The organism is Nocardia nova (assembly GCF_002933465.1).
GTDB lineage: Bacteria > Actinomycetota > Actinomycetes > Mycobacteriales > Mycobacteriaceae > Nocardia > Nocardia nova_B.
The window spans coordinates 1-115,343 of sequence record NZ_PSZE01000011.1; the positions used below are offsets into that span (position 1 = coordinate 1).

111 protein-coding genes and 2 pseudogenes (1 of these 113 running past the window's edge) are annotated in these 115,343 nt (G+C 68.7%); 76 read left to right on the forward strand and 37 right to left on the reverse strand.

Annotation, left to right across the window (positions count from 1 at the left end; all coding sequences use genetic code 11):
- Positions 1-606: 606 nt before the first annotated feature.
- Entirely contained in the window at positions 607-762 is a 156-nt protein-coding gene (locus C5E41_RS33875) for a hypothetical protein (protein ID WP_169812423.1), read from the forward strand.
- Between the two features lies 1 nt (position 763).
- Here C5E41_RS33875 and C5E41_RS15225 read toward each other — a convergent pair whose 3' ends face one another.
- From C5E41_RS15225 to C5E41_RS15235, 3 genes are all read right to left on the reverse strand, one after another.
- Positions 764-1,186, reverse strand: coding sequence for an organic hydroperoxide resistance protein (locus C5E41_RS15225; protein ID WP_104376651.1), 423 nt, complete (start codon positions 1,184-1,186; stop codon positions 764-766).
- Between the two features lie 5 nt (positions 1,187-1,191).
- Positions 1,192-1,665, reverse strand: coding sequence for a MarR family winged helix-turn-helix transcriptional regulator (locus tag C5E41_RS15230; RefSeq protein WP_104376504.1), 474 nt, complete (start codon positions 1,663-1,665; stop codon positions 1,192-1,194).
- A 174-nt stretch (positions 1,666-1,839) separates the two neighbouring features.
- Positions 1,840-2,025 (reverse strand): hypothetical protein, encoded by a 186-nt coding sequence (locus C5E41_RS15235; protein WP_104376505.1) that lies wholly within the window; start codon positions 2,023-2,025, stop codon positions 1,840-1,842.
- Positions 2,026-2,168: 143 nt separating this feature from the next.
- Here C5E41_RS15235 and C5E41_RS15240 point away from each other — a divergent pair, with 143 nt between their 5' ends.
- On the forward strand, positions 2,169-2,372 hold the full coding sequence (locus C5E41_RS15240) for a hypothetical protein (RefSeq protein ID WP_146097567.1): 204 nt from the start codon (positions 2,169-2,171) through the stop codon (positions 2,370-2,372).
- A 7-nt stretch (positions 2,373-2,379) separates the two neighbouring features.
- On the opposite strand, the gene C5E41_RS33880 is transcribed toward C5E41_RS15240, so the two are convergent.
- The 3 genes from C5E41_RS33880 to C5E41_RS15250 are packed head-to-tail and all read right to left on the reverse strand — an operon-like array spanning position 2,380 to position 4,834.
- The gene (locus tag C5E41_RS33880) at positions 2,380-2,517 is read right to left on the reverse strand and encodes a hypothetical protein (protein WP_181063259.1); all 138 of its coding nucleotides are present in this window, start codon (positions 2,515-2,517) and stop codon (positions 2,380-2,382) included.
- Positions 2,518-2,534: 17 nt separating this feature from the next.
- Positions 2,535-3,953: an amidase gene (locus C5E41_RS15245; protein WP_104376507.1), complete on the reverse strand. Its 1,419-nt coding sequence runs from the start codon at positions 3,951-3,953 to the stop codon at positions 2,535-2,537.
- Between the two features lie 59 nt (positions 3,954-4,012).
- A complete protein-coding gene (locus C5E41_RS15250) occupies positions 4,013-4,834 on the reverse strand; it encodes a GntR family transcriptional regulator (RefSeq protein ID WP_104376508.1) in 822 nt (273 codons plus the stop codon).
- A gap of 291 nt (positions 4,835-5,125) precedes the next feature.
- Here C5E41_RS15250 and C5E41_RS15255 point away from each other — a divergent pair, with 291 nt between their 5' ends.
- Positions 5,126-5,566 (forward strand): VOC family protein, encoded by a 441-nt coding sequence (locus tag C5E41_RS15255; RefSeq protein ID WP_104376509.1) that lies wholly within the window; start codon positions 5,126-5,128, stop codon positions 5,564-5,566.
- Between the two features lie 62 nt (positions 5,567-5,628).
- On the opposite strand, the gene C5E41_RS15260 is transcribed toward C5E41_RS15255, so the two are convergent.
- Complete coding sequence (locus tag C5E41_RS15260; RefSeq protein ID WP_146097568.1) at positions 5,629-6,492, reverse strand: NAD(P)-dependent oxidoreductase; 864 nt, start codon at positions 6,490-6,492, stop codon at positions 5,629-5,631.
- 469 nt (positions 6,493-6,961) lie between these two features.
- On the opposite strand from C5E41_RS15260, the gene C5E41_RS15265 reads away from it, so the two are divergent.
- From C5E41_RS15265 to C5E41_RS15305, 9 genes are all read left to right on the forward strand, one after another.
- Positions 6,962-9,172 (forward strand): SulP family inorganic anion transporter, encoded by a 2,211-nt coding sequence (locus C5E41_RS15265; RefSeq protein ID WP_104376511.1) that lies wholly within the window; start codon positions 6,962-6,964, stop codon positions 9,170-9,172.
- 288 nt (positions 9,173-9,460) lie between these two features.
- Positions 9,461-11,701 (forward strand): SulP family inorganic anion transporter, encoded by a 2,241-nt coding sequence (locus C5E41_RS15270; RefSeq protein ID WP_104376512.1) that lies wholly within the window; start codon positions 9,461-9,463, stop codon positions 11,699-11,701.
- A 250-nt stretch (positions 11,702-11,951) separates the two neighbouring features.
- Positions 11,952-12,593 carry a (2Fe-2S)-binding protein gene (locus C5E41_RS15275; RefSeq protein WP_104376513.1) on the forward strand — a complete coding sequence of 214 codons (642 nt, stop codon included), beginning with the start codon at positions 11,952-11,954 and terminating at the stop codon, positions 12,591-12,593.
- A 148-nt stretch (positions 12,594-12,741) separates the two neighbouring features.
- Positions 12,742-14,799, forward strand: coding sequence for a threonine--tRNA ligase (gene thrS, locus C5E41_RS15280; protein ID WP_104376514.1), 2,058 nt, complete (start codon positions 12,742-12,744; stop codon positions 14,797-14,799).
- Positions 14,800-14,807: 8 nt separating this feature from the next.
- The gene (locus tag C5E41_RS15285; RefSeq protein ID WP_104376515.1) at positions 14,808-15,446 is read left to right on the forward strand and encodes an HIT family protein; all 639 of its coding nucleotides are present in this window, start codon (positions 14,808-14,810) and stop codon (positions 15,444-15,446) included.
- A 1-nt stretch (position 15,447) separates the two neighbouring features.
- A complete protein-coding gene (gene pgsA / locus C5E41_RS15290) occupies positions 15,448-16,119 on the forward strand; it encodes a phosphatidylinositol phosphate synthase (RefSeq protein WP_104376516.1) in 672 nt (223 codons plus the stop codon).
- A 22-nt stretch (positions 16,120-16,141) separates the two neighbouring features.
- Positions 16,142-17,125, forward strand: a complete 984-nt coding sequence (locus C5E41_RS15295; protein ID WP_104376652.1) for a phosphatidylinositol mannoside acyltransferase — start codon at positions 16,142-16,144, stop codon at positions 17,123-17,125.
- Positions 17,122-18,246 (forward strand): glycosyltransferase family 4 protein, encoded by a 1,125-nt coding sequence (locus C5E41_RS15300; protein ID WP_104376517.1) that lies wholly within the window; start codon positions 17,122-17,124, stop codon positions 18,244-18,246. Before C5E41_RS15295 ends, C5E41_RS15300 begins: the two co-directional genes overlap by 4 nt.
- Positions 18,246-19,289, forward strand: a complete 1,044-nt coding sequence (locus tag C5E41_RS15305; RefSeq protein WP_104376653.1) for an NUDIX hydrolase — start codon at positions 18,246-18,248, stop codon at positions 19,287-19,289. Before C5E41_RS15300 ends, C5E41_RS15305 begins: the two co-directional genes overlap by 1 nt.
- Positions 19,290-19,665: 376 nt before the next feature.
- Here C5E41_RS15305 and C5E41_RS15310 read toward each other — a convergent pair whose 3' ends face one another.
- Genes C5E41_RS15310 through C5E41_RS15325 form a run of 4 tightly spaced genes read right to left on the reverse strand, consistent with a single transcriptional unit; the run spans position 19,666 to position 22,499 of the window.
- Positions 19,666-20,898, reverse strand: a complete 1,233-nt coding sequence (locus tag C5E41_RS15310) for an NAD(P)/FAD-dependent oxidoreductase (protein ID WP_104376518.1) — start codon at positions 20,896-20,898, stop codon at positions 19,666-19,668.
- Positions 20,895-21,077 carry a rubredoxin gene (locus tag C5E41_RS15315; RefSeq protein WP_036502897.1) on the reverse strand — a complete coding sequence of 61 codons (183 nt, stop codon included), beginning with the start codon at positions 21,075-21,077 and terminating at the stop codon, positions 20,895-20,897. Before C5E41_RS15315 ends, C5E41_RS15310 begins: the two co-directional genes overlap by 4 nt.
- A gap of 1 nt (position 21,078) precedes the next feature.
- A complete protein-coding gene (locus tag C5E41_RS15320) occupies positions 21,079-21,276 on the reverse strand; it encodes a rubredoxin (protein ID WP_104376519.1) in 198 nt (65 codons plus the stop codon).
- A complete protein-coding gene (locus tag C5E41_RS15325) occupies positions 21,276-22,499 on the reverse strand; it encodes an alkane 1-monooxygenase (RefSeq protein ID WP_104376520.1) in 1,224 nt (407 codons plus the stop codon). Before C5E41_RS15325 ends, C5E41_RS15320 begins: the two co-directional genes overlap by 1 nt.
- 205 nt (positions 22,500-22,704) lie before the next feature.
- Here C5E41_RS15325 and C5E41_RS15330 point away from each other — a divergent pair, with 205 nt between their 5' ends.
- Complete coding sequence (locus C5E41_RS15330) at positions 22,705-23,319, forward strand: TetR/AcrR family transcriptional regulator (protein WP_258080999.1); 615 nt, start codon at positions 22,705-22,707, stop codon at positions 23,317-23,319.
- A 524-nt stretch (positions 23,320-23,843) separates the two neighbouring features.
- Positions 23,844-24,746, forward strand: a complete 903-nt coding sequence (gene pdxS, locus C5E41_RS15335; protein WP_030513899.1) for a pyridoxal 5'-phosphate synthase lyase subunit PdxS — start codon at positions 23,844-23,846, stop codon at positions 24,744-24,746.
- A gap of 201 nt (positions 24,747-24,947) precedes the next feature.
- Here pdxS and C5E41_RS15340 read toward each other — a convergent pair.
- Positions 24,948-25,053 (reverse strand): annotated as a pseudogene (locus C5E41_RS15340) (VOC family protein); the annotation flags it as partial.
- Positions 25,054-25,098: 45 nt separating this feature from the next.
- Between C5E41_RS15340 and C5E41_RS15345 the strand changes: the two are divergent.
- On the forward strand, positions 25,099-26,088 hold the full coding sequence (locus C5E41_RS15345; RefSeq protein WP_104376522.1) for a LysR family transcriptional regulator: 990 nt from the start codon (positions 25,099-25,101) through the stop codon (positions 26,086-26,088).
- A 52-nt stretch (positions 26,089-26,140) separates the two neighbouring features.
- Here C5E41_RS15345 and C5E41_RS15350 read toward each other — a convergent pair whose 3' ends face one another.
- Positions 26,141-26,752, reverse strand: coding sequence for a hypothetical protein (locus C5E41_RS15350; protein WP_104376523.1), 612 nt, complete (start codon positions 26,750-26,752; stop codon positions 26,141-26,143).
- Between the two features lie 186 nt (positions 26,753-26,938).
- Between C5E41_RS15350 and C5E41_RS15355 the strand changes: the two genes are divergently transcribed.
- The 4 genes from C5E41_RS15355 to C5E41_RS15370 all read left to right on the forward strand — a co-directional run bounded on the left by C5E41_RS15355 (position 26,939) and on the right by C5E41_RS15370 (position 30,874).
- Positions 26,939-28,372 (forward strand): MFS transporter, encoded by a 1,434-nt coding sequence (locus tag C5E41_RS15355; RefSeq protein WP_104376524.1) that lies wholly within the window; start codon positions 26,939-26,941, stop codon positions 28,370-28,372.
- Between the two features lie 81 nt (positions 28,373-28,453).
- Entirely contained in the window at positions 28,454-29,269 is an 816-nt protein-coding gene (locus C5E41_RS15360; RefSeq protein WP_104376654.1) for an acyl-CoA thioesterase, read from the forward strand.
- A gap of 67 nt (positions 29,270-29,336) precedes the next feature.
- Positions 29,337-29,999, forward strand: coding sequence for a pyridoxal 5'-phosphate synthase glutaminase subunit PdxT (gene pdxT, locus C5E41_RS15365; protein ID WP_104376525.1), 663 nt, complete (start codon positions 29,337-29,339; stop codon positions 29,997-29,999).
- A 122-nt stretch (positions 30,000-30,121) separates the two neighbouring features.
- On the forward strand, positions 30,122-30,874 hold the full coding sequence (locus tag C5E41_RS15370) for a YebC/PmpR family DNA-binding transcriptional regulator (RefSeq protein ID WP_104376526.1): 753 nt from the start codon (positions 30,122-30,124) through the stop codon (positions 30,872-30,874).
- 57 nt (positions 30,875-30,931) lie between these two features.
- On the opposite strand, the gene C5E41_RS15375 is transcribed toward C5E41_RS15370, so the two are convergent.
- Positions 30,932-32,407, reverse strand: a complete 1,476-nt coding sequence (locus C5E41_RS15375; RefSeq protein WP_104376527.1) for an alpha/beta hydrolase — start codon at positions 32,405-32,407, stop codon at positions 30,932-30,934.
- 145 nt (positions 32,408-32,552) lie between these two features.
- On the opposite strand from C5E41_RS15375, the gene C5E41_RS15380 reads away from it, so the two are divergent.
- The 4 genes from C5E41_RS15380 (at position 32,553) to ruvB (ending at position 35,490) form a co-directional block, all read left to right on the forward strand.
- Positions 32,553-33,071 (forward strand): O-acetyl-ADP-ribose deacetylase, encoded by a 519-nt coding sequence (locus C5E41_RS15380; RefSeq protein ID WP_104376528.1) that lies wholly within the window; start codon positions 32,553-32,555, stop codon positions 33,069-33,071.
- Positions 33,072-33,194: 123 nt separating this feature from the next.
- Positions 33,195-33,764, forward strand: coding sequence for a crossover junction endodeoxyribonuclease RuvC (gene ruvC, locus C5E41_RS15385; protein ID WP_104376655.1), 570 nt, complete (start codon positions 33,195-33,197; stop codon positions 33,762-33,764).
- Complete coding sequence (ruvA, locus tag C5E41_RS15390) at positions 33,761-34,366, forward strand: Holliday junction branch migration protein RuvA (RefSeq protein WP_104376529.1); 606 nt, start codon at positions 33,761-33,763, stop codon at positions 34,364-34,366. Before ruvC ends, ruvA begins: the two co-directional genes overlap by 4 nt.
- A 5-nt stretch (positions 34,367-34,371) precedes the next feature.
- Positions 34,372-35,490, forward strand: coding sequence for a Holliday junction branch migration DNA helicase RuvB (ruvB, locus tag C5E41_RS15395; RefSeq protein WP_104376530.1), 1,119 nt, complete (start codon positions 34,372-34,374; stop codon positions 35,488-35,490).
- Between the two features lie 28 nt (positions 35,491-35,518).
- Here ruvB and C5E41_RS15400 read toward each other — a convergent pair whose 3' ends face one another.
- Together C5E41_RS15400 and C5E41_RS15405 are read right to left on the reverse strand one after the other, a co-directional pair.
- Entirely contained in the window at positions 35,519-36,043 is a 525-nt protein-coding gene (locus tag C5E41_RS15400) for a DivIVA domain-containing protein (protein ID WP_219823171.1), read from the reverse strand.
- Positions 36,044-36,065: 22 nt separating this feature from the next.
- Positions 36,066-36,698, reverse strand: a complete 633-nt coding sequence (locus tag C5E41_RS15405; RefSeq protein WP_439956401.1) for a TetR/AcrR family transcriptional regulator — start codon at positions 36,696-36,698, stop codon at positions 36,066-36,068.
- Between the two features lie 70 nt (positions 36,699-36,768).
- On the opposite strand from C5E41_RS15405, the gene C5E41_RS15410 reads away from it, so the two are divergent.
- The 7 genes from C5E41_RS15410 (at position 36,769) to C5E41_RS15440 (ending at position 44,935) form a co-directional block, all read left to right on the forward strand.
- The gene (locus C5E41_RS15410; RefSeq protein ID WP_104376533.1) at positions 36,769-38,262 is read left to right on the forward strand and encodes a flavin-containing monooxygenase; all 1,494 of its coding nucleotides are present in this window, start codon (positions 36,769-36,771) and stop codon (positions 38,260-38,262) included.
- A gap of 124 nt (positions 38,263-38,386) precedes the next feature.
- Positions 38,387-38,857 carry a preprotein translocase subunit YajC gene (gene yajC / locus C5E41_RS36190; RefSeq protein ID WP_104376534.1) on the forward strand — a complete coding sequence of 157 codons (471 nt, stop codon included), beginning with the start codon at positions 38,387-38,389 and terminating at the stop codon, positions 38,855-38,857.
- 138 nt (positions 38,858-38,995) lie between these two features.
- Entirely contained in the window at positions 38,996-40,828 is a 1,833-nt protein-coding gene (secD, locus tag C5E41_RS15420; RefSeq protein ID WP_104376535.1) for a protein translocase subunit SecD, read from the forward strand.
- Positions 40,825-42,027: a protein translocase subunit SecF gene (gene secF / locus C5E41_RS15425; RefSeq protein WP_104376536.1), complete on the forward strand. Its 1,203-nt coding sequence runs from the start codon at positions 40,825-40,827 to the stop codon at positions 42,025-42,027. Before secD ends, secF begins: the two co-directional genes overlap by 4 nt.
- Positions 42,027-43,763 (forward strand): ABC transporter substrate-binding protein, encoded by a 1,737-nt coding sequence (locus tag C5E41_RS15430; RefSeq protein WP_104376537.1) that lies wholly within the window; start codon positions 42,027-42,029, stop codon positions 43,761-43,763. The genes secF and C5E41_RS15430 overlap by 1 nt, the downstream gene beginning before the upstream one ends.
- A gap of 50 nt (positions 43,764-43,813) precedes the next feature.
- A complete protein-coding gene (locus tag C5E41_RS15435; protein WP_439956402.1) occupies positions 43,814-44,371 on the forward strand; it encodes an adenine phosphoribosyltransferase in 558 nt (185 codons plus the stop codon).
- 150 nt (positions 44,372-44,521) lie between these two features.
- Positions 44,522-44,935 (forward strand): hypothetical protein, encoded by a 414-nt coding sequence (locus C5E41_RS15440; protein WP_146097569.1) that lies wholly within the window; start codon positions 44,522-44,524, stop codon positions 44,933-44,935.
- 83 nt (positions 44,936-45,018) lie between these two features.
- Here the strand turns inward: C5E41_RS15440 and C5E41_RS15445 are convergent, their stop codons facing one another.
- Positions 45,019-45,249, reverse strand: coding sequence for a hypothetical protein (locus C5E41_RS15445; RefSeq protein WP_219823172.1), 231 nt, complete (start codon positions 45,247-45,249; stop codon positions 45,019-45,021).
- 228 nt (positions 45,250-45,477) lie between these two features.
- Between C5E41_RS15445 and C5E41_RS15450 the strand changes: the two genes are divergently transcribed.
- The 3 genes from C5E41_RS15450 to C5E41_RS15460 all read left to right on the forward strand — a co-directional run bounded on the left by C5E41_RS15450 (position 45,478) and on the right by C5E41_RS15460 (position 50,282).
- Positions 45,478-45,921 (forward strand): nitroreductase/quinone reductase family protein, encoded by a 444-nt coding sequence (locus C5E41_RS15450; RefSeq protein ID WP_104376541.1) that lies wholly within the window; start codon positions 45,478-45,480, stop codon positions 45,919-45,921.
- Positions 45,922-46,108: 187 nt separating this feature from the next.
- Positions 46,109-47,713, forward strand: coding sequence for an ABC-F family ATP-binding cassette domain-containing protein (locus C5E41_RS15455; RefSeq protein WP_104376542.1), 1,605 nt, complete (start codon positions 46,109-46,111; stop codon positions 47,711-47,713).
- A gap of 121 nt (positions 47,714-47,834) precedes the next feature.
- Complete coding sequence (locus C5E41_RS15460) at positions 47,835-50,282, forward strand: RelA/SpoT family protein (RefSeq protein ID WP_104376543.1); 2,448 nt, start codon at positions 47,835-47,837, stop codon at positions 50,280-50,282.
- On the opposite strand, the gene C5E41_RS15465 is transcribed toward C5E41_RS15460, so the two are convergent.
- Positions 50,258-51,136, reverse strand: a complete 879-nt coding sequence (locus C5E41_RS15465) for a DMT family transporter (protein WP_104376544.1) — start codon at positions 51,134-51,136, stop codon at positions 50,258-50,260. The genes C5E41_RS15460 and C5E41_RS15465 overlap by 25 nt on opposite strands.
- A gap of 659 nt (positions 51,137-51,795) precedes the next feature.
- Here C5E41_RS15465 and C5E41_RS33885 point away from each other — a divergent pair.
- From C5E41_RS33885 to C5E41_RS15535, 16 genes are all read left to right on the forward strand, one after another.
- Positions 51,796-51,966, forward strand: a complete 171-nt coding sequence (locus C5E41_RS33885; RefSeq protein ID WP_181063260.1) for a hypothetical protein — start codon at positions 51,796-51,798, stop codon at positions 51,964-51,966.
- A gap of 57 nt (positions 51,967-52,023) precedes the next feature.
- Complete coding sequence (locus C5E41_RS15470) at positions 52,024-53,151, forward strand: hypothetical protein (RefSeq protein WP_104376545.1); 1,128 nt, start codon at positions 52,024-52,026, stop codon at positions 53,149-53,151.
- A 13-nt stretch (positions 53,152-53,164) separates the two neighbouring features.
- Positions 53,165-54,037, forward strand: coding sequence for a hypothetical protein (locus C5E41_RS15475; protein ID WP_104376546.1), 873 nt, complete (start codon positions 53,165-53,167; stop codon positions 54,035-54,037).
- Positions 54,034-54,678: a hypothetical protein gene (locus tag C5E41_RS15480; RefSeq protein ID WP_181063261.1), complete on the forward strand. Its 645-nt coding sequence runs from the start codon at positions 54,034-54,036 to the stop codon at positions 54,676-54,678. Before C5E41_RS15475 ends, C5E41_RS15480 begins: the two co-directional genes overlap by 4 nt.
- A 106-nt stretch (positions 54,679-54,784) precedes the next feature.
- Entirely contained in the window at positions 54,785-55,081 is a 297-nt protein-coding gene (locus tag C5E41_RS15485) for a hypothetical protein (protein WP_104376547.1), read from the forward strand.
- A complete protein-coding gene (locus tag C5E41_RS15490) occupies positions 55,078-55,341 on the forward strand; it encodes a hypothetical protein (protein WP_306304678.1) in 264 nt (87 codons plus the stop codon). The genes C5E41_RS15485 and C5E41_RS15490 overlap by 4 nt, the downstream gene beginning before the upstream one ends.
- Positions 55,342-55,345: 4 nt before the next feature.
- Positions 55,346-55,474: a hypothetical protein gene (locus C5E41_RS35105; RefSeq protein WP_258081001.1), complete on the forward strand. Its 129-nt coding sequence runs from the start codon at positions 55,346-55,348 to the stop codon at positions 55,472-55,474.
- Positions 55,471-56,304, forward strand: coding sequence for a hypothetical protein (locus tag C5E41_RS15495; RefSeq protein ID WP_104376548.1), 834 nt, complete (start codon positions 55,471-55,473; stop codon positions 56,302-56,304). The genes C5E41_RS35105 and C5E41_RS15495 overlap by 4 nt, the downstream gene beginning before the upstream one ends.
- 80 nt (positions 56,305-56,384) lie before the next feature.
- Entirely contained in the window at positions 56,385-57,863 is a 1,479-nt protein-coding gene (locus tag C5E41_RS15500; RefSeq protein WP_104376657.1) for a hypothetical protein, read from the forward strand.
- On the forward strand, positions 57,860-59,350 hold the full coding sequence (locus tag C5E41_RS15505) for an SCO6880 family protein (protein WP_104376549.1): 1,491 nt from the start codon (positions 57,860-57,862) through the stop codon (positions 59,348-59,350). Before C5E41_RS15500 ends, C5E41_RS15505 begins: the two co-directional genes overlap by 4 nt.
- A 1,509-nt stretch (positions 59,351-60,859) precedes the next feature.
- Positions 60,860-62,785, forward strand: a complete 1,926-nt coding sequence (locus C5E41_RS15510) for a hypothetical protein (protein WP_439956403.1) — start codon at positions 60,860-60,862, stop codon at positions 62,783-62,785.
- A gap of 50 nt (positions 62,786-62,835) precedes the next feature.
- Entirely contained in the window at positions 62,836-63,090 is a 255-nt protein-coding gene (locus C5E41_RS15515; RefSeq protein WP_223273575.1) for a transposase, read from the forward strand.
- A 10-nt stretch (positions 63,091-63,100) separates the two neighbouring features.
- Positions 63,101-64,804: a M23 family metallopeptidase gene (locus C5E41_RS15520; RefSeq protein ID WP_104376550.1), complete on the forward strand. Its 1,704-nt coding sequence runs from the start codon at positions 63,101-63,103 to the stop codon at positions 64,802-64,804.
- A complete protein-coding gene (locus tag C5E41_RS15525) occupies positions 64,801-65,463 on the forward strand; it encodes a hypothetical protein (RefSeq protein ID WP_258081003.1) in 663 nt (220 codons plus the stop codon). The genes C5E41_RS15520 and C5E41_RS15525 overlap by 4 nt, the downstream gene beginning before the upstream one ends.
- A 36-nt stretch (positions 65,464-65,499) precedes the next feature.
- A complete protein-coding gene (locus tag C5E41_RS15530; protein ID WP_104376551.1) occupies positions 65,500-67,329 on the forward strand; it encodes a type IV secretory system conjugative DNA transfer family protein in 1,830 nt (609 codons plus the stop codon).
- The gene (locus C5E41_RS15535) at positions 67,326-67,712 is read left to right on the forward strand and encodes a DUF4913 domain-containing protein (RefSeq protein WP_258081004.1); all 387 of its coding nucleotides are present in this window, start codon (positions 67,326-67,328) and stop codon (positions 67,710-67,712) included. Before C5E41_RS15530 ends, C5E41_RS15535 begins: the two co-directional genes overlap by 4 nt.
- A 92-nt stretch (positions 67,713-67,804) precedes the next feature.
- On the opposite strand, the gene C5E41_RS15540 is transcribed toward C5E41_RS15535, so the two are convergent.
- Both C5E41_RS15540 and C5E41_RS15545 read right to left on the reverse strand, forming a co-directional pair.
- Entirely contained in the window at positions 67,805-68,377 is a 573-nt protein-coding gene (locus C5E41_RS15540; RefSeq protein WP_104376552.1) for a hypothetical protein, read from the reverse strand.
- Positions 68,378-68,575: 198 nt separating this feature from the next.
- Positions 68,576-69,442 (reverse strand): peptidylprolyl isomerase, encoded by an 867-nt coding sequence (locus tag C5E41_RS15545; RefSeq protein WP_104376553.1) that lies wholly within the window; start codon positions 69,440-69,442, stop codon positions 68,576-68,578.
- A 165-nt stretch (positions 69,443-69,607) separates the two neighbouring features.
- Between C5E41_RS15545 and hisS the strand changes: the two genes are divergently transcribed.
- The 3 genes from hisS (at position 69,608) to C5E41_RS15565 (ending at position 73,367) form a co-directional block, all read left to right on the forward strand.
- Positions 69,608-70,885 (forward strand): histidine--tRNA ligase, encoded by a 1,278-nt coding sequence (hisS, locus tag C5E41_RS15550; RefSeq protein WP_104376554.1) that lies wholly within the window; start codon positions 69,608-69,610, stop codon positions 70,883-70,885.
- 92 nt (positions 70,886-70,977) lie between these two features.
- Entirely contained in the window at positions 70,978-71,634 is a 657-nt protein-coding gene (locus C5E41_RS15555) for a hypothetical protein (RefSeq protein WP_104376660.1), read from the forward strand.
- A 725-nt stretch (positions 71,635-72,359) separates the two neighbouring features.
- Entirely contained in the window at positions 72,360-73,367 is a 1,008-nt protein-coding gene (locus C5E41_RS15565) for a malate dehydrogenase (RefSeq protein WP_104376556.1), read from the forward strand.
- A gap of 25 nt (positions 73,368-73,392) precedes the next feature.
- On the opposite strand, the gene C5E41_RS15570 is transcribed toward C5E41_RS15565, so the two are convergent.
- The 3 genes from C5E41_RS15570 to C5E41_RS15580 form a co-directional block, all read right to left on the reverse strand.
- A complete protein-coding gene (locus tag C5E41_RS15570) occupies positions 73,393-74,262 on the reverse strand; it encodes a TIGR03619 family F420-dependent LLM class oxidoreductase (protein ID WP_104376557.1) in 870 nt (289 codons plus the stop codon).
- Positions 74,263-74,469: 207 nt separating this feature from the next.
- Positions 74,470-76,158: a hypothetical protein gene (locus tag C5E41_RS35740; protein WP_104376558.1), complete on the reverse strand. Its 1,689-nt coding sequence runs from the start codon at positions 76,156-76,158 to the stop codon at positions 74,470-74,472.
- Between the two features lie 3 nt (positions 76,159-76,161).
- Positions 76,162-76,485, reverse strand: coding sequence for a type VII secretion target (locus C5E41_RS15580; RefSeq protein WP_104376559.1), 324 nt, complete (start codon positions 76,483-76,485; stop codon positions 76,162-76,164).
- Between the two features lie 174 nt (positions 76,486-76,659).
- Here C5E41_RS15580 and C5E41_RS15585 point away from each other — a divergent pair, with 174 nt between their 5' ends.
- The 4 genes from C5E41_RS15585 (at position 76,660) to C5E41_RS15600 (ending at position 81,974) form a co-directional block, all read left to right on the forward strand.
- The gene (locus C5E41_RS15585; RefSeq protein WP_104376560.1) at positions 76,660-77,652 is read left to right on the forward strand and encodes an NAD-dependent epimerase/dehydratase family protein; all 993 of its coding nucleotides are present in this window, start codon (positions 76,660-76,662) and stop codon (positions 77,650-77,652) included.
- A gap of 77 nt (positions 77,653-77,729) precedes the next feature.
- Positions 77,730-78,773: an Rv2578c family radical SAM protein gene (locus C5E41_RS15590; protein ID WP_104376561.1), complete on the forward strand. Its 1,044-nt coding sequence runs from the start codon at positions 77,730-77,732 to the stop codon at positions 78,771-78,773.
- 172 nt (positions 78,774-78,945) lie between these two features.
- A complete protein-coding gene (locus C5E41_RS15595; RefSeq protein WP_104376562.1) occupies positions 78,946-80,898 on the forward strand; it encodes a 2-oxoacid:acceptor oxidoreductase subunit alpha in 1,953 nt (650 codons plus the stop codon).
- Positions 80,895-81,974, forward strand: coding sequence for a 2-oxoacid:ferredoxin oxidoreductase subunit beta (locus C5E41_RS15600; RefSeq protein WP_104376563.1), 1,080 nt, complete (start codon positions 80,895-80,897; stop codon positions 81,972-81,974). The genes C5E41_RS15595 and C5E41_RS15600 overlap by 4 nt, the downstream gene beginning before the upstream one ends.
- A gap of 15 nt (positions 81,975-81,989) precedes the next feature.
- Here the strand turns inward: C5E41_RS15600 and C5E41_RS15605 are convergent, their stop codons facing one another.
- Together C5E41_RS15605 and ypfJ are read right to left on the reverse strand one after the other, a co-directional pair.
- Positions 81,990-82,538, reverse strand: a complete 549-nt coding sequence (locus C5E41_RS15605; protein WP_146097570.1) for a hypothetical protein — start codon at positions 82,536-82,538, stop codon at positions 81,990-81,992.
- Positions 82,539-82,636: 98 nt separating this feature from the next.
- Positions 82,637-83,536, reverse strand: coding sequence for a KPN_02809 family neutral zinc metallopeptidase (gene ypfJ, locus C5E41_RS15610; RefSeq protein ID WP_030513956.1), 900 nt, complete (start codon positions 83,534-83,536; stop codon positions 82,637-82,639).
- A 307-nt stretch (positions 83,537-83,843) separates the two neighbouring features.
- Here ypfJ and aspS point away from each other — a divergent pair, with 307 nt between their 5' ends.
- Both aspS and C5E41_RS15620 read left to right on the forward strand, forming a co-directional pair.
- Complete coding sequence (gene aspS / locus C5E41_RS15615) at positions 83,844-85,628, forward strand: aspartate--tRNA ligase (protein ID WP_104376661.1); 1,785 nt, start codon at positions 83,844-83,846, stop codon at positions 85,626-85,628.
- 138 nt (positions 85,629-85,766) lie between these two features.
- Positions 85,767-86,741, forward strand: coding sequence for a DUF389 domain-containing protein (locus C5E41_RS15620; protein ID WP_104376565.1), 975 nt, complete (start codon positions 85,767-85,769; stop codon positions 86,739-86,741).
- A gap of 14 nt (positions 86,742-86,755) precedes the next feature.
- Here the strand turns inward: C5E41_RS15620 and C5E41_RS15625 are convergent, their stop codons facing one another.
- Positions 86,756-87,829 (reverse strand): hypothetical protein, encoded by a 1,074-nt coding sequence (locus C5E41_RS15625; protein ID WP_104376566.1) that lies wholly within the window; start codon positions 87,827-87,829, stop codon positions 86,756-86,758.
- 250 nt (positions 87,830-88,079) lie between these two features.
- Here C5E41_RS15625 and C5E41_RS15630 point away from each other — a divergent pair, with 250 nt between their 5' ends.
- Entirely contained in the window at positions 88,080-89,249 is a 1,170-nt protein-coding gene (locus tag C5E41_RS15630) for a phosphotransferase family protein (protein ID WP_104376567.1), read from the forward strand.
- Between the two features lies 1 nt (position 89,250).
- Here the strand turns inward: C5E41_RS15630 and C5E41_RS15635 are convergent, their stop codons facing one another.
- On the reverse strand, positions 89,251-89,589 hold the full coding sequence (locus C5E41_RS15635) for a TauD/TfdA family dioxygenase (RefSeq protein WP_104376568.1): 339 nt from the start codon (positions 89,587-89,589) through the stop codon (positions 89,251-89,253).
- On the opposite strand from C5E41_RS15635, the gene C5E41_RS33890 reads away from it, so the two are divergent.
- The 7 genes from C5E41_RS33890 to C5E41_RS15670 all read left to right on the forward strand — a co-directional run bounded on the left by C5E41_RS33890 (position 89,518) and on the right by C5E41_RS15670 (position 97,527).
- Positions 89,518-89,736 carry a hypothetical protein gene (locus tag C5E41_RS33890; protein WP_181063270.1) on the forward strand — a complete coding sequence of 73 codons (219 nt, stop codon included), beginning with the start codon at positions 89,518-89,520 and terminating at the stop codon, positions 89,734-89,736. The two genes, C5E41_RS15635 and C5E41_RS33890, sit on opposite strands and share 72 nt — an antisense overlap.
- A gap of 29 nt (positions 89,737-89,765) precedes the next feature.
- Positions 89,766-91,109 (forward strand): replication-associated recombination protein A, encoded by a 1,344-nt coding sequence (locus C5E41_RS15645; protein ID WP_181063262.1) that lies wholly within the window; start codon positions 89,766-89,768, stop codon positions 91,107-91,109.
- 63 nt (positions 91,110-91,172) lie between these two features.
- The gene (gene alaS / locus C5E41_RS15650) at positions 91,173-93,839 is read left to right on the forward strand and encodes an alanine--tRNA ligase (RefSeq protein WP_104376570.1); all 2,667 of its coding nucleotides are present in this window, start codon (positions 91,173-91,175) and stop codon (positions 93,837-93,839) included.
- The gene (ruvX, locus tag C5E41_RS15655; protein WP_104376571.1) at positions 93,839-94,447 is read left to right on the forward strand and encodes a Holliday junction resolvase RuvX; all 609 of its coding nucleotides are present in this window, start codon (positions 93,839-93,841) and stop codon (positions 94,445-94,447) included. The genes alaS and ruvX overlap by 1 nt, the downstream gene beginning before the upstream one ends.
- A complete protein-coding gene (locus C5E41_RS15660) occupies positions 94,440-96,173 on the forward strand; it encodes an endolytic transglycosylase MltG (protein WP_104376572.1) in 1,734 nt (577 codons plus the stop codon). Before ruvX ends, C5E41_RS15660 begins: the two co-directional genes overlap by 8 nt.
- Positions 96,163-97,005 carry a shikimate dehydrogenase gene (locus C5E41_RS15665; RefSeq protein WP_104376573.1) on the forward strand — a complete coding sequence of 281 codons (843 nt, stop codon included), beginning with the start codon at positions 96,163-96,165 and terminating at the stop codon, positions 97,003-97,005. Before C5E41_RS15660 ends, C5E41_RS15665 begins: the two co-directional genes overlap by 11 nt.
- Positions 97,006-97,053: 48 nt before the next feature.
- Entirely contained in the window at positions 97,054-97,527 is a 474-nt protein-coding gene (locus tag C5E41_RS15670) for a B-4DMT family transporter (protein WP_258081005.1), read from the forward strand.
- Between the two features lie 60 nt (positions 97,528-97,587).
- Here the strand turns inward: C5E41_RS15670 and aroB are convergent, their stop codons facing one another.
- The 4 genes and pseudogenes from aroB to C5E41_RS15690 form a co-directional block, all read right to left on the reverse strand.
- A complete protein-coding gene (gene aroB / locus C5E41_RS15675; RefSeq protein WP_104376575.1) occupies positions 97,588-98,724 on the reverse strand; it encodes a 3-dehydroquinate synthase in 1,137 nt (378 codons plus the stop codon).
- Positions 98,725-99,383: 659 nt separating this feature from the next.
- Positions 99,384-99,899: pseudogene (locus C5E41_RS35115) on the reverse strand (shikimate kinase); the annotation flags it as partial.
- Positions 99,900-99,955: 56 nt separating this feature from the next.
- Positions 99,956-101,176, reverse strand: coding sequence for a chorismate synthase (gene aroC, locus C5E41_RS15685; RefSeq protein ID WP_104376576.1), 1,221 nt, complete (start codon positions 101,174-101,176; stop codon positions 99,956-99,958).
- A 44-nt stretch (positions 101,177-101,220) separates the two neighbouring features.
- Positions 101,221-101,793: a prepilin peptidase gene (locus tag C5E41_RS15690; protein WP_104376577.1), complete on the reverse strand. Its 573-nt coding sequence runs from the start codon at positions 101,791-101,793 to the stop codon at positions 101,221-101,223.
- Between the two features lie 173 nt (positions 101,794-101,966).
- On the opposite strand from C5E41_RS15690, the gene C5E41_RS15695 reads away from it, so the two are divergent.
- From C5E41_RS15695 to C5E41_RS15715, 5 genes are all read left to right on the forward strand, one after another.
- Positions 101,967-103,103, forward strand: a complete 1,137-nt coding sequence (locus C5E41_RS15695) for a M24 family metallopeptidase (protein WP_104376663.1) — start codon at positions 101,967-101,969, stop codon at positions 103,101-103,103.
- Positions 103,104-103,184: 81 nt separating this feature from the next.
- Entirely contained in the window at positions 103,185-103,748 is a 564-nt protein-coding gene (gene efp, locus C5E41_RS15700) for an elongation factor P (protein WP_030513974.1), read from the forward strand.
- A 99-nt stretch (positions 103,749-103,847) separates the two neighbouring features.
- Complete coding sequence (gene nusB, locus C5E41_RS15705; protein WP_308706050.1) at positions 103,848-104,357, forward strand: transcription antitermination factor NusB; 510 nt, start codon at positions 103,848-103,850, stop codon at positions 104,355-104,357.
- The gene (locus tag C5E41_RS15710; protein WP_104376578.1) at positions 104,357-104,614 is read left to right on the forward strand and encodes a YciI family protein; all 258 of its coding nucleotides are present in this window, start codon (positions 104,357-104,359) and stop codon (positions 104,612-104,614) included. The genes nusB and C5E41_RS15710 overlap by 1 nt, the downstream gene beginning before the upstream one ends.
- 108 nt (positions 104,615-104,722) lie before the next feature.
- Positions 104,723-105,280, forward strand: a complete 558-nt coding sequence (locus C5E41_RS15715; RefSeq protein ID WP_104376665.1) for an LppU/SCO3897 family protein — start codon at positions 104,723-104,725, stop codon at positions 105,278-105,280.
- Positions 105,281-105,294: 14 nt separating this feature from the next.
- Here the strand turns inward: C5E41_RS15715 and C5E41_RS15720 are convergent, their stop codons facing one another.
- Positions 105,295-106,272 carry a quinone oxidoreductase family protein gene (locus C5E41_RS15720; RefSeq protein ID WP_104376579.1) on the reverse strand — a complete coding sequence of 326 codons (978 nt, stop codon included), beginning with the start codon at positions 106,270-106,272 and terminating at the stop codon, positions 105,295-105,297.
- 90 nt (positions 106,273-106,362) lie between these two features.
- Between C5E41_RS15720 and C5E41_RS15725 the strand changes: the two genes are divergently transcribed.
- Complete coding sequence (locus C5E41_RS15725) at positions 106,363-106,935, forward strand: TetR/AcrR family transcriptional regulator (protein WP_104376580.1); 573 nt, start codon at positions 106,363-106,365, stop codon at positions 106,933-106,935.
- On the opposite strand, the gene C5E41_RS15730 is transcribed toward C5E41_RS15725, so the two are convergent.
- Both C5E41_RS15730 and C5E41_RS15735 read right to left on the reverse strand, forming a co-directional pair.
- Positions 106,925-108,169 (reverse strand): SLC13 family permease, encoded by a 1,245-nt coding sequence (locus C5E41_RS15730; RefSeq protein WP_104376666.1) that lies wholly within the window; start codon positions 108,167-108,169, stop codon positions 106,925-106,927. The genes C5E41_RS15725 and C5E41_RS15730 overlap by 11 nt on opposite strands.
- 65 nt (positions 108,170-108,234) lie before the next feature.
- Positions 108,235-109,377 carry a serpin family protein gene (locus tag C5E41_RS15735; protein WP_104376581.1) on the reverse strand — a complete coding sequence of 381 codons (1,143 nt, stop codon included), beginning with the start codon at positions 109,375-109,377 and terminating at the stop codon, positions 108,235-108,237.
- Between the two features lie 294 nt (positions 109,378-109,671).
- Here C5E41_RS15735 and C5E41_RS15740 point away from each other — a divergent pair, with 294 nt between their 5' ends.
- Positions 109,672-110,223 carry a DUF4334 domain-containing protein gene (locus C5E41_RS15740; RefSeq protein WP_104376667.1) on the forward strand — a complete coding sequence of 184 codons (552 nt, stop codon included), beginning with the start codon at positions 109,672-109,674 and terminating at the stop codon, positions 110,221-110,223.
- A 4-nt stretch (positions 110,224-110,227) separates the two neighbouring features.
- On the opposite strand, the gene C5E41_RS15745 is transcribed toward C5E41_RS15740, so the two are convergent.
- From C5E41_RS15745 to C5E41_RS15755, 3 genes are all read right to left on the reverse strand, one after another.
- A complete protein-coding gene (locus C5E41_RS15745; RefSeq protein ID WP_104376582.1) occupies positions 110,228-110,968 on the reverse strand; it encodes an HD domain-containing protein in 741 nt (246 codons plus the stop codon).
- A 47-nt stretch (positions 110,969-111,015) separates the two neighbouring features.
- Positions 111,016-111,642: an alpha-ketoglutarate-dependent dioxygenase AlkB gene (locus C5E41_RS15750; protein ID WP_104376583.1), complete on the reverse strand. Its 627-nt coding sequence runs from the start codon at positions 111,640-111,642 to the stop codon at positions 111,016-111,018.
- 81 nt (positions 111,643-111,723) lie between these two features.
- Positions 111,724-112,590, reverse strand: coding sequence for an alpha/beta fold hydrolase (locus tag C5E41_RS15755; protein ID WP_258081006.1), 867 nt, complete (start codon positions 112,588-112,590; stop codon positions 111,724-111,726).
- Positions 112,591-112,797: 207 nt separating this feature from the next.
- Between C5E41_RS15755 and pyrR the strand changes: the two genes are divergently transcribed.
- From pyrR to C5E41_RS15770, 3 genes are all read left to right on the forward strand, one after another.
- Complete coding sequence (gene pyrR, locus C5E41_RS15760; RefSeq protein ID WP_181063264.1) at positions 112,798-113,460, forward strand: bifunctional pyr operon transcriptional regulator/uracil phosphoribosyltransferase PyrR; 663 nt, start codon at positions 112,798-112,800, stop codon at positions 113,458-113,460.
- Positions 113,457-114,422, forward strand: a complete 966-nt coding sequence (locus C5E41_RS15765; protein ID WP_104376585.1) for an aspartate carbamoyltransferase catalytic subunit — start codon at positions 113,457-113,459, stop codon at positions 114,420-114,422. Before pyrR ends, C5E41_RS15765 begins: the two co-directional genes overlap by 4 nt.
- 103 nt (positions 114,423-114,525) lie before the next feature.
- Positions 114,526-115,343, forward strand: the 5' portion of a protein-coding gene (locus C5E41_RS15770; protein WP_104376586.1) for a dihydroorotase. 523 nt of this gene lie beyond the right edge of the window; only the first 818 of its 1,341 coding nucleotides appear in the window; the start codon lies at positions 114,526-114,528; the stop codon falls past the right edge of the window.

Here is a 115,343-nt window from a genome sequence, read left to right on the forward strand (position 1 = left end):
CATACGAGATACTGATCGGTCTCGTGGGCTCGGAGATGTGTATAAGAGACAGGCGTTGCAACGGGGGCTGCTGGGGTCGGTCAGCTCGGCCCTGGTTCATCACGCGCGGTGTCCGGTGGTGGTCGTCACATCGCATTCGGCCACCGACCCGGTCACGGCGCGGCGTCCGGTGCTGGTCGGTGTAGACGGCAGCGAGAACAGCGAACCCGCCGTCGAGGCGGCCTTCGCCGAGGCGCACCGGCGTGCCGTCGAGGTGGTGGCGCTGCATTCGTGGAGCGATACCACCGGTCTCGACATTTCGATGTTCGGCTGGGATACCATCGTCCGCGCCGAACACACCATGCTCGCCGAGCGGCTCGCGCCGTGGCGCGAACGGTATCCCGATCTGCCGGTCACTCTGCGTGTGGTGCGCGACAACCCCGCGAAATCTCTTCTGGAGCAATCGGATTCGGCGCAACTGGTGGTGGTGGGCAGCCGCGGCCGCGGCGGGTTCGCCGGGATGCTGCTCGGTTCGACCAGTGCGGCGCTGGTCGGTTCGGTCGAATGCCCGATCATGGTGGTGCGCCGCTGACGGCGCACCACGACGCCCGACTACGAGGAGATGTCATGTGCGTCCCGACTACCTGCACGACCTGCGGTAAGACCACCTGGTCCGGCTGCGGCGCCCACATCGACGAGGTGCGCGCGACGGTGCCGGCCGACCGGTGGTGTGGTGGCCACACCGAACCGGCGCCGGCGAAGCGCTGGTGGCAGCGCGGCTGATTCAGTCCTCGGCGACGATCACGTGGACGTCGATGTTGCCACGGGTCGCATTGGAATACGGGCACACCTGGTGCGCCTTATCGGCCAGCGCCTGAGCCTCCTCGCGGGCCAGGTGCGGCAGTGACACCTCCAGAGTCACCTCGAGGCCGAAGCCGCCCGCGTCGTTCGGGCCGATGCCGACCTTCGCTCCGACCGCGGAATCGCTGACATCGGCCTTTTCCTGCTTACCGACCAGACGTAGCGCGGAGTGGAAGCATGCGGCGTATCCGGCGGCGAACAGCTGCTCCGGGTTGGTGCCCCCCCCGCTGCCGCCCATCTCCGGCGGCATGGCGAGGGCGACGTCGATCTTGCCGTCGGTGGTGCGGGCGTGGCCGTTGCGGCCGTCTCCGGTGGCCAGGGCCTCGGCGGTGTAGAGGGTTGCCATATCGGTCATCGCTTTCTCTCGGTGGATGCGCCTTCGGCATCCGGTTCGGTGTTCAGCACGGCAGTCAGCCGGGCCAGGGTTTCGCGCAATGTCACCAGCTCGTCCAGCGACAGTCCGCCGCCGAAGGTGGCGGCCATGCGCGCCGGAATGTCGCACGCCCGTTCCCGCAGCGCGCTTCCGCGTTCGGTGAGCCGGATCTCGACCCGGCGTTCGTCGTCCGCGACCCGCCGGCGCTCGACGAATCCGGCGGCCTCGAGCCGCTTCAACAGCGGTGAGAGCGTGCCGGAATCCAGGGCGAGGGCGGAGCAGAGATCGCCGACGCCGCGCCCGTCGCGCTCCCACAGCGCCAGCATGACCAGATACTGCGGATACGTCAGGCCCAATGCGTCCAGCTGCGGCCGATAGCGGGCCGTGATCGCGCGGGAGGCGGCGTACAGCTGGAAGCACAGCTGCTGGTCGAGCGCCATCGGATCGGTCACAGCTACGAATGTAGGACACAATAAGGTTGTGCACAACCTAAATGGGATATGTGCTGGATCACCGATCGCGTGGGAGGCCGGCATATCGGCCGACGTGCGTGGTCCGGCGCCGCCGTCTCCGGGGATCGCGGCTGTGATACTCGATATGGAGTCCGTCTCAGACCGGAGGCGTCCTCACGCCGAAATCGCCCGCGCGACCATCTCCGCGATCTCGTCGTCGCTCAGTGTGCTGCGTTCGACGAGTATGTGTGACAACACGGTGCGCACGATGATCTCGGCGGCTTGTTCCGGTGTCACTCTCAGCTCGTCGGCCCGCTGCAGAGACAGCAGTGGGGTCAGCAGCGCGGCGACGGTTTCCACGGGGTTGCGCTCGGCATCCAGGTGCGTGACGGCGGCGTTCAGCAGCCACTGCGGCTCGTGCGTGCGGATTGTTTCCTCGGCTGAGACTAATTTGCCGGTCAGCCTCGCCGAATGCGATGAAGGTGGCTCGATGGCGAGAATCGGTGAACACGCGGTGGTTCTATCGCGTGATGGGGCTGACGCAACGGCCGGCCGCGCTGTTTCGTCCCGATCCGGTCGCACGCCTCGCGGTCGGTGCGGCCCGCGAGGCGGCGGTGGCGGCGGCCGGCCGCCGGGCCGGTCGAATCGGTGGCATCGCGGCGGCACTGGGGCCGGCACGATGCCACCACGTCGTGAAACGCCGGTGAGGCACCCTCAGGTGAGGTCGAAACCACCTGCCGGGTCGGCCCAGCGGGTGGCGTCGACCGCGGCGAGCAGCTCGGCCATAGCGCGCACGGTGGCGCGCATCGTGTCGACCGCGGCGATTTCCTCGGGGTCGGTGGTCCAGGTCATAATCGGCTCCTGACGGTTCAGCGGAGAGCGGTGGGGATCTCGGTGTGGTGGGTGGTGCGGCGCTGGTAGGCATCGCCGGCGCGCAGGACGGTGGCCTCGTCGAAATGACTGCCGGACACCGACATCGACAGTGGCAGGCCGTCGGCGGTGGTGCCGATCGGCAGCGCGAGCGTGGGATTGCCGAGCGGGTTCCAATACGGCGTATGCAGACTCGACAGCACACCCATCGGTTGCCGTTGATCCAGATCGGCGATCGCGGGGGCGCCGAGATGCCCGGTCGGTGTCACCACCAGGTCGACCTTGGTCAGCAGTTCGGTCATTCGCTGCCGGCCGATGCGGCGAACCCGCTGGGCCTGAACGTAATCCGGGCCGCTGACCGCATCGCCGCCGGCGAGGATGATGCGGGTGGCCCGGCCGTAATCCGCCCAGCGTTCGCGCAGTGCGGGCCGGTGGTAGGCGTGCGCCTCCGCGAGCATGACCACGACATCGACCGCGGTCAGTTCCCGGTACATCGGCACCTCCACGGGAACGATCCGGGCGCCCGCCTCGGCGAACACGGCCACCGCATCGGAAAACCGCTGTGGCTGAGCGGGATCGATACCGCCGTCGGCGAACCGGTCCAGGGTGTCCACACCGATGGTCAGTCCGCTCAGATCATCGGTGAGCGCGCCGGGATAGTCGTCGACCGGCGTGTGCGCACTGTAGGGATCGGCTGGGTCGTAGCCCGCCAGCACCGCCAGCAGCAGGGCGCAGTCGGCGGCCGACCGAGCCATCGGGCCCGGATGGTCGAGGGTGTAGCCCAGCGGAACCACACCGGACTTCGGGACGCGGCCGAAAGTCGGCTTCAATCCGGTGATTCCGTTGAAGGCCGCCGGGATCCGGATACTGCCCGCGGTGTCGGTCCCGACGGCGCCGAGGAACATTCCGGCGGCCACGCCGCTGCCCGATCCCGAACTCGACCCGCCCGCCCAGCGGGACGAATCCCACGGATTACGGGGTACCGGAAAGGGTTTGGCCGGATCCGGGAGACCGATGGCGAATTCCATCGTGGTCACCTTTCCGGTGACGACGGCGCCGGCCTCCTCGAGCCGGCGGACCACCGTGCAATCACCCTGGGCGGCACCCCAGCCGGGATCGAGAACCAGACTCTGCGCGGTGGTCGGCGCCGCGGAATGAGCGAGAATATCCTTGATTCCCACCGGGATTCCGGCCAGCGGCCCGACCGGAACGCCGGCGGCCAGCTTCTCGTCGATGCGCGCGGCCTGGGCGAGGGCACGCTCGTCGAACCGCGACAGGTAGACACCGAGCGCCGCATCGTGCGCGTCGGCGGCGGCGAGTGCCTGTTCGATTAGCCGGGTGGCGGTGGTCTCGCCGGAGCGCAGCGCGGCGGCGGCTTCGGTCAGGCCGGAGAGTACGGGTGGGTCGGCGAGTGTCATGGTCGTCCTCACATCAGCGGGGCAGGGATATCGGCGGGGGAGGTGTCGGTGGGCGAGTCTCAGCGGGGCAGGGCGGCGGTCATGTCGAGGCGGGGGATGGCACCGAGTTCGAGCTGCATCTCGGCACGGCAGGAGCCCAGGGCGTAATCGACGGCGACCCCGCCGCGGGTGCGGATGGTTTGTTCCACCAGTAGCACCGGCTCGCCGGGCAGGACGTGCAGCAGCGCCGCGGTGCAGTCGTCGGCGCGCGCGGCTTGGACGCCGACGTCGCTGCCACCGACATCCACCCGGCCGCCGCGCAGCAGGCTGTAGAAATCGTCGCCGAATGCGGCCTGGTCGATTCGCGTCGCCTCCGGTGCGCGCAGGTAATTGGTGAACACCGCGAGCGGGCGACCGTCGAGTAGCAGGACGTATTCGACGCAGAGGCAATCGTCTCCGGGCCGGACGCCGGCCAGATGGGCGGCGATCACCGGCGGTGCCGGGATCCAGGCCCAATACAGCAGGCGAGGTGAGATCCGGCCCAGGGCCAGGTGCTGCTCGAGCGTCCGGCCCTCCGGCGGCAGCGCGCCGGAGACGACGTAGTGCTCACTGACCGCCACCGTGCCCACTCCGCGGCGTCGCTCGATCAGCCCGTCGGCACGCAGCATGCTCAGCGCGGCGCGGACCACGTCACGCGGGAGATGGTGGCGGGCCATCAATTCCGGCTCGCCGGGCAACCGTCCGGTGCCGAACGCGCCCGCCCGCAGGTCGGCGCGCAGCAGATCCCGCAGCCGCCGGGCGGGTAGTTGCGCTGCGGCGGGGAGGATTTCGCGCATCTGATCATCGAACACCCGGCGGTCGCGGGCGGTCTCGGAGTGGAGCTGTTCGGAGCGGTGGTGCATGCCGGTAGCGTGCAGAGAATCCGCGTTACGCGACAAGGGCTCGCGGTAAAGACCTGGTTACGCGGCCGGCCGGGTCGGTGCGCACCGGCGCTACCAGCGGTTTTCGGTGCCGCCGGACGGCATTTCGCGGCCGCGCCGCAGTACGCGGCCCGGCCCGCAACATCGGTGCGGGGAGTTACGCGGGCGGGTGGTGGGAGCGAGAACGCTCGGACGGTATGTCCGATCCGTTCAAGACATGCCCGGTGCCGGCGGGTTGACTGCATGCGGAAACGACGAGAACGGAGGTATAGGGTGCGAGCACAGATCCACACGATCACGCTGGGTGTGCGCGATCTGGACGTGTCGTTGCGGTTCTACCGCGCGCTCGGATTGGAGTCGCCGGGGATCATCGGGACCGAATTCCGGCCCGACGCCGAGAATCCGGGCGGCGCGGTCGTCATGTTCACGCTGGACAACGGTGTGACGCTGGCGTTGTACGGCCGCGACGACCTGGCCAAGGACGCGGGCATCCCGGTGGACCGGCTCCACGGTTCGGCGATGAGTCTGGGCTGGTTCGTCGACAGTGACGCCGAGGCGGAACGCGTTCTGGAACTCGCCGGCGCGTCCGGTGGCACCGTGGTCCAGCCGGCGCGGATCCGGCCGTGGGGAATCTATGCCGGCTACTTCGCCGACCCCGACGGTCATCTGTGGGAGGTCGTGCACTTCGCTCAGTCGGGAGTCGGCACGCCCTGAGTCGCGCTGCGGAAGCGGCCGGTCCCGCGTCGCCGAATCCGACAGTCGCCGGACCGAATCGCTCAACCCTGTGCCGAGTCGCCGCTCTCTCGGTACAGCGCGGCGATCGCCGCGATGTCGGCGCCGGGATTCGTTCGGGCCGCATCCTCGTAGCGCGTGCGGACGACCTCGGCCAGCGGCAGGTGGACGCCCGCCTCCGTGGCGATGTCGAAGGCCAGCCCCGCGTCCTTGGCGCCGAGGACGGTCGTCCACCATCCCTGCGGGGACGCGGTGAGCACGGCGTCGAAGCGGTTCGCCAACGCGGGCGCGAGGACCGGCGCGTCGGCGAGCAATTCACGCAGCTGATCGTCGCCGAATCCGCCGGATCGCCCCACGGCGAACGCTTCCGCCAGCGCCGCCACCCCGGTGATCAGCAGGAAATTCGTGGTCACCTTGGCGGTCAGCGCATGTGCCGCCGAATCGTAGTGGCGCACTCGTTCGGAGAGCGTGCCGAGCAGAAGTGCGAGCCGGCCCCGCAACTGCGCGGGCCCACCGGCCAGCAGCGTTGCCTTCCCGGCTGTGACCGCGCCGGGCGCGCCCACGATCGGAAGGGCGAGAAACCGGTCGCCGAAGGCGTCGGCGAGGGCGGCGCCCAGTGCGGGGGAGACGGTCGAGCAGTCGATATAGGGGGTGCCGGAATCGAGGGACGTCTGCAGCTCGCCGAAGGCCACCGAGGTGACCGCCGCGTCGTCGGCGAGCGCGGTGAGGGCCGCGTCGACTCCCGACACGGCCGCCGCGACAGTTCCGGCCTCCGTCGCGCCGGCCGAAATCAGTTCGGCCGCTTTACCTTCGGTGCGGTTCCATACCGTCACCCGATGCCCGCCGTCGAGCAGGCGCCCGGCCACGGCGCGGCCCATCCGTCCCATACCCAGTACCGCGATATGCACTGTTGCCTCCTCGTCTCGGTCCCGGTCGGCGCACGACACCGACCCTGCCTTCCCACTGTCCCGCAGTGCGCCGCCGTGGTCGCGATCGCCCTCGGTGATAGGCGAATCGTACAAATGACCAGCAACGCCGCTGCGGTAGTATCGCCTGTGGGCGCAGCGAAGCGATTCTGCGCCATCGGTTTTCGGTGGTCTCCTTCGCTCCGGGGGATTTCCGGGGTAGTACACTTCGGATCGAGTTTGTGATATAGATCACAATTAGGTACCGGCGCCGACTTTTGTGCTGAAAACCCTTTCCAACTGCTTTGCGTTGTCTTTACTATTAAGCGCGTTGTGCCGGTGCCCGGCTTGCATGTCCGGATGCGTGGCCGGCGCAACACATCTCGCGTTATCCGCTTCGCCCGCCCGCTCTCGATGCCAGTACATGTTCCACCGATGGACCGAACCGACACCGGTTCGGCGAAGGAGAAATATGTCCACCGACACCGACTCGGTCCGACGGACGTCACCTCGGAGCTTCTCGGTCGCTTTACGACATGATCTACCCGCCTCCGTGGTGGTTTTCCTCGTCGCGTTACCCCTGTCCATCGGTGTGGCCGTCGCCATGGGCGCGCCGGTCGCGGCCGGGCTGATCGCCGCCGTCGTCGGCGGTCTGGTCGCCGGGCTGTGTGGCGGTTCGGTCCTGCAGGTCAGCGGGCCCACCGCCAGCCTCACCGTGGTGGTGGCCGAGTCCATTCACCAGTTCGGCTGGGCGACAACCTGTTTCATCACCGTGTGCGCCGGTGCGCTGCAGGTGGTGTTCGGCCTGAGCCGCATCGCACGCGCCGCGCTGGCCATCGCGCCGGTAGTGGTGCACGCGATGCTCGCCGGCATCGGGGTGGTGATCGCACTGCAGCAGTTGCATGTGCTGCTGGGCGGGCAGACGTTGAGCTCGTCGTGGGCGAGCATCGCGCAGCTGCCGCATCAACTGACCGTGATGCACACGGGGGACGCGCTCGTCGGCGGGGTGGTGATCGCGATCATGCTGGGCTGGCGCTATCTGCCCGGCCGGGTGCGGGCGGTCCCGGCGCCGCTGGCCGCGGTGGTCGCGGCGACCGCGCTCGCGATGGTGGTCCCCACCAGTGTGGAACGCATCACCCTGCACGGCTCGCTGTTCGACGCGATGTCGTTACCGCAACTGCCGCACGGCAATTGGAGTGCCGTCGCGCTGACCGCGTTCACCATCGCGCTGATCGCCAGCGTGGAGACGCTGCTGTCCGCGGTGGCCGTCGACCGGTTGCGCCCGGAGTACCGCACCGACCTCGACCGCGAACTGCTCGGGCAGGGCGTGGCGAATATGACCTCCGGCATGCTCGGCGGCCTGCCCATCGCCGCGGTCATCGTCCGAAGCATCACCAACGCCAAGGCCGGTGCGCGGACCAAGGCCTCCACCATGCTCAGTGGCGTGTGGGTGCTGGTCTTCTCGGTCGCGCTGGTGGAGGTGGTGCGCCAGATTCCGAAGGCCGCGCTGGCCGGCCTGTTGATCGTCATCGGCATCGGACTGGTGAAACTCGCGCACATCCGCCTCGCGCGCCGGGCCGGTGATCTGATCGTCTATGCCGCAACGGTTCTCGTGGTGATCTTCGGGAACCTGCTGCTGGGCATGCTGATCGGGCTGGTGCTCTCGTTCGCGCTGCTCATGTGGCGCGTGGTGCGGGTGGTGATCGTGGCCGCGCCGGTCGGTGACACCGGGCGCTGGCTGGTGACCGTGGACGGTTCGGCCACCTTCCTGGCCCTGCCGCGGCTCACCGCCCAGCTGGCGCAGATCCCCGCGGGGGTTGCGGTCACCGTGGAGATGACCGTCGACTTCATCGACCACGCCGCATCCGACACCCTGCACGAATGGGCGCAGCGGCACGAAAGCCTCGGCGGTACGGTGCAATTCGTCGAACTCGGCGCCGTCCGGATCGCCGACCTCACCGCGGGACCGCCCGCGCGCGGGCACGCCCGCCGGATGCTCGACGACGTCCTCGCGCCCTGGCGTCCGACCACCCGCACCGACCGGATCGCGGCCGGGATCGCGGCCTACCACCGCGGCCACGCCCACATGATGCGCCCGCATCTGGACGAACTGCGGCACACTCAGGATCCGGAATCGCTGTTCGTCACCTGCGCCGATTCCCGCATCGTGCCCAACGTGATCACCAACAGCGGCCCGGGCGATCTGTTCACCGTGCGCAATATCGGCAATCTGATCCCCGCCGACGGCCGCGACACCTCGGTCGAGGCCGCGCTGGTCTACGCGCTGAACACACTCGACGTGCGCTCGGTCGTCGTCTGCGGGCATTCCGGCTGCGGGGCCATGGACGCGCTGCATCATGGTCTGCACACCGGTTCGGGTCTCGACGACTGGCTCGCGCACGGACGCCCCGCGCTCGAGCGCTTCCGGGCGGGGCATCCGGTCGCGGCGGCGGCCGCGGCCGCCGGCTACGGCGAGGTCGACCAGCTGGGCATGGTGAACGTGGCCGTGCAGATCGAAACCCTGTCCGCCCATCCCGTCGTGCGTCGCGGGATCGAGGCGCGCGGTGTGGTGCTGTCGGGACTGTTCTTCGATATCGCCACTGCCCGTGTGCTCGCAATCACACCCGATGGTCTCGCCGATATCGACGACCTCCGGCACCCCGTGCCGGTTCCGGTTTCCTGAAAGGAGCCTTCCCAATTTTGGCAATTCGCCGGGTGGAAAACGTGCGCTGAGCGGGCGCACAGTGGTGCCGGTGCAGGTCACAGCTCCAGGTCGTGAGGGCCGTCACATCGAAGCCGGAACGTGTGCGAGGCTAAATATCCTTTTCTAAGGCTTTGCTTAGTCTTTACTATTAGGGTTGCCCTCGCTTCCGGCTCACTGCTGGACAACGAAGTCTCGCAGCTGAATTCGATGCCTGGAGAACATGTTCGACCGACCGGACCGCCGCGGCGGCTCCGGTGAAGGAGCAATATGTCCACCGACACCGTCGCTACGTCCAGACCCTCGGCCCCGCCGGGCCCCAGCTGGTCGGACCGGATGAACTCGGTCCTTCGACACGATCTGCCCGCTTCTGTCGTCGTCTTTCTCGTCGCCCTGCCGCTCTCGATCGGCATCGCGGTCGCCACCGGCGCTCCGGTCGCGGCCGGACTCATCGCCGCCGCCGTGGGCGGCATCGTGGTGGGCGCTCTGGGGGGCTCCGTCCTACAGGTCAGCGGCCCGGCCGCCGGACTGACCGTGGTCATGGCCGAGACCATCAATCAATTCGGCTGGAAGACAACCTGTTTCATCACCGTCGGCGCGGGCGTGCTGCAGATCGTGTTCGGCCTGAGCCGGATCGCGCGTGCCGCGCTCGCCATCGCACCGGTCGTCGTGCACGCCATGCTCGCCGGCATCGGTATCACGATCGCCTTGCAGCAGGTTCATGTCCTGCTCGGCGGATCGTCGCAGAGCTCGGCGTGGGAGAACGTCACCGAGTTGCCGAATCAGCTGCTGCATCTCAGCGGCGTCGACGTCGTGATCGGCGGGCTGGTCATCGCGATCATGCTCTGCTGGCGCTACGTGCCGGCCAAGATCCGGGTGGTGCCCGGACCGCTGGTGGCGATCGTGGTCGCCACCGCCCTGTCGCTGGTGCTGCCGGGCGACCCTGCCCGCATCACGATGAGCGGTTCGCTGTTCGACGCCATCGGCCTGCCGGACATGCCCAGCGGAGACTGGAGCGGCGTCGCACTGGCGGTGCTGACCGTGGCCCTGATCGCCAGCGTGGAGAGTCTGTTGTCGGCGGTCGCCGTCGACAAGATGCACAACGGCCCGCGGACCAACTTCGATCGTGAGCTCATGGCGCAGGGTGCCGCCAACGTGACCTCGGGCATGATCGGTGGCCTGCCGGTTACCGGCGTGATCGTGCGCAGTGCGACCAATGTGACCGCCGGTGCGCGCAGCCGGGCGTCGGCGCTGCTGCACGGCGTCTGGGTGCTGGTGTTCTCGATCGCCCTGGTGGGTGTCGTCGAGCAGATCCCGAAATCGGCCCTGGCCGGACTGCTGGTGATGATCGGCATGCAGCTGGTGAAGCTGGCCCACATCAAGATGGCGCACCGCACCGGTGAACTGGTGATCTACGCGGTGACCATCGCCGCGGTGGTGTTCCTGAACCTGCTCGAGGGTGTGCTGATCGGCCTGGTCGTCGCCTTCGCCCTGCTGCTGTGGCGCGTGGTGCGCGTCTCGGTCGAGGCCGCTCCGGTCGAGGGAACCGACCGGTGGCTGGTGAGCGTGGACGGCACCTGCACCTTCCTCGCTCTGCCGAAGCTGACCGGGCAGCTGGCCAAGGTGCCCGCCGGCGCCGAGGTCCTGGTGGAGCTGACGGTCGACTTCCTCGACCACGCCGCATACGACGCCATTCATTCCTGGGCGCAGCAGCACGAAAGTACCGGCGGCACCGTGGAATTCGTCGAGATCGGGACGGCGCGGATGGCCGACGCGGCCGAGCGCCCGCCGCGGCGCGCCGGGGCCCGCGGGCTGCTCGACGACGTCCTGGGGCCGTGGCGTTCCGAAGGTGGCAATCCGGTCGCCGCCGGTGTCGCCGCCTACCATCGCAGCCACGCGCACGTGATGCGGCCGCATCTGGACGAACTGCGCGACGGGCAGGACCCGGACTCCTTCTTCCTGACCTGCTCCGACTCGCGGATCGTGCCGAATGTGATCACCAACAGCGGTCCGGGTGACCTGTTCACCGTCCGCAATATCGGCAATCTGATCCCGCCGCGCGGCACCGATGTGTCGGTGGACGCGGCGCTCAGCTTCGCGCTGCACAATTTGTCGGTGCGCAACGTCGTGGTGTGCGGACATTCCGGCTGTGGCGCGATGAACGCCCTGCTGTCCGACCGGTCCGCCGGCCCCGATATCGACGACTGGCTGACCCACGGCGCCGAGGCCCTGCAGCGCTACCGCGGCGGCCATCCGGTGGCGGCGGCCGCGGCGGCCGCCGGTTACGGTCCGGCCGACCAGCTGAGCATGGTCAACGTCGCGGTCCAGCTCGAGACGCTGCGGGAGCATCCGGTCGTCGCACGGGCCGTCGATGAGCGCGGTGTTGCGCTTTCGGGCCTGTTCTTCGATATCGGAACCGCACGGGTCCTCGAGGTCACCACGACCGGCATCGCCGAGATCACCGATGCCGAGCGACCCGGAATACCCGCCCTGGATCGGACCCACGCCTGATCCGGGCGCAGGGTGCGCGAGTTCGGCAGCCCGACAGCCGAACTCGCGCACCCGTCCACCTTCGCCGCGGCAGCCGTTCCGCCACGACCGGGGGACGGCTGCCGCGGCGCGCCCCGAGCGTCGGCGTCGCGCACGCCGATACGCTGAGCGGCGGCGCGCCACGGCCGGGACCTCAATCCGAGCGCGCCGGCCATGCCATGGTGGAGGTGGTGCATTCGGTGGATCGATGTGGATCGGAGTCGGAGGGGAAATGGTTGCGCAGTCGGTGGCGTCCGGGGGCCCCGCCCATGTGGCGGGCGTCAAACTCACCGAGCCCGCGTGGCTGTCGGAACGGATCGCCGATATGGGAATCTCCTGGGGCACAGGCAATTCCCGCGTGTCGGGCACGCTGTGGTGGTGTATGGCCGCCTCGGCGCTGGTGGATCCGATCACCGAGGCGTATGCGAGCGGCGCACCAGCGCCCGACCCCACGCTGGAACGGCTGCGCTGCGAGATCCGGCCCGACGGCGGCATCGAGCGGATCGTGCCCGAAGCCGTGAGCGAGTCCGAAGCGGTCGGCGCGGCGCTGGGCGAGTCGCTGCGGCGGGTCATCCCGGTGGTGGCCCGGGTGACCGGCGCCGGTCCGGCGGCGCTGTGGGCGATCGTCGCCGACGCGATCGGCAACCGGGCCATCGATGCGGGCGACCCCGAGGCGGGTGGGCGGCTGGCCGCCCAGGTCGGCGACCGCCTGCCCGCGCCGCGATTCACCGACGTCGAATCGCGCACGTTCGTGCGGCGGACCTCCTGCTGTCTGGTCTACGAGGTGCCCGGCTGCGGTATGTGCACCAGCTGCCCCAAAAGGCCCGCCGCCGAGCGCGAGCGGCTGCTGACCGAGCTGGCCCGGCGCGGGTGAGCGGGCCGCGGCCGGTTCGCGGCCGGTCCATCGGCACGCGAGCGGTACTGTCCCGATAGCATTGGTCGCGCCGGTGACTTTTCTGTTCGTCGACCGGCCTGGACCAAGCCTGGACCAAGAATGCCGACATGTTAAGGAGAGCGCAGCCGTGACCACCTCAGCCCGCATAACCCCCGCCGCCCTCGTCCGGGTGCCGGCCGGGACGACGGCGGGCGCCGCGGTGCGCGAAGCGGGCCTGCCCACCAAGGGCCCCGACACCGTCGTCGTCGTGCGTGACGGCGAGGGCAACCTCAAGGACCTGTCCTGGGCACCCCAGACCGACGTCGAGGTCGAGGCCGTCACCGCCGACTCCGAGGACGGCCGCAGCGTCATCCGCCACTCAGCCGCCCACGTGCTGGCACAGGCGGTGCAGCAGGAGTTCCCGGAGGCCAAGCTCGGCATCGGCCCGCCGATCAAGGACGGCTTCTACTACGACTTCCAGGTCGAGCGGCCGTTCACTCCGGAGGATCTGACCAAGCTCGAATCTCGGATGAAGAAGATCATCAAAGGCGCGCAACGATTTTCGCGCCGGGTGGTCGAGGTCGACGAGGCTCGGGTGGAATTGGCCAAGGAGCCGTTCAAACTCGAGCTGATCGGCGACAAGTCGGGAATCGACGACCCGGAGATCATGGAGGTCGGCGGTAACGAGCTGACCATCTACGACAACCTCGACCCGCGCACGGGCGAGAAGGTGTGGGGCGACCTGTGCCGCGGCCCGCACATCCCGACCACGAAGTTCATTCCCGCGTTCAAGCTGACCCGCTCCTCGGCGGCGTACTGGCGCGGTGACCAGGAGCGCGAGGATCTGCAGCGCATCTACGGCACCGCCTGGGAGTCGGCGGAGGCGCAGGACCGCTACCTCACCATGCTCGCCGAGGCCGAGAAGCGCGACCACCGTAAGCTCGGTGCGGAACTGGACCTGTTCTCCTTCCCGGACGAACTGGGTTCCGGTCTGCCCGTCTTCCATCCCAAGGGCGGAATCATCCGCATGGAGATGGAGGACTATTCGCGCCGCAAGCATGTCGAGGCCGGTTACGAGTTCGTCAACACCCCGCACCTGACCAAGGCGCATCTGTTCGAGACCTCCAAGCATCTCGACTGGTACGCCGACGGCATGTTCCCGCCCATGCACCTGGACGCGGAATACAACGAGGACGGCACCGTCCGCAAACCCGGCCAGGACTACTACGTCAAGCCGATGAACTGTCCGATGCACTGCCTGATCTTCCGGTCCCGCGGCCGGTCGTACCGGGAGCTGCCGCTGCGGCTGTTCGAATTCGGCTCGGTCTACCGCTACGAGAAGTCCGGTGTCGTCCACGGCCTGACCCGCGCGCGGGGCTTCACCCAGGACGACGCGCACATCTACTGCGCCCAGGACCAGGTGGTCGACGAGCTCACCTCCACCCTGAACTTCGTGCTGGACCTGCTGAAGGACTACGGTCTGGACGACTTCTACCTGGAGCTGTCCACCAAGGATCCGAAGAAGTACGTGGGTTCGGACGAGCTGTGGGAGGAGGCCACCGAAACGCTGCGCAAGGTCGGTGAGGCCTCCGGGTTGACCCTGGTTCCGGATCCGGGCGGCGCGGCGTTCTACGGCCCGAAGATCTCGGTGCAGGCCAAGGACGCTCTCGGGCGCACCTGGCAGATGTCCACCATCCAGCTGGACTTCTTCGAACCCGGTCTGTTCGACCTGGAGTACACCGCCTCCGACGGCACCAAGAAGCAGCCGGTGATGATCCACCGCGCCCTGTTCGGCTCCATCGAGCGCTTCTTCGGCGTTCTCACCGAGCACTATGCGGGCGCCTTCCCGGCCTGGCTGGCTCCGGTGCAGGTGGTGGGCATCCCGGTTGCCGACGCCTTCGCCGACCATCTGGACGGGGTGGTGTCGCAGCTGCGCGCGCACGGCGTGCGCGCCGAGGTCGATCGCAGCGACGACCGGATGCAGAAGAAGATCTTCAACCACACCGCGCAGAAGGTGCCGTTCATGCTGCTGGCCGGCGAGCGCGATGCGAACGAGGGAGCGGTCAGCTTCCGATTCCGCGACGGCAGCAAGCTGAACGGTGTGCCGGTCGCCGATGCGGTGGCGACCGTCGTCGACTGGATCTCGCGGCGCGACAACGCCTCGCCGAGCGCGGAAGGATTCGAGGTCCGGACCGGTGGGGCGTGAGTGAGGGTATGGTGGAAGAGGCTGTGACGCAACAGGATCCGGGTCGGATCGTCGACACGGGAGCGGGGGACCCGGACCGGTTGCAGCGATTGTGGACCCCCTACCGGATGTCGTATATCACCGGCGCGGTCGCGGCCGATCGCGACAGCCGGAGCGCGGCGGCCGAGGCCGACGCGCCGGCCGGCGCCGAGGAGAAGACCTCGGCCGGGCTGAAGCATCCGTTCACCGAGATCCCGAAGATGTCGGACGAGGACGGACTGGTCATCGCGCGCGGTGAATGGGTGTTCGCGGTGCTCAACCTCTACCCGTACAACCCCGGCCACATGATGGTGGTGCCCTACCGGCGGGTGGCCGACCTCGAGGACCTCACCCCGGAGGAGAGCGCCGAACTGATGGCGTTCACTCAGCGGGCGATCCGGGTGATGAAGAAGGTGTCGCGGCCCGAGGGCTTCAACGTCGGGCTGAATCTCGGCGGGGTAGCCGGGGGATCGCTGGCCGACCACCTGCACCAGCACATCGTTCCCCGCTGGGGCGGGGACGCCAATTTCATCACCGTTGTCGGCGGGGTGAAGGTGATGCCGCAGTTGCTGCGGGAGACGCGGGCCCTGCTGGCCGGGGCGTGGCACGAGGCGAAGGAAGTCGAGTAGCGTGCTGAGCTTCTTCGGTCGGGCGACGTTCGCCAAGGCGACCGCGCCGCTGGGACGGGCGCTGGTGAGCACCGGGCTCACGCCCGACGCGATGACGCTCATCGGCACCACCGCCTCGATCGTCGCCGCGGTGACGCTGTTCCCGACCGATCACCTGTTCTGGGGAACGATGGTGATCTGGCTCTTCGTCATGTTCGACATGCTCGACGGGGCGATGGCCCGCGCCCGCGGCGGCGGCACGAAATACGGTGCGGTCCTCGACGCCACTTGTGACCGCGTCGCCGACGGCGCCATCTTCGGTGCGCTCGCGTGGTGGTCGGTGTATCACGAGCAGAGCAAGCACCTGTTCGTGGCGACGCTGGTGGTCCTGGTGACCTCGCAGGTGATCTCCTATGCCAAGGCGCGCGCGGAGGCGAGCGGGCTGTCGGCCGACGGCGGGATCATCGAACGTCCCGACCGTCTGGTGATCGTGCTGGTCGGGGCCGGATTCACCGGCATCGGTGGCTATTTCGACATCGAGTGGCTCACCTATGCGGTGTATGTCGCGATGTACATCCTGGCGGTGCTGAGCATCGTCACCGTCTTCCAACGAGTACTGGCGGTACGGAATTCGGCCGGTGCCCGCGACGTGATCGCGCCGGTGACCAAGGCCGACTCCGATACGGCGAAATGAAGGTGGTACGGGCGTGACGCAGATGAGGGCGGCGCTGACCGACGGGGCCTACGCGGCCGGGTGGCGACTGGTGCGGGGGCTGCCGGAGCGCACCGCGCGCCGCTGGTTCGACTTCGGCGGCGATTGGGCGGCCCGGCGCGCGAACCGTGCCACCCATCGCGGCCAGGGGCCGAATCAGCTGCGCCGCAACCTCGCCCGGGTGCTGGGCGTCGACCCGCTCGCGGTCCCCGACGAGTTGATCCACGCCTCCATGCGCTCGTATGCCCGGTACTGGCGCGAGGCGTTCCGGCTGCCCGCCCTCGACCATGCGGCACTGGCGGATTCGCCGCTCATGCCGACACCCGATGGGGTGGAACATCTGGACGCCGCGCTCGCCGAGGGACGCGGCGTGGTCTTCGTGCTGCCGCATTCGGGGAACTGGGATATGGCCGGGGTGTGGCTGGTGCAGCACTACGGCAGCTTCGCCACGGTGGCCGAACGGCTGCAACCGGAATCGCTGTTCGAGCGCTTCGTGGCCTATCGGGAAAGCCTGGGCTTCGAGGTGTTCGCGTTGACCGGCGGCGAGCAGCCGCCGTTCCGGCAGCTCGCGCAGCGGTTGCGCGACAACAAGGTGGTCTGCCTGATGGGCGAGCGCGACCTCACCGGCAAGGGCGTGCCGGTGGAGTTCTTCGGCGAACGCACCTGGATGCCGGCGGGTGCGGCGAAATTGGCGATCGAGACCGGCGCCGCGCTGATGCCGGTGCACGCCTGGTTCACGGTGGACGAGCAGGGCCGCGAGGGCTGGGGACTGAAAACCGAAGCACCGCTGGATGTTTCGGACGGTGTCGCCGCTGCCACACAGCAGCTGGCGAATCGGTTCGCGGCCAATATCGCCGAACACCCCGCCGACTGGCATATGTTGCAGCCGCTGTGGGAGGGGGATCTGTCCGCTCAGCGCCTGGAGCGGATCGCCGCCGCGCGGGCCGTGCGCGGCGGTGAGCGGCCGGCCGGAGACGCGGTGTCATGAGAATCGGCATGGTCTGCCCGTACTCGTTCGACGTGCCGGGCGGAGTGCAGTCACATGTCGTGGAGTTGGCGCAGGTGCTGATCGAGCGCGGCCACAAGGTGAGTGTGCTGGCCCCGGCCTCCGACGACACCGAACTGCCGGAATTCGTCGTCTCGGCCGGGAAGGCGGTGGCGATTCCGTACAACGGTTCGGTGGCGCGGCTGTCGTTCGGGCCGACCGCCTACACCCGGCTGCGGCGCTGGATCTCCGACAACGACTTCGAGGTGCTGCACGTCCACGAACCCAACGCCCCGAGTATCTCGATGCTGGCGCTGAAGGTGGCCGAGGGACCCATTGTGGCCACCTTCCATACCTCCACCACGAGGTCGCTGGTGCTGGCGACCTTCCAGGGCGTGCTGCGGCCGTATCACGAGAAGATCAGCGGGCGGATCGCGGTCTCGGAGCTGGCGCGGCGCTGGCAGGTGGAGGCGCTGGGCAGCGACGCGGTCGAGATCCCGAACGGGGTCGACGTGCCCGCGTTCGCGAATGCGCCACTGCTGCAAGGGTATCCGCGAGCGGGAGGGACGGTGCTGTTCCTCGGTCGCTACGACGAGCCACGCAAGGGGATGGCCGTGCTGCTGGGCGCACTGCCCACACTGGTGGCCCGGCATCCGGACGTGGAAATCCTGATCGTCGGCCGGGGGGACGAGGAACGGCTGCGCCGGGAAGCGGGCGTTCACGCCGGACATCTGCGTTTCCTCGGTCAGGTCTCGGATGCGGAGAAGGCGTCCGCGATGCGCAGTGCCGATGTGTACTGCGCGCCGAATCTGGGCGGGGAGAGTTTCGGCATCGTGCTGGTGGAGGCGATGGCCGCCGGAACCGCAGTGGTGGCCAGCGAATTGGACGCCTTCCGCCGGGTATTGCGCGACGGGACCGCGGGAGTGCTGGTGCCGGTGGGTGATTCCGCGGCGCTGGCCGAGGCGATCGACGGGTTGCTCACCGACCGCGCCCGCCGCGAGGATCTGGTGCGCACCGCGGACCAGGTTGTCGGCGAATACGATTGGCCGGTCGTAGCCGAACAGATTCTGCGGGTGTACGAGACGGTTACCGTCGGCGACGCCCGGGTGAGGACCGCTGGATGATCACCTTCTCCGCGACGACCATTCTGGTCCTCGCGCTGATCGCGGCGGTGATCATCGCCACCGGAGTATGGGCCTACTCCACCGCCAACCGGCTCGACCGGCTGCACGTGCGCAGTGACCAGGCCCGCGACGCCCTGGAGTCCGCCTTGGCTCGGCGCGCCGTGGTGGCCCGCACGGTCGCGATCTCGATGGCCGGGCCGATGTCGGAGTCCACGGCGGCGGAGCAGTCCAAACGGCTGATCGCATTGGCCGACCGCGCCGAACGGGCCGACTGGAACGACCGCGAAACCGCGGAGAACCAGCTCGCGGCCGCGCTGTCCGCGGTCGACATCACCTCGTTGCGGCCACAGCTGGTGGCTGAACTCGCCGACGCCGAGGCACGGGTGCTGATCGCGCGCCGCTTCCACAACGACGCCGTGCGCGACACCCTGGCGCTGCGCACCCGGCGCCCGGTGCGGTTGCTGCACCTCGGCGGTACCGCGCCGCTGCCCACCTATTTCGAGATCGCGGAACGGGTCACCCCGGCGGCGACCACCGGACTCGAGGTCGACACCGTGCGTACCTCGGCCCGGGTGGTGCTGCTCGACGACGACGATCGCGTGCTGTTGATGCGCGGCCACGACCCCCAGACTCCCGATTCGCCGTTCTGGTTCACCGTCGGCGGCGGCATCGAACCGGGGGAGACGCTGCGGGCCGCGGCGGTGCGCGAGGTCTGGGAGGAAACGGGTCTGGCACTGGACTCCACGCTGCTGCGCGGCCCGATCTGGCGGCGGGTCGCGGTATTTCCGTTCAACGGCGAGCTGATCCGCTCCGAGGAACTGTTCTTCGTCGCCCGCGTGCGCTGGTTCGACCCGAAACCCGCCGATCCGACCGTCTGGGAACGACGCTGCGTCACCGCCTATCGCTGGTGCCTGCCGCCGGATATCGCCGAACTCGACCGGATCGGCGAAACGGTATACCCGTATCACTTGGACAACCTGCTGGCCGAGGCGCTCACCGCCGCCGGTTCCGATACCGAGCCGGAGGTTCGGTCCATCCGCTGAGCCGTGCGCTCCGGCGGGTCACCTCATGCCGCGGCGTATCCGGCGAATTCCCGCGCGTCAGTGGGCGGCGGCGTTCATCCGGCGGTCTCCTTCGTCCGTCCAACCGGCTCACGCACCGGCCAACTGTGTGAAAGACGCAAGGTATCCGCCTCTTTCGAGACCGGCGACCCCGCGTACGCCCCACCGCCGGCAATGCCGTAGCTCGACAACCCGCTTCTGGTCGTAGACCGCCACCGTGGTCGGAGAGGCTGTCACCGACCACGGTGGGCAGCGGTCAGCGCGACCGGGGCCGTGCTTCCGTGTGGATAATCCGGCTCCGGTACGCCCGGAGGCAGGTGTACGCCCAGCGCTGTCGCACGGTTCGCGGAGCGACCGGTCAGCGCCGGCCGGACAGTTCCGTGGCGGTTGCCAGCTCCTGCAGGGCAATGGTCGTGTCGGACCACGTTTCGGGAGCGTGAGTCGTTCGGGCGGCGATGAGGTGCCGTGCGGTGCGTAGGTCGGCGGGACGCCCCACGGCCGCCGCGGCGACCAGTCGACCCGCTCGCAGGCACAGGGCGATGAACTGGCTGGGAGTGTCGGTGGTGCGGACCACGACATCGTCCTCGGGGTGCGGTCGTCCCGCGAATTGGATCGTAACGCCGTACTGCGTGGTCCAGCCCCAGGTGATCTCCTCGGCGGGGAGGGATTGTCCGAGAACGGATTTCGCCACGGCGATCCCGTGTGCCTGCGCACTGTTCCATTGTTCGGTGCGCCGGTGGACCCTGAACTCCGGGTCGTAGACCGCGGCGGCGTCACCGGCGGCGAAGATATTCGGCGCCGAGGTCGTATAGGACTCGTCGACGAGGATCCCGTCCCCGACGGCGAGTCCGGCCCGCCGGGCCAGTTCGGTCTCCGGTTCCGCGCCGATCGCGACGAGGACCGCGGCGGCGGTCCACGCACGTCCGTCGACGGCGGTGGCCCGGATATCGCCGGCGCCACCGTCGATGCGGTCCAGCACCACCGCGTCATGGATGTCGACGCCGTTGCCGGCGTGCAGGTTTCGGCAGTGCGCGCCGATCACCGCCGGGGCCACCCGCTCCAGCGGAGCATCGCCCGCGTGCACGAGCGTCACCGCCGCCCCGAGTACACGCGCCGTCGCGGCGGCTTCGCAGCCGACCAGGCCGCCGCCCACCACGAGCAGCGATCCACCGGCCACCACGGCCGCGCGCAACGTGTCGGCGTCCGCGGCGGTGCGCAGCGTGTAGGCGCCCGATTCGGGACCGGGTAGTTCTCGGGCGCGCGCGCCCGTGGCGAGCACGAGGGCGTCGTAGCCGAGAACTTCGCCGGTGCCCAGCTGTAGCCGGTCGCGCTCGACGTCGATACCCTCGACCGGGGTTCCCGGGCGGACCTCGATGTCGAGTTCGCGCCACGAGTCCGCGGACTCGAGCAGGAGCCGGCGTTCGTTCGCGGTGCCGGCCAGCAATTCCTTGGAGACCATCGGGCGGCGGTAGGGTAGTCGGTCCTCGGCGCCGAGCAGCACGATCTCGCCGGTGTAGCCCTCTGTGCGCAGGGTGCGGGCGGCGGTCGCGCCCGCGACCCCCGCACCCACGACGACGACGCGTCCGGTCATGCGCGACTGACCTCGACCATCTCGAAATCCGCCTTGGCCGCACCGCAATCGGGGCAGGACCAGTCGTCGGGGATGTCGTCCCACCGGGTGCCCGGCGCGATGCCGTCCTCGGGCCAGCCGAGTGCCTCGTCGTATTCGAATCCGCATTGCAGGCAACGGAACAGTTTGTAGTCGGTCATATCAGGCGCCTTTCGTCGCGGTCGGATTGTGGCTCGCGGGATCGGCGTCGAAATCCAGCTTTTCCCGCACGCCGCAGTCGGGGCAGCACCAGTCGTCGGGTATCGCCGACCACGCGGTGCCGGGCGGAAAGCCCTCCCGTGGTGCGCCCTCGGTTTCGTCGTACACGTAATCGCAGACGGGGCAACGGAATCGAGACATCAGGCGACCCCGTACTTCGTGAGGACCCGATCGCGCTTGCCGGGCTGGATGTTGACGCGGGTGATGTCACCGCCGTAGTGCGCGAGCACCCGCTGGTCCATCACGCGGCGCCACAGCGGCGGGAAATAGGCGACGGTGATCATGCTGGCGTAGCCGCTGGGCAGATTCGGCGCGCCGTCCATACTGCGCAACGTCTGATAGCGCCGGGTGGGGTTGGCGTGATGGTCGCTGTGGCGCTGCAGGTGGTAGAGGAAGATGTTGGTGACGATGTGGTCGGAGTTCCAGCTGTGCTGCGGCGTGCAGCGTTCGTAGCGTCCAGCCGCCGTGCGCTGCCGCAGCAAGCCGTAGTGCTCGAGATAGTTGACCGTCTCCAGCAGCGAGAATCCGTACACCGCTTGCAGCACCAGGAAGGGAAGTACACCGGGGCCGAAGATCGCGGCCAATGCGCACCACAGCACCACCGACATCAGCCAGGCGTTGAGCACGTCGTTGTGAATCGTCCACGGCCGCTTGCCGATCCGCTGCAGTCGAGTCTTCTCGAGCGACCAGGACGAGCGCAGGCTGCCCCACACACTGCGCGGCAGGAAGGTCCAGAACGATTCGCCGAACCGGGAAGTGGCCGGATCCTCCGGCGTCGCCACCCGCACGTGGTGGCCGCGGTTGTGCTCGATGTAGAAGTGGCCGTAGAGCGTCTGCGCCAGCGTGATCTTCGACAGCCAGCGCTCCAGTTCGTCCTTCTTGTGGCCGAGTTCGTGCGCGGTGTTGATGCCGATACCGCCCATCATGCCGATGCTGAACGCCAGACCGATCTTCGAGACCAGGCTCAGCCCGCCGTCGATGCCCAGCCAAGACAGATCGGCCGCGCTCCACAGATAGCAGGCGAACACCAGGCTGAGCAGCTGGAACGGGATGTAGGCGTAGACGCACCAGCGGTAGTAGCGGTCGTTTTCGAGCTGGTCCATCACCTCGTCGGGCGGATTCTCTCCGTCGGGCCCGAAGAATCGGTCGACGATCGGCAGCAGGACGTGCACCAGCAGCGGCCCGATCCACCACCACACGGGCGCCGCGTGGTGCCAGCCCAGTTGACTGAACAGCCACACCAGGCCGGTGGCGAGCAGGACCGCGGTCGGCGGGACGAGGCCGAACAGCCAGAGATGGCGCTTGCGGTCGCGCCACTGCGGCGGCGCAGTCCGGGCCGGATCGCCGATTCGGGACGTGGTCACGGAGTTCTCCTCACGAACGATGCGCGGACTGCGCGCATGGAACGGTGCGCCCGGCGTACGGAATGTACGGACGGGGTCGGGGCCGAAGCGGCAGCCCGTTCACCTCGACACATTTACACTTTCTGAAGAAGTGTTTCCATTGAATACAGATGGAGTGTGATTGTCAATAGTCGGACAGTTTTCCGGACCGTGTACGATCGTGGGCGTGGCTACCGCGCCGAACTTCCAATCCGATATGCGCCGACTTCTGCGCGAACGCGTCATCGAAACCGCTCGCGGCCTGGTCTGTACCGAGGGCTGGGGTGCGGTGAACATGTCTCGGGTGGCCAAGGAGGTCGGTGTCAGCCGGCCGGTGCTGTACAAGGAGATCGGCACCAAACAGGACCTCGCCGATGTGGTGATCGCGAACGAGGTGGACGTCTTCCTGGCCGGGATCGTCGAGAAGCTGGCGGCCCACCCCGACGATGTGATCGCCGGCCTGATCGCGGCCGTCGAGTTCACCCTGCGCGGCGGCGCGGACAATATGCTGCTGAAGGCGGTGCTGTCGGGCCGCTCGGCGTCGGATACCGCGCTGCTGCCGGCGCTGATGACCGAACCGGAACCGGTGCTCGGCCGGGCGATCGCCACGGTGACCGCGACGGTTCGCGCGCAATACGATCTGGCCTCGGTAGGTGACGAGGAGCTGGCGCCGGTCGCCGAAACCGTTGTGCGCCTTGCCCTCAGTCATCTGTTCCAGCCGACCGGGCCGGTCGAGCGGGCGCTGGAGCAGATCCGGGTCGTCGCGGTCGGGCTGTTCGAGCCACTGCTGTCCGAGGTGTGACGATCCGAGGTCTGGCCGTTCGACGATGGGAGACGCTGGCTGTCAACGCATTTCGTCGGACATTCGCCGATCTCGCCGATACCCGGCCGTTGCCGCTGTGTGACAGGTCACCATCGGCTAGGGTCGAAACCGGTTTGCCGCACACCGAATCCGGCGAACCGGTGTGTGGAGGTGAGGTACCGAATGCCTATGTCCTATCTGCTGTACGACTTCCTGCTGCCGTATATCGGCGAGCAGGCCGCGACGTACTGGGCGCAGCTGTTCGTCGTCGACCCGATCTGACGGACAGGTGGCGGCGGCCTGCGGTCACGGTCGTCCGGCGCCACGGGTACCCGCCCTCGGCGCGCCCGTAGCGACGCCGTAGCGGCCGCCTCGCCCGGCCTGCGATTCCGGCCGGGGCGGCGGACCAGTCCAGTGCTCTCGGACTGGCTATCTAGTGGCCTGATCGGGGCGCCTAGAATCGTGGAGGTTCGCATCGCAGCGATACCTCCTCGAACGAATCCCCGATAATCAGGAGTTTGCCCGTGACAACGCCCGACACCACCTCGACGACCGGCACCGCTCGCGTGAAGCGCGGCATGGCCGAGATGCTCAAGGGCGGGGTGATCATGGACGTCGTCACCGCCGATCAGGCCAAGATCGCCGAGGATGCCGGCGCGGTCGCGGTGATGGCGCTCGAGCGGGTTCCCGCCGACATCCGCGCCCAGGGCGGCGTCGCGCGGATGAGCGACCCGGACCTGATCGACGGCATCGTCAACGCCGTCTCCATCCCGGTCATGGCCAAGGCGCGCATCGGTCACTTCGTCGAGGCGCAGATCCTGCAGAGCCTCGGTGTCGACTACATCGACGAGTCCGAGGTGCTGACCCCCGCCGACTACGCCAACCACATCGACAAGTGGCAGTTCACCGTGCCGTTCGTCTGCGGTGCCACCAACTTGGGCGAGGCGCTGCGCCGCATCACCGAGGGCGCGGCCATGATCCGCTCCAAGGGCGAGGCCGGCACCGGTGACGTGTCCAACGCGACCACCCACATGCGCAAGATCCGCGCCGAGATCCGCCACCTGCAGTCGCTTCCGGAGGACGAGCTGTTCGTGGCCGCCAAGGAACTGCAGGCGCCCTACGAGCTGGTCCGTGAGATCGCCGAAACCGGCAAGCTGCCCGTGGTGCTGTTCACCGCCGGTGGTATCGCCACCCCCGCCGATGCCGCGATGATGATGCAGCTGGGCGCCGAGGGTGTCTTCGTCGGCTCCGGCATCTTCAAATCCGGTAACCCGGCCGAGCGCGCCGCCGCCATCGTCAAGGCCACCACCTTCTACGACGACCCCGATGTGCTCGCGAAGGTGTCGCGCGGCCTGGGTGAGGCCATGGTCGGCATCAATGTCGAGGAGATTCCGGAGCCGCACCGCCTCGCCGAGCGCGGCTGGTAATCCGGTCGGAAGACTTTCCGAGACAACGACTTTCGCCGGGCATCCGTCGAGGACGGCCCGGCTTCGTCGTATGCGGGGGTGATCGCGCCGCAACTCGGCGACATCCACCGTGAGCGCGTATCCCGGGGCGTGCGGTCGGCGCCCACCCGTCCTGCGCGATCGCCCCGATCCGATTCCGCGCCGTGAACGGCGCGAGCGCGGCGGTGTGACCGGGGTGAAGAAGTTGACCAGGTTGCCGTCCGGGTCGCGGACCAGCAACGACCGGTTGCCCCCACGGCATCGTGGTCGGTTCGGCGACGATACCGGTGCCGGACAGCACCGATCGACGATTCGAGACAGGGGACTACATCCGATGGTTGGGTCAGGGGCTGTGGGCCGGGACCTCGATCTGGCGGCGGTGCGGGCGTTCGTCGCCGCGGCCGAGGAGCGGCAGTTCAGTCTCGCCGCCGTCGTTCTCGGCATCAGTCAGCAGGCCGTGTCGAAGCGGATAGCGAAGCTGGAGGCCCAGCTCGGGACGGCGCTGTTCGACCGCGTACCCGCTGGCATAGTGCCGACCGCCGCTGGCACGCGGCTGCTGCCGCACGCGCGAGCGCTGGTGGCGGTGGCCGAGACCGCGGTGGCGGCGGTCTGTGAGATGCCGCGCCCGCTGCGCGTCGCGGTGCAGGGCGAGCGCCAGGGCGCGACCGAGCAGATGCGGTTCTACCTCGACCGCAACCCCGGCGCCGAGACCGAGATCGTGATCTCGAACGTCTTCGTGACGTCGCGGGACATGGTGGTGCACGGCCGCGCCGACGCCGCATTCGCCCGCCCCTCGGGCGGCCCCCGCCCCCTGCCGCCCGATATCGCGGCCGTTCCCGCCTACGTCGATCCGGTGCATCTGCTCGTCGGCAGGGACCATCCGCTGGCCGGGCGCTCGGCGGTGCCGCTCGCCGAGCTGGCCGCCTACACGGTGTGGATTCCGGGCGCCGGGGTGGCGTCGGAATGGGCCGACTTCTATCGCGAACTGAGTGAATTCTGCGGTGTCACCATCGATACGACACCGCGCGACCGCACCCGGTTCCCCGGGCCCGACGGTATCGAAGCCATGCTCGCACGCATCGCGGAATCCGACACCCTGGCCACCGTCAGCAGCGATCATTTCCGCAATCCGTGGCACCCGCACATCCGGCGGGTGCCGATCGTCGACCCGACGCCGGCCTATCCGCATGCGCTGCTGTGGTCGACCGCCAACACCCATCCGGGGCTGTCGCATCTGATCGAGCATTTCCGCACGACCTACAACCGCGACATCGCCGCCGGCTGCTGGCTGCCCGCCGCCGACCGCGAGCGATTCGCGGGCTGATCGCCGCGAATGCGGCTGCGCCCCTGCGCATTCGGTTCGGGACCGACGCAGATCAGGAACCGGTACGCACGGCCGGGCGGTCCGGATGATCCCAGCGCACATCGAAGGTGGGCATGTCGTCGTGCTCGCGCTCGTGGCGCAGTAGCGCGGGCACGGTCCATCGGTCGGCGGGATCGGTTCGGCGCAGCAGTGCCGATTCCGACATCTGCAACCGCACGGTGACATCGAAATCCAAACCCCGGCCGAGCAACATCGGTCCCGCGACCACCAGGACGAGGCCCGGTTCGGCCGACTGCATGCGCGCCCGAGCGGATCGATCCTCGACTTCGTCCCACAGCGCGGGCAGCCACCGCCCGCGCCGGCGTACCGCTTCCAGCACTTCCCGATCCAGGGCGGCATAGTCGAACCAGGCTGTGCGATAGGTCGCCTCGTCGCGCCCGAACTCCAGCCGCAGCGATGCCGGGCGAACGAAGTCGTGCAACCACACCCGCTCGGCGGGCCGCCCCCGCGTGCGGATCCGTTCGACGATCCGATCGGCCGGTTCGCGCGGCCGGGCGCCGTCGGCCCCGTCGACGGCTACCACGACCGGCCCCGGCAGAGCGAGAGCGGCCGCGGCGACCCGCTCGATCAGCCCGTCCACGGCGATCGGTTCGTATGCGGGCATCCGCCTATCATGCCCGGCGCCGCGCGGATCGCGGAGAGTCGCCCGCTGCCTGGGTTTGCCATCGCATAGCCTGAGCGGGTCGATTCCGGGACACGGCGGTACCTGCGAGGCGATCGAACCCCCTCCGCGGAGCCCCGCCGGGGTCGGCGATCGACGGTGGTCGTGAACTCGAGGAGGTCGTGGTCCGTGGCGGTGCTGGTCCCGCGTGAACATCCGAGGCGGTGGTCGCTCGACGACATCGTCGTCACCGATCCACCGATCATCCGGCGGGCGATCGGCGCCGCGAGTATCGGCAACATCACCGAGTGGTACGACTTCGGCGTCTACGCGTATTTCGAGCCGACCATCAAGGACGTGTTCTTTTCCCATCTCGGGGACACCGCCGGCACGATCGCTACCTTCGGGCTGTTCGCGGTGGCATTCCTCGTCCGCCCGTTCGGCGGGATGTTCTTCGGGCCACTGGCCGACCGCGTCGGCCGCAACCAGGTGCTCGCCACCACGATGATCCTGATGGCGGCCGGCACGTTCGCCATCGGCTGTATCCCGGATCAGAACACGATCGGGATCTGGGCCCCGATGTTGTTGCTGTGCGCGCGGTTGCTGCAGGGTTTCTCGACCGGTGGCGAATACGGCAACGCCATGACCTTCATCGCCGAATACGCACCCGACCGGCGGCGCGGATTCCTCGGCAGCTGGCTGGAATTCGGCACCTTCACCGGATATCTGCTGGGCGCCCTGGTGGTCACGCTCGCCGACGCCACCCTCACCGACGAGCAGCTGCTGTCCTGGGGCTGGCGGCTGCCGTTCTTCGTCGCCTTGCCGCTGGGTGTCGTCGGCGTCTACTTGCGGATGCGGCTGGCCGACACCCCGGCCTTCGCCGCCCTGGAGAAGGAATCCGAGGAACGGGAGAAGGCGAACAAGACCGGCGAGGAGGCGAAGATCCTGGCCCGGCTGTGGCCGTACGTGCTGGTCTGCATGGGACTGGTGGTCGTGTGGAATGTCACCAACTACATGCTGACCTCCTATATGCCGACCTACGTCACCTCGACCGTGCCCGACCGAACCGGCGGCGGCGTGTCCGCCTCGGCGTCGCAGTGGCTGCAGATCGCGGTGATGGCCATCGCGCTGCTGACCATCCCGGTGATCGGCCTGATCTCCGATCGGGTCGGCCGCAAACCGATCATCTGGGCCGGCATCATCGCGCTGCTGGTGCTGGCGTTTCCGATGGTCCTGCTGGTGCGCACCGACAACGCGTTCGCCGTGTTCCTGGGCCTGCTCATGATGGGCCTGACCCTCATCTGCTTCAGCGCGACCATGCCATCCACCCTGCCGTCGCTGTTCCCCACGAAGGTGCGCGGGGCGGGGCTGTCGGTGTCGTTCAACGTCGCGGTCTCGCTGTTCGCCGGCACCACCTCGGTGGTGGTCGGCGCGCTCGTGGGCGTGACGGGCGATCTGAACTGGCCGGCGTACTACCTGATCATCGCGGGGCTGGTGGGTGCGATCTCGGTGTACTTCCTGCAGGAGCCCAACGGCCGGCACATGTGGGGCTCGGCGCCGGCCGCGCGGTCCGCGGAAGAGGCGAGGGAACTGATCGGATCGCAGGGCGAGCGGGCGTCGTGAGCGGTGTCACGGCGGAGGGTCGCGCCGGGTCGGGGTCGCCATCGCTTAGCCTGAGCGGGGCACGTGGCGGAAGGACGGTACATGGCGACGATCGAAGAGGCACTGGAGATCGAGCGGCTCGAGCGGGACATCTTCCGCGGCGCGATCATCAAATCGCAGCTGGCGCGCACATTCGGCGGTCAGGTTGCCGGGCAGGCGCTGGTCTCGGCCGTACGCACCGTGGAACCGCGCTTCGAGGTGCATTCGCTGCACGGATACTTCCTGCGCCCCGGCAATCCGGCCGAGCAGACCCTGTACCTGGTGGAACGGATTCGCGACGGTCGCTCGTTCTGCACCCGCCGGGTCACCGGGGTCCAGGACGGCGAGGCGATCTTCACCATGTCGGCGTCCTTCCACGTCGGCGACGAGGGCCCCGAACATCAGGACCGGATGCCGGAAGTTCCCCTGCCGCAGGACATTCCGGACGAACGCGCGGCGATGAGCCCGGAGCGGCTGTTGCTGATGCGGGAATGGGAGCACTGGGACATCCGGCTGGTCCCGCAGGAACAGGTGGTGCGGCGCGACGGCCTGGCCTCGCAGCAGCAGGTCTGGTTCCGCTACCGCCACCCGCTGCCCGACGACCCGCTGTTCCACGTCTGCACCCTCGCCTACATGAGCGATATGACCCTGCTCGGTTCGTCGAAGGTCACCCACCTCGACGAACCGACCCAGGACGCGTCGCTGGACCACGCGATGTGGTTCCTACGCCCCTTCCGCGCCGACGAATGGCTGCTCTACGACCAGAATTCACCGTCCGCTGGCTACGGCCGCGCGCTCACCAGCGGGCGGATCTTCAACCAGCGCGGACAGTTCGTCGCCCAGGTCGTGCAGGAAGGGCTCATCCGCACACCGCGGTAGGTGAGCGGCGCCACAACGGCGGTGGCCGCGGGCCGCGGCCGCGCCGCGCGACTCGTATGCTCGTGCCGTGAAACCGACCATTGGCGTGCTGGCTCTGCAGGGTGACGTGCGTGAGCACTTCCACGCGCTGGCCGCGTGCGATGCCGAACCGGTGAGTGTGCGACGGGAATCGGAACTCGAGTCCGTCGACGCGCTCGTGCTGCCCGGCGGCGAATCCACCGCGATCAGCAAACTGCTCGAGGTGTTCGAGTTGCTGGAGCCGCTGCGGGCGCGGCTGCGCGCGGGTATGCCGGCCTTCGGCTCGTGTGCCGGGATGATCCTGCTGGCGTCGGAGGTGCTCGACACCCGTCCCGATGCGCAGTCGCTGTCCGGCATCGATATGACGGTGCGGCGCAACGCCTTCGGACGTCAGGTCGATTCCTTCGAGACCGATCTCGACTTCACCGGACTCGACGATCCCATCCGCGCGGTGTTCATCCGGGCGCCCTGGGTGGAACGTGTCGGCGACGGCGTCGAGGTCCTGGCTCGCGTCCCGCACCGCCCGCGACCGGGCACCGTGGTCGCCGAAGACCCGTCGGTGGGCGACCCGCGGGAGGCGGCGGGCCGGATCGTCGCGGTCCGGCAGGGCTCGGTCATCGCGACCTCGTTCCATCCCGAGGTGACCGGAGATCTGCGCGTGCATCGCCTGTTCGTCGACTCGGTCCGGGCCGCGGTGGCCGCCGGCACCTGACCGTTCGCCGTGCACCCCGACCGGGCGGTGGCGGACCGGGCAGTAGACTGCACAGCGATCGCCGGAACGCAGATCGCGAATCTGCCCGGGCCTCGAGCACACCGACCTGAAGGAAGTAGGGAATGAGCGGCCACTCCAAATGGGCCACCACCAAGCACAAGAAGGCCGTGATCGATGCCAAGCGCGGCAAGATGTTCGCGAAACTGATCAAGAACATCGAGGTCGCGGCGCGCACCGGCGGTGGTGATCCTGGCGGAAACCCGACTCTCTACGACGCCATCCAGAAGGCGAAGAAGTCGTCGGTTCCCAACGACAACATCGAACGCGCCCGCAAGCGCGGCGGTGGTGAAGAGGCCGGCGGCGCCGACTGGCAGACCATCATGTACGAGGGCTACGGGCCCAATGGTGTTGCCGTGCTGATCGAATGCCTCACCGACAACCGCAATCGCGCCGCCGGTGAGGTGCGCGTGGCCATGACCCGCAACGGCGGCAATATGGCCGACCCCGGTTCGGTCGCCTACCTGTTCCACCGCAAGGGCATCGTCACGCTGGAGAAGAACGGGCTCAGCGAGGACGACGTGCTGACCGCGGTGCTCGACGCGGGCGCCGAGGAGGTCAACGACCTCGGTGATTCGTTCGAGATCATCAGCGACCCCAGCGACCTGATCGCCGTGCGCACGGCGCTGCAGGAGGCCGGCATCGATTACGACTCCGCCGAATCCGGTTTCCAGCCCTCGGTATCGGTGGCGGTCGACGCCGACGGCGCCCGCAAGGTGTTCAAACTCGTCGACGCGCTGGAAGACAGCGACGACGTGCAAAATGTGTACACCAACGTCGACGTCTCCGACGAGATCCTCGCCGAACTCGACGCCTGATCCGTACCACCGCGGGGCCGCTGCCGGATGTGCCGGCGGCGGCCCCGCGGCTTGTGATCAGGTGTGTACGGGCAGTCCGAGCCGCGCCGACACCCACGGCAGCGACGAGGTGAACGCGGCCGCAGCGAACTGCCAGGTATGCCCGCCCTGAGTGGTGTGGATGGTGCACTCGATGCCGACCGCGCGGCCCTGACCACACAGTTTCTCGGCGGCGCCGACCTCCCCGGTATCCATGACGCCGTCCTGGCCGCCGACGCCGATGCGGCTCTCGTCGACCTGCGGCATATGGAACCGGCCGCCGTCCGTACCGGTGTGGTCCGGGCGGTGCGGCGGCGTCAGATCGTCGAACAGTCCGGCGACATCGGTGTAGGGGCCGTGTTTCGCCATCACCGTCAGCGGGTCGAAGCGGTCGTAGGCGGCCGCGTCGCCGCCGTAGAGGCGGGAGATCGTCTGCTCCTTGGTTCCGGAGGTCGGGCCGACATCGCCCGCGATATCGACGAAGGTGTGGAACAGCTCCGGATGCATCACGGTCAGGTCGGTGGCGCAGGTGCCGCCCATCGACCAGCCGACCACCGCCCACTTCGCCGGGTCGGCCGGCACGCCGAAATGCGAGTCCACATACGGCACAACATCTTTCGTGAGATGGTCGGCGGCGGCGCCGCGCGGCCCGTCGACGCATTCGGTGTCGTTGTTGAAGCTGCCCGAGGAGTCGACGAAGACCAGGACGGGGGCGCTGCCGGCGTGGGTGGCGGTGAACGCGTCGACGGCGGGCATGATCTGGCCGCTGCGTAACCAGTCGGCGGGAGTGTTGAATTCGCCGCCGATCATCATCACGGCCGGTAGGGCGGGCGGGGTGGGCCCGGCGAACCACGCCGGTGGCAGGTAGACGTACTCGGTGCGGTGCTTGAATCCGCTGGCGCCGTCGCCGGTGTCGATCGGCACCACCACGCCGTTCGCGGGGTGGCTGTCGCGCATCGCGGCGAGTTCGTCCTGACCGGTCTGGTGGGGCAGCGGCCCGGCCGTCAGAGCACTCCACGCCGACTGCACACTCGGGTAATAGCCCACCCACTGGTTGAGCACCACCGCCGAACTGGCGATCGCGAACGGCACCGCCACGATCGCGGCGGTACGGTGCCACCACCGCGCACCCGGCCAGCCGACGACCACCAGCGCGATCGCGGCGACCGCCGCGCCCACCCAGATCCACAGCTGCGCCGGGGCGGGATCGGAGGCCAGGCCCTCGTTGTTCATCACGGTGCGGGCCGCGAACGCGGCCACCACCCCGAGGAGGAGGCAGATCGGCACCCGGATGAGCCACCACCGCCGGCCCCATCGCACGATCGCGATCACGAGCAGGACGGCGGCGACGATCTCGATGGTCAGCGGCAGCCAGCCGTGCAACAGCGAGACGCCGTGATGAAAACCGTTGTAGGGGTTCAGTTTCGCCGAGGGAAGCTGAGGTGGCGGGGGCGGCGCCACCGCGGTGGCGGCGGTAGGCGCGGGGGCGGTCGGCGCGGGTGTCGGCACATCCATGGGCGCTGGGAACACGGCGTAATTGTCGGTGGCGTTCCTCGAGAAACCCTGTGAACTCGCTCGGAGTCCGGTAGGGCCGCGCGGGTGGCGTAGTCGGGTGGCGAAGTCCGGCGCCGCCCGAGTCGGCGTGGGCACAATGGGACCTATGGCCGAGATCGTGCTCGTACGCGGGGATATCACCGAACAAGACGTGGACGCCGTGGTCAATGCCGCCAACTCCGGGCTGCTGGGTGGCGGTGGTGTCGACGGTGCGATCCACCGCCGCGGCGGACCCGACATCCTCGCCGCCTGCAAGCGGTTGCGGGCGACGAGCTATCCCGACGGCCTGCCCACCGGGGCGGCCGTGGCGACGACGGCCGGCAACCTTCCCGCCCGCTGGGTGATCCACACCGTCGGTCCGGTCTGGGCGGCGATACACGACCGCTCCGCCCTGCTGGCCTCCTGCTACCGCGAATCCCTGCGTGTCGCAGAGGAATTGGGTGCCCGCACGATCGCCTTCCCGGCGATCTCCACCGGTGTGTACGGCTGGCCTCTCGACGACGGCGCTCGCATCGCCCTCGACACCGTCCGGACCACCCGCACGGCCGCCACCGAGATCCGTTTCGTCCTGTTCGGCGCGACCGCTCATCGCGTCTTCGAATCCGCGCTGGCCGCACGGGAATAGCCGGCTTCGTCGCTCTGCGGTGCGCGGGGTCGCGGAGCCCGGGCTCCGTGTCGGTGGCCGCCGGTGCGGGGGCTCTCGGTTAGACTTCGAACAATTGTTCGCGACTCGACAGGGGTGCATTTCGTGCGGGTGATGGGTGTCGACCCCGGGCTCACCCGGTGCGGTCTGAGCATCGTCGAGGGCGGTCTGGGGCGGCAGGTCACCGCGCTCGACGTCGACGTCGTGCGGACACCGGCCGATATGAACCTCGCGCAGCGGCTGCTGGGCGTCGCCGACGCCGCCGAGCACTGGATGGACACCCACCGGCCCGAGGCGGTAGCGATCGAGCGGGTCTTCGCCCAGCACAACGTCCGCACCGCGATGGGCACCGCACAGGCCGGCGGGGTGATCGCACTGGCGGCCGCGCGGCGCGGTATACCCGTCGCGTTCCACACTCCGAGCCAGGTCAAAGCGGCGGTGACCGGCAACGGTTCCGCGGACAAGGCTCAGGTGACGGCGATGGTGACCCGCATCCTAGGCTTGCAGACGGCGCCGAAACCGGCCGATGCGGCCGACGCCCTGGCGCTGGCGATCTGCCACTGCTGGCGGGCGCCGATGCTGGAGCGGATGGCGAAGGCGGAGGCCCAGGCCGAACAGGCGCGGCGCAGATACGCCGAAAGGCTTGCCCAGCAACGAAAGGCGGTGACCAGGTGATCGCGTCGGTGCGCGGTGAGGTGCTCGAGATCGGGCTCGACCACGCGGTGCTGGAGGCCGCGGGCGTCGGATACCGGCTCAACGCCACTCCCTCCACGCTGGCCGGTCTCACCCGCGGTGGCGAGGCCCGCCTCTACACCGCGATGATCGTGCGTGAGGATTCGATGACGCTGTACGGCTTCGCCGATACCGAGGCGCGCGATCTGTTCGGGCTGCTGCAAACCGTCTCCGGTGTCGGTCCCCGGCTGGCGATGGCGGTGCTGGCGGTGCTCGAGCCCGAGGCACTGCGAAAAGCGTTGGCGGAAAGCAACGTCGCCGCGCTGACCCGGGTGCCGGGGATCGGCAAGCGTGGGGCCGAGCGCATGGTGGTCGAACTGCGTGACAAGGTGAATCTCGTACCCGTGCAGTCCGCTCCGCCCGGCGCGGCGCCCGCCCCGGTCGTCACCCCGGTGCGTGATCAGGTCGTGGAGGCGTTGACCGGTCTCGGGTTCCCGGTGAAGCAGGCCGAGCCGGCCGTGGACGGCGTCCTCGCCGAACAACCCGAGCTGGGTACCTCGCAGGCGCTGCGGGCCGCACTGGCGATCCTCGGCCGGAATCGGTGACGCCGATGCGCGACGACGAATTCCCTTCCGGCAGTGACGGTTTCGATGCCAGCGCGGACGGCGGCGAATCCGCGGTCACCGCGAATTACCTGACCTCCGACGGCGACATCGAGGCTGGTCTGCGCCCGAAATCCCTGGACGACTTCATCGGCCAGCCCCGGGTGCGGGAACAGCTGGCCCTGGTCTTGCGCGGTGCCACCCAGCGCGGCGGTACCCCCGACCACGTCCTGCTGTCCGGCCCGCCCGGACTCGGCAAGACCAGTATGGCGATGATCATCGCCGGCGAACTCGGTACCGCACTGCGCATCACCTCCGGACCGGCCCTGGAACGCGCCGGCGACCTGGCCGCCATGCTCAGCAATCTGGTCGAGGGCGACGTGCTGTTCATCGACGAGATCCACCGCATGGCCCGCCCGGCCGAGGAGATGCTGTATCTGGCGATGGAGGACTTCCGGGTCGACGTCGTGGTCGGCAAGGGACCGGGGGCGACCTCGATCCCGTTGGAGATCGCGCCGTTCACCCTGGTCGGCGCCACCACGCGCTCGGGCGCGCTGACCGGCCCGCTGCGCGACCGCTTCGGCTTCACCGGGCACATGGACTTCTACGAACCCGACGAACTGCAACGCATTCTGCAGCGCTCGGCGGCGATTCTCGGCGTGCGCATCGAAGCCGACGCGGCGGCCGAGATCGCCGGCCGCTCCCGAGGTACGCCCCGCATCGCCAACCGGCTGCTGCGCCGGGTCCGCGACTATGCCGAGGTACGGGCCGACGGCCTGGTCACCCGGGACATCGCCAAGGCCGCGCTCGCAGTGTACGACGTGGATTCGCTGGGGTTGGACCGGCTCGACCGTGCCGTCCTGGGCGCGCTGGTCCGCGGCTTCGGCGGCGGCCCGGTCGGTGTGTCGACGCTGGCGGTGGCCGTGGGGGAGGAGGCCGCCACCGTCGAGGAGGTGTGCGAACCGTTCCTGGTTCGCGCCGGTATGGTTGCGCGCACCCCGCGCGGGCGGGTCGCCACCGCCGCCGCCTGGGAGCATCTGGGCCTGGTGCCGCCGCCGGATCTGGTCTTCGGATCCATCGAGGTCCGGGGCCGCGAAGCCCAGCCCACCCTCGACCTGTTCGACTGACCCGGGCCGCCCGAAGCGACCCGGTCGGTCAGCTCACCAGCGCCGCGACCGCATCCACGAAGGCATCCACCTCGCCGCAGTGATAGGTCCGGACTCCTGTGGCGGCGGTGCCGAATACGGGGCGGATCGCCGCCGCGCCCCATCCCGCCGCGGCCTGTGCCAGTAACGCTGCCACGCGCTCACGGAACGCGTCGACCTCGTCGGCGACATATCCGCTCCGTCCCAGCGGGGGCGCCGAAAACCGCAGCCGGGAAACAAATTCCGGCGACGGCGGCCACGCCACCTGCGGCCGGGTCGGTCCGTAGCGCGCGGATTCCAGTTCCACGCAGGCGCGGTCGAGAAATGCGTCCACCTCGTCGCGGTCGTAATCGCGGCGGCCGGGGGCGGCCAGGCCGAATTCGTGTCCGCGAATGGCGGCCGCGCTCAGGATGGCCCGGCCCGCGAAGGCATCGGCGAGGGTGGCGCAGAACGCGTCGACCTCGGCGGGGTCATAGCCGCGGTGCCCGATCGGGGCCCGCCCGAATCGGATCCCTCGCACATACTCCGGCGTCACCCGCACATTGTTACAACATCGCTCAGTCGGCGCGTACCCCGTCGATCAACAACCGCGGAATCGCCTGGGCCAGTCCGGCGGTCGACTCCGGATCGGGATCGCGCAGGCCGTGCACGATGGCCGCGAGCAGCATGCCGGTCACCGCCTTGGCCGTATTGGCGGCGTCGAGGTCGGCCCGCAGATAGCCCAGTTCCACGCCGTGCTCGAGATATCCGGTGGTCAGCGCGTCGGCGGTGTCGAGCAGGCCGTAGAGCCGCATCGTCAGCTCCGGATCGATGCCGGTCGCCTGGAACAGCAGCAACTGCGCGACCCGGCGGTCTTCGAGGAAGATCCGGTGCAACGCCACGCCGATCCGGTCGAGTTGACGCCGGTAATCGGCGAGCGAGGTCGCCGCGTCGGGCGCGTTCTCCGTTCCGAGTGCCTCGATGATCCGCGCGGCGAGATCGTCGATCACGTGGTCGATGATGTCGCGCTTGTTCTCGAAGTAGCGATAGAACGTCCCGTGCCCGATTCCGAGGGCCGTGGCGATATCGGCGATTCCGGTGGCGTGATAGCCCTTGTCGGCGAAGCAGGCGAAGGCGGTGTCGATGATCTGTTGCCGCAGTTCGGCCTTGCGTCGTTCCAGATGGGTGGATGGCTTCGGCACGGACCCGATGATACGGTGTTCCGCAACGGAATGATGTGTCATTCCGTAGCAGATACGTCAGGTAACAGGGAGGTTCGGCGTGGCACCTCAGTACGACGCCGTGGTGGTCGGTGCGGGATTCGGCGGTATGGGGGCCGGAATTCAGCTGGATCGTCTGGGTCTGAAGAATTTCGTGATTCTCGAGCGGGAGGACGGCCTGGGCGGCACCTGGCACGTCAACCACTATCCGGGTCTGGCGGTCGATATCGCCTCGGTGACCTATTCCTATTCGTTCGAACCGAATCCGCATTGGTCGCGGCTGTTCGCCCCGGGCGCCGAGCTCAAGAAGTACGCCGAGCACATCGCGGACAAATACGATCTGCGGCGCCGGATGCGGTTCAACCAGGTCGTCGGCGGCGCCCGCTGGGATTGCGAGCACGCGTACTGGGTGGTGTCGCTCGAGGGTGGCCAGACGCTCACCGCCCGCTATCTGCTCACCGCGACCGGCTTCCTGTCCCAGCCCTACACCCCGCCGTTCCCGGGCATCGACAGCTTCGCCGGCAAGATCATCCACACTACCGCCTGGGAGGACGATTTCGATCTGACCGGCCGCCGTGCCGCCGTCATCGGCACCGGTGCCACCGCCGTACAGCTCGTGCCGGAGGCCGCGAAGAAGGTCGCGGAACTGACCGTCTTCCAGCGCACGCCGATCTGGGTCGTCCCGAAGGTCGACACCGCCATCCCGAAGCCGGTTCAACAGCTGTTCGAGAGGGCGCCGCTGACCCAGAAGGTGGCCCGGCTGGTCAACACCGGCGCACTGGAACTGCTGATGGTCTCGGGCGTGCTGCACTACAAGCAGGCCAAACTCGGCAACAAGGGCGCCGCACTGCTGGCGAAGGCACATCTGCGCGCCCAAGTGCGCGATAAGGAGACCCGCGACAAGCTGACCCCGCACTACGACTTCGGCTGCAAGCGGCCCACCTTCTCCAACACCTACTTCAAGACCTTCAACGAACCGCACGTGCGGCTCGAGACCAATGCGATCGACCATCTCGAGGCCGACGGCATCGTGACCGTGGACGGGCACAAGACCGAGATCGACACGCTGATCCTCGCGACCGGCTTCAATCTCTGGGATGTGAACTTCCCGGCCATCGAGATCATCGGCCGCGACGGGGTGAATCTCGGAAAGTTCTGGCGCGACAACCGGTTCCAGGCCTACGAGGGCATCACGGTGCCGAAGTTCCCGAACTTCTTCAGCCTCAACAGCCCCTACTCCTACAGCGGTCTGTCCTACTTCACCACCATCGAGGCGCAGATGAAACATATGGACCGGCTGCTGCGCGAGGCTCGCCGCCGCGGTGAGGAGGTCTTCGAGGTGCGTGAAGAGGCCAACGCGCGCTTCCTGGACTACGTCACCGAGAAGCTCGACTCCTCGGTGTTCTACGCCGGGAGTTGCTCGACCGCCCGCAGCTACTACTTCAACCAGCACGGCGAGGCCGCGCTGTTGCGCCCGAACAGCACGATCACCACCCATCGCGAAGCGGTCAACTTCCCGCTCGACGACTACGTCTACGGCGCACCCGCGGCCTGATGCGCCGCTGCGGCGGGGTTCGCGCCGGTGTGGCGCACACCGCGGGTGTGGCGATAATCCAGGTTGCTGGCAGACTGTGTGGGTACAGCCCACCCAACCCACCAAACTAGGACCGACTACGACGATGGCGAACCTGCTGTTTCCGCTGCTACTGGTAGTTCTGCTCGTGCCGATGTTTCTCGGTGTCCGCCGCCAGAAGCGCGAAGCGCAGAAGGTCGCCGATATGCAGGAGAGCGTGAAGGTCGGTGACCAGGTCACCACCACCTCCGGCCTCTACGGCACCGTGGTCGACCTCGACGAGGAGACCGTCGACCTGGAGATAGCCGAGGATGTGGTGACCACCTGGCTGCGCGCCGCCATTCGCGATGTGCGCCCCGGTGGGGACGCCGCCGCCTCCGCCGAGGTGGATTCCGGCGCGGACGAGTCCGACGACGAGGCGATCGCCGCTCCCGCGGCGGATGCCGCCGGTGCCAACAGGACGAACGGGGCCAACGGATCGGGTTCCGTGAACGGCTCGGCGACCAACGGTTCGGCCTCGGCCTCCGGTGTGGAGGAATCCGTCGAGGACACCGCAGCCCGGCTGCGCAAAGACTGACCCGCTTCCGCCGTCGCAGCGCTTCGCCGCCGCGACGGCGGTGCGGCGTGTCCGTGGGCCGGCGTTCGCCGGTGCTTCGTGCTCGCAGGTCATGCCGCAATTCCGGCCGCCACCCTCACCGCCTAGGAGATATGTACAGTGCCACCTTCCAAGGGAACGGGGCATCCGCTGCGGCTGCTCGGCGTCTACGCCGTGCTGCTCGCGGTGATCTACGCGTTGGTGTTCTTCACCGGTGACAAGTCGCCGGAACCCAAACTGGGAATCGACCTGCAGGGTGGAACCCAGGTCACGCTGACCCCGCGCACGCCCGACGGCGGTAAGCCGAGTAAGGACAGCCTCAAGCAGGCCCAGCAGATCATCGAATCCCGGGTCAACGGTCTCGGTGTGGCCGGTTCCGAGGTGGTGATCGACGGCAACAACCTGGTCATCACCGTGCCCGGCAACGACGGGCAGCAGGCGAAGTCGCTGGCCACCACGGCCAAGCTCTACATCCGCCCGGTGGTCGGCCAGCCGTTGCCGGTGGGGCCGGACGGCAAGGTCCAGACCGGTGGCGAGCCCGCTCCCGGCGCGGAGCAGCCCGGCACCCCGCCGGCGAACACCCCGGCTCCGGGTGCGGGTCAGCAGGCACCCGCACCGGGTGCGTCGCCCGGTACCGAGTCGAAGCCGTCGAACGAATCCGGCACCGCCTCGGGTACGGCCTCCTCGGGTGAGACGTCCGGCACCGGCGAATCCTCGGGCACGACCGCACAGAACCGGGTCTTTCCGGCTCCGGCGCAGGCTCCGACAACGCCCGCCCCGACTCCGACTCCGACTCCGGCGCCGTCTCCGGAGCCCGGTGCGCCGAATCCGGCGCTGACGCCGCAGCAACAGGCCAAGCAGGAGATCGACGCGGCGCGCGCGCTGCGTCAGAGCACCGACCCGCAGGTCCAGCAGCTGGCGGCCCAGCAACTGGACTGCCGCAAGCCCGACCCGTTGGCCGGTAACGACGATCCGAAGCTGCCGCTGGTGACCTGCTCGTCGGACGGCAACGAGGTGTACCTGCTGGCGCCGATGCGCATCGACGGCCAGGACATCAAGGATGCGAGTTCGTCGCTGAACCAGCAGTCGCAGTGGGCGGTCGATCTGACGTTCAAGAATGCCGACGCCTGGGCCGATCTCACCAAGGAATACCTGCAGAAGCAGGTGGCCTTCACCCTCGACTCGAAGGTGATCAGCGCGCCCGTCGTGCAGCAGGGACCGCAGCTCGGCGGTACCACCCAGATCACCGGCCAGTTCAACGCCTCCACCGCCAAGGAACTCGCCAACTCGCTGAAGTACGGCTCGCTGCCGCTGTCGTTCGAGGTGTCGGAAGCCTCCACCGTGTCGGCGACGCTCGGCCTCGCCTCGCTGCATGCCGGTTTGATCGCCGGTGCGATCGGTTTGGTCGCGGTGCTGCTGTACTGCCTGCTCTACTACCGGATGCTCGGCTTCCTGGCGGGATTCTCGCTGGTGGCCTCGGGTGTGGCGGTGTACGGCATCATCGTGCTGCTCGGCAGGTGGATCAATTTCACTCTCGACCTGGCCGGTATCGCCGGTCTGATCATCGGTATAGGTATGACCGCGGACTCGTTCGTCGTGTTCTTCGAACGCATCAAGGACGAGATGCGCGAGGGCCGCAGCTTCCGCTCGGCCGTGCCGCGCGGCTGGGCTCGCGCGCAGCGCACCAACCTCTCCGGTAAGACCGTCAGCCTCATCGCCTCGGTGGTGCTTTACATCCTGGCGGCCGGGCAGGTGAAGGGCTTCGCGTTCACCCTCGGCCTCACCACCGTGCTCGACGTGGTGGTGCTGTACCTGGTGACCTCGCCGCTGATGATGCTGGCCTCGCGCTCGCCGTTCTGGGCGAAGCCGTCGGTCAACGGTCTGGGTGCGGTGCAGCAGCTCGCGCGCGAACGCAAGGCGGCCGGCACGCTCGTAGGGACGGGGGCACGATGAGCGACAATCGCAGTCAGGTGTTGGAGGAACCATTCGTGGACGAGTCGCTGCCCGCCGCGGACGCACCGAAGCACGGATTCTTCGAACGCCTCTACACCGGCACCGGCGGCTTCCGGATCGTCGGCCGGCGCAAGCTGTACTACGGCATCGCCGCGGTGCTGGTCCTGATCGCGGTGCTGAGCATCGCGGTGCGCGGCTTCACCCTCGGCATCGATTTCGCCGGTGGTACGAAGATCCAGATCCCGGCGACCAGCGGCATGACCACGACGTCGGTCTCGGACACCTACTCCCAAGCCCTGGGACACAGCCCGGTCACCGTGCAGAAGGTCGGTTCCGGTTCTTCGGCTTCCTTCGAGATTCGTTCCGAGACACTGGATTCCGCGCAGCAGGACAAGATCGCGGATGCGCTGTTCACGAAGTACCACCCGAAGGATTCCAGCGGTACGGCCAGCCGCAGCGTCATCAGCGTCACCGAGATCAGCGAGACCTGGGGTGGGCAGATCACCCGCAAGGCGATCATCGCGCTGGTGGTGTTCGTCCTGTTGACGATGGTCTACATCGCCATTCGATTCGAACGCGATATGTCGATCGCCGCGATCGCCTCGCTGTTCTTCAACCTGATCGTCACCGCCGGCATCTATTCGATCGTCGGCTTCGAGGTGACGCCGGCCGCGGTGATCGGTCTGCTGACCATCCTGGGCTACGTGCTCTACGACAACGTCGTGGTGTTCGACAAGGTGGAGGAGAACACCCGCGGGGTTCTGCATCTGACCCGGCGCACTTACGGTGAGCAGGCAAATCTCGCCGCCAACCAGACGCTGATGCGCTCGATCAACACCACGGTGATCGGCATCCTGCCGATCGTCGGCATGCTGGTGATCGCGGTCTGGCTGCTCGGTGTGGGCACGCTGAAGGACCTCGCGCTGGTGCAGCTGGTCGGCATGATCGTCGGCGCCTACTCGTCGATCTTCTTCGCCGTGCCGCTGCTGGTGTCGATCAAGGAGCGCTTCGGACCGGTGGCCGCGCACACCCGCAAGGTGCTCGCCAAGCGTGCCGCCGGCGATACCGGCCGCACGAGTGAGACGCTGGGCCGTCGCGCCTCCGGCGCCCCGGTGGCCACCCGCACCCGCGACAGCGGTTCCGCCGCACCGAGACCCGGTGCCCGGCCCACCGGGAAGCGGCACAAGAGAACCCACTGATGAGGCGAAGGGGGTCGGATCGCGTGCGGCGGACGCTCCGGCGGACATTCGGTGTGATCGCGGCCGGTGCACTGCTCACCGGTGTGATCGCGGGTTGTTCGAGCAAGAACCAGGTGCCATCCATCGGGTATGCCGTCGACGCGGTGCCGGCCACTTACAACGGCGGGAGTTCGGCCGGTGTCGCGGGCGGCTCCGCGGCGCTGTTCGCCCGCGTGCTGACCGGGTTCTACTACACCGGTCCGGACGGCCAGCCCGTCGCCGACACCGATGTCGGCACGGCGAACGAGGTGGCCGGCGAGGCGCAGACCATCCGGTACCGGCTCAACCGCGACGCGGTCTATTCCGACGGCGTGCCCACCTCCTGCGACGATCTCGTGCTCGAATGGGCCGCGCGCAGTGGGCGATTCACCAAACCGGGCCCGGGCGGCGCGATCCCGCTGTTCGACGCCGCCTCCACCACCGGCTACTCCGATATCGAGCGGGTCGAATGCCAGCCCGGATCCAAGGACGCCACCGTGGTGTTCCGGCCCGACCACCACTTCCTGGCCTGGCGGACGCTGTTCAACGCCGGTGATCTGATGCCGGCGCACATCGCCGCCAAGGCCGCGGGCGTGCCGAATGTGGTGGCGGCGGTGCAGTCCGGCGACCTGGCCGCACTGGACCGGCTGGCGCAGTTCTGGAACACCGGCTGGAATCTGAAATCCGGTGACATCAACGCCGACCTGCTGCCGTCCTCGGGGCCCTACCGCATCGAGTCCTACAGCGACGGCGACGGTCTGGTGCTGGTCAAGAACGACAAGTGGTGGGGCAACAAGCCCGCCACTCCCCGAATCGTGGTGTGGCCCAAGAACGCCGATCTGAAGAAGAAGATCTCCGACAACTCCGTCGAGGTGGTCGATATCGGCGCGGGCTCGGTGAAAGACCTGAGTCTGAACGAGTTTTCGGTGAATCAGGAACCGGGCCGTGGCGCCGAGCAGTTGGTGCTGTCCACCGCGGGCGTCTTCGCCTCCACCGATGCCCGGCGCGCGTTCGCACTGTGTGTCCCGCGCCAGGCGTTGTTCGACACGCTGGGGCATCCGGGTTTCGACAACAAGTCCGGCCTGGGTTCCGGGCCCCTCGATTCCCGGACGGTCCAGGCCGATTCGGTGTACTACCCGGCGATCACGGGTCCGGCGGAGAAATACCGCGCGGGCGACGCGCCGGGTGCGCAGCGGGCCCTGACCGCGGCCGGTGTGGCCAATCCGACGATCCGGATCGGCTATCGCAGTCCCGACGATCGTCGTGCGCGCACGGTGGCGATGATCGCGGATGCTTGCAAGGCGGCGGGGGTGACCGTCGTCGACGCCGGTGCGGCGGACTTCACGCCCGCGGAACTGGGCGCCGGGAAGGTGGACGCCGTACTCGGCGGCACTGCGGCCGCCGTGGGGCCCGCTGGTTCCTTGCCGGGGATCGAGGCGACGGCGGCGTTGCGCACCGGCCAGGGTGTGAATTTCGGGCGGTTCGGCAACGGGCGTTACGATGCGATCGCGGATCAGCTTGCGGCGGATGACAATTCGGCGACGGTATTGAATCTGGACACCGAGGCCGAGAAGCTGCTGTGGAACGAGATGCCGTCGATCCCGCTGTTCAACACGCCTCGGACCGTAGCGTTCGGGAAAGGGCTGGATAACGGGGTCGCGAGCCCCACCAAGGCCGGTGCGGGCTGGAATATGGACCGCTGGGTGTTGCGGCGGTGAGCGTCCTTGGACGCTGGATGAGGGAGCGGGTGTAGATGAGTAAGCACACGATGGTGGAAACGGCCGAAACCGCGGAGGAGAAGGTCGCGCGGACCGCCGAGGTGGTCGGGCGACTGACGCGCTGGCACGACGATTTCCCCACCCAGGGTGTGCGTTTCGCGGATCTGACCCCGGTATTCGCCGACGCCGAGGGCTTTCACGCGGTGATCGAATGTCTGGCCGCCTGCGCTCCCGACGCCGATCTGGTGGCGGGCGTGGACGCGCGCGGATTCCTGCTGGGTGCGGGTGTGGCGGCGCTGCTGGGGACCGGGGTCGTGGCCGTGCGCAAGGGTGGCAAGTTGCCGCCACCGGTGCTCTCGCGCGAATACACCCTCGAATACGGCTCCGCCGCGCTGGAAATTCCGGCCGACGGTATCGACCTCACCGGCCGCAAAGTGCTGCTGCTCGACGATGTCCTCGCCACCGGCGGCACACTGGCCGCCGCGGCGGAACTGTTCCGCAGTGCCGGGGCGCAGGTGGTCGCGACCGCGGTGGTGCTCGAGATCGGCGAACTCGGCGGGCGTGCTCGCCAGGGCGACTACCCGCTGACTTCGATCGTGCAGGTGTAACTCGCGTGTCGGTTGTGGGGCCCGAGCGGGGGATCGTTATGCTGACGTGCGGCAAGGGGGCCCGGATGAACGACCGACGGACGATCGCATGAACGAGTACCGCAGTGTGCGCGACAGAGCCGGAGCAGGAGACGCCGACCGGTGGTGGCGATGAGCCGCAGTCGGCGTACCCGAATCGGGGCAGCTCTGGCGGGCGCGGTGGGCGTCGCGTTCATCGTCGGCGCCGCGACTGCCGCGGCCACTCCTTCAGCGGCGCTGCGCGGCGGTGCCACTGTCACGGCCCGGGTCACGGGGGAGAAACCCGGGCAAACCTGCCGGATCACCGGCTCGGGTATCGATATGCCCTGGCGTACGGTCGGTTCCGACGGTTCGGTGGAGCTGGACAGCGGACCGGTATCGTCGGGGCGCCACAACGCTCGCGTCGTCTGCCAGGATCCGCGCACAGGCGCGGCCTCACAGCATGCGGTGGGTAAGGAAGAGGACGTCTTCACCGGGCATTGGGCCCCGGCCTTCGAATTCCTGCACCATCACCGGATGGAATTCCTTACCCCGCACGAGCCCTGAGCTGATCGAACACCGAGTTGATCGAACACCGAGTTGATCGACACCGAGCTGATCGACACCGAGACGATCCGCTCCCGGCGCCACTAGATCCGCGCCAGCAGCCGCGCGATGATCCCGGTCACCACGAGCCAGAACACCGCTGCCAGACCGTAATTGATGATGATGTCCCAATCTCGGGAGCCGGTGTTGAACAGGCCCGGGAAGAACAGCGCCAGCGGTTCGGCCAATCCCTTGATGAAGGTGAAGAACCGGTTGGTCTGGTTGGCGTCGAAGACCTGCAGCAGGATGTAGACGATCTCGATCAGAGCGAGCACACCGCCGACCGTGCTGACGATCGCCGCCAGTCCACCCGTGCGGTTTGTCCCATAGGTTCTATATCTGTACATGTCGGCCGAATACCCGCCTGACGGCGTTGAACGCAGCCGATTGTGTCCAGAGGTCTGGACTTCCACAAATGTGAGCATTGCTCTTGACGGGGGCGCGCAGACGGGTGAGAATTGAGTCATCTAAGAGAGCAGCGCTCACAAAAGCGAGGAGTAGTCATGAACGCCACCCGGTACATCGCACCGACCGGAATCGACCCGATCGTGAACCGGATATTCAACGCCCTCCCGAAGTGGGGCATCAGCGTGATGGGTTCCCGGCTGCTGGCGGTGCGCGGTCGCACCTCCGGAGAGTGGCGGACCACGATGGTCAACGTCCTGCAGGATGCGGACGGAACCCGGTATCTGGTCGCTCCTCGTGGACGTACGCAGTGGGTCCGCAATATCCGCGTCGCCGGCGGTGGGGAACTGCGGCTCGGGCGTAAGACCGAGGTATTCACGGTGACCGAGGTCGCAGACGCCGACAAGGTGCCCGTGCTGCGGCTGTACCTGAAGAAGTGGGGCTGGGAGGTCGGCAAGTTCTTCGAGGGTGTGACCGCCGACGCCACCGACGCCGAACTCGCCGCCATCGCGCCCGGCTTCCCGGTCTTCCGAATCAACTGAGCCGCAACGACTTCCGTCGCCCGTGGCGCGTGTCACCGGCGACCTGATCTTGCGGCCCCCCTTCCGGTCCGCTAAAGTTGCCGAGTCTTGTTTCCGTTGATCGGAGTCGTGCCGTTGCTCTTCTGAGGTAGCCATCGCGTGGCCCGCACATCTGCGTGCCATTCCCGCCGCCCTCAGGAGCACGCATATGTCTATTTCGACTATTTCTCTGTCCGATCTCACCTTCGTATGGCCCGACGGCACCTCCGTGTTCGACGGTCTCGACGCGGTGCTCGGACCCGGCCATGTCGGTGTGGTGGGCAGTAACGGAGCCGGAAAGTCCACGCTGTTGCGCCTGGTCACCGGGGAATTGCGACCCGCACGTGGTTCGGTGGCGGTCGCGGGGCGGCTCGGATATCTGCGCCAGGACCTCGGCTTGGCCGCGGGACAGCGCGTCGACGCCGTGCTCGGCATCGGCGAGGTGCGGGCCGCGCTGCATCGCATCGAATCCGGAGCGGGAACCGAGGCCGATTTCGACCGGGTCGGAAACCGCTGGGATGTCGAGGAATCGGCGATCGCGCTGCTCGGCCGGTTGGGCCTGAACTACCTCGCCGGCGATGTCGCACAACTGGATCGGCGCCTGAACACCCTGTCCGGCGGGGAGACGGTATTGCTCGGGTTGGTGGCAGAACTGCTGCGCGAACCCGATGTGCTGTTGCTCGACGAACCCACCAACAATCTGGATTCCGCTGCGCGCCAACGTCTGTACGACGTGGTCGAGGGATTCGCCGGCACTGTGCTGACCGTCAGCCACGACCGCGAACTGTTGCGGCGGGTCACTACCGTCGCCGAACTGCGGCGCGGTGAGATCCGCACGTTCGGCGGGAATTTCGACGATTACGAGCTGATCGTCGAGGCCGAGCAGGAGGCCGCGCGCGCAGCGATCCGCGATGCCCGCAGTGATGTGCGCAAACAGTCGCGCGAACTGGTGGAGGCCAGGATCAAACTGGACCGGCGCCAGCGCTACGGGCAGAAGATGTGGGACACCAAACGCGAGCCGAAGATCGTGATGGCCGAGCGCAAACGACAGGCGCAGGTGTCGGCGGGCAAACTGCGCAACAACCACATCGCGAAAGTGGAGGAGGCCAGATCGACGCTGGAGCAGGCCCAGGAACTGCTGCGCGACGATCGGGAGATCCGTGTCGACCTGCCCGGAACCAGGCTTTATTCCGGCCAGGACGTGGTGGCGATGGAACAGGTGCGGCTGGCCAACGGGCCGGTGGTCACGCTGCGGGTGAGCGGTCCCGAACGCATCGCTCTCACCGGGCGCAACGGCGCCGGCAAGACGACCCTGCTGCATCGCCTCGTCGAGGAACCGCCGAAGGTGCCGTGGCGGCTGCTGCCGCAGCGACTCGACATCTTCGACGAGCGGCTGTCGATCGTCGACAACGTCTCCGCGGCGGCGCCGCACGCCGGTGCCGAGCAAATCCGCGCACAACTGGCGCGGTTCCTGTTCCGCGGCGCCGACGCCGATGTCGCGGCGGGGGCGCTGTCGGGCGGCGAGCGGTTGCGAGCCGCGCTGGCGGTCCTGCTGCTCGCTGAACCGGCGCCGAAACTGCTGCTGCTCGACGAGCCCACCAACAACCTCGATCTGCCCAGCCTCCGCCACCTCACCGAGGCGCTGACCAGCTTCGAGGGTGCGCTGATCGTGGTCAGCCACGACCCGCGCTTTCTCGATGAGATCGGCGTCACGCGACGCCTCGAATTGACCCCGGCCGGGTTGGTGGATGAATCGGACTCCGGAACCGGTTGAACGAACGGGGTGCGTCGGACCGGACCGGTGCACCTCCGGGAAAACTCCTACTAAAGTGGGTGTTCTGGGCTGTTGAAGCGGTCGGCTAGGGTGTGGCGATCGAGGCGTGAGAGGTGGTGGCATGACTCAGCATCTGGAGAAGGCGAATGCCGGGAATTCGGCGGCCGGTGATGCCGCACCGTCGACTCCGTCGGCCACCTCCGCCGCGCCGCGTCCGGCGGCGCCGACGTCGGGCGCCGACCGGAACGGGCAGCCCGCGGCGCCCTCGCCGCGGAACATGCCGATGAAGCAGCCGGGCACGCCGGCGGCGGTGCCGAGTTCGGCCTCACGCCGGGTGCGGGCCCGGCTGGCCCGCCGGATGACCGGGCAGCGGGGTATCGCCGCGGTCAAGCCGGTACTGGAGCCGCTGGCGACCGTGCACCGGGAGTTGTATCCCAAGGCGAATCTGCAGTTGCTGCAGCGCGCCTTCGACGTAGCCGACGAGAAGCATTCGCATCAGTTCCGCAAGTCGGGCGACCCGTACATCACCCACCCGCTGGCGGTCGCCAACATCCTGGCCGAACTGGGGATGGACACCACCACGCTGGTGGCGGCGCTGCTGCACGACACCGTCGAGGACACCGGCTATTCACTGGACGAGCTGACCGCGGATTTCGGATCCGAGGTGGCACATCTGGTCGACGGCGTGACAAAGTTGGACAAGGTCAACCTCGGCGCGGCCGCGGAGGCCGAGACGATCCGCAAGATGATCATCGCGATGGCCCGCGATCCCCGGGTGCTGGTGATCAAGGTCGCCGACCGGCTGCACAATATGCGCACGATGCGTTTCCTGCCGCCGGAGAAGCAGGCGAAGAAGGCGCGCGAGACGCTGGAAGTCATTGCGCCACTGGCGCATCGGCTCGGTATGGCCACGGTCAAATGGGAACTCGAGGATCTGGCGTTCGCCATCCTGCACCCCAAGAAGTACGACGAGATCGTGCGGCTGGTGGCCGACCGCGCACCCTCCCGCGACACCTACCTGGCGCGGGTGCGGGCCGAGATCGTGAACACCCTGGCGGCGAGCCGGATCAACGCCATCGTCGAGGGCCGGCCCAAGCATTACTGGTCGATCTATCAGAAGATGATCGTCAAGGGTAAGGATTTCGACGACATCCACGACCTGGTCGGCATCCGGATCCTGTGCGACGAGGTGCGCGACTGCTACGCCGCGGTCGGCGTCGTGCATTCGCTGTGGCAGCCGATGGCGGGCCGGTTCAAGGACTACATCGCCCAGCCGCGCTACGGCGTCTACCAGTCGCTGCACACCACTGTGGTGGGTCCGGACGGCAAACCGCTGGAGGTGCAGATCCGTACCCATGACATGCACCGCACCGCCGAATTCGGTATTGCCGCGCACTGGCGCTACAAGGAGACCAAGGGCAAACATTCCGGCGACGCCGCCGAGGTCGACGATATGGCCTGGATGCGGCAGCTGCTGGACTGGCAGCGGGAGGCGGCGGATCCGGCCGAGTTCCTGGAGTCGCTGCGGTTCGACCTGAAATCCCCGGAGATCTTCGTGTTCACGCCGAAGGGCGATGTGATCACGTTGCCGCAGGAGTCGACACCCGTCGACTTCGCCTACGCGGTCCATACCGAGGTGGGTCATCGTTGCATCGGCGCGCGGGTCAACGGCCGGTTGGTGGCGCTGGAACGGCAGCTCGAGAACGGTGAGGTCGTCGAGATCTTCACCTCGAAGGCCCAGAACGCCGGTCCGAGCCGGGACTGGCAGAACTTCGTGGTGTCGCCGCGGGCGAAGGCCAAGATCCGGCAGTGGTTCGCCAAGGAACGCCGCGAGGAGGCCCTGGAGGCCGGTAAGGAGCAGATCTCCAAGGAGGTCCGCCGCTCCGGTCTGCCGCTGCAGCGGCTGATGAGCGTGGACGCGATGTCCGCACTGGCGCACGAACTGCACTATGCCGACATCTCCGCGCTGTACGCGGCGGTGGGGGAGAACCAGGTCTCGGCGCACCACGTCGTGCAACGCCTGATGGCGCAGCTCGGCGGCGTCGGCGACGTGGAAAACGAACTGGCCGAGCGGAGTACGCCGTCGACGCTGCCGGCGCGGCAGCGCACCATCGGCGATGCAGGCGTCGAAATCCCCGGCGCCCCCGGTACGGTCGCGAAGCTGGCCAAATGTTGTACACCGGTACCGGGCGACGAGATCATGGGCTTCGTGACCCGCGGCGGCGCGGTGAGTGTGCACCGGACCGACTGCACGAACGCGGATTCGCTACGGGCACAACAGGAACGGATCATCGAGGTCAAGTGGGCGCCCTCGCCGTCGTCGGTCTTCCTGGTGGCGATTCAGATCGAGGCGTTGGACCGCACCCGGCTGCTGTCGGATGTGACCAAGGTGCTGGCCGACGAGAAGGTCAACATCCTGTCCGCGTCGGTGATGACCTCCGGTGACCGGGTGGCGATCAGCAAGTTCACCTTCGAGATGGGCGATCCGAAGCATCTGGGGCATCTGCTGAACGTGGTCCGCAATGTGGAGGGCGTCTACGACGTCTACCGGGTGACCTCGGCGGCCTGATCCGCCGGTGGCAGTTCCGCCTGGGCGCGCGACAGCTGTACCGCGGCCACGCACATCACCAGCACGGAGGCGATGACGACGACGGTGCCGATCGGGCCGGTCCGCAGCCGCTCGTCGAGCACGGTGAGGCCGAGGAAGGCAGCACCGAGCGGTTCGGCGACGGTGAAGGCCGGCAGCGAGGCCGACAGCGCCCCGACCTGGTAGCCGCGCTGCTGCAGATAGAGCCCCACGACGCCCGCGGCGACAAGGGTGTACAGCTGCCAACTGGTGAGCGCTGTGCCGAGCCCGCGCCCGAACAGCTGGATGACGTGCTGGGTGAGCGCGGCGGAGACGCCGAACAGCAGGCCGGCCGAGGTTCCCAGCATGAGCGCCTGCAATCCGGTCACCCGGACCACCACCGCCACCACGACCGCGGCGGCGACCACGCCGAGAACCAGCACCAGCGGCCACATCCAGGTCGACCACGGCGCGTCGGAGATGCCCTCGGTGGGGTCGCCGACGACGAGGAAACAGGCCAGCGCGGCCGAAAGGGCGACCGCGTGCGCCCACATGATCGGCGTAACCGGGCGGCGGCTGTAGTGCGCGGCCAGCGGCAACGCGAAGACCAGGGCCGTCACCAGGATCGGCTGCACGATCAGCACCGATCCCAGCGCCAGCGCCACCACCTGGAAGACGAAGCCGCCGGCGTCGCCGATAATGCCTGCCCACCAGCGCGGATTGCGAATGAGCTGGGCTACCAGCGCGTCACCGGCCGGAACGTCGGCCGCCGCGCGTTGTTGGGCGACCGCCGACACGGCGAACAGCAGGGCGCCGACGAAGGCGCAGGCGACCGCGGCGACGGGAAAGTTGCTCACCCGATCAGTCTGCCGTCCGCGACCGGCTGCCCGGCATCGGGGACCGGTGCGCCGATCCGCGGTGGTGTGGTGACGGCGCCGTGAGAGGCCGACGGAACCGCGATGGCGGTATCGGAATGGGCGGAATGTGCGGTACCGGCGAATGGCAATTGTTCGGCAACATATTTGGGGCAGGTGTTCGGAGTCGCGGCGAGTTGCCCTCCGCCGGGCTCGAATTGCGCATTTGCCGCACAGTTGCCAGGGTCCGTGCCGGCTCTCGGTGCCGGTCGGTCGGTTCGGCCGCGGCGAATCCTTCGCGCAGGTAGGAAGGTTCGCGTGCGGCGATCGCGGATGTGCTCGCGCGCCGACGGAGAGCCTGCACTCCGAGCCGGATTCTGTTACGGTTTATTGCGTTTCGGGGCGCGCGCGATGTTCGGCGACAACTCGAATCCACATGATGATCGCCGGACGGGTCGCAGCGGCACTCGACCCTCAGAACTGTTGCAGACAGCGGGTTTAAAGGGGGTCAGATCATGCTGACCGTGCTGACATGCTCGGCGGCGACCGTATCGGTCGCGTCGGGTCCTCATTGCGGATTTCACGCATCCACATCCGCGCCGGCCCTCGATTCGGCGTTCGAGATACCCCCTTTCACACCCATTGACCTGTGTGGATGTGGTATGGCCCGAATCTCGGCGGCGCCGGACGGCGCGTCGAGTTCGCCGAATTCGTCGGGTACGGGACAATTTCCGTTCGGGAAGGGCCTCGGCGACGCCGCACCCGGTGGTGTGCCGTTGGCGACGTCCCATGGCGGTACCGCTGACAACAACTACCCGTTCTCCACGAACTGATCGCCGAGAGGGTCCGACGATGCTGCACGACGTGCCCGGCTCCGCGGGGATGAGGGAATGTTGAAGCCGTACAAAGAAGCCCAACGGTGGTTCCCGGCGTTGGAACCCGAACACGCCGCTCCCCCGGCCACGCCGGGGGAATCCGATGCCGTCGACGACGAGGCGGAACCTGGGGCGGCGCGGTATCCGCATTACATCCGTGACACCGAGCCCGAGCCGTTCGACATTCCGTTCGCCGACGAACCGGCCACGCGACGCAGCGAATTCGTGGGGGGCTGGACCGACTGGGTCGGTAGCCACGCACCCGGGCCCGACGACGACTATCCGGTCCACGAGGGTGAGGTGCTGCGTCTGCCCCGCGACGCCGAGATCGGCGAGGGCCGGGCCCGTGGCCGCCGCCGGTCCCGCCCGGCCGGTGCCGACGGCGACGATGCGGAGGGATCCGGGGCGCGCTCGCCGAGGGACGACCCGGACGAGCGCGACGACGTGGACACGCCCGAGTGGATTCTGCCGCCCCGGCGCGAACACGGCGACGGCGCCGCGGGCCGGATCGTGCGCCGGGGCCCCGGGTCGGCCTCACCGGCGCTGCGCGACTATATCCGCCCGAGCCGGTTGCGGGTCGCCCTGGTGCTCGCGGTAGCCGTGCTATTGCTGGTCGCCGCAGGCGGTTTCGCGCTGTATCTGCTGCGCTCCGGTGACGACGGAAAACAGTCGGTGGCGCCGCTGCCGGCGCGGCCGGCGGTGGGCGACGAAGCGCCGATGCTGCGGCTCACCTCGGCGTTCGGCCCCGATTCCGGCCCGCGGGTGGGTTCGGCCGGGCACTGCCCGACCGAGCGGTCCGCGCGCGTGGTGCGCGGCGCCGAGGTCGGCGGCACCGATTCCGGGCCGGACGCGATCATGTGGTTCCAGCACGCCTTCTATGTCGAACGCTCGGCCGAGCGTGCACGCGAGGTGGTGGCGCCGGATGCGGCGGTTTCGCCGGCGCCGGTGATCCAGCGCGGCATCGCCTCGGTGCCGCTGGGCACCGACTATTGCGTGCGGGTGGTCACTGTGGCCGACAACAGGTATTCGGTGGAGGTGACCGAACGGCGGCCGGGCGCGGCCCCCGCCACCTACGACAAGCAGTTGGTGACCACCGCGGTGGTCGGCGGCCGCACCCTGATCACGGGCATCACGGCCGGGTAAGAGGAGAGCTGAGATGGGACAGGACTGGAGCCGATGGCTCGACGAGACGTCCGACGCGGACGTCGCGGCGGGCTCGCGACCGCGTGGACGGGCGCCGGTGGTCCGGTTACGCAAGGGTCGGCGTGACGACGGCGAGGGCGGCGGCCTGCCGCGTCCGATCCTGGTCGTCGGCGGCTGTGGTGGGGCCGGAACCACCACCACCGCACTGGGACTCGCGGGTGAATTGGGTGCTGAGGCGGCGGCGGTCGCCGTCGATGCCACCGTGGCCGGCAGCGATCTGGCCTTGCGCGGCGCCGACGAACATCTGAGTCCGATCAGTCTGCAACAGTGGCTGTACGGCCGCGGTGACGACGAACCGGCGCCACTGAAGGAATGTCTCTCGCAGGCGAGCTCCGGTATCGGCCTGCTGTGGCGCGACGCCTCCCCGCTGCGCCGCCGCGCCACCTATCTGACGGTGGCCCGGGCCGTCGCCGACGCCGGATACACCCCGGTGTACGACGGCGGCAGCCCGATCGCCGCCCGTCAGCTGCGGCCGCTGCTCGAGGACGCGGAAGTGGCTCTGGTGCTGTCGATTCCGGCGCGTGCCGACGCCGCCAATCGTTTGCGGGTGACGCTGGAATGGCTCGACGACGAATTCGGCGGTCACGCCGAGGGGCAGGGCGGCGGCATCGTGGGCGACACCACCATCGTGATCTCACATCAGGTGCCCGGCAACAACTCTCGGGTGGCCGATCATCTGCGCGAACATCTCACCGGCTGGGTGCGCGACATCCGCGAGATCCCGTACGACGCCCACCTGGCGCGCGGAGAGCTGGTGCGTCACAACGCACTCGATGCCGAAACCCGGAGGGCGTACCGGCGGCTGCTCAGCGGGATGGCATCATGACCGCGGCCATGAAGGAACCTCGCTCTTCCGAAAACCCGCCTGCGGCAGGCGTTGTCGCCCCGGCGGAGTCTCGTCGCGCGCCCATCTGGGACCGTCCGGTGCCGGGTGCCGGACGTGCGCCGCTGGTGTGGTTGCTGGGGGTGCACGGCGGCGCCGGAGCCAGTACCCTCGCGCATGTGCTTGCGCCTGCGGCGGATTCGCACCGGCGCTGGCCCGGTGTGTTCGAACGCGAATCACCCTTCGTGGTGCTGGTCGCCCGCGAGACCATCGCCGGGCTGACCCGCGCCCATGATCTGCTGCGCCAGCACCGGGCCGGGCTCGCGGGGCCGAGCGAGGTGCTGGGCCTGGTGACCGTGGCCGCGCGTCCGGGCCGGATTCCGGCCGAGATCCGGCGCTACCGCGATGTGGTCGGCGCATTGGCCGGACAGGTGTGGCAGATGCCCTGGATCGAGGAGTGGACGCTGGTCGAACCCGATCAGCTGCCGGTGTGGTCGCCGAGCGACCCGCCGCCACAGCAGCGCAAACGCAAACTCGATCCGCTGCAAGAAGTTCCGCACGAGGTGGACGCGCTGGGAATGAGCATCGTCGACCTGGTGCGGGAGACGGTCGGCGCCGGTTCGCAACAGGAGGAGCACCGATGATCGTGCCCGGACGTTGCGCTGCCGCGACCACGCCGACAGCTGTTTCCGACGGTGTACCTCCGGTACCCGGCTTTGTATTCCGATCACCTATTGAGAAGGACGCTCGATGAGTACCATCCTGGCCGCTGTACACGAGACGTACGGCGTTGTTCTCGCTCAGGTCGGGAATCCGACACCCGAGACGCCGCCGGCCGCCGACAAGCTCATGAAACTGGTGCGCTACTTCACGTGGTTCGTGCTGCTGTCGGGCATCATGGGCATCACCTACGCCGGTGGCCGCTTCGCGTGGGAGAAGTGGACCGGCGGCGGCCTGGAGTCTCCGAAGATGGTGGCGGGCGCCATGATCGGCGGCATCGTCGCCACCAGTGCGGGCACGATCATGAACGCAGTCATCGGATCGTGAGGGGCGCCGCGATCGTGCTGGCCTACAAGCAGATGCCCGCGGACGTGATCGAACCGATCATGCAGCTGATCAACTGGTTACTGTGGTGCGTGCTGTTGCTGTGCCTGGCCTGGATGATCATCTCCGCGGGCCGGCTGTGGTCGGCGATGCGCGACGATATGGCCGTCAACGACGCCTCGCACGGCATCGTGATGAGCCTGATCGGCGCCATCGTGGCCAGTTCGGCAAGTGCGATCGCATTGACCCTGCTTCCCGCGTGAGCCGGTGACAGATTTCCGCATGCACGCCGACGACACCACGGCGACAACGACATTCGACGAAACGACATTCGACGAAACGACAGTCGACGAAACGACAGTCGACGACGACCTGCGACAGGAGGTGACGGTATGAGTAACAAGGACACCTACGACGAGCGCAGCGGCGTCTCCTTCGGCGTCATCGTCTCCGCTGCCGTGATCGCCCTGATCGTGATCGTCGGCGTCTTCGTCTACGTCGGCCGCGACACCTCCTCTTCCGGAGCCCGGAAAGCGGATCCGCCGCCCTCGCCCGTCGCGGGCTCGGGCGCGACCGGATTCGCCGGACCCGATACGGATCTGTTCGGCCGGCGGGTCGATATTCCCAACAACCCTGCGGGACAACCGCTTCCGCAGAACTCCGCGCAGCAGCACAGCTCGTCGGATTCGGACTGGCTGACCGCGGCACCCGCCGGCACCACCGAACCGCGCGGCTGGCAGCGGGTCTACGGCGCCTCGGTGCCGTTCTCCACCAGCGACGGTCCGACCCGGATCGACGACAAGGGTTTGGCCGTCGGCTATTCCCATACACCGCAGGGGGCGGCATTGGCGGCGGCACAGATCACCTATCGGCTCAACGCGCGGCCCGGCGACCGGGATCTGTACGTGCGCCAGGTGCGGGTCTCGGCCCAGCAGATCGCGGCCTACGACAAGGCGCGCGGTGACGGCAAACTGCCCGATCAGCAGCCGGCGCGGATCACCAAGTACCTGGTCGCACCCGACGCGTTCCGGATCGAGAACTACGCCGACGATATGGCGATCGTGCGGCTCGCCGCCCGTGGACCGGTCAACGACGGCAAACAGGTGTGGGCGGCGATCCGGCTGGTCATGGTGTGGGACAACGGGGATTGGCGACTCAAGCCCACCGACACCAGAGCCACGCCGAGCGAGTACATCGACACCCTCGAAGGGTGGACCCGATGGTGAGCACAGCGATTTCGAGAAAGGCACGAGAGTCAGCCGATGGTCCGGATCGATTCCCTGCGACGCATCGAGGAGTGGATCTCATGGTGAGGCGCATCGTCACGATCCTCGCGGTCGTGTTCACCGTCATGATCGCGACCCCGACGGTGGCCTACGGGCAGACCTACGGATTCGACCAGACCTGCAACGAGATTCACGACGATCTCGACGGTCTGGGTCTGCCCGGTGTATCGCTCGGCGATGCCGCCTCCGCGGCGTGCAAGGCCGGCAACGCCGCCACCCATCCGGGTGACGCCGCGAACGCGGTGAAGGACAAGGCGTGGGATTCCACCTTCGGCAAGGTGGTCGACTCGTTGATGAACGGTCTCGGGGAGGCGCTGATTCTGGCGCTCACCTTCTGGATGAAGGTGCCCAACGATCGGATCAGCGACGGGGGAGCGCTGTTCCAGAAGATCAACGACTACACCTACCAAGCGCAGATCCTGCTGCTGATCGTATCGGTGATCCTGTCCGGCGCCAGACTCGCCGAAGCCAGACGCGGTGCGGCACTGAGCGAGGCCGCGGAATCATTCCGGATGTTCGCCCGGGTGGTCTTCAGTTCCTGGATGCTGGGCGCGGTGGTGGTCGCGGGTACGCAGGCCTCGGATCGCTTCTCGCAGTGGGTGATCGAGGACGCCACCAACGGCAATGCCCGCAGCCTCGCCGAGCTGATGGTGAAAACCTCCAAGCTGCAAGCCTTTTCGCCCGGCCTGGTGCTGATCATCGCAATCGTCGGGCTGCTCGGCGCGCTGGCGCAGATCGTGCTCGCAATCGTGCGTCAGGGCATGCTGGTGGTGGCCGCGGGTGTGCTGCCGCTGGCCGCGGCGGCGTCGGGCACCAGTACCGGGCGGCAGGCCTATCCGAAGCTGATCGGCTGGATCATCGCGTTCATGCTGTGGAAACCGGTCGCCGCGATCGTCTACATGATCGCCTTCGTCACAGCCGGTGACACCAACTCGACGACACCGACCTCGGGTCTGCCCGACGCCGATCAGGCCCAGCGGATGCTGGTCGCCATCGTGCTGCTGTGCAGTGTGGCCTTCGTCCTGCCCGCGCTGATGCGGCTGGTCACCCCGGCGGTGGCGATCGTCGGCAGCGGCGGTTCGGGTCTGGCCGCCACCGGTGGCGTGCTGCTGGGTGCGGCCGCGCTAGGCGCAGTCGGCACCAAGGCGGTCGGTGTGCGCACGCAGGCGGCGGCGGGCGCGCCCGGATATGTGGGCCGTAACGGAGGTCAGCGTCCACCGGGGGGTACCGGTCGCGGCGGCAGTCCGCGGCCCGTCCCGCCGCGCGGACCCCGGCCGGGTGGCGGCGGTGGCGGGGGCCAGCAGGCGCCCGCGAGTCCACGCGCACCCGGCGGTGCCGCAGCGGTACCCTCCGGCGCGTCGCGAGCCATGAACAACATCGCGACCGCCCGGGCCGCGGGTGCGCATCTCAACCGCGCCGACGAAGCCATGGGCGATATCGCCGGTGACCGCTGGGCCAACCGCGCACCCGACCTCGGCAGGAGCACCATTCCGCGATGACGACGACCGACACCTACGAGCGCCGCTCGTACGGGCTGTGGCAGAAGCCCCGCAGCGCAGGTCTTTTCGGGCTGCGCTGGGGCGAGACGGTGCTCGGCTTCGTCGTCGTCATCACCGCCCTGATGACGGCGCTGGTCGCCGGGCCGAAACCGGCGCTGTTCGTCGCGATCATCGGTGTGGTCGTGATGGTTCCACTGGTGTGGCGGACGGGGGGCCGCTCCGGTTACGAGACGGGATTGATGATGTTCCATTGGTTGCGCGGTCGCAGCAAGGGCGAGCACGTCTATCGCGGCGGGCGGTTCTCCCGCATCCCGGGCGGTGTCGCGCGGCTGCCCGGACTGATGGCGCCTTCGCGGCTGTACGAGGGGATCGACGCCGGCGGCTATAGCTTCGGCATGATCCATCTGCCGCAGTTCGCCCAGTACACGGTCGTGCTGCGGGCCTGGCCGCAGGGACACGAGGCGGTCGACCAGCCGGTGATCGATCGATGGGTGGCCGCCTGGGGAACCTTTCTGGCCTCGCTCGGTCAGACCTCCGACATCGTCGCGGTGGTTCCCGTCATCGATACCGTGCCGGAGACCGGAAACCGTTTGCTCACCGAGGTTTCCACCATCACCCGGCCGGAATCGCCGGCGCTGGCGCAGCAGGTGATGTACGAGCTGGCGACCGAACTGCCGCAGGAGCGTGTGCAATTGCTGCCCCGGGTGGCGCTCACGTTCAAGGCCACCACCGCAGAACGGCGCAAGAATCCGGCCGAGGAGGCGGTCGAAATCGGCCGCCGCTTGCCGGGGATTTGCGCGGCGCTGGCCGAAGCGGGCGTGCGGGCGCAGCCGATGTCGGCCGACGAGGTGATCTCGTTCATCCGCCGCAGCTATGACCCGGCCGCGCAGGCTGATCTGGAGGTGGCTGCCGGCGAGATCGGCGGGCACGGACTGGACTGGGCCGACGCGGGCCCGATCTCGCACGAGGAACGCTGGGATCAGTTCATCCACGACGGCGGCCGGTCGGTTACCTGGGAGATGGACGCCGCACCCGAGGGCGCGGTCGACGAGCGGGTGCTGCAGCGACTGCTGGCACCGAATCCGGAGGTCCCGCGCAAGCGGATCGCGATCGTCTACCGTCCGCATTCGGCCGCCGACGCCGCCGAGATCGTGGACGACGACTACAAGAACGCGCTGGTCGCGCAGCAGAGCGAACGGGGCGTGGTCTCCGCCTCTGCGACGCTGCGGGTGGGTGCCACCCAGCAGGCGCGTGAGGAACAGGCGCGCGGTCACGGCGTGACCCGATTCGGTGCGCTCGTCACCATCACCGAACCGCTGCGCGGTGATCTGCCGCGGATCGAAGCCATTACCCGCGACCTGTCCACACAGGCCCGGTTGAAGATTCGGCGTTGCTACCGCTATCAGGCGGCGGCCTTCGCGGCCTCACTCGGCTGCGGGGTGATCTTGCCGGAACACGCGAGTATTCCCAAGGCATTGGCGGGGTGAGCGCAAATGGCAGGTGAGCACGAGCCGCCGGTTCGCTACCGGGGCGAACCACCGCGCTACAGCGAACGGGTGGTGGATCCGGAGAATCCGGTCCAGGCCCGGCCGCGCACGCGCACGGCCCACGACGACGAGTGGGGAATCGAGGCCTACGCGCCTGGCCTGCCCCGCTCGGAATACGGTGGTGCACCTGCCGATTGGGACGACGTGCCGCTGCGACCGGCGCGTAGGCGAGCGCGACGCGAGGAGGGCGAGCGTACCCGACCGGACGTCGCCGTGCCGCCGGATCGTGGTGGGCGGGCGAGGGGGCCCTCGCGCACGGATGTCGGCGCGGATGGTTCCGGACGCACCCGAGCAGTGGCGGCTCCCCGGCGGGAGACCGAGCGTCGCCCGGCACCCGACCCGGGTGTGGGCGGCGGTGCGCGTTCTCCACGGAGTACCGAATACTCTGCGCCGCAGCCTGGTTCGAGCAGTGACCCGATCTCCGGTGAGCGCGGCTCGGGGAGTCAGCGGCGGCGCGGTGACGATGCGGCGAGGCGCGGATCCGCCGCGGGCGAGCGCGCGACGCGGCGGACCGAGCCGGAACCCGGCCGTCGTCGTCCGGCGGACGGCGGCCGAGACGGATCGGCCGGGCGCGACGGGAACCGGCGCGGGACCGGCGATACAGCCGGCGCCCGTGGGCGTGCGGGCGGAAATGCGTTGGAGTCCGAGCGGAACCGCACCGGCCGGTCGACATCGGAGTCGGCGCGCAACGGGTCCTACGGCGGCCGGGACATCGAACGGTCGAACACGCACCCGCGCCGCGATGGCGGATCGGACGGTGACCCGGCAGCGCGAACGACGTTCTCCGAGAACGACGACACGCGCAGCGACGTCGTGACGACCGGCACGGCGACACCGCGAGCCGGTAGCCGGATCGCGGGCGGGAAGGACAGTGCAGACCGCGAAAGCCATGGTGCTGACCGCGATACGGTGACACCGCCGCCAGCGAGCGGCCCTCGACAGCAGGAGACCGGTACCGCCGAGGACTCCAGTCGGGACGGGAGCGCGGCCGGAGCGGCTCAGCCATCGCCCGGTGATGCGGACTCGCCGACCACCCGCCCGGTGCGGAGCGACCACGACTCACCGGACCAGGGTGCGGATCTCGTGCACGGCGATCGCGCCGCTCTGGCCGCGGAGGCCGAGCGGCACGGTTCCCCCGGTGACGCCGCCGCGGACACCAACGAATCCGTGCGCTCCCGCCCGAGCGGTCGAGCCGATGCGGCCGGCGGCGTCTCCGCCGACGACCGGATCGCGGCCCGCTCCGGCGGTGACACGAGGTCCACGTCTCGTGTCGCCGACCACGATGCGGCGCACGACAATTCGGCCGGTGCCCGCACTCGGCGCCGGGTGGGCGGGCCACAGGACCGGTCCGACGATCGAGAGATTTCCTATGCGCATGGCACCCCGCACTCGGCCGAGCTGCCGGCCGGATTCGACCAGGAATCGCCCGAGACGCGCGGAGGGCGCTACATGACCGGCGACTACGAGCCGGCGCCGCGGCGGAGTACGCGCACCGAATACAGTGCCGGGTCGTCGCGCCGGCGGACGGAAGCGCCCGCGCGGCGCTCCGGCCGGGGCCAGCGCACGCTCCGCGATCGCAGCGGCTCCACAATGGCGTCCTATGAACAGCTTTCGCGGGCTGCTCGTGCCGACGCCGAGACGGGCAATCGGCGGGATCGGCGCAGTAAACCGGTCAAGAAGAAGAATCAGGGTCCGCCCCTGCTCGACGACGCGGACCGGGCGCGGCTGGAGGCGGTGGCTCGCGAGGGCGCCGGATTACGCGCCGCCTGGGCGGCGTTCCGGATTCGCACCGACGACCTGCGTCGCGTCAATGCCGCGGCCCGCATCGAAGCAGTCGTCGAGGACGGATTCGACCGCGGCACGGCGCAATTGACCGATCGCGGCTATGTCGGCCCCGGCGGCGGCCGGATGAACGTGGTGGGCCGCCCCGTCGAATACCGGGCCACCACCGCGCAGGTCGCCGGACTGTGGCCGTGGTCGGTGGGCGCCGGCGCCCCGCTGATCGGCACCCCGCTCGGCTCGCATCTGCACACCGGCGCGCCGGTGTGCTTCGACCCGATGAACTGGTTCATGCGCGGCAGCTTCATCACCGCACCGAGCCTGTTCGTGCTGGGGCTCAACGGTTTCGGTAAATCGTCACTGGTGCGCCGCATCGTGCTCGGCGGTGTCGCCCAGGGCATCACGCCGCTCATCCTGGCCGATGTGAAACCGGACTATCGCAAGCTGGTGGAGATGGTCGGCGGCCAGGTCATCGACCTCGGCTACGGACACGGCAAACTGAATCCGCTCGCCGGTGGTGTCCTCGGGTCGATCGTGCCGATGCTGGACGAACTCCCCGCACTGCAGTTGCAAGTCACCCAGGAACTTCGGGCCCGCCAGGTCACGTTGATCGCCGGCCTGGTGGAACTCGTGCGTGGCGCCCGCGTGCGCGACTACGAGGAGACGTTGATCTCCACGGCGCTGCGCATCCTGTACCGCGAGGGCAGCGGCTTCGCGCCGGAATCGCCGCCGATCATGGAGGATCTGCTCGATGTGGTGGTCGGCGGCGGCCAGGAGTTGATGCTCGATGCCGGCGCCGACAACGCCGAGGAGTACCACGAGGCCACCAAGGGGTTGCGGCGGTCGCTGCGCGCACTGACCCAGGGACCGTTCGGCGCGGTCTTCAACGGTCAGACCACGACGCCGATCGACACCTCCTCGGTGGCGGTCTGCATCGACGTCTCGCACATTCCGACCGGGGACAAGAAGCTCAAAGCCGGTGTGATGCTGGCCTGCTGGGCCGACGGTTTCGCCTCGGTGGAGGCCGCGCACGTCCTCGCCGACGGCAAACTGGGACCGCAGCGGTACTTCCAGGTCGTCATGGACGAGCTGTGGCAGGTGCTGGGCTTGGGCGACTTCATGGTGGACCGCGTCGACGAACTGACCCGACTGCAGCGCGGCATGGCGACCTCGCTGATCATGATCAGCCACACCATCAAGGACCTGCAGTCGCTCGGATCCGAGGCCGCCATCGCCAAGGCACTGGGCTTCCTGGAACGCGCGCGCGCCAAGATCTTCGGTGCGCTGCCGCCCGAGGAGATCAGCCGCCTGGACTCGACGATCCCGTTCACCTCCGCCGAGGAAGAGATGGTCACCAGCTGGTCGGCCCCGCAGGCGCTGACCGGCGAGGCACTCAAACCGGGCCAGGCCCGCCCGCCCGCGCCCGGCACCGGGAAGTTCCTGCTCAAGATCGGTGAGGATCGCCGCCCCGGCATCCCGTTCCATATGGAGTTCACCGTGTCGGAAAAGGAGAGCGGAATCCACGAGACCAACCAGCGTTTCAGCGAATTCACCGAATCCACGGCCCGGCGGGGCGACGAGGGGAGTGCCGCGTGATGCCGCACAGGTCATACCGAAGAGTGTCGCCGCAGGTGCGGAAGGCGGCGGTGGAACAGGTCGTCGCGCTGACCGACAAACTGCGCAGCGAGTCGGAGGCCTGCCGGGTCGTCGCCGAACAGATCGGCGTGCACACCAATTCGGTGCGCAACTGGGTGCGCGCCGCGGAGGGACCCAGCCTGGAACGGATGGACGCGGTGGCCCTGCGCCGCAAAGTGGCGCTGCTGCAACAACAATTGGCGGCCGCGGCGGAGATGAATCGCACCCTGGTGGAAACCCTGAACGAAACCCGCCGCGCGACATGATGGGTGCGCGGTGAACGCGAAAACCCTCACCGCCCTCGTCCTCGGCGGTGTCGTATCTCTGATCACCCTGGTGGTGGTGATCGTGTTGCCCTCCTCGGAGGATCCGTGCGCCGATCAGCCGACCGCGCCCGGTTCCGGGCTGCCGGACACCTCCGGCGCGCCGTGGGCGGCGCGGGCGCCGGAGTCGGGCTCCACCACACCGACCGTGACGACGGAACCGCGCGGCTCCACCTCGGCCACCACCAGTGCCGCCGATATACCTGCGGCACAGGCGAATCCGAGTGCGACGGGCGCGCCGTCGCTGGCGGCGGGGATCGCGCCGATCCGGCGCACCTGGCCGCTGCCGGGCGGATCCTTCACAGTGTCGGACACCTTCGGCGCCCGCGGCGGCACCCATCTCGGTGTGGATCTGGCCGCACCGGACGGCACCCCGGAATTCGCGGTGGCGGACGGCGTCGTCGTCGCCGCCGGTCCCGCCTCCGGCTTCGGCAACTGGATCGTGATCGACTCGGTCGACGTCAACGGCCGTCCCTTCTCCGCCGTCTACGGCCACGAATGGGCGAGCGGGGTGAAGGTGCGGGTCGGGCAGCGGGTGCGGGCCGGTGAGGCGATCGGCGCGGTCGGGTCGGCGGGCGAAAGCTCCGGTCCGCATCTGCATTTCGAGATCGTGCCCGGTGGGCGCCTGACCGGCGGGCGGCAGATCGATCCGCTACCGTGGCTCGACGGCGCGCTGACACCCGATGCCGGTGGCGCCTTCCCGTATTCGGCGAACCCGCTGTGCAGCCGCGGATTCGGCAGCGCCGGCGGTGCGCTCGCCGACGGCAAGGTGCCACCGGAGCTCGAAATCTGGTATCGCCGTGCGGGTTCGCTGTGCCCGGAGATCACCGCCTCGGTGCTGGCCGCGCAGGGCCGTCAGGAATCCGGATTCCAGCGCGGGCTTACCTCGCCCGCCGGCGCCGAGGGTTTGGCGCAATTCCTGCCGACCACGGCCCGGGCCACCGATCCGGACGACGGGCGGCCGTATCTGCTCGACGCGGACGGCAACGGCCAGGCCAGCCTGTGGGACGACGGCGATGCGATCATCGCTCAGGGGCGCTACATGTGTTCGATCGCCCATCAGGTCGAGCGGTGGATCGGCGAAGGCAAGGTGCACGGTGATGTGGTGCCACTGTCGCTGGCCGCCTACAACGCCGGCGAGGGTGCGGTCCTCGCCTCGGGCGGTATGCCCAATCAGGTGGCCGCGCACTTCTCCGAAACCCGGCCCTACGTCACGAATATCCTCGCCATGGAGGCGCAGTACCGGGCGCCGGGATCGATAGGCCGATTCCAGCCCGGTCACGGTTCGGCGGGCGCCGATATCCTCGCCGCGGCCCAGCAGTGGATGGGCACCCCGTACGTATGGGGTGGCGGGGGCCCGCAGGGGCCGACCGGCGGTGGACTGGACGGCCCGGGTCTGACCTCGGCCGCGGTGTTCGCGGCGTCCTCGGGCGCGAAGACGTTGCCGCAGACCGCCGAACAACAGTGGGAGGCGGGGGTCGAGGTGCCGATGCGCAACGCGCAGCCGGGCGATCTGGTGTTCTCCCGCTTCGGGGTGCGCGGGCCGGCCGAGGTCGGCATCTACGCCGGCAACGGCCGGATGATCCGTTCCACCGACCCCTCGGGCGTGAGCGAAGCGTCCGTGCCCGGCGACGCGCGGTTACGGAGGGTGTTGTGACGGTACGACGTTCGGGACACGCCGAGGTCGCCGGATCGCGGGGAGTCGCCCGGCGCGGACCGGGACCGATAACCTGGAGACAGCGTCCGGAGTTCCGGACGCCGGGCCGCCGACCTACGGCGCGGGCCGTCTACGCGAACCTGGTGGTGATGCTGGTGGTGAGCGTCGCACTGCTGTCCGGCTGCGCGGGCGGAACCGAGCATGCCGAACCACCGGCGGCCACGTCGACTCCGCGTCAGCTCGAGGCCGCCCCGGCACCGGATCCCAGCACTCCCGACGGTGTCGCCGTCGCCGCGCTGCGCGAGATCTTCACCTGGTATCCGGCCACCGAGACGCAGGGGGCGTCGCTCGCCCGGGCCCGGAAGTGGCTGGGCCCCAGCCTGCTTCGCACGCTCGACGCCCCACCGGGCGAGGAGACTCCGAAACCGACACTGCGCTGGGCCGAATGGGGGCGTTCGGGTGTGCGCGTGGAAGCCTTCACCTTCGCATCCGGCGAACAGGCCCCCGGTAACGTCGATTCGGACCACCAGCAGTTCAAGATCGGTATCGAGCAGACCGCCGTGCACCCCGACGGTACCCGCGAAACGCTACCCCCCACGACGGTGATCGCCACCGTCGTCCGCACCCGCGACGGCTGGCGGCTCGACGGATTCCGTTGAGCCGCAGCCACATACTCGGTCATTCCAGGAGGCGAGATGGCGAAGAAGGTGAAGGACCCGGCCGATCCGGGCCCGGACCTCGCCCTGTATCTGATCTACATCGGTTTCGCGGTGGTCGGCACCCTCTGGGTCGCACTGCATCTGGGCAACAAGCTGTCGACGGTGCCCCAGGACGTGCCGATCAATCCGATCGCCTGCATCGCGAAGATCGCCCGGGGGCAACTGACATGGCCGACCGCCTCCACGGTGATCGTGCTGCTCGTCGTGCTCGTCGTCGTCGGCATCGTGTTCGTGCGGCGGGAGATGAAGAAGCGCCGCAGCCGCGGAAAGCTGCCCGTCGACGACAAGGCCCAGTACATGGGGAGCGGCGGGGCGATCGCGGCACTCACCGAGGCCGGGGTGCGGGACAAGGCCCGGCAGTTGGGCGTGCGGCTCGGCTACGAGGATTCGCCCGGCGTGCCGATCGGTGTCGGGGTGGTCGACGGTGTGATGCTGTTCGGCTCGTATGAGGATTTGCATCTCGACATCTGGGGCCCCCGCCAGGGTAAGACCACCGCGCGGGTGATTCCGGCGATCCTGTCCGCGATCGGACCGGTGCTGGTGACCTCCAACAAGCGCGATGTGGTCGACGCGACCCGAGATGTGCGGGAGGGCAAGGGTTCTCGCACGTTCGTCTTCGACCCACAGGGCGTCGCGGGCGAACAGCCGACCTGGTACTGGGATCCGCTGTCGTGGGTGGACGCCCGCCGCGAAGGATGTGAGATGCGCGCGGCCCGGCTGGCCGGTCATTTCGCCGACGCCGACGACGGTGCCGATGGAACCACCGACAGCTATTTCGACCCGGAGGCGGAAGATCTGCTGGCGGGGTTGTTCCTGGCTGCAGCTGTGGCGGGCCGACCGATCACCCAGGTGTGGGAGTGGGTGACCAACCCCAACGACATCGAACCCGTTCAAGTGTTGCGCGGTGCCAGCCACCATTTCTCGGCCGCGGGCCTTGCTCAGCAATACAACGCCGAATCCCGCACCAAAGATGGCGTTTTCGGCACTGCGAAGAAGATGGTTCGCTGTCTGAAACTGTCGAATGTGCACCAGTGGGTCACCCCGGGGGATCGCTACCAATTCGATGAATGGGATTTCCTGGACCGGAATTCCACCCTCTACTGCCTGTCGCTGGAGGGGCGCGGCTCAGCTGGACCGCTGGTGAGTGCCCTGACCGAGGCCGTCGTCGACGTCGCGATGCGGAAGGCGACCACCCAGCACCTGGGGCGGCTCTCCATTCCGCTGCTCGCGGTGCTCGACGAGGCGGCCAATATCGTGCGCTGGAAGGATCTGCCGAAGCAGTACAGCCACTTCGGATCTCGCGGCATCGTCGTGATGACCGTTCTGCAGTCCTGGGCACAGGGCGTGCGGTGCTGGGGTCAGGCCGGTATGGAGGCACTGTGGGCGGCGGCCAATATCAAGGTCCTCGGCCCCGGCGTCGACGACATGACATTCCTGGCGGCCCGTTCGGAGGCGATCGGCGACTACGACTCCATTTCGTCGTCGGTCTCGGAATCCAAAGGTGGCAAGAGTTATTCGCGTTCGCTGGGCTCCTCGCGGACGCTCAACGCGAACGCACTGGCAACCCTGCCGCGGGGGCGCGCCGTGGTGTTCTCCTCGGGTGCGCCGGCGGTGCTCGTACGCACCGTCCCGTGGTGGGAAGGGGAGTACGCTGCCGAGGTGCGCAAGTCGATCGAACAGCATGATCCGCAGCGTCGCACCACGATGAGCGACCTCGTGGGAGAGCGGACGGTCCTCGACGGCGGATCGATGCCCGGTGAGCCGCCCGCGACCTACGGACAGCCCGAGGAGGTTCGCCCGCTGTGAACGACCAGCCCGAGGACATGATCTATTCGAATGTGGTCGAGTTCGTGGAGAACTTCCTGAGCCTCGTCTATCGGCGCCAGGTCACCGACCTCACCGATACGGTGTGGTGCCCGGAGTGGTGGAAGCATGCCGAGGCGGCGATGCGGCTCGAAGCGCTGTGGCGCGCATGGGAATACCTGCGCCAGGACGGCCAGACCGGAATGAGTGTCTGGTTCCTCGAGCATGCCGACCCACATATGAACAAACTGTTCGATCCGCGCGGGCCGTTCAAGTACTGCAGTGTGCGCAACGGCCACAAGGACATGCTCAGCCCGCTTCCGCTCACCCCGCCCCAGCGCGGCATGTTCGGTGAGCCCAGTGCGGCCGATCCCAACAAGGGCTGATTCGACGGGCCCGGGCCGATGTGCCCGGCTGTCGTGAAAACGACGGTGCCGCCACCCGTTCCGGGGCGGCGGCAACGGCGTGAGCGGGTTCGTCAGCGGTTGCGTTCGCGGCTGCGTTCGCGTTCGCGCATCCGCTCGTCGTGTTCACGCGCGCGGGTGACCCGCGGCGGTTCCTCCGGCCGGGTGCGGACCGCGGCCTGCGGCGGCTGCGCCTGACTGACGTCCATGAGCATCCGCACGGCCGCCAATTCCGGCGCCACCCCGACGCGAGACAGATGGGCGGCCAAGGCCTGCCGCCGCTCGGGGGAGTCGTAGCGGGTCAGTTCGCGTTCACGCGCCTTCTGCCGCTCGGCGGCGCGGGCGCCACGCGCCACCCGGGAGTGTTCCAGGCGGTCCTTCTCCAGCGAGATGCCTCGTTCCAGGGCGGGCCGCTCGAGCATCCGGGCCAACTCCAGGTTGCGCGGATCCTTCGCCTTGGCTTCGCGAGCCTCGCGCAGCAACCGCTCCCGGGTCTCCTTGACCCGCTCCTGGGTGACCTTCACGCGCGCTTCGGCTTCGCGCTGACCACGTTCGCGGGTGCGCAGTGCGACCAGTGTCGCAAGCTGCAACATTTGCCTCATCAAAGCCGCTGTCTCGCGGCCGATGTCGTCGAGTTCCTCGGCCATTGCCTGCTCCCCGATGCTGCAGTTGTCTCTGTGGACGATTGTGGTGCTTCGTATCGGACTCCGCCACACGAACGGTCGACCCGCGGTGGCGGCGCCCCACCTTCAGCGCTGTCCGTTCTATGAGGTTACCAGCGCGGAGCAGGGCAGCCTAACCCCGGATCCGGTCCATCGCAGGCGGATCCGGGCCCGCGCCGGGGATCAGCTCAGCTGCATCGTCTTCACCGTGACCGGCTGCTTCGGTGCGCCGTCGCCGGTCGACGGGTCCTCCACGCCGTCCTTGGCGATGGCGTCGAGGGTCTTCAGCCCGGCCTCGTCGACCGTGCCGAAGATGGTGTACTGCGGCGGCAGCTGGGAATCGCCGTAGACGAGGAAGAACTGGCTGCCGTTGGTGTCGGGGCCGCTGTTGGCCATCGCCACCACGCCGCGCTTGTACTGCACCGGAACCCGCTGCGCGCTGGGGTCGCCGGGGGCGAATTGGTCGGTCGGGTATTCGTTGGGGAAGGCGTAACCCGGGCCGCCGTTGCCCTGACCGCTCGGATCACCGCACTGCAGCACCTTCAGACCCTCGCCGGTGGTCAGACGGTGGCAGGGGGTGTCGTTGTAGAACTTCTGCTGCACCAGGCTGACGAAACTGTTGACCGTGCAGGGCGATTCACCCGCGTTGAGCGAAATGCCGATCGGCCCCCGGTTGGTGTCGACGGCGACCTTCGGCGAGTCCGCGGTCGACACCTCGGTCTGCTCAGGCTTGTGCACCGGCTTGGCGACCTGGCCCGCATCGGTGTAGGCGCAGCTCACCGTCGCGGTCTTGGGCTTGGCCTCCGGCGGGGGAGCGGCCTGCGGGGTGGACGAGAGCGAGGCGTCGGGGGCCTTGGCCGCGGCGTTCGGGGTGTCGTCGCCGCGGGTCAGGTAGTAGATCCCGACGCCGGCCGCGACGACCACGACCACACCGAGCGCCGATCCGGCGATCGCCAGCTGCTTACGCTTGCGCGCACGCTGCGCCTGTCGCTCCAGCCGGCGTTCCAGCTTGCGCTTGGCCGCCGCTCGTCGCTGTTCGTTGGTCGGCACTACCCGGTCCTCCCGTGTCGGTTGCGTATCGGCATAAGAGTGTGCCATCACTTCCTGAGACGACCCCTAACTTCCCCGAATCGTTCCGTACAATCGCGCAGCTCGGCCCGGTGCCGGGCGAACCGGTTGGACTTGCCGCATCCGGGTGGGGGAAACTGGACCATTGTGACCAAGACCAGCAGCTTCACCGCCCCGAAAGGGATTCCGGATTATGTGCCGCCCGCCTCGGCGGAGTTCGTCGCCGTACGGGACGGGCTCGTGCACGCCGCGCGACTGGCCGGATACGGACATGTGGAGTTGCCGATCTTCGAGGACACCGCGCTGTTCGCGCGCGGTGTGGGTGAATCGACCGATGTGGTCACGAAGGAGATGTACACCTTCGCCGACCGCGGCGAACGCAGCGTGACCCTGCGGCCGGAAGGCACGGCCGGGGTCATGCGGGCGGTGATCGAACACGGCCTCGACCGCGGTCAGCTGCCGGTCAAACTGTGCTATTCCGGCCCGTTCTTCCGCTACGAGCGGCCCCAGGCCGGACGCTACCGGCAGCTGCAGCAGGTGGGCGTGGAGGCGATCGGCGTCGACGATCCGGCGCTGGACGCCGAGGTGATCGCCGTCGCCGACGCGGGCTTCCGGTCGCTGGGGCTCGAGGGCTTCCGGCTCGAGATCACCTCGCTCGGCGACGAGACCTGCCGGCCGCAGTACCGCGAACTTCTCCAGGAGTTCCTGTTCGCCCTGCCGCTGGACGAAGAGACCCGCCGCCGCGCCGAGATCAACCCCCTGCGGGTGCTCGACGACAAGCGCAAGGAGGTCCGCGCCCTCACCGCCGGCGCGCCGCTGATGCTCGACCACCTCTCCGACTCCGCGAAGGCGCACTTCGAGCAGGTGCTGGGCCATCTGGACGCGCTCGGCGTGCCGTATGTGGTCAACCCGCGCATGGTGCGCGGCCTGGACTATTACACCAAGACCACGTTCGAATTCGTCCACGACGGCCTGGGCGCGCAGTCGGGTATCGGCGGCGGTGGGCGCTACGACGGGCTGATGGCGGAACTGGGTGGCCAGCCGCTGTCCGGAATCGGGTTCGGACTCGGTGTCGACCGAACCATGCTGGCGTTGCGGGCCGAGGGTAAGGCCGCGGGCGAACCCGCACGGGTCGATGTGTTCGGGGTGCCGCTGGGAGAGGCGGCGATGGCCCGGCTGGTCGTGCTCGCGGCCCAACTGCGCGCGGCCGGGATCCGGGTCGACCTGGCCTACGGCGGGCGCGGTGTGAAGGGCGCGATGAAGGCCGCCGACCGGTCTGGTGCGGCGTTCGCGCTGGTCCTCGGCGACCGGGACCTGGCCGACGAACAGGTGGGCTTGAAGGACCTCGGCTCCGGTGAGCAGCGCCAGATCCCGCTCGCCGAGGTAGTGGCGCAGGTGTCGGCGGCACTGGGCGCACAGCGGTAGTACGGTCCGAGCATGTCTGGAAAACCGTGGCGCGCATCGATTTCCGGTCGGCGCTCTCGCCCGGTCCGGCGTGTGCGGATGAGCGCGGCCTCGTGAACGACGCGAATTCCGCGGCGGAGCAGCCGGTCGGCCTCGACCTCATCGCTCCGGAGCTGTACGCGCCGATGCTGCGCCGGTTGGCGCTGGGTGCCATCGGTGCGGGTGTCGTCGTCGGCGTGGTGGTCGCGCTGGTCGTGAGCTGGCCGGCCGGTGTCGTGGTCGGCGGGGTGCTCGGCGCCCCGACGGCGATCTACGCGCTGGCGGTCCGGCGCCGGCGAATGTGGTTGTCGGGCACCGTGATCGAAGCTCGGAGGCTGGTGGGGCGGCGGCGGCTCGACGTCGCCGCCGCGACGGGTGTCGAGGTGCTCGTGTACCCGGGACGGCTGAGTCGGATCGCGCTGCGGATCACCGCCGGCAGCCGGACCCAGACCGTGCCGCTGGCCATGTACACCGACGCCGGCAGCGGACGTGAACTGCACATCCTGGGGTTGCGGAAGCTCGCCGACGCGCTCTCCTCCACGGAGCTGGCCGCCGCGCTGGCGCTGTCCGGATTGCTGGTCGGGCAGTTGCGGGCCGAGGCTCGTGACGCCGGACTGGAGGAGCGGCCGCTGTATCGGGCGGTGCAGCTGGTGCGGGCGCGCGACATCGTGCAGCCGGTGCGGCTGAGCGACAGTGATATCGCCACGCTGAGTCGGGATAGCGCAGCGTAAGTGTCCACGCGCGGGACGAAACGGACGTAATGCGCCGCTGCGGTGCGCGGCGCGAACGATATGCGGTCACCGTGCGGTAACGAAGTAGCGGTGGCGACGCGGGCGGGTGTTTCGGCATCCGGCCCGGTGGGCAACCTTTCGGCTTACTTTGGTTCGGCAGGGATCCCGCTGTATCGCGGGCCTGTGACCACACTGGTACCCGAACCGGCAGGGGTTTGACCTTTCATGTCTCGTAATACTCCGGAGCGCAGCGAACACTGAGACTTGGAAGGTTTCCAGGATCGAAAGAGTTCGAACGAAGGGTTCGCCATGCACACCATCAAATTCCGTAAAGCAGCCGCGGTTGCCGCTCTAGCAGTGGCTCTCGGAGCCGTCGTCGCTCCCGCCGCGTCTGCCGCGAGCCCATCGGGCACCTCTCCGACGGCGAGCGACATCGACGGGTCCGTCGCGATCTGCGTCCCCCTGGGCAGTGTCGTTTTCTGCATCTGAGGTCGTCTTCCGCAGCCGAGCTATCGCGAGAAGGGGCGCCGCCGGAGGGGCGGCGCCCCTTCTCGGTGTGCGGGCAACGGGCGAGGCCGCGTGCCGGCCAGCGGCGAAAGCGCTTGCATAGCGGGCCTGATCCGTCCGCGCTGTCTGGTTGCTCACGGTGCCCGGTTCCCGAGGGAGAGGGTCGTTAAGGTGAAGATCGAAGCCGACCGTCGAGTTCTCGTGAACAAGGAGTTGTCGTGAGCCATGCCGCCCGTACGCCCGTGACCGTCACCGTCACCGGAGCCGCCGGTCAGATCGCCTACGGGTTGCTGTTCCGCATCGCCTCCGGCGCCATGCTCGGGCCGCGGACGCCGGTTCGGCTGCGGTTGCTGGAGATCCCGGCGGCGGTCGGCGCCGTCGAAGGGGTGGCGATGGAGCTCGAGGACGGCGCTTTCCCGCTGCTCGAATCGATCGACATCAGCGACGACCCGTGGGTGGGATTCGACGGCGCCTCGGTCGCCGTTCTGGTGGGCGCCCGCCCGCGCACCGCCGGGATGGAGCGTTCGGATCTGCTGGCGGCCAACGGGCCGATCTTCACCGATCAGGGCGCGGCCATCAACGCCAGCGCGGCCGACGATGTGAAGGTGCTGGTGGTCGGAAATCCGGCCAATACCAACGCCTTCATCGCGATGAGCAACGCACCCGACGTGCCGCCGGCGCGTTTCACCGCCCTGACTCGCCTCGACCACAACCGGGCTATCGCCCAGCTCGCCGCGCGCAGTGGTGCCCCGGCCTCCTCGATCACGCGAATGACGGTGTGGGGCAACCACTCCGCGACGCAGTATCCGGATATCAGCCACACCCTGATCGGGGGCCGCCCGGCCGGCCGCGTGATCGACGATCCGGCCTGGGTGCGCGAGACCTTCATCCCCACCGTCCAGCAGCGCGGTACCGCGATCATCGCCGCGCGCGGGGCGTCCTCGGCGGCCAGTGCGGCGAGTGCGGCCATCGACCACATCCACGATTGGGTGCTGGGCACCGCGACCGGTGACTGGGTGTCGATGGCGGTGCCCTCCGACGGCTCCTACGGGGTGCCGGAGGGGCTCATCAGTTCGTTCCCCGTGACGTGTGCCGACGGCGAGTATTCGATCGTGCCGGATCTGGAGATCGACGAATTCTCGCGCGAGCGTATCGATCTCAGTGTTGCCGAGCTGGCGGCCGAGCGCGAGGCGGTGATCGATCTCGGCTTCGCCAAACGCGGCTGAGTCGATCGACCGCTCGCGCCGCCGATCACACCTTGGCGATGACCTTCTCCGCGTACTTCTCCAGATGCGCGATCTTGTCCGCGAGCGGCTCGGTGTCGTCGCCGGCGACGTACGGGTAACGGAAGCCGACGATCACGTCGGTGACGCCCTTGTCCTCGAGCCGCTTGATGCCGTCGGTGGTGTAGGCGTCCAGCGAGGCCGCGTGGATTTCGAACGGTGTGGATGCGTCACGCTCGGAGCGCAATTCGTCGAGCCGGGCCAGCATGCGGTCGAGATCCTCGGGATCGCCACCGGCATGCATCCAGCCGTCGCACAGGCGCACGGCGCGCCGCAACGCGGCATCGCTGTGGCCGCCGACCAGGATCGGCAGCGGTTCGGTGGCCCCCGGGGTGATCTTGATCTTCGGGATGTCGTAGAACTCGCCGTGGTATTCGAAGTACTCGCCCCGCGACAGGCCGCGCACGATTTCGATGCATTCGTCCATGCGCTTGCCGCGCCGCTCGAACGGTACGCCCATGATCTGGAAGTCCTCGGGCCACGGGCTGATGCCGACCCCCAGCGAGAAGCGGTTGCCGCTGAGGTAGGCGAGTGAGGCGGCCTGTTTGGCCACCAGCACCGGCGGGCGGATCGGCAGTTTCACCACGAAGGGCGTGAACCGCAGCGTGGTGGTCACCGCCGTCAGCGCGGCGGAGAGGACGAACGCCTCGATGAAGGGCTTACCGTCGAGGAATTCGCGGTTGCCGTCCGGGGTGTACGGGTAGGTCGAATCCGACTCCGCGGGGTAGGCGACGCTGTCGGCGATGGTCATACTGTGGAATCCGGCCGCCTCGGCGGCCTGTGCCAGCGGTACGTAGTGCGCCGGATCGGTCATCGCCTCCGCGTAAGTGAAACGCATCGGTGGTCCTCTCGGGTGTTGCCGGTAAAAAACTAGAACAGATTCTAGTTGTGCTGGCGATCCTAGTGCGATAGACAGTGCGTTGTCCCGAGTTCGGCCACTGATCGGTCGAATGAACCTGTTCTAGGTCTGTCCCCGACGAAGAATGGCCCGGACCGTACGGTCCGGGCCATCCCGGGTGATGAATCGGCCGGCGCGCGGCGGCGATCAGAGCTGGTCGTTCTCGTAATCGCTGATGAGCTCGTCGGAATGGGTCTGGCCGATGACCTCGGGCGTGGTCTCTCCCAGCGGGCCGGTGAGGTCGATGTTGCCGGTGAGGCCCTGGTAGTTCTGCACCGTGCGGCCGCGCTCGTCGTCGGAGTTGCGTTGCCCCGCGGCCGGTGTGCCGCCGCCCATGAAACCCGAACCGGGCGTTCCCTGACCGGGCGTACCGGGCATGCCCGGGCCGAACGGCATCCCGGGGATCCCCATCCCGGGGATCCCCGGGCGGGCGCCCGGGACCGAGGAGCCCACGCCCGGTGTGGCCGCCGCGCCGCCGCCGGACGCGGTACCGCCGAGCCCTCCCATGAGACCGCTCAGCCCACCGCCGGCACCACTGCCGCTCATCGAACCCGGGTGTGCGCCGTTACCGCCGAAGGCGCTGGCATGCGTCGAAGCCCCGGGCAGGCCGGAACCGGTCAGGTCACCGAGACCGGCGGCCTGGGTGTCCGCGCCGCCGCCCGACAGCAGGCTCTGGGCCTGCTCCACGATCGGCTGCCCGACGTTCTGCGCGACCGCCTGGGCGGCATTGGCCGCCTGCGGCGCGTACTGGCCGGCGAGCTGGTTGACCACGTTCGCCAATTGGCCGGTGTAGCCGCTCAATTCGCCTCGGGTGGCGTTGACGATAGTGACCGCCTGGCCGAGATATTCGGTGGCCGTGGCGATCAGCGTGGCCTGTCCGGGCGGAGTCAGGGCAACGGGCGCCAGCGCGGTGGCCTGGGTCGCGAACGACTGGGCGACCTGAGTGAGCTGGACGTTGCCGCGCTGCACCACCGCCGCTGCCTCGTCGGTGAGTTTCGAGATGTCGAAGCCGCGCTGGCTGGCATCCTCACCGTGCGCCTGTACCTGTTGGCCCGCCGCCTGGGCACTGCTGGCCGACTGGCCCTGCCAGACCTGCTCGACCGACTTCATCGCGCCCATGCCGATCTGCATGGCGCTCTGGATGACCTGCGAGGACTGGCTGAGCAAGTCGGCCGGATTCAGGGCCCCCATCACACCGGTGCCGAAACTCGACAGCAGATCGAGGAACGGTTTGAACAGCACGTCGATACCCGGCAGCGCGGGAAGGGCCATACCGTTCATCAGCGCGGCCACCGGATCGGCGGGCATGGGCGGCAGGTTCGCAGGCAATGCCGCGGCGACCGCGGCGCCGGCCTGCTGGACCGCACCCGCGGCACCGCCGAGTGCGGCGGGCGCCTGATCCAGCGCGGCCTGGGCGCCGTCGAGCAGGTGCTGCGCGCCGGGCACTGCGCCGAGCGCTCCGGCGGCCTGATGCAGCGCCTCGTGGCCCGCACCGAGCAGTGGCGACGCGGCGTCGCCCAGGACACCGGTATGTGCGTCGCCGGCATCGGGGGTGCCGGAACCTGCGCCGGGCAGGTGGGGCGTGGCGGTCCCGTGGGAACCGTTGTCCTCGAACTCTTTCCGTGCGGTTGTGAAGGCCGGCGCCGATGCGGGCGGTGTATCCGGCGGCAGTTGCGGCAGCGGGATATCGGTGATCGGGCCCTGCTGCGCGGCCGAGGCCAGCGTGGGATCGGGGGTGGACACCGGTGCGGCGGGCGCGATCGGTGAGGTGTCGGCGGCGGGTGCGGCCGGGGCGGCGATGACGCCGGAGTCGGTACCGGAACCGATGGTGTGCACCGATCATCCTCCGATCGCGTTGCCGATGGCGCCCAGGGAGCCGGCGGCGGCTCCGTCGTTGTCGCCGAGGATCGCGACGGTGCCGAATGCGGATTGCCCCAAGTGATTACATTTGGCCGACAGATCGTTGACATCGCTGCAGTGCAGTACCTGCGCGGCGGCGAACATCGCCAGATAGTCGGCGCCGATGAGCCCGAAAACAGGCGTCATCGCGGCTACGTGCGTCGCGGTGTCCATATTGGCCGCTCCCGCTATTTCGGTTCCGATGCTCTGATGTGTCGCCCCGAACGCGGTGATCGCGCTCTGGTCGGCGGTGAGATCGCTCATCGAACTGCCCCCCAATCATCGTGGTCAACTGAGTCGTCAACGTCGAACAAGCCTCGCGACCGGGCGTCGACCGGAGGCTGGGCTGGGCTCAATATAACCGACCCGGCCGACGCGATTCGAGTCCGACAAACTAGAACATGTTGCAAATTAGAACGGGTTCTATATTCTCGTCGCATGAAGGTCGCAGTCACCGGCGCAGCCGGCTTCCTTGGTACGAATCTGCTCCACCAGCTGGTGGAGCGCGGTCACGAGGTGACCGCCATCGACCGGGTTCGGCCCTCCGGCGCCACGGATCCGAGTGTGACCTGGGTCAGCGCCGACGTGCTGGACCCGGCGTCGATGCGTTCGGCGCTGGCCGGCGCGGAGGTGGTCTACCACCTCGTCGCCCTGATCACCCTCGCGCATCGCAACGATCTGGCCTGGCGGGTGAACACCGAGGGTGTGCGGGTGGTGGCCGAAGCGGCACTCGCGGTCGGCGCCCGGCGCATGGTGCACGCGAGTTCGATCCACGCTTTCGATCAGTACAGCTGCGGCGGCCGCATCGACGAGAACGCGCCGCGCTCGGTCGATCCGGCGTTGCCGGTCTACGACCGCTCCAAATTCCAGGGCGAGGTCGAATTGCGTGCGGTCGTCGACCGGGGTCTCGACGCCGTGATCTGCAATCCGACGGGCGTTTACGGCCCTGTCGATCACTCCGACTCCCGGATCAACACGACGCTGTGGGACGCCGCGCGCGGCCGGGTGCCGGTGATGATCGGCGGCGGCTTCGATCTGGTCGACGTGCGTGACGTCGCCACCGGCCTGATTCTCGCCGGGGAACGCGGCCGTACCGGCGAGAATTATCTGCTCTCGGGTGCGATGGTGACGATGCTCGAGGTCACCCGGCTCGCCGCCCGGATCAACGGCAAGCGGGGCCCGCGCTTCGCGATCCCGGCCAAGGTGATATCCGCGGCGCTGCCGGTGCTGGAACCGATCGGCAAGATGCTGGGCAGCGATCGGGTGTCGCGGGCGGCGATGGGTGCGTTGCTGTCGGCTCCCGAGGTCGACGGAACCAGGGCACGGACGGAACTGGGATACCGGCCCCGGCCGACCGAGGAAACCATGCGTGATCTGGTGGCTTTCTACAAGGGCGAGTCCGTGTGCACGGTCGCGAGCAGTATGGCCTGAGGTCGTTCCGAGGACGGCGCCGCGGCGTGCGCGGCGCGGTCCTTGACATAGTTTCGAACGGGTGTTCGACTGGATGGGTGCGATGGCAGAACCAGAACCCGGCAGCCGACGACGGCGCGCTTCCAGGGCTGGAGCGTGCCGGATTCGTCCGCAGCGTGCAGACGCCGGAATTCGAGGGCGTCACTTTTCACGAGGTGCTGTGCAAAAGCGCGCTGAACAAGGTGCCGCAGCGTTCGGCGGTGCCGTTCGAATGGACGATCAATCCGATGCGCGGCTGTTCGCACGCCTGCAGATACTGCTTCGCCCGGCCCACCCACGAATATCTGGACCTGGACGCCGGCCGGGATTTCGACACCCAGATCGTGGTCAAGACGAATGTGGCCGCGGTGCTGCGCCAGGAACTGCGCCGTCGCTCGTGGCGACGCGAGCCGGTCGCGCTGGGCACCAACACCGATCCCTATCAGCGGGCCGAGGGGCGCTACCGCTTGATGCCGGGGATCATCGCCGCGCTCACCGACGCGGGTACGCCGTTCTCGATTCTCACCAAGGGCACGTTGTTGCGGCGGGACCTGCCGCTGCTCGTGCAATCGGCCCAGGTGGTCCCGGTGAGTCTGGCGGTGTCGATCGCGACGGTCGATGAAGAACTGCACCGCGCGGTCGAACCGGGTACGCCCGGCCCGCGGGCGCGGCTGGAACTGGTGCGCGCGCTGGCCGAGGCCGGATTCGACGTGAATGTGATGGTGGCTCCTGTCATTCCGTACCTCACCGACGACGTCGCCCACTTGGACCGGTTGCTCGGCGCGATCGCGGAGTCCGGCGGGGCGCGGGCCACCGTGTTGCCCATGCATCTGCGCGGCAGTACCCGGGGCTGGTTCCTGCAGTGGCTGGCCGAACATCACCCGGCCCTGATGCGGCGGTACCGGCAGTTGTACGGTCGTGGGGCGTACGTCACACCGGAGTATTCTGCGTGGTTACGGCGGCGGGTGGATCCGCTGCTGACCCGGTATCGGCTGGACCGGCACCGGGAACGACCGGCACGGGGCCGGGCCGCGGGCCCCTCCGAGCCGGACGATGACGTACAGGCAATACGGTCCGACCCGCAGCTGGCGTTGTTCGGTTGATCGCTCCGCCGGATACCGGCGGAGCCACCGGCCCCCTGGGGGCCCGGCGGCGGGCGGCCGAAATTCGTTGTACCGCATGCTCGCCGGGTTGTTCGTTCCACGGATTCTCCGGCGCGCCGCGGAGTAACTTGGCGTGTGGTACCTCATCCCTACGAGGAAGTGATGCAGGCGCATGGTGTCGAATCAGGGCGTTGACGGCCCCACCGGCAGCGAAAAATTGGAGAAGGTCGTCATCCGCTTCGCCGGTGATTCCGGCGACGGTATGCAGCTGACCGGAGACCGATTCACCCACGAGGCGGCCGCCTTCGGCAACGACCTCGCCACCCAGCCGAATTTCCCGGCCGAGATCCGAGCACCTCAGGGCACGCTCCCCGGGGTGTCGTCGTTCCAGATCCAGATCGCCGACTACGACATTCTCACCGCGGGTGATCAGCCCGACGTGCTGGTCGCCATGAACCCGGCCGCGCTGAAGGCGAATATCGACGATCTCGCACGGGGCGCGACGGTCATCGTCAATACCGACGAGTTCACCAAACGCACCCTCGCGAAGGTCGGCTACGAGCGAGATCCGCTGACCGACGACAGCCTCGGCGACTTCGTGGTGCACCGGGTGCCGATGACGTCGCTGACACTGGCCGCCACCGAACCGGCCGGAGTCGGCAAGAAGGACGGCCAGCGCGCGAAGAACATGTTCGCCCTGGGGCTGCTGTCGTGGATGTACGGCCGGCCGCTCGGCGGTACCGAGGCCTTCATGCGCGAGAAGTTCGCCGCCACGCCGGAAATCGGCGAGGCGAACGTGCTGGCGTTCCGGGCCGGCTGGAACTACGGGGAAACGACCGAAACCTTCGCCACCACATACGAAGTCGCGCCTGCCGCGCTGCCGCCGGGCACCTACCGGCAGATCACGGGCAATACCGCCCTGGCCTACGGCGTGATCGCGGCCGGGCAGCTGTCCGGACTGCCGGTATTCCTGGGCACCTATCCGATCACGCCAGCCTCCGACATCCTGCACGAACTGAGCAAGCACAAGAACTTCGGCGTCACCACCTTCCAGGCCGAGGACGAAATCGCGGGAATCGGTGCGGCACTGGGTGCTTCGATCGGCGGCGCACTCGGCGTGACCAGCACCTCAGGTCCCGGGCTGGCGCTCAAGAGCGAGACCATCGGGCTGGCGGTGATGACGGAACTGCCGCTGGTGATCATCGATGTCCAGCGCGGCGGGCCCTCGACCGGTCTGCCCACCAAGACCGAACAGGCCGATCTGCTTCAGGCGCTGTACGGGCGCAACGGCGAATCGCCCGTCGCCGTGGTGGCGCCGCGCTCACCGGCGGACTGTTTCGCGGCCGCGGTGGACGCGGCGCGGATCGCGCTCACCTATCGCACTCCGGTCCTGCTGCTGTCCGATGGCGCCATCGCCAACGGATCCGAACCCTGGTCGATTCCGCGGGTGTCCGACCTCGAGCCGATCGACCCGGCATTCGAGCCACCGATGGAAGAGGGTGCCGGGACCGGGTCGCCGTTCCAGCCGTACGCGCGCGACCCCGAAACCCTGGCCAGGCCACTGGCCCGGCCCGGCACCGGCGGCCTTGCCCACCGGATCGGCGGTCTGGAGAAGGCAGACGGCAGTGGCAACATCTCCTACGATCCGGCCAACCACGAATTGATGGTCCGCCTGCGTCAGGCGAAGATCGACGGCATCGCGGTGCCCGACCTCGGGGTCGACGATCCCGACGGCACCGCCGAATTGCTGCTGATCGGCTGGGGCAGCTCCTACGGGCCGATCGGTGAGGCCTGCCGACGGGCGCGCCGCCGCGGCGTACCGGTCGCGCAAGCGCATCTGCGGCACCTCAATCCGCTGCCGGCCAATACCGGCGACGTGTTGCGGCGCTACCGCCGGGTGGTGGCGCCGGAAATGAACGGCGGCCAGCTGGCGCTGCTGCTGCGCGGCAAATACCTGGTCGACGTGCAACCGTGGACGAAGGTGGCCGGGACTGCCTTCTCCGCCCAGGAGCTGGTCGGCGTCATCGACGCGGCACTGGACGGATCCATCGGCGAGCTGGAACAGAACAAGGCCTTCGATGCCCGGGCCCGGGCGTCCTATCGCACGACAGGGGGATACCGATGACCATCGTCGACACCTCACTCATCGGCGCCGATCTCGGCCTGACCGGCGTCTCCGGCGTACCCGGCGCCGACGGGCCGCAGAAGGTCAAGGACTTCACTTCCGATCAGGAGGTGCGCTGGTGCCCGGGGTGCGGTGACTACGTCATTCTCGCGACCGTCCGCGGCTTCCTCGCCGAACTGGGCCTGCGGCGGGAAAACCTGATGTTCGTCTCCGGAATCGGATGTTCCAGCCGATTCCCGTACTACCTGGACGCCTACGGCATCCACTCCATCCACGGTCGCGCCCCGGCCATCGCCACCGGACTAGCGGTGACCAGGCCGGATCTGTCGGTCTGGGTGGTCACCGGCGACGGCGACGCCCTCTCGATCGGCGGCAATCACCTGATCCACGCGCTGCGCCGCAACGTGAACATGACGATCCTGCTGTTCAACAACCGGATCTACGGCCTGACCAAGGGCCAGTACTCACCGACCTCCGAATTGGGCAAGGTGACCAAGTCGACGCCGCTCGGTTCGATCGACCATCCGTTCAACACGTTGTCGGTGGCGCTGGGAGCGGAGGCGAGTTTCGCCGCGCGCGCACTCGACTCCGACCGCGCCGGCCTCACCGAGGTGCTGCGCGCTGCGGCCGAACACCGCGGGACCTCGTTTGTGGAGATCCTGCAGGATTGCCCGATCTTCAACGACGGCTCCTTCGACGCGCTGCGCCGCGACAACGCCGAATCGCACCTGATCCGCTTGCGGCACGGGGAACCGATCCGCTTCGGCGCCGACGGTGAATTCGCGGTGGTGCGCAACGGTTTCGGGCTCGAGGTCGCCGCGACCGCGGAGGTTGCCGAGAGCGAGATCGTGGTGCACGACGCCCACTGCGAACGATCCGAATACGCCTATGCGCTCTCGCGGTTGACCTCCCAAAACCTGACTCACGTCCCGATCGGCATCTTCCGCGACGTCGCCCGCCCCACCTACGACGACGGGGTCCGTGCGCAAACTGCGGTGGCCGTCGAGCGCACACCGGTTGGGCCGCAGTCGCTTCAGGAGCTGTTGAACGGCAGGGAAACCTGGACGGTCGGCTGAGCCGGCCGGGCCGGCTCAGTGGTCGGCGACGAAGGCGTCGACCAATTTCTTGCACAGGTCCGCGAAACGGCTGCGGTCGGCCTTCTGTGCGTCGGTGAGTCCGTCGGTGCCGCCGGGGGAGTACACCACCAGATGCACATCCTGGTCGGGCGTGGCTCCCAGGAAGTCGAGCAGCGTGGATCCGCCGTTGCCGTCCTTGGGCATGCCCAGATCGGCTGCCGCCAGCTTCTTGGCGTCCTCGGCGGCGGCGTGGACGGCGTCGAGGGAGACGTGTCCGTTGCGCTGCTGCGGTGCCTTGTCGGCCGGACGATCCGGATCGGCGGCGTCGGGGCTGTGCACCGCATGCCCATCGGAATAGACGAGCAGGGTCGGGGCCGGGGTCACCCCGGCGTGCTCCCCGCCCGGGATCGTGGTCAGAGCCACCGACAGTCCGGCCGCGGGTTCGTCGGCCACGGCGGTCATCGCGCCGCCGGCCACCGTCAGCGCCGCGGCGCATACCGCCACGGCCGCCCGCACACCCGGCAAACCTCGTCTCGCACGGCCGAATTCCCGCACAGTCGTCACTTCTACCCTCCACCCGTCTCGGTCCCGCCGACCATTGTGAACCGCACCGCTACCGACATCCGAGCGGCCCGCCCGCTCGAAAAGCTCGCCGCCCACGCTCAGCGCAGGGCCGGCGGGTTGTTCAGATCCGCTGCCGAGAAGGTGTCACACGCTGCGACCTGGCCGTTCCGGTAGCCGGTCAGGAACCATTTCTGCCGTTCGGTGGACGAACCGTGCGTCCATCCTTCCGGATTCACCCGCCCGGTGGCGGCCTTCTGGATCCGATCGTCGCCGACCGCCGCCGCGGCGGAGAGCGCGTCTTGGATGTCGTTGTCGGACAACGGCTTCAGCAGCGGCTGGGATCCGCCGGGCGCCGGTGTCTTGTCCGCGTAGCTCGCCCACAGGCCCGCGTAGCAATCGGCCTGCAATTCCAGGCGAACCGATCCCGAGTCGGGGCCTTTGGGATCGCGCTGGGCACGGCCGCTGTCGCCCAGCAGGTTCTGGATGTGGTGCCCGAATTCGTGCGCCACCACGTACTCCTCGGCCAGCGGACCACCCGCCGCGCCGAACTTGTCCCGCAGTTCCTGGAAGAACCCGGTATCGAAATACGCCTTGCGGTCCGCCGGGCAGTAGAAGGGTCCGACCGCGCTGGTCGCATTGCCGCATCGAGTGTTGACCGAGCCGGTGAACAGCGTCACACCGGGCTTCGTGTACTGCACCCGGGTCTGACGCGGCAGCACCCCGCCCCAGACGCCGTCGAGACTCTGCGCGGTCAGCACCACCCGGCACTGCGCATACCGGTTCGCGTCACCGTTGGTTTTGCAGACGGACGTGTCGACACCGCCGGTCTGCGTTCCCGATGTTCCGCTGCCGAGCAGATTGCCCGGATTCACGCCGAACAGCACCGCCAGAATCAGCACGATCAGGCCACCGCCGCCGCCCAGTGCGAGTTTGGGGCCCATTCCGCCTCCGGTGGAGACCCGGTCCGGATCGATATCCATACCTTCGTTGAAGGTCATCGTTGCTGCTCCTGTGGATCGAGTGGGCTGCTCGGCGCTCGGTCAGCCGAAACAACCATTACAGCTTTGCATGAGCGCCCGCGGCTCGAGGGCCGAGCAGCTTTCGTGTCCGCCGAGTGCCCCAACGGCGAATCCCGCGGCGCCACGGCGGATCCGCGGGTGCCCGCCGTCGGGGCCGAGCTGTGCGCGACCCGGCGGGACGTGGGGGAGTCGGATATCGGTTTCCGTCCGCCGAACCCGTCTCACTACCATGGGGGCGCACCAGGTCATCCCGCGCCCGGTGCACCGTGTCGTCGAAAGGATTCCCGTGCTGCGCACCCACTTGGCTGGTTCGCTGCGAAGCGAGCACGCCGGTCTGACCGTCACCCTCACCGGCTGGGTGGCCCGGCGGCGAGACCACGGTGGCGTGATCTTCATCGATTTGCGCGATGCGTCGGGGGTCGCGCAGGTGGTCTTCCGCGAGGGTGAGCCGGCCGAGCAGGCCCACAGGCTGCGCGCGGAGTACTGCGTGCGGGTCACCGGTGTGGTCGAGGCGCGTCCGAACGGCAGTGAGAACCCGAACCTGCCCACCGGTGGGATCGAGGTGAACGTCACCGAACTCGAGGTGCTCAACGAGGCCGCGCCGCTGCCGTTCCAGCTCGACGAGCAGCCCGGCGAGGAGGCGCGCCTGAAGTACCGGTACCTCGATCTGCGCCGCGAGGGCCCCGCGCACGCCATCCGGCTGCGGTCGAAGGTGAACGCCGCGGCCCGCGAGGTGCTGGCCCAGCACGCGTTCGTCGAGGTCGAGACCCCGACGATGACACATTCCACCCCCGAGGGCGCGCGTGACTTCGTAGTGCCCGCCCGCCTGCAGCCCGGCAAGTTCTACGCGCTGCCGCAGAGCCCGCAGCTGTTCAAGCAGTTGCTGATGGTTTCGGGTGTGGAGCGGTACTACCAGATCGCCCGCTGCTACCGTGACGAGGATTTCCGCGCCGACCGCCAGCCCGAATTCACCCAGCTCGACCTGGAGATGAGCTTTGTGACGCAGGAGGATGTGATCCTGCTGGCCGAGGACATCCTGGTCGCGCTGTGGAAGCTGGTCGGCCACCAGATCCCGACCCCCATCCCGCACATGACCTACGCCGAGTCGATGCGCCGCTACGGCACCGACAAGCCCGACCTGCGCTTCGGCATCGAGATCACCGAATGCGCCGAGTACTTCAAGGACACGTCCTTCCGGGTCTTCCAGGCGCCGTATGTGGGCGCGGTGGTGATGCCGGGCGGGGCGAGCCAGCCGCGGCGCCAGCTCGACGCCTGGCAGGAGTGGGCCAAGCAGCGCGGCTCCAAGGGCCTGGCCTACATCCTGGTCGGTGAGGACGGCACCCTCGGCGGCCCGGTCGCCAAGAACCTGTCCGACGCCGAACGCGAGGGGCTGGCCAAACACGTCGGTGCCGCGCCGGGCGACTGCATCTTCTTCGGCGCCGGAGAAGCGAAGTCGAGCCGGGCGCTGCTGGGTGCGGCGCGTGGCGAGATCGCGCGCAAGTGCGGCCTGATCGACGAGGACGCCTGGGCGTTCGTCTGGATCGTGGACGCGCCGATGTTCGAACCCGCCGCCGATGCCACCGCGAGCGGTGATGTGGCCCTCGGGCATTCGGCTTGGACCGCGGTGCACCACGCGTTCACCTCGCCGAAGCCAGAGTCCATCGACACCTTCGATACCGATCCGGGCTCGGCGCTCGCCTACGCCTATGACATCGTCTGCAACGGCAACGAGATCGGCGGCGGCAGTATCCGCATCCACCGCCGCGATGTGCAGGAGCGGGTGTTCAAGGTCATGGGCATCAGCCACGACGAGGCGCAGGAGCAATTTGGATTCCTGTTGGACGCCTTCGCTTTCGGCGCGCCGCCGCACGGTGGTATCGCCTTCGGCTGGGACCGCGTCACCGCGCTGCTGGCCGGAGTGGATTCGATCCGCGAGGTGATCGCGTTCCCGAAGTCCGGCGGCGGTGTGGACCCGCTGACCGACGCGCCGGCCCCGATCACCGCGCAGCAGCGCAAGGAAGCCGGCCTCGACGTGGTGCTCAACGAGCACGGCAAGCCGAAGACCACGTAGGCCTGATCCGCCAACCGCTTCGATCCGAACCCTGAGCGTCGCCGTACTTGTGGGCAGCCGCGGCCGCGCACCCGTTAGTCTGCAGATCGTCCGGCACCACACGGTGCCGGACGATCGTGCCGAGGACAGGGGATTGAGGTGCTGCACCTGCGGGCGGTGTGCCCACCGGAGTCGACCGACGCCGCGGTGACCGCGCTGCGGTCCGAGCCCGGCGCCACGCTCATCACCGTGCAGCGCGGCGCCTCGGTCGAACCGCCCGGCGATCTCGTCCAAGCCGATATCGCACGTGAGTCGGCCAACGATGTGCTGGCCGGTCTGCGCGGGCTGGGCATCGGCGACTACGGCGGCATCATGCTCTCCCCGGTGGAAACGGTGCTGTCGGCGCCAGCCGACCGCGCGGTCGAGGCGGCGCCGGGCGATCCGTCGGATGCGATCGTCTGGGAGGAGCTACTCGCCCAGACTCACGAGGAATCGACGCTCAACCCCACATTCTTGTCGTTCATCACGATCGCGTGCCTGCTCGCCGTCGTCGGTGTGGCCACCGATTCACCGGTGACGGTCGTCGGCGCCATGGTGGTCGGCCCCGAGTTCGGGCCGCTGGCCGCCATCGCGGTAGCGGTGGCGCGCAGGGACTTTCGGCTCGCCCGCCGCTCGATCCTGGCGTTGCTGATCGGCTTCCCGGTGGCGATGGGGATCGCGGCGCTGGCCTCACTGATGTGGGAACAGTTCGGCTGGATCACCGTCGACCGCATCCACGCCATCCGCAATGTGGACTTCATCTACGAGGTGGGGCCGTTCTCGCTGGTGGTGGCCTTGCTCGCGGGTGCGGCGGGGATGATGTCGCTGGTGACCGCGAAATCGGCGGCGCTGGTCGGCGTGTTCATCTCGGTGACGACGATTCCGGCCGCGGGTTTCGCCGCCGTGGCCGCCACCGTGGGCGAATGGCACAAGGCCTTCGAGTCGATCGGCCAGTTGGGCGTGAACATGGTCGGTATCGTGGTGGCGGGCATCCTCGTGCTGGAATTGCGTCCCCATCACGGCCACGCGCTGGGCCCGCCACGTCCGAAGCGGCTGAATATGCTGTCGCGCTGGGGGTTCGGCGACGACCGCTGAGGCCGGGGGGCCGCTCAGGCGATCAGTCCGCCGGTGAGCATCCGGTAGGAGTAGGTGACCGCGATGACGGTGAGCGGTCCCACCACCAGCAGGCCGATGCCGCACAGCGCGGTGGCGACGATCGTCAGCGCGGCGACGGTCAGGGCCAGCAGCAGCGTCGGGACGAAATTCGAGACCACCAGTTGCACACTGGATTTGATCGCGCTGAACGGATCGAGGTCCTGGTCGATGACGTAGTGCAGCGAGAACATGCACAGATAGCCCACGGCGAGTGCCGGCACGATGCACAGCACCGCGCCGACGCAGGCGGCCACGAAGACGAGCAGCGCGGTGATCAGCACGTTGCCGGCGTTGACGAAGCCGAAGAACGACGCGAAATCCGGTGGTGTGCCGTCGGTTTCGTACAGCGCGCCGCGGATCATCGCCGCCTGCAGCAGCCAGACCACGACCGCCGCGAGCAACCCGATCAGCATCACCGGCATCAGCGAGTTCATATGCGTGACGTTCACCACCACCGTCACCATCAAGTAGGCGACGAATCCGACGAGCGTGATCGCGACCCAGGGAATCGGATTGGCGCGGAAGCGATCCCACGCGAAGCTGAGCGCCCGGCCGATATTGAGACCCGGCGCCGCGACGTAACCCGGTCCGCCGGGGTATCCCGGCCGCGCGCCGTAACCGGGCGCGCCCTGCGGCGGCATGCCGGTATCCGGTGCGCCCCAGGTCGGATCGGTCGGCGGCGAGTAGGCACCCGGCGGGACGCTGCCGGGCGGGCCGTAGGTGGGGCCGGGCTGCCCCTGCGCTCCGGGCGGCGGCGCCACCGGAGGTACCCCGCCCGGGGCGACCGGCGGCGGCTCGCCCGGCGCGCCGCCGTACTGTGGGGCGCCGTACTGCGGTGCCCCGGTGCCCTCGAACTGCGGATATCCCGTTGCTCCGGCCATTTCGGGCCGACCCGGCGTTGCGGGATGTTCGCCTGTTCCGGCGCCGGGTCGTGCGGGACCGGTGGGATGCTGCCCAGGCCGGCTCTCCGGTCGCCGTTCACCGCCTTCGTCGGTGTCGCGGGGTGCGGACTGCGGGGAGTCGGTCATCGTCGGACCTTTCGAATCACCTGGGTTCTGGTGCGGCACACTGCAGTTGAGATTCCGACACAACCGGACACGGCCGGGCGTGTCAAGCGACGGGTCACGGTATCCGGCCGGATACCGTGACCCGGCCGACGATGAGCGTAATGAGCATCTCGGTCCGGTCGCAGCCGCTCGGCGGGGACACGCCGACGACGCGCGAAAGGTTGCCGAACCGCTCGCTGAAAGTGACCTGGAGCGAGTAACTTGGTTGGCGATGACCGCACTATTGGCCGAACGCGCCGCCGAAGTCGTGTCCGCGGCACAACAGTTGCTCACGAAGCGCATGGGTGCTGCGGTGAAGCTGAGCGATCCGATCGAACTCGGCGGCAGTGGCAGGACGACGGTGCTGCGCGTACGCGTGGCGGAGAACTCGTTCTCACTTCCCCGTACCCTGATCGTCAAGCAGGTCCGTGGCGCCGCGCAGGAGCGCCGGATCGGCGGTTTGGCGCCCGGGGTCGCGAGTATCGATTCGGCGTTTCTGCGTGAGGCGGTGTCCTATCAGTTCACCACCGCGCTCAGCAGCGAGCACCGTCCCGGCGCCTACCTGCTGGCGCACAGCCTGCCGGATCGGCTGCTGATCCTCAGCGATTTGGGCGAGAACATGTCGCTCACCTCGGTGCTGCAAACCGGCGCCGAACCCGCTACCCGCAACGCCCAGATGGCGTTCGCGCAGGCACTGGGCCGCATGCACGCCGCAACGGTCGGCCGGGAGGCCGATTTCGTGGCGCTGCTGCGGCGGGTGGAGGTGGTGCACCGGGTCGACGGCATCGCCCAGCAGGCCGAGGCCGCGATCGGTGAGGTACCCGGAATGCTGGCCCGCGAGGTCGGCATCGAGGTGCCGGGCGAGATCGCGGAACGCATCGTGCGCGGCAATCGCCTCTTCTCCGCGGGCCGCTTCCGCGCGTTCAGCCCCTCCGACCTGTGCCCCGACAATGTGATCCTCAATGACGAGGGCGCTCGGTTCCTCGACTACGAATGGGGCGGTTTCCGCGACGCCACGCTCGACATCGCCTACGCGCTGGTGTCGTTTCCCGGCTGCCTCTGCGACTTCGAACTCTCCCGCGAGCGGGCGCATCAGATGGTCGAGGCCTGGCGCTCGGAGGTCGTGGGCGTGTGGCCGGCCCTCGCCGACGACGATCTGCTCGCCGAACGCATCCTCGAGGCCCGGCTCATCTGGGTCTGGCTGACGACGTTCTGGTTCCTGCCCGCCGACCACACCCGCATCGCCGCGGCACGCGAACACGGACTGTCGGTGCCGCGCTCGGCCGCGCTGATCAATCGCTGGGCGGCCCTCGCGGAGGACGCGCGCTGCACCGGCGACGACACGCTCGGCGACTTCGCCGAGCATGTCTCCGCCACTCTCGAGGAACTCTGGGCGGAGTGAGTCAGCGGGCCGGGCGCGGTCCGACGATCGAGGCTCGTTCCATGATCCGGGTCTGCGGCCAATAGCCGCTGGCGGCATAGTGTTGCTCGGCCCGGTTGTCCCAGAAGGCGACGGTGTCGGGTTCCCAGTGCGGCCTTACCTGGTGTTCGGGGTAGTCGGCCTGGCGGTAGATCCGGTCCAGCAAATCCCGGCTCGCCTCGTGCGTGCACGCCACTGGGTGGCCGACCGGCGGATGCTGTGCTCGCATCGCCTTCTGCAGTTCCCGGTGATGGCCATGCTCATCGAGAATCTCCGGACGCAGATGGACAGCGACCGCGCTGCCGGACTGGCGGCGACACATCCGGCCGCGTTCGCCATGGGCTGGCAACTGCTCGAGCCGTTCCTGCGCAGCGCCGCGGGCCTGCGCGAGCTGACCGACGCCGAACTGCGCGCGTCGATCGAGGCGCAGGCCGCGCGGATTCTGCGTCCCGACCCCACCTCGCCCTGAATGTCGGTGCTCATCGGTACCGTCGAGACGTGAGCGAAGGGTTGTTCGAGGCGCCGGAAGTGGAGGAGTCGTCCGGCCTATCCAGCGCGCTACCGCCGGCGGGCCGGATGTCGCCGCTGGCGGTGCGCATGCGGCCGGCGAGCCTGGACGAAGTGGTCGGCCAGCAGCATCTGCTCGGGCCCGGATCACCGCTGCGCCGGCTGATCGAAGGATCGGGCGCGGCGTCGGTGCTGCTCTACGGCCCGCCCGGGACGGGCAAGACGACGCTTGCCGCCCTCATCTCGACCGCCACCGGCCGTCGCTTCGAAGCGCTCTCGGCGTTGTCGGCGGGAGTGAAGGAAGTGCGGGCGGTCATCGAGCTGGCGCGGCGACGGCTGCTCGCGGGGGAGCAGACCGTGCTGTTCATCGACGAGGTGCACCGGTTCTCGAAAACCCAGCAGGACGCCCTGCTGGCCGCGGTGGAGAACCGGGTGGTGCTGCTGGTCGGTGCGACGACGGAGAACCCGTCCTTCTCGGTGGTGTCGCCGCTGCTGTCGCGTTCTCTGGTGCTGCAGTTGAAGTCGTTGTCGGACAACGATATTCGCACCGTGCTGCGTCGCGCGATCGATGACGAGCGAGGCTTGGGCGGGCAGTACACTGTCACCGAGGCGGCACTCGACCACATCGTCCGCATCGCCGGCGGCGACGCGCGCCGATCGCTCACCGCCCTGGAGGCCTCGGCGGAATCGTCGCTCGACGGCACGGTGGACGTGGATCTGGTGGAAGCCAGTGTCGACGAAGCCGCGGTGCGCTACGACCGCGCCGGCGACCAGCATTACGACGTGATCAGCGCGTTCATCAAATCGCTGCGCGGGTCGGATGTCGACGCGGCGCTGCACTACCTGGCCCGGATGATCAGCGCGGGCGAGGACCCGCGCTTCATCGCGCGGCGATTGATGATCCAGGCGTCCGAGGACGTCGGCATGGCCGATCCCACCGCCCTGCAGACCGCGGTCGCCGCCGCGCAGGTGGTCCAGCTGGTCGGTATGCCGGAGGCGCAGCTGGCGCTGGCGCACGCCACCATCCACGTCGCCACCGCCCCCAAATCGGGTGCGGTGGCGGCGGCCATCGGCGCGGCCATGTCCGATATCGCGGCGGGCAAGGCCGGCGCGGTGCCGCCCCACCTGCGCGACGGGCATTACGCGGGCGCGGCGAAACTCGGCAACGCGCAGGGCTACAAATACCCGCACGACCACCCGGACGGGATCCTCGCGCAGCAGTACCCGCCCGACGAACTGGTCGGTGCCGATTACTACACCGCGACCGATCACGGCTACGAGCGCGAGATCGGGCCGCGGGTCACCAAGTTGCGCCGCATTGTGCGAGGTCGCTGAGCCGCGGGCGCGCCGCACGACCGCTGAAAACCGGCTGGACCGCGCCCGGTAGGCTGGATATTCGTGCAGACCCACGAGATCCGACGGCGTTTCCTGGACCACTTCGTCCGTGCCGGCCACACCGAGGTACCGAGTGCCTCGCTGATCCTGCCGGACCCGAACCTGCTGTTCGTCAATGCGGGCATGGTGCAGTTCAAGCCGTATTTCCTGGGCCAGGAGGCGCCGCCGTTCTCGCGCGCGACCAGCGTGCAGAAGTGCGTGCGCACCGGCGATATCGAAGAGGTGGGCGTCACCACCCGCCACAACACGTTCTTCCAGATGGCGGGCAACTTCTCCTTCGGTGACTACTTCAAGGAAGGCGCGATCACCTTCGCCTGGGAGCTGATCAGCAAATCCCAGGAGGACGGCGGATTCGGCTTCGACCCGGAGCGCATCTGGGTCACCGCCTACGAGAGTGACCCCGAGGCCGCCGAGATTTGGCATCGCGTCGCCGGAATTCCGACCGAGCGTATCCAGTTCCGCGACGGCAAGGACAACTACTGGGACATGGGCGTGCCCGGTCCCGGTGGGCCCTGCTCGGAGATCTACTACGACCGCGGACCGGAATACGGCGCCGAGGGCGGTCCGGTCGCCGACGAGGATCGCTACCTCGAGATCTGGAATCTCGTGTTCATGCAGGACATCCGCGGCGAGCAGAGCCCCAAGCAGGGGTATCCGCCGGTCGGATCGCTGCCGAAGAAGAACATCGATACCGGGATGGGCGTCGAACGCGTGGCGATGCTGCTGCAGGGCGTGGACAACGTCTACGAAACCGATCTGCTGCGCCCCATCATCTCCAAGGCCGAGGAGCTGACCGGGAAGAGCTACGGCGTCGAACACGCCGACGACGTGCGCTTCCGGGTCATCGCCGACCACGCCCGCACCTCGGCGATGCTGATCGCCGACGGCGTCAATCCCGGCAACGACGGCCGCGGCTATGTGCTGCGCCGGCTGCTGCGCCGGATCGTGCGCTCGGCCCGGCTGCTGGGCGCCGAGAAGCCGGTGATCGGCGAATTCATGAAGGTCGTCAGCGATCTCATGTCGCCCTCGTACCCGGAACTGGCCACCGATTTCACCCGCATCGAGACCGTCGCCGTCGGTGAGGAGACCGCCTTCCTCAAGACGCTGAGTACCGGGTCGAAGCTGTTCGACGACGCGGTCGCCGAGGTGAAGGCCACCGGTGGGCGCACGATCGCGGGCAGTGAGGCGTTCACCCTGCACGACACCTACGGTTTCCCGATCGATCTGACCCTGGAGATGGCCGCCGAGGCCGGGCTCGAGGTCGACGAGTCGGGCTTCCGCGCGCTCATGGCCGAGCAGCGGCAGCGAGCCAAGGACGATGCGCAGGCGCGCAAGCACGCGCACGCCGATCTCTCGATCTACAAAGAGCTGGTCGACCGAGGCGCCACCGAATTCACCGGCTTCGACGAACTCGCGACCGAGGCACGGGTTCTCGCCCTCATCGCCGATGGTGTCCGGGTCCCCACCGCGACCGCCGGGCAGGATGTCGAGGTCATCCTCGATCGCAGTCCCCTCTATGCCGAATCCGGTGGCCAGATCGCCGACCGCGGCACCCTCACAGCGTCGGGTACGGAGTTGCGCGTCAACGACGTGCAGAAGATCGCCAAGAAGCTGTGGGTGCACAAGACCACCGTCGAACGCGGTCAGATCACCGAGGGCGATGCCGTCCTCGCCCAGGTCGATCCGGCCTGGCGGCGCGGCGCCACCCAGGGGCACTCCGGCACGCATATGGTGCATGCGGCGCTGCGGCAGGTGCTGGGCCCCAACGCGGTTCAGGCCGGTTCGCTGAACAAGCCCGGATATCTGCGCTTCGATTTCAACTGGCAGGGCCAGCTCTCCGAGTCGCAGAAGGCCGATATCGAGGCCGTGTCCAACGATGCGGTGGGCTCGGACTTCCCGGTGAACACCTTCGTCACCGATCTGCCCAAGGCCAAGGCGATGGGCGCGCTGGCGCTGTTCGGCGAGAACTACGGGTCCGAGGTGCGCGTCGTCGAGATCGGTGGGCCGTTCTCGATGGAACTGTGCGGCGGTACCCACGTCGAACACTCGTCGCAGATCGGGCCGATCACGCTGCTCGGTGAATCGTCGGTCGGTTCCGGCGTGCGCCGCGTGGAGGCCTTCGTCGGGCTGGATTCCTACAAGTACCTGGCCAAGGAGCGAGCCTTGCTGGCCGGTGTGGCCGCCTCGCTGAAGGTGCCCTCCGAGGATGTGCCGGCCCGGGTCGAGCAACTGGTGGAGCGGTTGAAGGTCGCCGAGAAGGAACTCGAGCGCACCAAGGCCGCGGCCGTGCTCTCGCAGGCGGGCACCTACGTCGAGCAGGCGCAGCGGGTCGGCAAGGTGCTGCTGGTCGCGGCCGCTGCCCCCAAGGGCGTCGGCGCGGGCGATCTGCGGACCCTGGCCACCGATATCCGCGGCCGGTTCGGAAGCGAGCCGGCGGTGGTCGTTCTGCTCGGCAACGCCGACGGCAAGGTGCCGTTCGTGGTCGCGGTGAACAAGCCCGCCCAGGAGCTCGGCGTCAAGGCCGGTGAGCTGGTCGGCAGTTTCGGCCCGAGTATCGCGGGCCGCGGCGGCGGTAAGCCGGAGATGGCGCAGGGCGCCGGCTCCGATCCGTCCGGTATCGAGGCCGGCCTGGCCGGCGTGCGCGCACGGGTGGCCGAGATCGCCGCCTGATGGACCATTCCGAGAATTCGGAGCCTTCGGAACCGGAGCCGTCCCGATCGGGGGCGGCTTCGGAAGCCGGGGCCGCCCGGCCGGACGACATCCCGGCCGAACGCCCCGACGCGCGGACCGATCCCGGCCGCGGCCGGCGGATCGGCATCGACGTGGGGACCGTGCGCATCGGAGTCGCCGCGAGTGACCCAGACGGGATTCTGGCGACCCCGGTGGAGACGGTAGCGACCGTCAAGGGCGGAAAACGCGGTCCGGCAGCCGATTTGCTCCGGGTAGCCGAGATTGTGCGGGAATACGAGGCAGTCGAGGTAATCGTCGGTCTACCACGCACATTGCGTGGGGACAGCGGCTCGTCAGCGCGGCTGGCCGCCCGGTTCGCGCGACGTTTGCGGGACGTGATTCCTGGTGTGCCGATACGACTTTCCGACGAACGTTTGACTACGGTGTCAGCTGCACGTGCATTGCGGGACAGTGGAGTTCGCGCGCGCGGCCGGCGGCAGGTGATCGACCAGGCGGCTGCCGTGTCGATCCTGCAAGGGTGGTTGGACGAACGGAGTGCGGTGTTGAACTCGGCCGGTGCAGACGAGGCCAGGTGGTCGGATGAGTGACCGCTGGTCCCGGGCCGGAGAACGCTCGCGCCGGCGCGCCGACGAGCAGCAGCGGCGCTACCGGCGTGGCGGTGCGCATCGCAGCGCCACCGACGAGTGGGACGACTACGAGGACGACGACACCGCCGTCATCCCGCGCTACGTCGACGAGGACGAGCCGGTCGCGCACTACGCCGACACCGCCGATGGGTACGACGCTCGCTACGACCACGAGCTCGCCGACGCCGGATACGACGCGGATCCCGACTACGCCGACCCGGAGTACGCCGACGACTACACCGAACCGGGGTACGAGCGGACCGGTGGCAGCGGCCATCGGTATCGCCGCGACGAGTACGACTCCGAAACCGATATCGAACCGATCGCCGACGACGAGCCGGAACCTGTGCCCGCGGCCGCCAGGCGCGGCGCCCGGGCGAGCGCGGCGTCGCTGCGGGAGGCGCAGCGGGGGACCCGGCGCGGTTCCGGCGGCAAGTCCGCGGGTAGAGCGCAGGCTCGCGCCACGGGACGACCGGCCCGGGCGGGCTCGTCCGGTGGGCGCAGCCGCCGCACCCGCGTTGCCTCCCGCAAGGCGGCCGAGCGGCAGCGTCGCCGCCGGAATCTGCTAGTCCTGGGGTGCGTGTTCGTCGTCCTGTTCGTGGTGGCCGGTGGTTACGCCGGATACAAATTCATCCGCTCCATGGGCGGACCCGAGGATTTCGACGGTCCGCCCGGCCCGCTGGCCGTGGTCCAGGTGCACACCGGTGACACCGCCGAACAGATCGCGCAGACCATGGTCGAGAAGGGTGTCGTCCGTAGCAGCGGGGCCTTTTACCAAGCGGCCGTGCGCAATTCGGGCATCACCTCGGTGCAGCCGGGCTATTACGCGGTGCCGACGCACAGCAAGGGCGCCGACGCGGTCGCGGCCCTGCTGAAGAAGACCTCCCGGGTGGGCAACGTGGTGGTCTCCGAAGGACGGCGGCTGCACGACTCCACGGATGTCAACACCGGCGCCCGCAACGAGGGCATCTACCGCAAGATCGCCGACGCCAGTTGCGTCGGAACCGGTGCGGACAAGAAATGCGTCACCTACGAACAACTCGATGCCGCCGGGGCCACTGCCGACGCGACCGCGCTGGGCGTTCCGGCCTGGGCCGTCGACGCGGTGCGCAAGGTCCCCGATCGCACCCGCCAGCTGGAAGGGATGATCGCCGCGGGCACCTGGGATTTCGATCCTTCCGGCACGCCCGAGCAGATTCTGGCGCAGTTGGTGAGCGAGAGTGCCGCCGGCTACGAGACGACCGGACTGCTGCAGTCCGGGGCGACCAACAAACTGAATCCCTACCAGACGCTGATCGCGGCCTCACTGGTCGAACGGGAAGCGCTGCCGCAGGACATGTCGAAGGTGGCCCGGGTGATCGTGAATCGGCTCGCGGTCGATCAGCCGCTGCAACTCGATTCCACGGTCAACTACACCCTCGACCGCACCGAGGTCGCCACCACGGATACCGACCGGGCCCGCAAGACTCCGTGGAACACCTACGCCATGCCGGGGCTGCCGGCCACGCCGATCTCCTCACCGTCGCTGGATGCCATGCGCGCGGTGGAGAATCCGGCGCCGGGACCGTGGTTGTACTTCGTCACCGTCGACAAGCAGGGCACCACCCTGTTCACCGAGAGCTACAGCGAACATCTGCGCAATATCCAACGCGCCCAGCAGAGCGGAATTCTCGACAGTGGTCGATAACGGAGCGGGATCGCCGGAATCGGGACGCAGGGCCGCGGTACTGGGCAGCCCGATCGCGCATTCGCGCTCCCCGCAATTGCATCTGGCCGCCTATCGTGCGCTGGGGCTGGACTGGACCTACGAACGCATCGAATGCACCGGCGAGCAACTGCCCGCCCTCGTCGACAGCTTGGATTCGTCCTGGGTCGGGCTGTCGGTGACGATGCCCGGCAAGGTCGCGGCCCTCGACTACGCCGGTGAGCGGACCGAGCGCGCCGTTCTGGTCGGTTCCGCCAACACCTTGGTGCGGACCGCGAGCGGGTGGCGAGCCGATTGCACCGACGTGGACGGCGTGCGCGGCGCGCTGCAGGACGGCGGCGTGGAAGCGGTGCGCCGATCGGTCGTACTCGGTGCGGGCGGTACCGCGCGACCGGCACTGCTGGCGCTGTCCGAACTCGGCGCCGAGGCGGTCACCGTGGTCGCCCGCGACGCCGAGCGGGCCGAGTCGACCCTCGCCCTGGCCCGCCGGCTCGGGATGGCGACCGAATTCGCCGGCTTCGACGCCGATCGGGTGCGCGCGGCATGTGCCCGCGCCGACGCGGTGGTCAGTTCGGTACCGGCCGCCGGTGCGGCGGTGGTGGCCGACGCGGTCGCTGCGGCGCCGGTGGTGCTGGACGCGATCTACGACCCGTGGCCGACCCCGCTGGCGAGGGCCGTGCGCCGCGCGGGACATACCGTCATCAGCGGATTGCAGATGCTGCTGAATCAGGCCTACGGCCAGGTCGAGCAGTTCACCGGCCGGCCCGCGCCACGGGCCGCGATGGCGGCGGCTCTGGATCTCCGTGACGTCTAGAACCAGTTCCAATTCGGTGGCGTCACAACGCAGGCTAAGGTGATCGACATGAATTCGTGGGTGTTGCGCGCCATAGTCCTCGGTGCGCTGACCGTCGTACTGCGAACCCTGCTGGGTTTCGGCATGATCTACTGGCCGACCAACGGCTCGTGGATGCGCATCCTGTGCTTGATCGTGCTGGTCGTCGCGGGTGTCGCCTGGGGGCTGATCGACGGTCGCAGCGATCGGCGGGCCAATCCCGATCCGGAGCGCGGCGGTGCCGACCTCACCATGCGCTGGCTGAAGGCCGGTGTGGTCGGTGGTGTGGGCGGCGGGCTGGTGGCGTGGCTGCTGGATTTCGTACCGAAGTTCGCTCTCGGCGACAACGGTCTGCTGTTCGAACTGACCGCCGGTGCCTCGTTCATCGTGCTGATGATCTTCATTCCGGCGATGGTCGGCGTGGCGATCGGCCGTTTCCTGGTGGGGCGTGATCAGCGCAGGAGCGAATCCTCGGTACCCCCGGCGGCGGCCTCCCCGGCCTGATCGCCGAATGATCGGCTCATCCGGGCCGCGGATCCTGTCCGCGGCCCGGATTTTCATGTGCTAGAGCAGAATTCCGCCAGCGGGGCTGTCCTCGCGGGCGATGGTCGCATACGCCGCGGCCAGCAGCGACGGATCGGGACCCTCCAGGCGACCCGGCTTGGCCAGACCGTCGAGAACGACGAATCGAACGATGCCCGAGCGGGTCTTCTTGTCGGTCTGCATGGTTTCGAGCAACTGCGGCAGCGCGTCGGCGTCATAGGTGGTCGGCAGGCCGACGCTCTCCAGAATGGCGCGGTGCCGGTCGGCGGTCGCGTCGTCGAGGCGGCCGGCCAGCCGGCCGAGTTCGGCCGCGAAGACGAGGCCGACCGAGACCGCCGCACCGTGGCGCCACCGGTAGCGTTCCCGCCGTTCGATCGCGTGGCCGAGGGTGTGGCCGTAGTTGAGGATCTCGCGCAGGCTCGCCTCTTTGAGATCGGCGGCCACCACGTCGGCCTTCACCTGGATCGCCCGGCGGACCAACTCCGGCAGCACGTCGCCCTTCGGGTCCAGTGCGGCGGCGGGGTCGCGTTCGATCAGGTCGAGAATGACCGGGTCGGCGATGAATCCGGCCTTGATGATCTCGGCCATTCCGGCGACGATCTCGTTGGGCGGCACGGTTTCGAGGGTGACCAGATCCACCAGCACGGCCGACGGTTCGTGGAAGCAGCCGACCAGATTCTTCCCGGCCTCGGTGTTGATTCCGGTTTTGCCCCCGACCGCCGCGTCGACCATCGCGAGCAGCGTGGTGGGCACGTGGACAACCTTCACCCCACGCATCCAGGTGGCGGCGACGAACCCGGCCAGATCGGTGGCCGCACCCCCGCCGAGGCTGATTACGACGTCCTGGCGGGTGAGGCCGATGCGGCCGAGCACCTCCCAGCAGAAGCCGGCGACCGGCAGATCCTTGCCGGCCTCGGCATCCGGAATTTCGATGCGATGCGCGTCGAGGGTGTCACCGTGCGAGCCGACGGCTTGCTCGGCGAGCGCCTGCCGCACCACCTCCGCGGTCTCGGTCAGCGGCGGCTGGTGGAAGATCGCCACCGTCCGCACTCCGGGATGGCGGGCGACCTGCTCGACCAGTTCGCCCAGCAGCCCGCGGCCGACGATCACCGGATACGGGTCGGCGGTTCGGACCTCGATGCGGGTGGGCTCGCTCATGTGTGCTGCTCCGATTCCTCTAGTGCTCGTCGTGGGCGTGCCCGGCGGGCGCGTGCGCGTCGGGACCGACCGGCCCCGGGCGCCGCTTCGTGCGCGGTCTGCGCGGCGTTACCCGCGAGACGTCCAGCGGGCGAAGGTGTTTCGTCGGTTGCGGGCGCCGGCCGTGTCTCCGGCCCGGAGCGGACCGGGCGCACCGGTTCCGGATGTGGCGCCGCCGCCGCGCCGGTGTTCTGACCCGAGGCGGGAGGGCCGGCGGCGCGGGTGGCGGTGCGTCGGACTCGTCCCGGTCGTACATTCGGCTGTGCGGCGGATGGTTTCGCGTCCGCACCGGCCGCCGTTGGTTCGGGCGTGAGGGCGGGACGCTCCGCGGCGGGGCCGATGGGCGGCGTGTCGGCCGGGGTGCCGGTCCGGTTTCGGGAGTGCCGGCGGCCGCCGCGCCGGGACCGCCGGGCTCGGCGGCGCGGCTGGGTACGGTCCGTCTCGGTCGAATCCGGTTGCGCGGCTTCGGTTCCACCGGACCCGGATGCGGTCCTGGTGGCGCTATCGGACGCGCCGCGCGTGCGGCGCCGGCGCCCGCGCGGGCGGGAACGACGGGTGCCCGTGGGTTCGGCACTCGTCGAATCCGGTTGCGACGCCGGTGTTTCGGCCGGTTCGATGCCGAGTTTGGCGAGGATGGCACGGACGACGCGGCCGGGACTGCGGCCGTCGGTGCGGATCCGGATGGAGGCCACCTCGCGATACAGTGGGCGGCGCACGCGCATGAGTTCGCGATATTTCGCGCTCGGATCGTCGCCGTTGAGCAGCGGCCGATTCGTCGACGCCCCGGTCCGGCGCAGTCCCTCGGACACGCTGATCTCCAGGTACACCACCGTGCGCCCGCGCAACAACTCCCGGGTCGCCGCGGACAGGATCGCACCGCCGCCGAGGGATACGACGCCGTGTTCGGCGAGGATAGCGCGGCGCACCACGCGTTCCTCGATGCGCCGGAATTCCGGTTCGCCGTCGGTGGCGAAGATGTCGGGGATGCTGCGACCGGTGTCCTGTTCGATCCCGGCGTCGGTGTCGTAGAGCGAGACGCCGAGTTCGCGAGCGAGCTTGCGTCCGATCGTGGACTTACCGGCCCCGGGCGGGCCGATGAGAATCACGCTGGGCCGGCTGGGGTCGCTGCGGACGATCACGACGGCTGTCCCGGGCGCCGGACCCGGGCGGTGCCGCGCGCGGGATCAGCCATTCATGCCTCCGACGCCACGACGCCCGGAATGTGTGGGCGGGTCTGAATACGCTTCTGGTACGTCGTGAGGTTGTCGACGGTCTCGGCGAGGGAATCGCCGCCGAACTTCTCCAGTACCGCCTGCGCGACCACGAGCGCGACCATGGCTTCGGCGACCACACCGGCGGCGGGCACCGCGCAGACGTCGGAGCGCTGATGGATGGCCACCGCCTCGTCCCCGGTGGCCATATCCACGGTGGACAGCGCGCGCGGGACGGTGGAGATGGGCTTCATCGCCGCGCGCACGCGCAGGGCTTCGCCGTTGGTCATACCGCCCTCGAGTCCGCCGGCGCGGTTGGTGGAGCGCAGCACCCCGTCGGGACCGGGACGCATTTCGTCGTGGGCGGCGCTGCCGCGACGCCGCGCGGTCTCGAATCCGTCGCCGACCTCGACACCCTTGATGGCCTGGATCCCCATCAGGGCAGCGGCCAGCCGAGAGTCCAGGCGCTGTTCACCGCTGACGAACGATCCCAGTCCGACCGGCAGTCCGGTGACCACGACCTCGACGACGCCGCCGAGGGTGTCGCCATCCTTCTTGGCGGCCTCGATCTCGGCGATCATCGCGGTTTCGGCCTCGGGATCGAATGCTCGAACCGGGCTGGCGTCCACGGCCTCAAGGTCGGCGGCGGTCGGCACGAAACCCGGGCGCGCTGCTGCGGTGCCGATCGAGACCACGTGGGAGACGACCTCGACTCCGACGGCCTGGCGCAGGAACTGCCGTGCCACCGTGCCCGCGGCGACCCGAGCGGCGGTTTCGCGGGCGCTGGCGCGTTCGAGCACGTTGCGGGCGTCGTCGAAGCCGTATTTGAGCATCCCCGAGTAGTCGGCGTGGCCGGGACGGGGGCGCGTCAGCGGCGCGTTGCGAGCCAGCTCGGCCAGTTCCGCCTCGTCGACGGGGTCGGCGGCCATGACCTCGGTCCACTTCGGCCATTCGGAATTGGCGATCTCGATCGCGACGGGGCCGCCCATGGTGCGGCCGTGGCGGATACCGCCGATCACGGTGACCTTGTCGGCCTCGAACTTCATCCGCGCGCCGCGCCCGTAGCCCAGTCGTCGCCGCGCCAGTTGCGCGGCGATATCGGCCGAGGTCACCTCGACACCGGCCACCATCCCCTCGACGATGGCGACAAGAGCGGGACCATGAGACTCACCAGCAGTAATCCAGCGCAACACGACCTCCATCTTTCCACGTCACAACGGTTCCCCGGACATCGGTGTCCGCGCGGCTACACCGTGGGCCACAGTGCCGCAACGGTAGCCAGGCACATCGCGGGCCCGTGTGGCACCGTGATCGAGGCGCCGAACACACCCCGACGACGGTCCGAATCTCCGCTCGCGGCCGGGCGGTCGCCGGGATGCGCGGCACGGATCGCGGTGCCGTGTCGGACGCGCGCGGCCGGCCTGCCGCCGGCGCCGGCGTGGCGGGAGGCGCGAGCGGCGACCTGCGTCGCGACCAGTGCACCGACTCCGGCCGAAGCGGTCAGCAAGGGCGCGCCGATCGCGGCCCACACCCAGCAGGACGGTCCACCCAACGCCGCGGCAGCGCCGGTGCCGAGCGCCAATTTCACATCTCCGGCCCCGCACGCCGCCGGCTCGACGAGATGCACCAGTAGATACGGCACGGCGAGCAGCAGCGCGCCGGCGATCGCCGCGGTGGCACGGCCGGTCGATGCGGCGAGCACCGGCACCACCGCCGCACCCGGGAGGGTGAGCACGTCGGGCAGTCGCCGGGTCCGAACGTCGATCACGCTGAGCGCGGCACACCAGACGATCAGAGCGAGGTAGGCGGTGGTGGTCATGCAGTCATCGTCGCTCGCGGCACGAGCCGGCCCAGGCCCGCGGACCTGAAATGTGGACAACCGCAACAGTTGTGAACACGCGACGGGTAACACTGGCTCGCCACCGGTCGCGGGTGGGGGTCGCGGGTGACGGCGTGACGGCCTCGCAATACGACAGCGGTAGCGTGGCAGCCATGTCTGCTGATGACGGTGCCCGGCGTCCCGACCACGCTGCGCGTCGGGCCGGGTTGCGAGACCTGTTGGTGGAGAACGGGGTCGACGCCCTGCTGGTGACCGATCTGGTGAATATCCGGTACCTGACCGGCTTCACCGGCTCCAACGCTGCCCTGCTCGTGCACTCCTGGGACGGCAGCCAGGTGGGCGAGGACGGGGAGCGAACCGTCATCTGCACCGACGGCCGCTACATCACCCAGGTCGGCGAACAAGTGCCCGACGTACACGCCGAGATCGCTCGCGCGAGTGCGCGCCGGTTGGTCGAACTGGCCGGAGAATGGCAGATCGGCCGCGTCGGCTTCGAAAGTCACGTCGTGACGGTCGACCAGCATCGCGGCTTCCTCGACCAGGGCAGTGGCCTCCAATTCGTCCCCGCGCCCGGTCTGGTCGAACAACTGCGCACGGTCAAGGACGACTACGAGGTCGAGCAGCTGCGGGCGGCGTGCGCGGCCGCCGACGCCGCGCTGGCCACCCTCCTGGAACGAGGGGGGCTGCGTCCGGGCCGCACCGAGCGCCAGGTCGCTCGCGAGCTGGAATGGCTGATGTTCGAGCACGGCGCCGACGCGATCGCCTTCGAGACCATCGTGGCCGCCGGTGCCAATTCCGCAGTGCCGCATCATCGCCCGACCGACGCGGTACTGGCCGCGGGCGATTTCGTGAAGCTCGATTTCGGCGCGGTGGTCGGCGGCTATCACTCGGATATGACGCGCACCCTGGTGCTGGGCGAGCCGACCGATTGGCAGCGCGAGATCTACCAGCTCGTACATGAGGCGCAGCGGGCCGGCCGCGAGGCGCTGGCGCCCGGTGTGCCGTGCGCGGCGGTCGATGCCGCGGCCCGTTCGGTGATCGAGTCCGCCGGGCACGGCGACCTGTTCGTGCACGGGCTCGGACACGGCGTCGGACTGCAGATCCACGAAGCGCCTCCGGTCGCCAAAACCGCGACCGGTACACTTCTGGATGGCGTGGCGGTGACCGTCGAGCCAGGTGTGTATTTCCCCGGCCGCGGCGGAGTTCGCATCGAGGACACGCTCGTGGTTCGTGCGGGGGGTCCGGAGTTGCTCACCCACACCACCAAAGACCTCACCGTGGTCGACTGACCCCGGCTGCCCCACCGGGTCCGGGCCCTACGGCCCGGCCTACAGAACGTCGAACAGTACTAACAAGGAGATCCGAGGACAGTGGCGGACACCAGCGACTTCAAGAACGGCCTCGTGCTGAAGATCGACGGTCAGCTCCAGCAGATCGTCGAGTTCCAGCACGTCAAGCCGGGTAAAGGTCCCGCGTTCGTGCGGACCAAGCTGAAGAACGTGCTGTCCGGCAAGGTGGTCGACAAGACGTTCAACGCCGGCGTGAAGGTGGAGACCGCCACCGTGGACCGCCGGGATATGACCTACCTGTACCACGACGGGTCGGACTACATCTTCATGGACGGCGAGACCTTCGACCAGATCGGTATCGACGAGCAGACCATCGGTAAGGGCGCCGGCTTCCTGCTGGAGAACATGACCGTGCAGGTCGCCACCCACGAGGGCGCGCCGCTGTACGTCGAGCTCCCGGTCACCGTCGAACTCGAGGTCACCCACACCGAGCCCGGCCTGCAGGGCGACCGCTCCAGCGCCGGCACCAAGCCCGCGACGCTGGAGACCGGCGCCGAGGTGCAGGTGCCGCTGTTCATCAACGTCGGCGACAAGCTGAAGATCGACTCGCGCGACGGCGGCTATCTGGGCCGGGTCAACGCCTGATCCTCCGGATCCACCGGCCCGGCGCCGGAACCATGGGCGGCGCGCGCGTATCGGATTTCCGGTATCGCTCGCGCCGCCGTCGACACTGCGAACGGGATAATGGTGATCGTGGCTGATCAGCCCGTGGACAAGAAGTCCACCCACAAGAAACTCGGAGCTCGGCACAAGGCCCGCCGCCGGGCCGTAGATCTGCTCTTCGAGGCCGAGGCGCGCGACATCGACCCGGCCGACCTGGTCGCGGAGCGCCTGGACCTGGCTGGTCGCGATGAACAGGTCGCCCCGGTGAATCCCTACACTCGCACCCTCGTCGAAGGCGTCGCCGACGATCTGGATCGCGTCGACGGCACCATCGAGTCCTATCTACAGGACTGGACGCTGGCCCGGCTGCCAGCGGTAGACCGCGCCATTCTGCGGGTGGCGGTATGGGAGTTGTTCCACGCCAACGATGTTCCGCCGGTGGTGGCGGTCGACGAGGCCGTCGAGCTGGCGAAGGAACTGTCGACCGACGATTCGCCCGCGTTCGTCAACGGCGTCCTCGGCCGCATCGTGTCACTGGCCGACCAGGTGCGTGCCGCCGCGGCCGCCACCCGCCGTGACGGCGGGGCGTGATGATCAAATATCTTGTGCTCGCGATGCGCACCTCGGCCTGGTCCGACGCGGTCGTCGAACCGCACCGCGAATGGCTGGCCGACGTGCGCGCGCGAGGGCAGCTGGACTGCACCGGCCGATTCACCGACGGCAGCGGCGGCGCGTATCTGGTGCTGGCCGAAGATCTCGCGGCCGCACGGGAATTGGTGTTCACCGATCCCATTCACACCACCGGCGCGTCCGAGCTGACGATTCACGAATGGGAGATCACGGGCTGATTCGTGTCCGCGACACGCCGTTGAATTCGGACAAACCCGCTAAATTTCGCGGATGCCCGCCGCGCCCGCATACTGTTCCGGTCACTTGACCTAGAAGAGGTGGAACGGATGCGGTTCAATTCGGCGACAGTGCGTACGGCGCTGCGTCTCGCCCCGGCGATCGTCGCGGCGGCGACCCTGGCCACGAGCGGTTGCTCGGCGGTGGAAAAAGGTGTCGACAAGGGTGTTCAGGTCGCCAAGGACCACAACAAATCCGACACCGCTCGGGCGAAGGTGGGCGACTGCATCAACGTGATCAACGCCTCGGCCGTCGATTCCGATACCGAACCGGTCGCCTGCACCTCCGACAAGGCCGTCTACAAGGTCGCGCAGGTGCACGACAACAAGGTCGAGTGCGGCGCCGATTTCACCTCGTACGAGGAAACCCTCAATGGCGGCACGCTCGCGTATTTGTGCCTGGCGCCGAATTTCAAAGCGGGACTGTGCTATGCGGATTCGCCACTCAGTGGCTACAAGTATGCCGACTGCACATCTGCGGAGGCGAGTTTCCGGGTCGCCCAGCGCATCGACGGACAATCCGACGAGACGCTGTGCGGCCCGGAGTCCGACAGCGTGATCACGCTGTCGGATCCGCAGACGACATTCTGTCTGGCGCAACCGAAGTGAGCCGGGGCTTCCGCTCAGGCGGGGCCGGGGCGCAAGACGATCGTGCCGAAGGTCGTGCGCTCGTCGACCCGTCGGTGGGCCTCGGCCGCATCCGCCAGCGGTAGCACACTGTCGATCAGCACGGTGAGGTCACCGGCGGCGGCGAGTTCGAATGCCGCCGCCCGTTTGGCCGCCACCCCGGCCAGCCACTGCGGTCCGGAGCATCCGGTGAACGTGATTCCGCGCATGATCAGGTCCATCGTCGTGACCTGGGCGGGAGTGCCGGACAGCCAGCCGTATCCGAGCATCCGGCCACGCAACGGGGTCATCAGATCGAGGACGGCCGCGGCGCTCTCGCCGCCGATCGAGTCGAAAACCACGTCGACCGTGGCATTTTCGAGGCGCTCGCCGAGCCGGCCCGGCCAGTCCGGATCGCGGTGGTCGACGACCGTGTGCGCGCCGAGTTGGCGGGCGCGTGCGGTTTTGGCCGCGCCGCCGGCGGTGGCGATGATGTGCGCGGCGCCGGATCGGGCCGCCAATTGGGTGAGGTAGCCCCCGACTCCGGTGGCCGCGGCCTCGATCAGGACGGTTTCGGTACCGGTGAGTGCCGCGGCCTCCAGCAGGGCCAGCGCCACCGATCCGCTCATCGCCACCGCCGCGGCGACATCGCTCGCCAATCCGTCCGGTATGCGGACCGCGGATTCGGCGGGTGCGCACATCCATTCCGCGTAGCTGCCGAAGTCGTTGCGCGCCACCAGGACCCGCTGTCCTGTCCATTCCGGGTCGACGTCGTCGGCGACGGCGGTGACCATCCCGACCGCCTGGATTCCGAAGACCGCCGGGGTCGGCGTCGGGGGCGGGAACATGCCCGACCGCAACATCGTCTCCGGGTACAGCACCGGGGCCGCTTCCACCCGGATCAGCACCTCGCCGGGCTGGGGACTGGGCTCGTCCACCTCGCGCGCGACGAGGACCTCCGGTCCGCCGGCCCCGGTCATTACGATTGCCTGCATATCGACCTCATAACTTGACTAACGGTCCAGATACTTCGTCCGGAAGAATATGGACCGCTGGTCAAGTTTGTCAACGGACTGGAGTGCACCGTGGCGCAGCAGCGCAGAGAACGAGCCGATGCGGCGCGCAACCGTCGCGCGATTCTCGATGCGACTCGGGCACTGCTGGCCGAGGGTGGCGCCGAGGCGGTGACCATGGACCGGGTGGCCGCCGCGGCGGGAGTCGGCAAGGGCACGGTGTTTCATCGTTTCGGCTCGCGCGCGGGACTGTTGCACGCGATGGTCGCCGAACCGGCCGAAACACTGCGGGCGGCGATCACCGACGGCCCGCCGCCGCTGGGCCCGGGCGCGCCGGCGGGGGAGCGGCTGCTCGCTTTCTTCGATGCGATGGCCAAGGTTTTCGCCGACAACGTCGAACTGATGGTCGCGGCCTACCGCAGCGTGCCCCCGCATCCGCGCACCTCCGAATTCCACGCCACCTGGGCGGAGCACGTCACGAAGCTGCTGACCGAGGCGCGTCCGGACCTCGACGCCGAGGGGGTCGGCCACCTGCTGTTCGGCATGCTGGGCAGCGATTACGCCCTTGCCGCGGTGCGCGAGGATCAGAGCGAAAGGTTGCGAGAGTCGGTGCGCCAGGTGGTGCTCGCGGTGGTCAGCCCGTGAGTAGAACGCCGCCCACCGCACCCGCGGTCGCGATCACGGCCAATGCCAGTCCGGTGCAGACGAACCGAACCGCCGGCACCCGGACCGCGTGCGAGCGGCAGAACTCCAGGCACAGCAGCGTGGCCAGCGAGGACCACGGGGTGGCTATCGCGCCGACGTTGGTGCCGATCAGCAAGGACAGCAACTGGTTTCGGTGGTCGGGCGGTATCACCGCCTCACCGGCGGTGTAGGCAGGCAGGTTGTTGACGATATTCGACAGGCCGAGGCCGGCACCCGCCGCGCGATAGGCCCCGGCCGTACCGGAATCCGTGCCGATCAGCGCGGCCATCAGATCCGAGAGTCCGTAACGGCCCAGGGTGGGGATGGCCAGGAACAGTCCGACCACGAAGATCAGCAGCTGCCACGGGATCAGCGACGGCCGCAGTGCGCTGCGGTCGAACACGGCGAATCCGGCGATCGCGAGGACCGCCGCGGCGAGTGCGGCGTAGCCGATGTGGTCGCCGACGAAGGGAATCGCCAGGACGAACAGCGCGCAGGCGCCCCCGGCGGTCGCGAACAGCGCCCGATTCCGGGTGTTCCGCAGCCGGATCGGGGCGGGCGCCACGTAGCGATCGGTGCCGCGGCGGCCGGGTCGCCAGTACCAGATCCACAGCGCCGCCATGGTCGCGATGAGCGAGATCAGCTGCGGCAGCCACATTCTGGCCGCGAACCCGGTGGCATCGAGGCCGATCCGGTCGGCGGCGAGCAGATTGGTGAGGTTGGACACCGGCAGCAGCAGGCTCGCGGTGTTCGCCAGCCACAACGTGGTCATCGCCAGCGGCAGCGGTGGAATGCGCGCGGGCCCGGCCAAGGCCAGCATGACCGGTGTCAGCAGGACCGCGGTGGTGTCGAGGTTGAGCACCATCGTCGTCACGGCCGCGAAGCCGCCGCAGAGCACGAACAGCGCCGGATAGCGTCCCCGCCCGGCGATCGCGATCCGATGGGCGATGACGTCGAAAACCTGTGCGCGCCGGGCCAGGTGGGCCAGCACGATCACGCTGCCGAGAAACAGCAGCAGCGGTCCGATCCGGCGCATATTCGCCTCGGCGTCGGCACGCGGCAGCCATCCGGTCAGTACGCACAGCACTCCGGCCGCGAGGACTGCGATGCGGATCCAGTCCAGGAGGCGCGGTGCGGCGGCTTCCTCCGGCTCGGTCTCGTGCGCGCTGCGTTCGGGCGCCGCCGGTTCGGACATCCGGCCATCATCGCACCGCGGCGCACACCCGCGCGTGCCGGTCCGTTCGCATCGGCCGGGCCGGTTCACGGCGCGGGGCTGGCGACCCAACCGGCTACGATCGCCAGTCCGGTGGGACGGTGGACGCCGAGGAAGCCGAAGGGGCGGTCGAAGTTCACTCCGATCATCAGGGCATCGGCCGGCGCCGGTGGCATGCCGGTCGGTTCCATCAGCACCGCGGTAACGGCCGCGGCCGCGAAACCGTCGGCGGTGAACCGGGCGCAGACGTCCTGGGCTGCCGCCGTCACCCGTAGCGCAACTGGTGAGAGGCCGGGGAAGGGGTTGTCTGTCGCGGTGGTCGCGGTGGTCAGGCCGAACAGTTCCGGTTCGCGCAGCAGGTCGTGGGTGGAGCGAACAGCGAAGGGCGGCACTTGAACTCGCAGAGTGTCCGATACGGCGGTCACCGTCCGGACCTCGAGTCCGGGGGCAGTGGTGCCCAGGCCGGGCCGGTGTGTCTCCACCGAACCGTCGAGTGCCCCCAGCCCCGCCGCCAGCACCACCGGAGCAGTGGCCCCCTCCTCGCCGAGCAGCAGATGCACATCCAGATCGGACGCACCACGCACCACCACGCGCGAAACGGGTGTGCCGGCCATCAGCACGGCGGCGTCGCCGAGGTCGGTGCTGTACCGCGCGAGGGCAGGTCCGCGGTGGCCACGCCACGGGCCGCTCGACGGTTCCAGCACATCGGCGTGGAAGCTCTGCCGCCAGGCGGTGCGGGCGACGACAGCGGTGGCCAGCGCGACGGCGGTCGCCGCGCCGACCGGTGCCGGGAAGCGATCGATCAGGCCGTCGGTATGGCGACGCGCCCATTCGTCCAGTCCGTCCTGTCCGCGCAGCGCGGCGATCGTGCCCGGCGGCAGGGTGCGGATCCACTCGTCGCGCAGCGCGATATCGTCGCGCACCCATACTCCGAGTGCCGCGCGCACCGATTCGGCGGCCTCGATCCGGCGCAGCAGGGTGATCGCGGCGTCGTGGGCGGATGCGGCGGGAATGCCGGTCGCCGCGGTGAGTTCGCCGCGGGCCGGTTCGCCGGCCGTCGCGGCCAGTAGTGCGAGCACCGGCCAAATTCCACAGCCGGACAGGACGAAATCCTCGGGACCCGCTGCGGCACACCATTTTTCGGTGAGAGTGTTGGCTGCGGCCACATCGGGCGCGAGGCTCGGCTGCATGGGCGAAAGCCTACCGGCGGGGGCCGACAGCAGTGCGCCCCTGCCGGGGTGTACGTGGGCGGCAGGGGCGCGTCCGGATCCTGATGGCCCGGACGATCGGCCGGAACCGATCTGCCGACGAGTCTGGTTCCTCAACCGCACTCGAGGTCCAGGCTCGGGGCGCGTGGCCTGCGTCACGCCGGCGCAAACACTGGCCGAAACTACGTCTTCGTGGCCGAACGTGTTGAGGCCTCGCGGCCGGTGTGTGTCATCCTTCCGAAGCGGAACGGTCCGCGCGAGGTCCAGGAGGTAGGGATGGCCGGTGCCGGTACAGCTCGTCTGGCGAAACTGCGCGCGGCTCGCGCGACCCCGGAGCAGGCGTGGCAGCTGTACGACAGCCTGCCCGAAGTCGCGGTCACCGAGATCACCACCGGCCGCTGGACCGGCGACGAACTGGACACCGGACATCCGTGGGCCGGTGTGCTGGTCGGATCCGGTTGGTACGGTAAGCAATTCGACTCACCGGACGAGGTGCAGCCGCTGCTGTTCGCCGGGCCGGACGGCCGGGTATTCCCGGTCGACCCCCGCCGGGTGCCGCTGGTGCTGGCCGGAACCCTGCCGACGGTGGGATTCCGGGCCGCGCGGCGCATGCTGCCGGTGTTGCGTCCGCTGCTGCGGACCCGTACCGCTCGGGCGCGCCTGCGCGAGATCGAATTCCGCGGCAAGGTCAGCGCGGCCATGATCTACGACCACCTGCCCATCGTCGACATCTTCCGCCGGGTCGACGAGGACACCCTGCTCGGTGTGATGGATATGCGGGGGCTGAGCGACCCCTACTTCTTCATCCTGCGCCGCGACCGCGCCTGACCGCTCAGGCGTCTCCGGCGGCGAGGATCACCTCGAAGCGGGCGTCGGCGGTGTCGAGTTGCTCGAGAATGTGCTGCTTGACATGCGGTGCCAGCGGCGTGTCCGCGCGGGTGATCAGTTCGCGGTAGACCGCGGTGAGCGGCCGGTACTTGGTGGCGAGTCTCGACATGACGGCTTGTTCGTCGGCGTAGAGGATGCCGACGCCGTTGTCGGTGAAATCGGAGATCTTCACCACCCGGGCCCACGGATCGCGGTCCAGGCTCGCGGCGACGTGGTCGCGGTATCGGATGTGCCGGTCCTGGTCCGAGTCGTGCGCCGGGTTGGTCACCGCCGCAACGAGATTCGATACGCGCTCGCCGAACCGCTGGGTCAGCACCGCCAGCGCTGCCGCCGTCAGGTCCTCGTCCGGCTCGCGCCCACCGCGGAGTGCGACCAGGTCGGCAGCGTGATCCTCGACGGCGTCGTGCAGGAGGCCGGCGAGCACCAGATCCGTGTCGTGCACCTCGTAGTGGCTCACGATGCGGATCGCCACCCGCAGTAGATGATTCAGATACGGCTCGCGGCCGTAGTTGTCGCCACGGTGCAGGTCGGCCACGAATTCGAGTGCCGCGTCGACCCGTTCGGGATCGGGCAGTTTGCGTTGCGACTCCAGCAGCAGTCGTTGCCGCAGCCCTTCCTCGCCGTGCACATCGCTGAGTGTGTGCAACGGCATGGCCGCCAGAATTCCCGCCCCGATGGACTCCATCCACCCAATCTAGCGGGACGCGGTGACAATCAGCCGCCGCCGGGTTTTCAGCGAACCCCCCGCGGGCGGAATTGGATGCTGATCCGCGGACCCACGGGCCGCCGCGTTTTCGGCACCGCATGTTCCCAGGTGCGCTGGCACGAGCCGCCCATGACGAGAAGATCGCCGTGCCCCACGTGATACCGAATGCTCGCGCCGCCGCCGCGCGGACGCAGCAGCAGGGCCCGCGGCGCGCCGATCGACAGGATCGCGATCAGGGTGTCGTGGGTGGAACCGCGGCCACCGGTGTCACCGTGCCAGGCCACACTGTCCTCGCCGTCGCGGTAGTAACAGAGTCCGGCCGTGCGGAACGGCTCGCCGAGTTCGGGGCCGTAATGGTCGCTCAGGGCCGCGCGGGCGTCCTCCAGGATCGGGTCCGGCCAGGGCTCGTTCTCGCCGTAGTGCCGCAGCAATCGTGGCACGTCCACCACGCGGTCGTACATCGGGCGGCGGTCGGCTCGCCACGGGACGCGAGTGGCCAGCCGTTCGAACAGTTCGTCGGCCCCGCGCAACCATCCCGGAAGCAGGTCGACCCACGCGCCCTCGGTCAGCTGGGTGCGGCGCACGCCGGCCAACGGCCCCAGTTCGATGTCGCCGAAGCCGTCGAACAGCGATCTCTGCAGCGGTGTCGACATGCGTTCGAATCTACGTTCTATCGAACACACGTTCAAGCATCGCGCCGTGCCGGTGTTCGGGGCCGATCCGGGCGGCGCGGATCAGCTCAGGTGTGCACGCACGAAATCGACCACCGCGTCGGAGAATTCGTCGTTGACATCGCTGGCCGCGGTATGGGCGGCGCCGGTGATCTCGACGTATTCCATGTGCGGCGCCAGCGCGCGGAAGTCGGCGACGCCTTGTTCGCTGACCACGTCCGACAACCGTCCACGCACCAGCAGGACCGGGATCTCGAGCGCGCGGGCGGCATCCTCGAGGCTGCTGGTCTGCCGTTCGATGTCCTCCGGCCGGCTCGCCATCATCGCCGGATCCCAATGCCAGTACCAGCGCCCGTCCTCGCGCAGCCGCAGATTGCGCCGCAGGCCCTCCGGGTTGCGCGGCCGGCGGCGGTGCGGCAGATACTCGGCCACCGCATCGGCGGCTTCCTCCAGGGAGGCGAAGCCCTCGGGATGGCCGCCGAGGAAGTTCACGACCCGTTCCACGCCCTTATGCTCCGGGCGCGGCACGACGTCGACCAGGACGAGTCCGGCGATGCGCTCCCGTCCGGGACGGGCGGTCGCCAGCAGTGCGGTCAATCCGCCCATGCTCGCGCCGACCACGATGGCGGGCCGATCGAGTTCGGCGAGAATGTTCAGGAGATCGGTGGTCATCGCCGTGCGCGAGTAGTCGCCGTCCGGCGCCCAGTCGCTGTCGCCGTGGCCGCGGGTGTCCAGCAGGACGGCGTGCATCCCCGCCTTCGCCAGCGCGGCGCCCGATTCCTTCCATGAGTGCCGGGTCTGGCCGCCGCCGTGCAGGAAGACGGCCAGCGGGCCGTCGGCCGGCCCCCAGCTCTCCCCGGCCAGGGCGATGCCGCCATGGCCGCGGAAGGTGATCCGGCGGGGCTCGGTGAAGTCGACTTCGTTGCTCACTCTTCGAGCATCCCACATCCGGTTTACGCCGTATGAAACGGTCCCTGCCAATGGTTGTGCCGTTCGCGTGATGTGTCGGCATAGCCGCAGGTGGCGGGGCTCACAGCGGGACCCCGCCGTCGGAAGGCCGGGGCGGCGCTGCTACGCTCAGGCATCGAAAAGACATCCTTTAACGGACCGTCCGGTGAGGCGGGGAAGGAGGTCGGCATGGCCGTGCCCGAAGAGCGCGGCGGCCGCGTCGCGCCCGAAGAACGGGCCGCCAGGTCGAGCGCTGCCGAATATTCGCAGCGGCACGACCCCGAGTGGGTCCGCGCCGGGCGTGAGCTGTTGTCCGCCTCCGATGTCGGCCGGACCATCGCGCGCATGGCGCATCAGATCATCGAGAAGACCGCGCTGGATTCGTCGGATCCGGAGGCGCCCCGGGTCGTGCTGATCGGCATCCCCACCCGCGGGACCACCCTCGCCGCGCGGCTGACCGATCGGATCGAGGAATTCTCCGGCGTGCGTCCCGCGCTCGGTTCGCTCGACATCACGCTGTATCGCGACGACCTGCGCAATCGTCCGCATCGCCCACTGGAACGGACCTCGGTCCCCGAGGGCGGTATCGACGACGCGCTGGTCGTTCTCGTCGACGACGTGCTGTTCTCCGGTCGCAGCGTGCGCTCGGCGCTGGACGGTCTGCGCGATCTGGGCCGCCCGCGCGCGGTGCAGCTGGCGGTACTGGTCGATCGCGGCCATCGCGAACTGCCCATCCGCGCCGACTACGTCGGCAAGAACGTGCCGACCTCGCGCAGTGAGGACGTCTCCGTACTGCTCAGCGAACACGACGGTCACGACGGCGTGTATCTGCACCAGGGGGATGGGCGGTGAGGCATCTGCTCTCGGTCACCGACCTCGACCGCACCACCGCCACCGAACTGCTCGACGACGCCCAGCGCTTCGAACAGGCGCTGCTCGGCCGCGAGGTCCGCAAATTGCCCACCCTGCGCGGTCGGACCGTGATGACGGTGTTCTTCGAGAACTCGACCCGGACCCGGGTCTCGTTCGAGGTCGCCGGCAAATGGATGAGCGCCGACGTGATCAACGTGAGTGCCTCGAGCTCCTCGGTATCGAAGGGCGAATCGCTGCGCGACACCGCGCTGACCCTGCACGCCGCGGGCGCGGACGCGCTGATCGTGCGGCATCCGGCCTCCGGGGCGGCCCATCAGATCGCACGCTGGTTCGGCGAACTGGACGCCGGTTCGGGTGGCTACACCGGAACCGGGCCCGCTATCGTCAATGCCGGCGACGGCATGCACGAACATCCGACCCAGGCCCTGCTGGACGCGCTGACGCTGCGGCAGCGACTGGGGGAACTGGCCGGCAAGCGCATCGTGATCGTCGGCGACATCCTGCACAGCCGCGTCGCTCGCTCCAACGCCTTTCTGCTCGACATCCTCGGCGCCGAGGTGGTGCTCGTCGCGCCGCGTACTCTGCTGCCGGTCGGGGTCGAGCAGTGGCCGGTGCAGGTCTCGCATTCTCTCGACGCGGCGCTGCCCGGCGCGGACGCGGTGATGATGCTGCGGGTGCAGGCCGAGCGGATGAACGGCGGTTTCTTCCCGTCGGCCCGTGAATACTCCGTCGCGTACGGACTGAACGAGCGGCGCATGGCGCTGCTCGACGACGACGCGGTCGTCCTGCATCCGGGCCCGATGCTGCGCGGTATGGAAATCGCGTCGGCGGTGGCCGATTCGCCGAAAGCCGCAGTGCTGCAACAGGTCACCAACGGTGTGCACATGCGCATGGCGGTGCTGTTCCGCCTGCTGGTCGGCGCGGGGGAGGCCGTCGCGTGAGCGGAACAGGGCCGGAGGCGGCAGCCTGCGTAACCCCGCAGGCCCCCGCTCATGCGCGTCGGCACAGCGTGAGCGTGAGCTTCGATGTGGAAGGTGAGGGCGCGTGAGCGATCTGGTTATCCGGGGCGTGCGGCCCTATGGCGAGGGTGAGCCGGTCGACGTGCTGGTGCGCGACGGTGTGATCGTCGCCCTCGGCGCGCGATCCGGCGAGACCGTCGACGGCGTCGAGGTTGCCGCGGATGCCGAGGTGCTGGAGGCCGACGGCCGGATCCTGCTCCCCGGTTTCGTCGACCTGCACACCCACCTGCGCGAGCCCGGCCGCGAGGACACCGAGACCATCGAAAGCGGTTCGGCCGCAGCGGCATTGGGCGGCTACACCGCGGTATTCGCGATGGCCAACACCAATCCCGTGGCCGACACCTCGGTCGTCACCGATCACGTGTGGCGGCGCGGGCAGGAGGTCGGGCTGGTCGACGTGCATCCGGTCGGCGCGGTGACCGTCGGCCTGGCCGGCAAGCAACTGGCCGAGATGGGCACCATGGCCGCCGGCGAGGGCCGGGTGCGGATCTTCTCCGACGACGGGCACTGCGTCTACGACCCGCTGATCATGCGCCGTGCCCTCGAGTACGCGAAATCGCTCGACGTGCTGATCGCCCAGCACGCCGAGGAGCCGCGGCTCACCCAGGGCGCCATCGCGCATGAGGGCCCTAACGCCGCCCGGCTGGGCCTGGCCGGCTGGCCGCGCGCGGCCGAGGAGTCGATCGTGGCCCGCGACGCGCTGCTGGCCCGCGACGCCGGAGCCCGGGTGCACATCTGCCACGCATCCACCGCGGGCACCGTCGAGCTGGTGAAATGGGCCAAGGCGCAAGGGATTTCGATCACCGCCGAGGTCACGCCGCATCATCTGCTGCTCGACGATTC

Coding starts and splice junctions, on each gene's coding strand:
- C5E41_RS15295 (WP_104376652.1), top strand. CDS start 16,142: ATGAGGGCGGCGCTGACCGACGGGGCCTACGCGGCCGGGTGGCGACTG.
- C5E41_RS33885 (WP_181063260.1), top strand. CDS start 51,796: ATGGCCCGAATCTCGGCGGCGCCGGACGGCGCGTCGAGTTCGCCGAAT.
- nusB (WP_308706050.1), top strand. CDS start 103,848: ATGGTGATCGTGGCTGATCAGCCCGTGGACAAGAAGTCCACCCACAAG.
- C5E41_RS15745 (WP_104376582.1), bottom strand. CDS start 110,968: ATGGAGTCCATCGGGGCGGGAATTCTGGCGGCCATGCCGTTGCACACA.
- C5E41_RS15265 (WP_104376511.1), top strand. CDS start 6,962: ATGTCCACCGACACCGACTCGGTCCGACGGACGTCACCTCGGAGCTTC.
- C5E41_RS15475 (WP_104376546.1), top strand. CDS start 53,165: ATGGGACAGGACTGGAGCCGATGGCTCGACGAGACGTCCGACGCGGAC.
- ruvX (WP_104376571.1), top strand. CDS start 93,839: ATGGACCATTCCGAGAATTCGGAGCCTTCGGAACCGGAGCCGTCCCGA.
- C5E41_RS15250 (WP_104376508.1), bottom strand. CDS start 4,834: ATGCACCACCGCTCCGAACAGCTCCACTCCGAGACCGCCCGCGACCGC.
- C5E41_RS15740 (WP_104376667.1), top strand. CDS start 109,672: ATGGCCGGTGCCGGTACAGCTCGTCTGGCGAAACTGCGCGCGGCTCGC.
- C5E41_RS15360 (WP_104376654.1), top strand. CDS start 28,454: ATGGCGACGATCGAAGAGGCACTGGAGATCGAGCGGCTCGAGCGGGAC.
- C5E41_RS15440 (WP_146097569.1), top strand. CDS start 44,522: ATGAGCCGCAGTCGGCGTACCCGAATCGGGGCAGCTCTGGCGGGCGCG.
- C5E41_RS15505 (WP_104376549.1), top strand. CDS start 57,860: ATGACGACGACCGACACCTACGAGCGCCGCTCGTACGGGCTGTGGCAG.
- C5E41_RS15635 (WP_104376568.1), bottom strand. CDS start 89,589: ATGTGTCGCCGCCAGTCCGGCAGCGCGGTCGCTGTCCATCTGCGTCCG.
- C5E41_RS15345 (WP_104376522.1), top strand. CDS start 25,099: ATGGTTGGGTCAGGGGCTGTGGGCCGGGACCTCGATCTGGCGGCGGTG.
- C5E41_RS15670 (WP_258081005.1), top strand. CDS start 97,054: ATGAATTCGTGGGTGTTGCGCGCCATAGTCCTCGGTGCGCTGACCGTC.
- C5E41_RS15455 (WP_104376542.1), top strand. CDS start 46,109: ATGTCTATTTCGACTATTTCTCTGTCCGATCTCACCTTCGTATGGCCC.
- C5E41_RS15310 (WP_104376518.1), bottom strand. CDS start 20,898: ATGACCGGACGCGTCGTCGTCGTGGGTGCGGGGGTCGCGGGCGCGACC.
- C5E41_RS15660 (WP_104376572.1), top strand. CDS start 94,440: ATGAGTGACCGCTGGTCCCGGGCCGGAGAACGCTCGCGCCGGCGCGCC.
- C5E41_RS15430 (WP_104376537.1), top strand. CDS start 42,027: ATGAGGCGAAGGGGGTCGGATCGCGTGCGGCGGACGCTCCGGCGGACA.
- C5E41_RS15500 (WP_104376657.1), top strand. CDS start 56,385: ATGGTGAGGCGCATCGTCACGATCCTCGCGGTCGTGTTCACCGTCATG.
- C5E41_RS15585 (WP_104376560.1), top strand. CDS start 76,660: ATGAAGGTCGCAGTCACCGGCGCAGCCGGCTTCCTTGGTACGAATCTG.
- C5E41_RS33890 (WP_181063270.1), top strand. CDS start 89,518: ATGGCCATGCTCATCGAGAATCTCCGGACGCAGATGGACAGCGACCGC.
- C5E41_RS15320 (WP_104376519.1), bottom strand. CDS start 21,276: ATGTCTCGATTCCGTTGCCCCGTCTGCGATTACGTGTACGACGAAACC.
- C5E41_RS15225 (WP_104376651.1), bottom strand. CDS start 1,186: ATGGCAACCCTCTACACCGCCGAGGCCCTGGCCACCGGAGACGGCCGC.
- C5E41_RS15270 (WP_104376512.1), top strand. CDS start 9,461: ATGTCCACCGACACCGTCGCTACGTCCAGACCCTCGGCCCCGCCGGGC.
- pyrR (WP_181063264.1), top strand. CDS start 112,798: ATGGCCGTGCCCGAAGAGCGCGGCGGCCGCGTCGCGCCCGAAGAACGG.
- C5E41_RS15300 (WP_104376517.1), top strand. CDS start 17,122: ATGAGAATCGGCATGGTCTGCCCGTACTCGTTCGACGTGCCGGGCGGA.
- aroC (WP_104376576.1), bottom strand. CDS start 101,176: ATGGAGGTCGTGTTGCGCTGGATTACTGCTGGTGAGTCTCATGGTCCC.
- C5E41_RS15630 (WP_104376567.1), top strand. CDS start 88,080: ATGACCGCACTATTGGCCGAACGCGCCGCCGAAGTCGTGTCCGCGGCA.
- C5E41_RS15435 (WP_439956402.1), top strand. CDS start 43,814: ATGGTGGAAACGGCCGAAACCGCGGAGGAGAAGGTCGCGCGGACCGCC.
- C5E41_RS15370 (WP_104376526.1), top strand. CDS start 30,122: ATGAGCGGCCACTCCAAATGGGCCACCACCAAGCACAAGAAGGCCGTG.
- C5E41_RS15485 (WP_104376547.1), top strand. CDS start 54,785: ATGAGTACCATCCTGGCCGCTGTACACGAGACGTACGGCGTTGTTCTC.
- C5E41_RS15600 (WP_104376563.1), top strand. CDS start 80,895: ATGACCATCGTCGACACCTCACTCATCGGCGCCGATCTCGGCCTGACC.
- C5E41_RS15315 (WP_036502897.1), bottom strand. CDS start 21,077: ATGACCGACTACAAACTGTTCCGTTGCCTGCAATGCGGATTCGAATAC.
- C5E41_RS15710 (WP_104376578.1), top strand. CDS start 104,357: ATGATCAAATATCTTGTGCTCGCGATGCGCACCTCGGCCTGGTCCGAC.
- C5E41_RS15750 (WP_104376583.1), bottom strand. CDS start 111,642: ATGTCGACACCGCTGCAGAGATCGCTGTTCGACGGCTTCGGCGACATC.
- C5E41_RS15570 (WP_104376557.1), bottom strand. CDS start 74,262: ATGCGTTTCACTTACGCGGAGGCGATGACCGATCCGGCGCACTACGTA.
- C5E41_RS15275 (WP_104376513.1), top strand. CDS start 11,952: ATGGTTGCGCAGTCGGTGGCGTCCGGGGGCCCCGCCCATGTGGCGGGC.
- ypfJ (WP_030513956.1), bottom strand. CDS start 83,536: ATGACCTTCAACGAAGGTATGGATATCGATCCGGACCGGGTCTCCACC.
- aroB (WP_104376575.1), bottom strand. CDS start 98,724: ATGAGCGAGCCCACCCGCATCGAGGTCCGAACCGCCGACCCGTATCCG.
- C5E41_RS33880 (WP_181063259.1), bottom strand. CDS start 2,517: ATGACCTGGACCACCGACCCCGAGGAAATCGCCGCGGTCGACACGATG.
- C5E41_RS15690 (WP_104376577.1), bottom strand. CDS start 101,793: ATGACCACCACCGCCTACCTCGCTCTGATCGTCTGGTGTGCCGCGCTC.
- C5E41_RS15380 (WP_104376528.1), top strand. CDS start 32,553: ATGGCCGAGATCGTGCTCGTACGCGGGGATATCACCGAACAAGACGTG.
- C5E41_RS15735 (WP_104376581.1), bottom strand. CDS start 109,377: ATGCAGCCGAGCCTCGCGCCCGATGTGGCCGCAGCCAACACTCTCACC.
- ruvB (WP_104376530.1), top strand. CDS start 34,372: ATGCGCGACGACGAATTCCCTTCCGGCAGTGACGGTTTCGATGCCAGC.
- C5E41_RS15730 (WP_104376666.1), bottom strand. CDS start 108,169: ATGTCCGAACCGGCGGCGCCCGAACGCAGCGCGCACGAGACCGAGCCG.
- C5E41_RS15715 (WP_104376665.1), top strand. CDS start 104,723: ATGCGGTTCAATTCGGCGACAGTGCGTACGGCGCTGCGTCTCGCCCCG.
- C5E41_RS15450 (WP_104376541.1), top strand. CDS start 45,478: ATGAACGCCACCCGGTACATCGCACCGACCGGAATCGACCCGATCGTG.
- C5E41_RS15580 (WP_104376559.1), bottom strand. CDS start 76,485: ATGAGCGATCTCACCGCCGACCAGAGCGCGATCACCGCGTTCGGGGCG.
- C5E41_RS15530 (WP_104376551.1), top strand. CDS start 65,500: ATGGCGAAGAAGGTGAAGGACCCGGCCGATCCGGGCCCGGACCTCGCC.
- C5E41_RS15245 (WP_104376507.1), bottom strand. CDS start 3,953: ATGACACTCGCCGACCCACCCGTACTCTCCGGCCTGACCGAAGCCGCC.
- C5E41_RS15510 (WP_439956403.1), top strand. CDS start 60,860: ATGACCGGCGACTACGAGCCGGCGCCGCGGCGGAGTACGCGCACCGAA.
- C5E41_RS15695 (WP_104376663.1), top strand. CDS start 101,967: ATGTCTGCTGATGACGGTGCCCGGCGTCCCGACCACGCTGCGCGTCGG.
- C5E41_RS15350 (WP_104376523.1), bottom strand. CDS start 26,752: ATGCCCGCATACGAACCGATCGCCGTGGACGGGCTGATCGAGCGGGTC.
- C5E41_RS15540 (WP_104376552.1), bottom strand. CDS start 68,377: ATGGCCGAGGAACTCGACGACATCGGCCGCGAGACAGCGGCTTTGATG.
- secF (WP_104376536.1), top strand. CDS start 40,825: ATGAGCGACAATCGCAGTCAGGTGTTGGAGGAACCATTCGTGGACGAG.
- C5E41_RS15720 (WP_104376579.1), bottom strand. CDS start 106,272: ATGCAGGCAATCGTAATGACCGGGGCCGGCGGACCGGAGGTCCTCGTC.
- C5E41_RS15460 (WP_104376543.1), top strand. CDS start 47,835: ATGACTCAGCATCTGGAGAAGGCGAATGCCGGGAATTCGGCGGCCGGT.
- C5E41_RS15595 (WP_104376562.1), top strand. CDS start 78,946: ATGGTGTCGAATCAGGGCGTTGACGGCCCCACCGGCAGCGAAAAATTG.
- C5E41_RS15625 (WP_104376566.1), bottom strand. CDS start 87,829: ATGACCGACTCCCCGCAGTCCGCACCCCGCGACACCGACGAAGGCGGT.
- C5E41_RS15470 (WP_104376545.1), top strand. CDS start 52,024: ATGTTGAAGCCGTACAAAGAAGCCCAACGGTGGTTCCCGGCGTTGGAA.
- C5E41_RS15495 (WP_104376548.1), top strand. CDS start 55,471: ATGAGTAACAAGGACACCTACGACGAGCGCAGCGGCGTCTCCTTCGGC.
- C5E41_RS15480 (WP_181063261.1), top strand. CDS start 54,034: ATGACCGCGGCCATGAAGGAACCTCGCTCTTCCGAAAACCCGCCTGCG.
- yajC (WP_104376534.1), top strand. CDS start 38,387: ATGGCGAACCTGCTGTTTCCGCTGCTACTGGTAGTTCTGCTCGTGCCG.
- C5E41_RS15375 (WP_104376527.1), bottom strand. CDS start 32,407: ATGGATGTGCCGACACCCGCGCCGACCGCCCCCGCGCCTACCGCCGCC.
- C5E41_RS15285 (WP_104376515.1), top strand. CDS start 14,808: ATGGTGGAAGAGGCTGTGACGCAACAGGATCCGGGTCGGATCGTCGAC.
- C5E41_RS33875 (WP_169812423.1), top strand. CDS start 607: ATGTGCGTCCCGACTACCTGCACGACCTGCGGTAAGACCACCTGGTCC.